This is a genomic window from Leisingera sp. ABM4_101 (assembly GCF_056158725.1).
This window is the reverse complement of sequence record NZ_JBSWTV010000002.1, coordinates 2,388,181-2,498,008: the sequence shown is the minus strand read 5'-3', so window position 1 is coordinate 2,498,008 and position 109,828 is coordinate 2,388,181. Positions and strand designations below refer to the sequence as shown.

Below are 109,828 nucleotides of genomic sequence, written 5' to 3'. Positions count from 1 at the left end.
GAGCATTTGGTTGCCCTTACAGACGACCTTTTAAACCCCGCCAAAGTCGTTGACTTAGATGCTGAGCTCGACGAAACGCAGGCCTTGGCTCGGTCGATGCTAGTATCGCTTGGCAAAGTTCGCGCGCCGACGAATTCTGTGATCGAGGCTCGGTCGGAGTACAAAATCGCCCTAGAGGACCTACTTGGGGTGACGAACAAGATACAGCGTAATGGCGTAGAAGGTATGGCGCCCCAACTTCACAATAGTATTCAGCTAGCAGCCAATGAGGCAGGAGAGTTTCGGAGCGCAATCGAAGACTTTCAAGGCGGCACAATTCCCAAAGTCCTTGGATCCATATTCTAAGGACCCGGTCCCAGAACGCCAAAAGCCCCGACGCCAACCGGGGCTTTCTCCTCTCACGGGTCCTCGAAATCGTCTGCGGCGCACGGTGTCAACCGCTCCTCGGGGTACCACAGCTCATATTCGACGTGCCTCACCTTGTAGAGCGTCTTGCCATCTTTCAGCAGTGGCTCATCAAGAATGGTGACCAGCTCTTGGCCGCCAATCCATAGATCAGCCACGGCCCCATCGCCTATTCTGAACTTTGGATCAGGCACCCAGGTTCTCCTTAGCTGGACAGGCGGGCCAGCGCGCGCCGGTTTCGTTTCTCAAGGCTCCGGCCGGGCCCTCCGCCGCGGGACAGGTTGTGCCGGAGATCCGCAATCTTCACGCGCCGAGCCTTCGGGTTTCGGTCCACCCGCTCGATGTAGTCGGCATACCCTCGCCGGGTCGGCGCGTGATTGCATCGAGCGCCGGCCAAATCCGAAGCAACGCCCATGGCAGATAGCCGTCCTCGACTGTATCGTGCAGCAGACCCAGCAAGGGGTGGCCGCTATGCAGAGCTTCGTGCAGGGGGTGCATCATCGCCTCGCTCCATTTGTTGCCCTTCAAAACCCTGGCACTTTCAGCTCCATGAACAAACGCGCCAGGAGAAACAACCAAACCAAAAAGGAGACCACAGGAATACCAAAACCCGAAACTCCTCCCAGCTTGCCAGCCCACCAACTTCCACCGCCTGTCAGTTCCGGTAGGTAATCCTCGACCTCATTAAAGGGTAAAACTCGCAGTCTATTTCTCTCCCAAGCGATTTTAACGCGTCTCATCGCAAGAAAAGCGGCAAAAACAGATGTGATAGTGATCAAGGATAAGACTGCACCAAGCATGCAGACTACGACCAACAGTGTATCAACTCGGCTTAGAATTTCAGGAGTAACGCCATTCTCGAAAACAGCACTAAGGGAGAAAGAGTATGATGCAAACAAGAAAGGTTGCGAGACAGTCAGCCAGTTCACCCTATTTGCGATCAAGTTGTCTTCGTGAATAATGTAACCTCGATAGGCTTCAAAAAGTTCCAACTGCTTTTCAGTCACGTGCTTCGCCCCTCCTTAATTGGATTTTGGGTTAGCCCTCAACAAGGGTGCTTAGCCTTTAGTGCCTCCCGTATTCCGACTGCAGCAGCCGCACTGTAGTAACTAGGGTTGTCACTAAGGAAATTCCTGAATTCATTTACAGTATCTGCCCATGTCCAGCCATTGTCCGGTAGGCAATACCCTAGATGCTGGTCGATCACCGCTTTACTGATATCTTGATCAGGCTGGCCTAGATTTACACCGAAACCCATCCCGTGCATCGCGCCCAAAAAGTAGGCGTGGCACTGTTCTCGGTTTTTTTTGTCTTGAGGGAAGTTAGCACAGATAGTCGAAAGCTCGCCCCCGTCGTAAGCCGTTGCATGAACCGGCGCCATGAGCAGCGCAGCAAGAGTTGCAATTCTAAACACTCAAAATTTCTCCTTTTGTGGACCTTTGACGAAGCGTAAACGCCTCAGTAACAAATCGCACGCATAAAGGGAGAGGGAGTAATGACGCTCTCTTTCTTTCCTTCTAGGCCGCGCAGGCCCGGCAGCGCCCCAACCGCTTGCCGGGCCTCACTCTTAGGTAGAGAGAACCTTTGCAAGCCCTGAAAGCTGAACACGCTGCTTCTCTGGAATGCTATAAAAGGCCCTGACGAGATCAACGGCCTCCTTGGCCTCCAGAATTTCCGCTGTAAGGTGACTGCAGGCCGAGGCGTCTTTTGTCTTCTCCAAACCTTCAAAGAAGTGGGTGACGTCCACCTCAAGCGCTGCGGCGATCTCCCAAAGACGCGAAGCGCTGACACGATTTGCCCCTGTTTCGTACTTCTGGATCTGCTGAAATTTTACGCCAACTACAGAAGCCAGATCCTGCTGGGTCTTTCCGGTAAGCCAACGCCGGTGACGAATTCTCTTGCCAACGTGAACATCAACTGGATGCGGCATGAAGGGCTCCCTCTCTTTCAACTTCCGGCGCCGCTACACTATCCATAATTGAACCGCAAATCACAATTTCCCGCGAATTAGAAAGCCAATCGGGCCTGACAGAGGGGCCGCCCCTGGCGGAGCGGTGACCGGAACCGTGCCTCCCGGAACGAAAAATACCCCGGCTCTCACCGGGGCTTTTGTCCTGGCTCAACTTTTTCCCGCAGGATCAGGTCGCTAAAAGATGAAATCACTAGCGCCTAGATCGCCCATCTCCACGTTGAGCAATGTAATCGTGTTCCCCCGATTGTCATTGATCAGCACATGATCTCCTTCCTGACTCATGTGGTTGTTGCGAAGATCCTTAAGGCCTCTGATTGACCCGACACCAGAGAGATCGATCCGTTCGGAATCATTGTTCTCCGCAAAGTCGCGCACTGTATCGTCTCCGAAACGGTCGGCGAAAACGAAGGTATCGGCTTTGCCACCACCAGTGAGCCTATCATTTCCGGCGCCACCAATAATTTCATCCTTGCCACCATTGCCGAAGATAAGGTCGTTTCCGGCTTGTCCCAAGAGGCGGTCATTGCCAGCCTTGCCCTCCAGTTTATCTCGGCCTCGGCCTCCAAGAAGCTCGTCTCGGCCCTTACCTCCATCGAGAGCATCCGAACCTCCGCCGCCCAACAAAGTGTCTGCGCCACGACCACCGTCTAACGTATCTCTCCCAGCGGCGCCTCTGATCTCGTCATCTCCGCCTCGCCCGAAGAGCTCGTCATTCTCCGACGTGCCATCAAGCACGTCATCGCCTGATGTTCCTTGGGGTGGAGTGACATCAATAAAGCTCCCATCAACGTCAAATGGACCTTCCACGAGGACAAAATCCACCCCAAGATCTGAGCGTGATACAGCGGAGTTGGGCAATACAATTACGTCTCCTGCACCCGCCAAAAACAGCTGCTCAGCCTCCTCGAATGTTTCGATTGGGATTGGCTCGTAAGTTATTGCATTGGTAGAAAAAATGTTAAAAACTGCGATCTCTTGCGGCGTTCCAGTCCTAACAATGACTGTAGCTCCGTCCAGTTCACTGGCTCTGTCAACGCCAATGTCTCTGTGAATAATCATCACAAATGGTGGTTCAACCAATTCACTTTCACTCACAGCGCTCACGCCCGGAATTCTGGATTCCATAAAAGTTCCCTCTTAAAAAATTGCAGCCTGCCCAAGGATAGAGCAGTTATGTGGCTTTCCAAGCCGGAAAGAGGAAGTCACAGGAAATGAAAAAAGCCCCGGCTCTCACCGGGGCTTTCTACCTGACAGGGTCTCAACCTTGCCGCCGCAATCCAGCAGCGCGCGGCGGTCCCTGCCCCACAGAATTTCGATCTGCTGATCGCTCAGCCACCCCGCCGGCACATGCACCGGATCAGCGCATGGGTCCACCGCGTCAACGGATGGCGTTAAGCCGCCGCACCCTGTCAGGGCCAAGGCAGCGCTCCACAGCAACAGGCTCCGCATAGGCTTGCTCCTCCAGCTTTCGGGATAGTTGGTCGCGTTCCCGCCATTCCCGCCCGGCGTCCTCGGCCGGAACGTCGATGATCCGCTGAGCCAGATAGGAGGTGCGGTAGGCCGCCTCGATCTGATCCTCGGTCAGCAGCGAAAGCACATAGGCAGCCCCCGCGGCCTTGTCCCGGCTGGTGCCCATGCCAGAAACAACGTTCTGCAGGCCATCCGCCGCCCGGATCGCAGGCAATATTCCATGCCGGGCTCGATCAGCACAGGCAGATCAAGGTGATGCCAGACTTCGCCGGTGCCGCCCTTCAGCAGATGGCCGGCAAAGTCATCGTCATGCAGGCGCTGCATGATGGCGATGATCGGCACGCCCTCGTGCGCCAGGCGGCTGCGGAAAGTGTTGGTCGCCCGCCGATTCACATTCTCCCGCTTCTTCGGGCTGAAGGCATCATCCGGCTTGAGAGGATCGTCCACCACCAGCGCGCCGGTGAACTTTTCCTTGTCCATGTACCCGGCCCGGAAACCGGTAATCGGCCCGCCGGCCGCCTTTGCCAGCAGCCCGCCGCCCTCGGCCGTCTTCCAGCGATCCTTGGCCTTGCTGTCCGTCCGGATCGAAACTTCGGCCAGCTCCTGGAAGGCCTCTGTCTCGATGAGCGATTTCACCTTATCGCTGTTCTCGCGCGCCAGATCATCCGAGAAGGTGGCATGGATGAACCGTGCCTTCGGATTGATCTGGAAGCCCTTGGCAATGAAGTTCACCACCGCGAACTCGGTCTTGGTGTACCCGGGCGGCAGCGTGATGATCAGCCGGGAAATCTCCCCCCGGAGAACCCGGTCCAGCGTGCGGGACAGCACACGGTGATGCGGCCCCACCAGGAGGGCCATCCCCTCTCGCTCAGGAAAGAACCAAGTCGCGAAGGGCAGCAGCGGGCCGCCCGGTGCAAGGTCAGTCCTCTTCTTCTGCGCCTCCAGCAAGTCCAAGAGCCGCTGGATCGATGCCAAGTTTCTGTGCTTGCTCAATCAACTCAGCCTCGGATTTGCTCTCATCAGCAGTTCGAATGGGGCCGCCGTCTGACCCGGTGTGTTCAATGCGAGCGCTCCGCTTCGGCTCCAACCCGAACAGCTTCACTTTGCCGTTTACAGCAGACACCGCCGCAGACGGCGCACCCAGCTTGATTGCAAGCTTTCGAGCTTCTTCGAACTCATCCAGCGCCTGATGGCGGTTGAAAATGGAAAGCTCTTTGGCCTGCTCCTTAAGCTCCTGGAGCCTTAGGGTGATCTTAGGGTTGTCCAACAGCTGGCAGGCTTCGACATAGATCCAAGAATCTCGGGCATTCTCCTCCACGTCGTATGACTGCCGGTAGGCCTCCGCTGCGTTCCCATGCTCGAAGAAGTGCAGCGCGAAGGCCTCTTGCTTCGGCGTGAGATCGTCAGCCATTCCGGCCTCCTGAAGTTGAATTACCAGCGCTCGGTAAATGCCCCGGCTGGATGAACAGCAGGAGTGGGAGGAATGCCCGAGAGAAAGGCTGCGCCCGGAACATCTACGGAATGCGGATTTGCGAGAAACTCTGCGCCTGTCAGCCCAGCAAGCTCTAGGTGCAATGAAAGCGTCAGCGACGGAGCCCTTGAGCTCCGCCTGTTCCTGAATATCCCGTCAGGTACGCCACGTGGCCGGCCCGGAGCCATGCGATACACGCGCAATTCGGTTATCTACTGAAACTTACCACATATTGTGGTCGCATCAAGATGCCGAGCGCAGATACTCGATAAAAAGAGAAAACCCGCACCTCAAAAAGGGTTGTCAGAAGACAAAATGGTCCGCCGTCAGATCAAGCGCTTCGACCCCTTTCACAAGAACCGTCACGTCCTTGAAAGAAACCTGCGCGCCGGAGGCGCTATCCTCTATCTCTAGCGCACTAAATTTCTGCGCTCCTGCACCGATTGAAATAATATCTCTACTCAAATCGAAATCTTCGATTTCATTATTCCCAAACCCTTTGCGGAAAAAGAACTCGTCTGCTCCCGAGTCTCCGAACAAAGTGTCGCTTCCTTTCCCAGCAACAAGTGTATCTGAACCGCGCCCACCAATAAGTAAGTCGGAACCACTTCCACCTCTGAGATTGTCGGCCCCACGCCCACCATTGAGCACGTCCGCTCCTTTGTTGCCAAAGAGGGAATCTGCTCCGCGTCCGCCGCGGAGTTCATCCGTTCCTCTGCCACCGTTGAGAACGTCGGCGCCAGTCCCGCCATCGAGAGTGTCTGAGCCTCGGCCGCCGTTAAGCGTATCTGCCTGCCGTCCTCCATCAAGGTTGTCCTCTCCGGTGCCTCCAAACAGAATGTCGGCGCCAAAACCTCCTCGAAGCACATCTCTGCCGTCGTGCCCAAATAGAGTGTCGTCCCCACCGTTGCCTTTCAGATTGTCATCCTCGGCGTATCCGAACAGCTGGTCATCGCCAGCCCTGCCAAAAATCACATCCTGGCCATCGGTTCCGTACAGTCTATCGGGACCGTTAGTTCCTTCAATAGGTGCAATCTCCTCGTCCGCTAGAGTGATCTCGGTATTTTCTCCGACGATTTCGACCTCGAACTCGGCCCCTTCGTAGTCTCCCTCCAGAATGATTGTGCTGTCGGTTTCGCCGTCGAGATCAATATCTATGTCCAGGATTGCGGAGCCGAAAGTGACTTTGAGCGCACGTTGGTCAAAGTTCACCCCGGAGATTACCAAAGTGTCATCAACTCCAAAGTTATCTATTCTTAGCCCATCGAACTCTTCAAGTGTTGAATTAATCACTTGCGGCCCGACAGGCAGATCTATGCTTTCAGGTGTTGTACTGAGCGGCAACTGAAGGTCAGGATGATCAACAAAATCATCTTCGAACTTAGAATATGGGACCGCCTCTCGGAAAATTCTCCCCGTGGCGTCCTGGATAAAATCCTGAATCGTGCTGTCATAGTCCAAATATGCTGCAGATCCAATCACAGTTGCGCCAATTGCGAGAGCTGGAATGGCGGCGAGGGATGAGGCTGCCAAAGCTGTAAGGATACCCGCAGCAGCTGCTACCTTTCCAGCGTTGAACAGGAACTTAACGGTCGTATCTGTGACCTCGGTATAGTAGTCCTCGTATGCTTGGTATAGCTCTCTGGACAGTATTTTCTGCGCACCAATTCTAGCATTGACGTCGCTTACTTCAGTGGAAAGAAACTTTTCCATAGCGCTCGCGGAAGAAATGCCAAAGGTGGTGGTTGCGGCCTGCAAGTCGACGCCAATAGTTGCGACATCCAAGAAAAGGCTGATGGGTTTTGTGAGCGGATGTTCTTTAAACCCATTAAGAAATATAAAGAACGTCGACACATATTCCGAAGATTTAGAAAGCTCATTAACGAAGCCTTTCCAAGCGTTGGCGCTTAGAAGCATTTCTTCATTACTTTTGTTATGCCATTCATCCTCAATGCGAAAATTAATTTCAGCCCCCTCAGAGATATGAACAGCCTTTCCTCCCCCCACAGCACTAAATTGAAGGGAGCTTTGCTCATAACTGTTCTCTATATAGGAGCGATCTGGGTGGTCTGGCCGATAAGTGTCAGAGATTGCAACGCCGAGAGGAACAATGTCGCTGGTTCTACCCGCTTTCAACACAAGTTGCTCAAAGTCAACATCTTCTTCGAGTTCTGGGTGCGACAACTCGTGATCTATAATTACTTCATAATCTACGGCTTTGCTAATTTCAATCTTTACGAATTTTTTGCCACCCCCCTCTAAAAAATCGATAAAACTAGGGCCGCCGCTCAAATCAAGCGGGGTTATCGCGATGGAAATATCATCATCCCGAATTACACCGAATTCCGTGTCTGTTCCTATCGCTATCGGTTCGCCCGAAGCAGTGGTTGCGCCGGTAATCACCAAGCCAACTCTATGGTCTTCTTCTCTTTCGATGTCTCCAATGATCTCTACAAATACGGATTGAAGTGTATCGTCGGGGCCAAACTCAACTTCACCATCTGTGGCGACATAGTCCTCACCGGCTTTGGCAGTATTGTCGATGGTGGTATAGGCAACCTTTATGGGTTCTGTCGGCTTCTGGTCCAGAGATATGAAGAATTCCAGATAGTTAGCCTCATCACCTTGCTGGCCATCACCTTCAGATGCAGGCAGCGCACCAACCACGTTCACTTCTGGCAACTCGCTCTCCACCTTCACAAGCTGCCCCCGTATTCTGTATGGGAAGCCTTGGTCAGATTCAGCCCACATAATCAAAGCCGTGCCATCTGAAAGCGTATCAACCGAAGAAAAAAATTGGTTATTGACCACTGTGGAGTTAACGATGAAATCAGATCCTAGCTTATTTCCGTCCGCACTGATCAGCTGAGCATGCACATCGTGCCCATTTTCAGGTCGCTTGTTATCGTACTCCCCCCACGAAATAAGGAATCGGCCCCTATTCACACTTGATATCGACGCATCAAGGTCGGCAGTGTTATTCGGATCGCTAATCTGCAATGGGTCGCCAACTTTGCGACCATCAGCGTTAAACATTTGGGCTCGCACGTAAAACCCTGAAGCAACTTCATCTCCAAGGCCACTCTCCCCCCAGACAATGGCAAACTTTCCGTCCGGAAGCGAGGCGAGTTTAGGATTCGCTTTCCAAGTGCCAGGAGTGCCATCTATCCGAACCAGCTCCCCTGATTTTTGACCATCTCTCAGAAATACTTGAGCAAAAACAGCGTATGACTCAAATTGAGGTTTGGTCCAAGCGACAACGAAACGACCATCTGGGAGCTCAGCAGTTGTAGGACCGTCCGCGAAATCCTGAGTGCGTTGCGAAACTTGAATTTCACTTCCCACCATTTTTCCATCGGCGCCGAATATCTGAGCTTTGATGCGGGAGTCAAAATTGCCATCTGCGCTGTCAATCTCCCGCCAAGTAATGATAAACCCACCATCACCGTACGCCGTTACAGATGGTTGGGACTGGCTGCCGTCTCCTGAAAATCCGACTTGAAAATTGTTGCCGAACACGGTGCCGTCAGAGTTATAGATTTGACTGCGCACTTCTGGCTTGTCCAAAACACGAGCAGCATGCCAAGCCGCAACAAATCGCCCATTGGGAAGTGAGGCAATCGACACTCCACCTTCTCCGAAACTCTCGGTTACAGTTATTTCGAACTCGTCAACTGACTGTTTTCCATCTGCAGTGAATATCTTGGCTTTAACGTCCGCAAGTGAATTACTGTTTTCTTCTAACCAGGTAACCAAAAATCGCCCGTCGGATAGAGCTGTGACTGTGGAAGAAGTTTGCTGGCGCTCTGCTTCTGAGCTAGCTAAAAATTCCGGCCCGATGAACTGCATACTCGTTCCTCACGTCACTATGTGTCCCGGAGCTTCGAAATGGTGGGACCACCGCACTGGGACGTACTTCAACCAACTCCTAAAAGAGAGAGGCTTATTAGCAGCGCTGCTAGTAGCACTAAGGGCTTGCCCTGTATTGTAGATTGACCGAGTAAAGTAACCTGCGCCCCGACAACAAACTAACACACTAAATCCAAGTCCCGCTCTTAATCCAAAAACCGACCAGATGTCGGAGTTTTGGATGGGAGAACGCTTAGAAATGATGGTCTGTCTAATAGAAGGTTTCATGACCCAAATGGACTAGATGAACATTCGAACTTGACGAGCCAGGTCAACTTGACGGTTCACCCCAAGTTTCGACATTGCAGCCTTAACCTGGTTTCGCACGGTATGAATACTCACCTCACGCTGATCTGAAACAGCCCGTATCGGGTTTCCGTCAGCTATCATGACTGCAACTTCAGCCTCCGCCTTGGTCAAGCCAAATCTCCTTTGAAGCGAAGTCGTTGTCTTCTCGACTGATTGTGCTTCGCTGACCAGAAGGACTGTGCAACGGCTCGAAAAACCAAGTGTTGCATCTAAGGGAAGAGCAATTTTTGCCTCAGGCGTGAGCTTAACAAAGCGCATCTGGTAACCTGGCCCACCCACAGAAGGGGTGATCGCCGCTGAGAACGACTGCTCAACCCCTGAGAGCCTAAACCGAAGAAAGCTCTGGTTTATCTGTTGCTGCTCTGCTCCGCACCCGAACGTAAGATTTCCTTTCTGGTCACTGCAAAGAGGATGTCCAGAAGCTATCATGTGCTGCGCCGCAGAGTTGGCAAAGACGATCTTTCCCGTCTCGGACAACACTGCTATCGCGGGCACTTTCTGCATGCCATACTGGGCAGTAAGTGCGGTTTCCAGGCGGCTGCCCGCCAACGCTCGCCTGATTTCAAACGCCTGCTGCAGATGCGGTAACAGCAGATCGACCATACGAAGCCAGTTTTGCTTTATCTTGTCTGCATCACGGTAGCGGATATTGCCACCAATGGCGAATACACGCGTATCATCCTTGAACAACAGCGCTCCGCCACCTTGGATAATTTCCTCCTGCGGTCGCAACCAGTCGTTGTAGAACTCAGTCTTTAGCAGTTCGTTCGTCGGGCACATTGCTTCACAATCAACCGTTACTCCGGCCCGATGTTTGGCAAAGCCAGGTGCCCAGCAGTTTATCGCTTCATAGTAATTGGCATAGTCCTCCATGAATGCCGGATCATAGCCGCTGTAAGCTGCAACTGCAGCGGTGTCTGCCTCGTAGTCGTACCCCACTAGGTGGGTGCAAACTCCTCCAGACTGTCGTGTCAGCTCGCCCAAGAAACAGTCCCACCCCACTTCCCCCATAGCGGCAGAAAACAGAGTCGTCGTGAGCTTAGAAAATTGCTCGACTGTCGGAAATAAATTACTATCCATACTCGCACTCACCTCCCCCAAAAACGTGCAAAACAAGCAGGAGATACAATCTTTATAGCCCCAAAAGCGGGATTCTCAAAACGTTGCGAATCTCCATTTTGAGGCGAGCAACTCACGACAAGCGTGTCCGACGGAAACAGCCTGGCTGTCGGTGTTTCGCTTATTAGAGTCATGCTGGAAGCGACAGCGAAGTTTGATAGAGGGGGATAGGAAACGCCTCTTCAAGCCGCCCCCTTCACGGCCAGCGGGTCAATCTGAACCCGAACCGATTGCCCGAACATCTCCGCCCGTGCCTCGATCATAGGGTGCATATCGTGGGCCGCCTGGACCATGTCGGCGAAGCTCACAATGCGCCCCATGAACGGCCCTGCCAGCACCTCAAGCGCGGCACCAGGCTCAAACTGGCAAATGGCGGCTCGGTCCCGGCTATCAATGATGCGCCGCGCCTCGGCGTTCTCCTCCTCGACTTTGCTCAAGAAGGGCTGCACGTGTTTCTCCACTTCCTTCGGCGCCACCATCATCAGTGAGGGGTTGAGACCGCGGCTCTGGATAGCCTGGGCGAAAAGCTCAGGCGGGATGTCCGCGAAAAGGTAGCCCGGCAGGTAGGCGCTGGTGACGGGCTCCGCGTGGCGCTTCTTGCCCTGGCGTTTGAATTCGATCTTGCGCGGGGCGAATGCCTCAATCCCGAGGGCTCGCAGCTGCCGCTCTACGGCGAACTCACCGCGCTCCTGGGTGATGATCTCGCTCTCTCCGCCCGCGTCCACTTCGAAATGCAGATGGCGTGGCAGGGTGACATTCTTGGTCGTGGTGGTGCCCAGATACCAGGTCATGCGTGGTTCCTCTTCTGCCCGGTTGTTCTCTTGTGGCGGAGCGGGTGCCCTGCCCTGACCCGTGAAATTGCGCTGGCCAGCTCATCGCGTGTCCTGACCGCGTAGCGCTGGCGCTGCATGATGACTTCCAGGATAAATTCGGCGTCCCGCTCGTCTTGCGTTTCGATGGCGAAACGGCCGGCCTCGTATTTGCTGTCGATCTTGCTCAAACGTTGATCCCCGCTGCTTGGCATTCCGCCGCTGTGATGAGGTTTGCCTGGATGCATTCCCCGGCCTGGCTGGGGAGGATGGTGTGGGCCCAGGGCTTACGGGCCCGGATATCGGCCGCTCGGGCCTCCAGCACCTTCTTCGGATCCGCCTTCACCGATGGCGCCGGCACATGCGCCCGCCAGAAGTCATCGGCAAAGAAGTTCTGGCTGAGCTTGATCCGCTGCTGGTCATATCCAGCCACCCGCTTGCGGTAGGCATCAGTCGCTGCGAGCACATCGCCAGGCTGCTCGCCAGCATCGACCAGGGCTTTGACCGCCGCTTCAGTTGCAGCCCAGTTGTCCTTGTTCGCGCAAGCTCGCCAAACCCGGTCAAAGAAAGATCCAAAATCAAACTCGCCCTGGTGCGTGGCGTCAGCCGCGCAATAGGTTCCTTGATGGTTCTTAGGACGGTTTGGGTGCAATTGCTGCGGGGGTACCCCTGCAACTGCTGCAGGGGTGGGGTGCAACTGCTGCAGGGGTGCATCTATTGCACCCCCTATATCTTGTGCCTGCTGACCTACATCTTGGGGAACCCCTGCATTTATTGCGGGGGTCTCCAGAGGGGTGCTGCGGGTCGAAGGGAGGCGAAGAACAGCCTCAATCACGATCCGATATTCATAGGTGTAACCGTTCTTACAGGGCCGCTTGCCAACTTCTTCAATCAGCCCGGCGCTGAGCAACGCCTTCACTGCGTTCTGGATACTGCGCACGCTGCCATACTCAAGGTCCGCCTGCATGTTGGGCTTGCTGACCCAAATTCCGGACCCGTCTTCGCTAGCGCAGTCAGCCATGTATGCAAGAACGCTTTTCATGGTCTTGTCACCGACCTTGCGGCGTTTAACGAGTGTCATAACTTCGACGCTCATCAGTTCTTCCCCGCGGCCCTGCGCATCCTGCGAATGCAGCATTTCATGATTTTCTTCCGCTCGTTCACGTCCTCAGAGAGGATCAGCTTGCGGCGCTCGATGCGAACATGCAGCTTCGCCAGGCGCTCAACCTCTTCCCCGTTGGCGAACTGGAACCACGGGGCATCGATCCCGAAAGGCTCGACCAGCGGCGGGCCGCCGTTGTCGCCGATCATGGTGGCAAGGCGTTCAGCCTCCCGGTCCTGAGCCGCTTCTTCGGCCTGCTGCTCCCGTTCCAGGCGCAGAAAAAGCAGGTCCAGCGGGTCAGCCTGTACACCGGTTGGTGGTGTACAAGCACTGGCCGCGTCGGCTGCATGAAAGGAGGTCGGGCGGATCAATGCAGTCATTTGCGGAGCCACCCCATCTGAGAGGCGCCAGCAAAGAATGCGCCGTCTACCCGGTCCTTCGCCTGCTTGAATGTGCCGGCGTCGTCAGAGCGCGCCGGAACCGACCGCTTCAGCAGCCGCTCAAACAGCTCATAGCCCGCCCGATCCATCTGGAAGGTGAGCAAGCCGCTTTCGGTGCCGGGAATAGCTTTCAGATGTTCGTCGGCCATCAGTGCTTGCTCGCAAACTGACCGCAGGCCCAGGCTGCAACCCCATCGAACAGCTTGCCCCTTTTCTTGGTATGAACCTTTACCAGAGCGCAGAACCCGAAACCCTGGTTCTTGCCTTTGATCACCTCACCGTCGCGGTAGTGAGCGCAGGCGGTGCAACGCTTGTTCAGATCCGGCCGCGCCCAGGTGCACTGGCCCGCCTTTGTCGCAGCGATGCGCGCGGTCAGGTCGCCACCATCAAGGTTCTGGTGAGTTGGATCTTTCATAGGCATAGGCATTCCTCCTGTGCTTAAGGACGGGTTCACTCGTTGAGAGGGTCTGGCGCCGCGCGCCAATCCGGCGAAAATCTCGCCGTCTTCAGTTCAAATTCAGGGGGTCAATCTGGGCCGGTAAAAATCACGCTCCGGCTCTTTAACTACTGCTCGACTGACCACTGCCTCTGTTGGGGGTTCAAGGGTGCTGAGAAGGGGTCAGGGAGGGGCCGGAAGCTCCACGGCCGGATAGGTCAGCCCAATCGCTTGCAGCAGGCGCGGCGACGGGCTAGCAACAACTGCGGGTTGCGCTTTCGCAGAGCGACAACCCGCTACATCCCCAATGAAACACGACTTCAAAGGAAATGATATCTTGGTAAAGGACCCACAGGGGCGCACCCGCCTCGAGCTGGAAGATGCTTTGGGTGCAATGGCATCCCTGGCAAACGGCAACGTTACCGCACCTGCCACCGCAGGAGCGCTAATCCCTATATTAGGCGGACTTGGGACCGCCGCACTGGAAAGCCGCGCCGCCACGGAGCAATTGCTTGAAGGGCAGAAGAAACTCTCCGAGGAGTTTATCCCAACAACTGAGATGATCCTCGAACAAGCCGAAAGGATCAGCGCCTTAGAAATGGCCCTCGCTTGCGTATTGAAGGTCCTCGAAAGCAGATCCGAAGGAGCAGAAGCCGCTGCGCTGGAGGGCCTCAGAACAGTAAAGTGGCTAAAGGAGGATGGCTCAGAGAACGAAAACGTCCAAAAAGCCCAGTTGCGGTTAGCTGAACTCATAGACGGCTTCCCCGGCTAAAAGTCTTGTTTGGACTGCCACTCAAGAAAACAGCGCGGGAATGGCGACTAATTAAGTCTCGTAGAGCCCGCGCTTCCATCTTGATGCGATCAATCTGCTCATTGTGATCGCGGATTTGGTCCACTAGCGGCGAACATTCTAAAATGTCGCTTTTGGTGCCCTCGCTCATGCCCGGCCCTCCGCTTGCGCATCGATGTGCTTAATCGCGGCACTCGCAGCTTCCACGATATCCACCAGCTCGGCGCGGGCCTCTTCACGACAGCCGCCCTCCTCCAGAGCCATGAGGGCATTCGCCCCTTCCCCGCCCTGCTTGATCAATTCGCGGGCGTGCTGGAGATTTGAGAGCGGGTTCGCCGGCACTTCTGCCTGGCGCGCTTCGCTCATGGCGTCGGTCACCCGGCGGCTGCCGGTGATGGCCTGAAGCGCCATAACGTCGCTTGCTGTCCATTGGCGGGAGCCGTTCATCTTCATGGACAGATCAGCGGGGTTGTAGTTGTCACCGCAGTTGCCGGTCTCATGCCAGAAGTCTGCCATCTCCTTCGCGGCAGAGTGCTGTGTCTTGAAGTGACGGGATACCAAGCTGCGCATCAGGGCGTGAACTTGGGCGCGGGGGTCAGCCATGCTCGGGAACCTTATTGCTTTGGTTGTTGGGGGATGAGCGCGCTACACCGGTAGCGTGCAGAGGAAGAAGGCATATCACCGGAAGCAGGGGCATGGATCATTGGCGCGCCTTTCGCTTCTTGGTCTCTGCCTTCATGAAAGCTCGCAAGCGCTCGGCAACGTCAATTGTGCAACTCTTGCCGCCCTTCAGCCGCTTATACAGACGGCTGTTCCCAACCGCCCTGCTGGTCACGGTAGCCGGCGCAATCCCACTCTTGCGGGCAAACGCCTCAATTTCAGATATGAGCTTTTGGATGGTCATGAACACTTATAGGGATAATTTTCCCCTCCACGCAAGGGACAATTCTCTCCTATTTCCAAAGTGTGGTAGGGACTATTGTCACCTTATGCCGCATTCGTTCAAAGAAGCACTCACGCTAGCACTCGAAGCCTCCGGCCTCTCCCTCAAGAAATTGGCGGAAAAGGCAGACGTGTCGTACGAGCAGCTTAAGAAAATCAATCAGGGCAAGACCCTCACGACCAATGCTGAGGACGCACTGAGGCTGGCAAGCGCTGTTGGGGTGAGCCTAGAGAGCTTCATGGCGGGAGAGTTTGACAGCGCGCCTGCCATTGCCATCGCTGGCAAGGTAGGCGCTGGCGCCAAGGTTCCGGTATTCGACGCCTACGAAAAGGGCGACGGCCCGCAGGTGAAGTGCCCACCTGGCCTATCGCCTCACAGCGTTGTGGCAGTCGAGGTTGAAGGCGACAGCATGGAACCGGTTTATTCTGCCGGAGATCTGCTGTTCTACACCCGTAATAGCCATGACAGCGTGCCAGCAGATGTGGTCGGGCATCGCTGCGTGTGCGAGGACGAGGACGGAATGGGATGGGTGAAGCAGGTCAAAGCGGGTGACGAGCCAGGTTTGTTTCATCTGATTTCACTGAACCCAGGCGCAAATACTATGTGGAACAAGCGTCTCAAGTGGGCGGCGAGGGTTCGCCTGCACTGGCCAGCTGATTTGGCCAACAAAAGGTAGAATCCTTGCCAAATCAATCCAACCCGACAGCGACCAAGGTTCTATTTAGCGCTATTTTGGAATTTTAAGGGCGACAGATGAACAACTCAAATATTACGAGCAACCTCCCACTCGGTACGAATAGCGGCTTTCTTAACCCAAACCAGATGTCAGAAGATGATTGGCAATCAGTTAGGTTTGAGTGCGAACAAGTGTTCACCCCCGGCACCCCAATTAAAGAGAGTGAACTCTTCGCCGGTCGCATCAAACAGATTGAAAAGCTAACTCAACGCATTCGCTCACCAGGAAGCCACGCTGTCGTTTACGGTGAGCGCGGTGTTGGCAAATCATCCCTCGTGAACGTGTTCCGCTTCGTCGCAGACGGCTCTGCGAACAAGATACAGTATGTACGGGTTGCAGGAGTAGCCAACGATACATTTTCCTCCCTTTTCCTTAAGGTGTTTAAGCGGATCAGTGTCGAGCGAGAAGGTCAGATGCAGAAGCTATCTGAATTGTATGAAAACAAGACAATTACCGCCGATGACGTGCTGCTTGAGTTTGAGAGCTTTTCCGCTGCCGCAACTCCAATCGTTGTCATCGATGAACTGGATAAAATCCTCTCCCAAAGCGTCAAAGAAGAGATTGCCGAGACAATCAAACTAGTTAGCGACGAGGGAGCGAACGTTACTTTCTTCGTAGTTGGCATTGCCGACAACGTAGCTGACTTAATTGAGGGTCATGAATTGATCGATCGTGCAATTGCCCAGGTCGAAATGCCAAGAATGAGCGACCAAGAGATCATCGATGTCATCCACCCTCGAGTGAAACGGCTTGGCCTTAAGATCACCGAAGACGCGCTTTGGGACTGCGTGTTTCTTTGCAAAGGCTTGCCGCACTACGCTCACTTGATTGGGCTGCATGCTTGTCAGTCTTGCTGCGACCAAAAGACTGCTCTGATTGACAGGGAAGTAATCAAGGATGCTGAAGAGCGAGCCATTGGTGAGAGCAACAGCACAATCAGGACAAACTTCGAAGACGCGATTTTTTCCGAGCGTAGCGGCAACATCTACCTCCCAGTCCTTGTTTCATGTGCGTTGGTAAAGAAGGATACGATCGGGCGCTTCTTCGCTAAGGACGTAGCTAAAGTTCTTTCGGACATAACTGGTAAGGACTACGACGTCCCAGCGTTTTCGTATCACCTAGACCAATTTACAACATATGAGCGCGGCCGAATGCTGGAGAAGCTGGGAAACAAACGCCAGTTCAAGTTTCGATTTCGAGAGGCTTTAGCTGAACCATACGTCCTCTTAAAAGGAAAAGAAGCTGGACTGATCGGCCCTGAGATAGAGAAAAAGTATGGCCCCACTCGCCAACAGGATCTGTTTTCCGGGATAGACTGAAATCAGCCTCATAAGTTTGAGCACTATGCACACATCTACAGCCCCCGCTCCGGCGGGGTTTTTCGTTGCGCACACAACGCGAAAAGTGACAGAAGTCACGACCGTCTCATCCTGGCGAAACACTCAATAGGGACTATTATCCCCACCATCACTTGACGGGGACAATTATCCCCCTTACCTTGGTTCTCAGCAAAGGGAGAACCGAGATGCACAGCACGGCCTTCAAGGAAATCGAACTGACGGATCGCAGCGGCGAGGACTTCGAGGGTTCAGCCGAGTTCTGCTGGACTGCTTCCCGCGTGCCGGCTGACCCGGAAACCGGTGAGGCCGGCGGCTGGGAGGTCTTCGCTTCCATCGCCTTCGCCCTGGTCGATGACATGCTCTACAGCCGCAATGAGCTGGCCCTGCGCTTTGGAAAAGCAGAGGTGACCCGCATCGAGGCCTATTTCGAGGAAGAGGCTTTCCCTGAGGAACTGGCCGAGTTCGAGAACATCTACGATGACGAGGGCGCCAAGTTTGACGCTGCCGCCCTCCTCCGCGCAGCTGAGCCGCTTTTGGCTATTGCGGCAGAGTGATTTTCATGAAACAAGTTAAACCCAAGGTTGAGCCACTCCTCAAGGAAGCAGGCTCGCCCCCGGCGGGCGCTACCAAGCGCCACCACTCACAACGAACGGCTCGCCGGGGGCTCGATCACAACTTCAGCACAAGCACATGGGCACACCCTGCCCTGCAGCGCCCGCGCCGCGGCCGCCACACCGCAATGCACGTCCTCTTCTGGGCCTGCATGGCAATCGGCGCCCTTTCCATCGGTGCCCAGCTAACCGGTCACGCCGAGACGCTGCGCACCATGTGGCATCAGACACCCTGAACCTCCCCAGACGGGCGCCTCCTGTCCTACGTCCTGGCGCCCTACTCACCCCCGGCGGCTGCATTGCCGCAACTCTGCGCCGCCGGGGGTCTTTTCCAAAGAAGCGAGACATGAACCAGTTTTCACCCGTCAAGCTGCACAACGCAGAGCAAGGCAGCGATGAATGGCACCAGCTGCGCTGCGGTGTGCTGACAGCCAGCGCAGTCAAAGAGATCGTGACGCCGACCCTCAAGCTGGCGGCAAACGACAAGACCCGCGCCCTGGCCAACAAGATCGCAGTGCAGCGCATCACCGGCATCCCGGAGGAAGATCCGTTCACCTCCGAGAAGATGCTGCGCGGCCATATCGACGAGGAAGTTGCCCGCGACCTCTATGCCAAGAAATACGCCAGCGTGATCGAGGTGGGTTTCATCACCAATGACCGCTTCCCGTACTTCGGCTACTCGCCTGACGGCCTGGTCGGCGCTGACGGGCTGATCGAGGTGAAGAGCCGCGACCCGCATCTGCACATCGCCAGCATCACCGCCCGCGAGCGCGGCGAAGGCATCCCCAAGGAATACATGGCCCAGGTGCAGGCCGGCCTGCTGCTGTCCGGCCGGGACTGGTGCGACTTCATCAGCTTCTCACACGGCCTTCCGATGATGGTGCATCGCGTCGTGCCGGATCCTGACTATCAGGCGGCCATTGCCGAGGCCGCCCGCGCCTTTGAGGAGAACGTGCAGGGTATCATCGCGGAATACCGCGCCGCCACAGCGAATGCCTCTGTCTACACCCCCACTGAACGTATCGACTATGAAGGGATGATCCTGTGACCTCTATTCTGCACACCATCGCCGCCAAGTCCGACCAGCTGAACGCCGATGACTTGATCGGTGGCGACCGCACTATCCGCGTGACTGGCGTAAGGGTGAACACCTCCGAAGACCAGCCCGTCTGGATCCAGTTCGAAGGCGACAACGGCAAGCCGTTCAAGCCATGCAAGACCATGCGTCGGCTGCTGATCCGCGTCTGGGGTGACGACAGCTCCGCTTACATCGGCCGCTCCATGACGCTCTATCTCGATCCCGATGTGAAGTACGGCGGCATGAAGGTCGGCGGCATCCGCATCTCGCACCTTTCGCACATGGAGGCGCCGCAGTCGTTCTTTCTCGCCGAAACGCGGGGCAAGAAGAAGCAGCACACGGTCACGCCGCTGGCAGCACCTCAAGTGCAGCAGATGCCCGCCGAGCCGACTGCCGAGGAAATCAACGCCGTCCTGCAGGATGCTGAAAAAGCAGCGAAACACGGCAAGGCTGCTTTCACCGCCTGGTGGAACAGCGAGAAGGTCAAAGCCAACGACAACTGGGCGCGCAAAGTCGTCAACGGCCTGCTGCCCGGCACCGAGATCAAGCTCGACGCGCTGCAGAAGATGGCAGTGCAGGCCGACCTGGCCGCGGCTGAGGATGACGACGCGGTGACCGAGGATGATCCGTTCAGCACCAACGAGCAGGCCGCGTAATGGACAAGACTCCCGATATCCTGCTGATCAAAACGCCGGGCGGCCTTGAGTCCTACGGCCGGCACAGCGCGCCGATGCTGGAGGATCTGGTGCTCGGCCAGGTTCTGACGGCCAAGCCCCGCAAGGGCCGCGGCCTGCCCCGGAACTCCGCCTACTGGGCGGGCCTGCACACCGCCATAGAGCATTGCGACGTCTGGCCGACGACTGAGCGCCTGCACGCCGACCTCAAGAAATACTGCGGCTATGTCGACGAGTATTTCAGCCCTCTGACCGGGCAATGGGAGATCCGCGTGCAGTCCACAGCTTTCAGCAAGATGAACGAGAGCGAGTTCGCCCAGTACTTCCGCAAGGCGCAGCTGCGGTTCATTTCGGAGATGGGCTTTGACCCGTGGCTAAAGGTGGCGAAATGAACATCATGAACCGCGGCCCGCTTGGCCTCAAGCAGCTCAAGGCCAAACCGAACCCGGAGCATTTACGCAAAGTACGCGCCCTACCCTGCTGTATTTGCGAAGCTTTCGGGTTCACTCAGCTTTCGCCGACCACAGCCCATCACCCGATCTGCGAGCGCCACGGCAACGAGCGCGTACCGGATCACGAAGCCATCCCGCTGTGCGACGGCCACCACCAGGGCGACTTTGACACAACCAAGATCGCCATCCACCGCGACCGCGCGCTCTGGGTCGAATGGTACGGCTCAGACCGCGACTGGATCGCCGCCACCCAGGATCGCATCAACGCTGCGCCCTGACAGCAACCGGGCACCCGAACCAGCATGAAGCAGCCGCACCCCGCGGCCTGCCAGAAACCTGCCAGACCTGGTTCACTCTCTTTGCCGCAATACCCGCCCGGTTGCTTTCAAGACGCAGTTTAAACCCACTCTCCCGGAGGAAAAATGCCGAGCTGGGCCTATTACAACGAATTCGACCCAGGCGCCGCTGAATGGCTCCGGGAGCTAATAAAGGCAGGCCTGATTGCACCAGGCGAGGTAGACGAGAGGAGCATCTTGGATGTTCGAGCAGATGAACTTTCTGGATTTGCTCAATGCCACTTCTTCGCCGGCATTGGGGGATGGTCCTGCGCCCTGCGGCGCGCCGGATGGCCTGACGATCGAGCCGTCTGGACCGGGTCGCCACCCTGCCAGCCATTCAGTGTTGCCGGAAGAGGTGACGGCAGAGACGACGAGCGTCACCTTGCCCCCCATTTTATCAGACTGGTGCGGGACGCCCGCCCCCCAGTGCTGTTTGGCGAGCAGGTCGCAAGCTCGGCGGTCTTCGGAAAGGCTGCAGGAGCGTCTAAACGAGGCCCTGCCCGCCCGCCTGAGTGGGCGTGGTTCGACGATCTATCGGATCGCCTGGAAGCAGCACACTACGCCGTTGGGGCGTCGGATATCCCGGCTGCGGGCGTCGGCGCGCCGCACATCCGCCAAAGAACCTTTTTCGGGGCCTACGATCTGCGACCTGCCGCAGGTCGGATGGTCAACGGCTTCAGCGCGCGACTGGAAGGACACTGGCGGAATGGCGGAGACCGGGACAAACCCGGACGGCTCGACACGCAATCGAATGGATCAGCTTGGGCGGCAAGTGCATCTGGCGGGCTGGCCGACCTGCACGGCAACGGATGCGATCAAAGGCGGCAATGTCTCTCCGCGCCCGGGGATGATGGGGCTGTCAGAGACGGCACCTCTCAGCGGCTGGCCGACACCGGCGGCGCAGGAGTTCGAGGTAAAAGACGTCAACCGAATGTTGGAGCGCAGGAGCGAGTGCAGGCGGAAGGGTTACAACGGGAACGGCTTCGGAATGACCCTAGGCATGACAGTGATGGCCGAGCTTCACGAGAACCCGCAGCCAGCCCGCTTAACGGCTTCTGGGGAACTTCTGACTGGCTGTTCTGCCGGGATGGAAAGTGGCGGCCAGCTGAACCCGGAACACTCCCGCTGGCTCATGGGGTATCCGGTCGAGTGGGGCTCCTGCGGGGCTACGGCAATGCAATTAGTCCGCAGCCGGCGGAAGAATACATCAGGGCGTTCCAAAGCGTGATGCCGCAGTTCACCAAAACCAACAATATTGGGGAAGCATTATGATTGAGTTCATCGCAGGAATGGCCATCGGCGCTGGAAGCCTTATCGCCTTCGCCCTTGCGCCCCGACGCAAGCCAACCGCGCCGCCAGCTCCCACCACGCCGACCCGGGCACAGCTGGAGGCAGCAATCCGTATTGCGCAGACGAACCTGAGCCTCCTCGAAAGCCGGAACCAGTTCGACCCATCGGGCGCCAGGCAGGCTGGAAAGGCCCTGGAGCGCATGGAGCAAGCGCTGGCCGTGCCCGCTTCAGCAGAAGCTCGAAACGCCGCACTACAGGAGGTGAAATAGATGGGAAAGCATGAGCCGGCAGCCTTTCGGGAAGCCAACGCTGCTGCGTATCTCGATCTGTCCGTTTCCCGCTTCCGCAAGCTGGTGAGCAGCGGCGCACTGCCGCGGCCCGTCCGGCTGGCCGATGGCGTGGAGCGCTGGCGCACGGATGATCTCCGGGCCATTCTGAGCGGTGAAGCCGCCCGACCTGCCGAGGATTTCGAGCTGTGAGAAAGCCTGCCAAGCCCAGGATAACCAAGCCGCACCTGGCGTGGAAATGGAACAAGCGCCGCGACGTTTGGGAGCCATACCACCGGATCACATGGACCGAGGGCGGCAAGCGCCGGGAGCGCGCTGTGAAACTGGACTGGCAGGGCGATGCGGAGCGCCTGGATGCGCTTTATTGGGAATGCGCGGCAGGTAAGCACGAGAAACAGCAAGCGCCGGCCAAACACACATGGCGCGCGCTGATAGACGCCTGGCGCAAAGACCCACGGGTGCAAGGCAAGCTGTCCGAGGGCACGAAAAAGACATACCGGCGCGACATGGAGGGCATTCTTGAGAAGAATGCCAACAAGGACGTGCGCCGCACTACCAAGGCAGCCATTCGCGCCGCCCATGCCAAGCTGTCAGAGACGCCGCGCAAGGCTGATCGCTTCCTGCAAACCGTCAGCCTCCTGTGGAACTATGGCGCACACAAGCTGGATTGGCCCCTTGGCGACAACCCGACGAAGGGCGTTGACCACTACGGCAAACAGCGCGAATACGAGCCGTGGCCGCAGTGGATGGTGGACAAGCTGGATGAAGCTCCAGAGGACGTGCGCACCGCTGCAATCCTGATCCTGAACACCGGCCAGCGTCCGAATGCCGCAATCACCATGAAATTCTCGGACTTCGACGGCGACTGGATGAGTGTTCTCGATGAAAAGAACGACGAGCGGATGGAGGTCTATTGCCCGGCAGATCTGCGCACTTTCATCGCCTCAGCGCCGCGCAAAGGCGCCTATGTGCTGGCGAAGAACCTGACGCAGCCGCGGGGCTACTGGGCCGTTTCCAAAGCGTTCCGGGCGTGGCGGGACAATCTTGGGCCGAAGGCCGCGAAATACGTGCTGCACGGCCTGCGCAAGCTGGCGATCATCAGGCTTGCAGAAGCGGGCTGCAGTGACGCCGAGATCCAGGCTGTGACGAACCAGAGCGCCGAAATGGTCGCCTATTATCGCGCCCGCGCCAGCCGCAAGGCCCTGTCCCGATCCGCCCAGCAGCGCCGGACATAGCGCGAGACCAGAACAGGAACAGAACGTGACTGTGGGAGTAAGGTGTGGGAGTCGCGCAATTCCGCAGAAAACCCCAACCGCAAGAAATCAAGCTTTTCCCTTTGAAATCAATGGTGCCCGCGGCCGGACTCGAACCGGCACGGCCATACGGCCAGGAGATTTTAAGTCTCCGGTGTCTACCATTCCACCACGCGGGCACCTTGCATCGCCACAGGATGCCTAGCCGCAGGTCTAGCGTTCTGTTTTCTGGCGGACAATCGGTAATTGGCGCCGGCCAGGAATTTTCCCGAACACCGGGCAGCACTACAACTCTGTGCCGCCGCCCGCTTTTGGCGACAGAGGGCCGCCCGGCGCCGCCAGATGACGTTCCGGCAGCCAGGGATTCAGAGCCAACGCTTCGGCAAGGGCGGTGCGGGCCTCCTCGATCCGGGACAGCCCGTAGAGCGACAGTGCCCGGCCGCTCATCGCCGCAATATGGCGCGGCGACAGTTCCAGTGCCCGGTCGAGATCCTTTAGCGCCGCCGCAAAATCCCGGGTCAGGTAATGCACAAAGGCGCGCTGATTGTATCCTTCGGCATAGTCCGGGCAATAGGCGATCAGTTGGTTAAAGTCTTCCAGCGCCCCCAGAAAATCAAAGGCCGACCGCCGTGTCATGCCGCGGTTCAGGATTTCCTGAGCCAGTTCATCCGGCGCATCGGCCCAATATTCCCACATCCGGCTTGATATATCGCGCGCCTGGGCCTCTGTTTCGGCCGCCTGAACGTCAGCCAGCAGCCCCTCCAGCGGCGCGCTGTGATCCGGGGCGGCAGGGCAGCCGGGCGGCCAAGGCGGAAACCGGGAGGGCAAAGGCCAGGCAAAGGCCAAGGCGGTGCGGGGCACGGGGCAGGACATAAACCATGCCTCCTATGCTGGCAGATTTGCTGGCTGGATCAAGTCAACTGGCCTTGCAGTTGCCCGGCGGCAGCTACAGCGGGGCCAGCGCCCCGTCTTCCTTCACAGCTTCCATCGCCACATAGGTGGAGGTGGACGCCACATGCGGTAGAGAGGAAATCTTCTCTCCCAGCACGGCGCGGTAATCGGTCATAGAGCGGGTCCGCACCTTGAGCAGGTAGTCGAAGTGCGAAGCCATCATATGCGCCTGCTCAATCTCCGGCAGCTTGGCGACCGCCGCGTTGAACTTGGCCAGAGCGGCTTCCCGGGTATCGTCCAGCTTCACCTCGACAAAGGCCACGTGATCCAGCCCCAGCCGGATCGGGTCCACCAAGGCGCGGTAGCCGGTAATAATACCTTCAGCCTCCAGCCGTCTGACCCTGGTTTGGGTCGGGGTTTTGGACAGGCCGATCCTGCGGGCCAGATCCGCAAAGGAGATCCGTCCGTCCTCCGCCAGGACATTCAGAATCGCACGGTCGAAACTGTCGATACCGGAAAAGCTCATATGGACTGCCATTTCTTGTAATTTTTCTAGGTTCAAACTGCATATCTCATATTTTCGGGCGAATGTCCCGAATGAAAGGGTGTACTCTTAACAAAAGCCCTGCACGCATTCTGTGGAGTTCCCTGCATGACCGCTCAAACCAAACTGCGCTACCGGATTGACGCCGGCACTTATGCCGATCCAGCCGCGATGCGCGATCATCTGGTGGCCCAGGCCGCCCTCACCGATGCAGACCGCGCCAAGATCTGTTCCAACGCCGCCGCGCTGGTACGCGACATCCGCGGCCATTCGGCACCGGGTCTGATGGAGGTGTTCCTTGCGGAATACGGCCTCTCGACCGATGAAGGTGTGGCACTTATGTGCCTGGCCGAGGCACTGCTGCGGGTGCCGGACGCCGACACCATCGATGCGCTGATCGAAGACAAGATCGCGCCCTCGGACTGGGGCAAGCACCTGGGCAAATCCACCTCTTCGCTGGTCAATGCCTCGACCTGGGCGCTGATGCTGACCGGCAAGGTTCTGGACGAGGAACGCAGCCCGATCGGCGCCCTGCGCGGTGCCATCAAACGGCTGGGCGAGCCGGTGATCCGCACTGCCGTCAGCCGTGCGATGAAGGAAATGGGGCGCCAGTTCGTGCTGGGTGAGAGCATCGAAAGTGCCATGGACCGCGCCGCGGGGATGGAGGCCAAGGGCTATACCTACTCCTATGACATGCTGGGCGAGGCTGCCCGTACCGAAGCCGACGCCGCCCGCTATCATCTGGCCTATTCCAAGGCGATCTCGGCCATTGCTGCGGCCTGCAACAGCGACAACATCCGCAAGAACCCGGGCATTTCGGTGAAACTCTCAGCCCTGCACCCGCGCTATGAGCTGGCGCAGGAAGAGAGCGTGATGGAACATCTGGTGCCGCGGCTGAAGGCGCTGGCTCTCTTGGCCAAGGCCGCAAAGATGGGCCTTAACGTCGACGCCGAGGAGGCCGACCGCCTGTCGCTGTCGCTGGAGGTGATCGACGCGGTTGTTTCTGACCCGGCGCTGTCGGGCTGGGACGGTTTTGGCGTGGTGGTGCAGGCCTATGGCCCCCGCACCGGCCTGGCGATTGATGCCTTGCATGAGATGGCCGAAAAATACGACCGCCGCTTTATGGTGCGTCTGGTGAAAGGCGCCTATTGGGATACCGAGATCAAGCGCGCCCAGGTCGAGGGTGTCGACGGTTTCCCGGTCTTCACCTCCAAGCCGCTGACCGATGTGTCCTATATCTCCAACGCCCGCAAGCTCTTGGGCCTGACAGACCGGATCTATCCGCAGTTTGCCACCCACAACGCGCACACCGTGTCGGCCATCCTGCATATGGCTGACGGCATCGGCAATGAGCGGTACGAGTTCCAGCGCCTGCACGGCATGGGCGAAACCCTGCACCAGATGGTGCTGGAGCAGAACAAGACCAACTGCCGGATTTATGCGCCCGTTGGCGCCCATCGCGACCTGCTGGCCTATCTGGTGCGCCGGTTGCTGGAGAATGGCGCCAACTCATCCTTTGTAAACCAGATCGTGGATGACAATGTCTCGCCCGACATCGTGGCCGCTGATCCGTTTGCGGCTGTCGCAGACATCACCCGCAAAATCCCGACAGGGCCGGAGCTTTATGCACCGGAACGTCCGAACTCCAAAGGTTTTGACCTTGGCCATGCTCCGACGCTGGTGCGGATTGAAGAGTCGCGCGCGCCCTGGCGCAGCCACCAATGGCAGGCCGCGCCGCTGCTGGCAGGCGACGCCCAGCCCGAAGCCGCGAAGGACGTGACCAGCCCCGCCGATCACAGCACCGTTGGCACCGTCAGCCAGTGCAGCCCCGAGGACATCGAGCTGGCTCTGGCGCTGGCCGACCCCTGGGATGCTCCGGCGGCAGAACGCGCGGCGATCCTGAACAAGGCCGCCGATCTCTATGAGGAAAACTATGGCGAGCTGTTTGCCATCCTCGCCCGCGAAGCCGGCAAGACCATCCCCGATGCCGTAGCTGAGCTGCGCGAGGCAGTGGATTTCATGCGCTACTATGCCGCCCGTATCCCCAGCGATCCGCCTGCGGGCATCTTCTCCTGCATCTCGCCGTGGAACTTCCCGCTGGCAATCTTCACCGGCCAAGTCTCAGCCGCGTTGGCCGCAGGCAACGCGGTGCTGGCCAAACCCGCCGACCAGACGCCTCTGATCGCCCACCGTGCCGTGCAGCTGATGCATGAGGCAGGCGTGCCGCGCAGTGCGATGCAGCTGGTGCCGGGCCGCGGCAGCGTGGTTGGTGCCGCCATCACCTCTGACCCGCGGGTCAATGGTGTCGCCTTCACAGGCTCCACCGCCACGGCCATGCGCATCCGCAAGGCAATGGCCGACAACCTGCAGCCAGGCGCACCGCTGATTGCGGAGACCGGCGGGTTGAATGCGATGATCGTCGATTCCACCGCCCTGCCGGAACAGACGGTGCAGTCGGTGATCGAAAGCGCCTTTCAATCGGCCGGCCAGCGCTGTTCGGCGCTGCGCTGCCTCTACCTGCAGGACGACATTGCCGACAACGTGCTAACGATGCTGAAAGGGGCGATGGACTGCCTGCATCTGGATGATCCCTGGCACCTGTCCACCGACAGCGGCCCGGTCATCGACGAGAGCGCCCGGGCGGGCATCCTGGCCCATGTCGCCAAGGCCCGCGCCGAGGGCCGCGTACTCAAGGAAATGCGCGCGCCGCAAGGCGGGACCTTTGTAGCCCCCACGATGATCGAAGTGCCCGGCATCGGCGCCTTGGAAGAGGAAATCTTTGGCCCGGTCCTGCATGTGGCACGGTTCAAATCCCAAGAACTGGACCAGGTGATTTCCGACATCAATACGACCGGTTATGGCCTCACCTTCGGGCTGCACACCCGGATCGACGACCGCGTGCAGCATGTCTGCGACCGGGTGCATGCAGGCAACATCTATGTGAACCGCAACCAGATCGGCGCCATTGTCGGCAGCCAGCCGTTTGGCGGCGAGGGCCTGTCCGGCACCGGACCCAAGGCGGGCGGCCCCTACTATCTCAGCCGTTTCTGCGCGCCCGACCGGCAGCAGAGCAGCGCCCAGTGGGAAACCACCTTTGCCGAGCTGCCGGGCACCAGCGGCGTGCCTGCGCGGCCGGTGACCACCTCCCTGCCCGGCCCGACCGGTGAATCCAACCGCCTGACGGTCTCTGCCCGTCCGCCGATCCTGTGTATGGGACCTGGGCCGGAAGCGGCAGCCGAACAAGCCAAGGAGGTCATCAGCCTGGGCGGCACCGCGATCGAGGCGCATGGGCATTTCGACCTGCACCGGCTGGAGGCGATCCAGGGCATTGCCGGCGTGCTGTGGTGGGGCGATGCGGCCACCGGCCGTGAAATCGAGCAGTGGCTGGCCAAGCGCGACGGCCCCATCATCCCGCTGATCCCAGGCAAACCCGACCGCGCCCGCGTCCTGGCAGAACGCCACGTCTGCGTCGACACCACTGCCTCAGGCGGCAACGCGCAACTGCTAGGCGGTATGGCCTGAGCTTTCAGCGCTAAGCACTTGACGCTGGGCCATTTCCGGCCCAGCGTTTCTCCATGTTTCCGATCCGTGACCACAACCCGTCCGGCCGCACGCCCTATGTCGTCTATGCGCTGATGGCGGTGAATGTCCTGGCTTATGTCTATTACACGGCCAGTTATGACTCCCCCCGCGCTTTGGCCTATTTCTATGACGCCTATGCGGTGGTGCCAGCCGAGGTAAGCCATGGTTACGGCTATGAAACCTTGTTCACCTCCATGTTCATCCATGCAGGGCTGATGCACTTGGGCGGCAACATGCTGTTCCTGTGGATCTTCGGCGACAACCTGGAGGATGAGATGGGCCATATGCCTTTCCTCCTGTTCTACCTCATCAGCGGCATCGGCGCCGGGCTGATCCATGTACTGTCAGCGCCTGGATCAATGGTGCCGACAGTCGGTGCCTCCGGCGCCATTGCTGGCGTCATGGGCGGTTACCTCCTGATGTTCCCCAAGGCGCGTGTCGATATCCTGCTGGTGCTGATCATCTATTTCCGCATCTTCACCATCCCTGCCTTTGTCATGCTGGGCGTCTGGCTGGCGATGCAGTTTTTCGGCGGCCTCGGCGCCGATCCAGATCAGGGCGGCGTCGCCTATTGGGCCCATGCAGGCGGTTTTGCGGTAGGGCTGATCCTGTGCCTGCCCCTGTGGCTGCGCCGCGGCGGCCCGGCGTTCTGGAACCGGACCCAAGGCATCCCGCCGCATCCGGAGAACGAGTACGAATTCTCTGCCAGCCGCATCCCGAAACTGCCCCGCAAAAAGCGCAATCCGGGGCCTTGGGGGAAATGATGCTGCACCGGCTCCCGCTGAATGGTGCAAAAGCACGAAAAAAGAGCAGCCTGCGAAACCTTTTAAACAAGCAACTGGTTAACAAGCAGGCCACTCTCCCCCGAAGGCTTTCGGGGTATTGAAATGGTAGGGCTGTGCCAGAGAATTTTGCGGGGAATTATTGTTTTCATTAATCAGCTTTGATCAGCCTGCAAGCAAATGGGAGAGTTGCAAATGAGCCGCTTGAAAGCCACCTGCCACTGCGGCGCCGTTGAGATCGAGGCGGATTTTCCGGATGGCCTTGCCTCTGCCGCGCGCTGCGACTGTTCCTTTTGCCGCCGTCGCGGGGCGGCCGCTGTCACCGCCATTGCCGCCAGCCTGAAAGTGCTGAATGGGGCGGAGAACCTCAGCCTCTACACCTGGGGCACCCATACGGCAAAACACTACTTCTGTAAGACCTGCGGCATCTACACCCACCACCAGCGCCGATCTGACCCGACGGAATGCGGCGTCAACCTGGGCTGCATCGAAGGCGCCAATCCGCGGACGCACGTAGAAACTTATGGCGAGCTTCCCTTGAACGACGGGGTGAACCATCCGTCCGATCAGTAGTTTAACACGCAGAGGGCAGCGCCCGATCCTCAGGGTGGATGCGAAAGCGCCCTCCCCGTGGGGAAGAGACGGGCGCTGCCCGGCCTATCGGCCAGGCGAAACCGATAAACGCGACCCAAGGGCCGCGTTTCAAATGCTTCAGATTTTCGGGACTTGATCAGCCGCGGATCACTTTGGCGAAGTTCTCGAAGATCGGCTCGTTCGAGCACACAACCGAGCCGCTGTCGATGATGCCCGCCTCCGGGTCGATTGCCTCAGCCAGGCCGCCGGCCTCTTTCACGATGATGATGCCCGCAGCCAGGTCCCAGGCGTTCAGGCGGCGCTCCCAGAAGCCCTCATACCGGCCCGCGGCCACATAGGCCATGTCCAGCGCGGCAGAACCCCAGCGGCGCACGCCGGCACAGGCGGGCATCAGGCGGGCCAGGTCCTGCAGGGTCAGCGGCAGGTCGGCGCGGCCGCCAAACGGCACGCCGGTGGCAAAAATGGATTCAATCATCCGGTGACGGCCCGACACACGGATACGGGTGTCGTTCATCCAGGCACCCGCGCCTTTTTCGGCAAAAAACATCTCATCCTTGGCGGCGTCATAGATTACGCCCGCGACGATTTTGCCCTTGTGCTCCAGCGCGATGGAAATCGCCCAGTGCGGCAGCCCGTGCAGAAAGTTGGTGGTGCCGTCCAGCGGATCGACAATCCAGCGGCGGGTCGGGTCTTCGCCCTCGATCTCGCCGCCTTCTTCTGCAATCCAGCCGTAGGTCGGGCGGGCATTGCGCAGCTCTTCCTTGATGATCTTCTCGGCGGCGATGTCGGCCTTGGAGACAAAGTCGCCTGCACCTTTCATCGAGACCTGCAGGTTCTCCACTTCGCGGAAGTCTTTCACCAGGGAACGGCCTGCCTTGCGGGCGGCCTTGATCATCACATTGAGGTTTGCGCTGCCAATCATGTCTGCAGAATCCTGTCACGTCGGGGAGATGCCGGGTCAATGCGTGCCTATACGCGCCCTGCCCCCGAATGCCAAGGGGTTATGCCGCAAACTGCACATCCCGCCTGACGCCGCGGCGCGGGGCACGCGGGCGGTTGAAATCCGCCGCCGCCGCGCCCAGTGTTTGGTCAAATAGAACAAGGAGTGCCCCCATGCCCGACCAGATGCAGCGCATTGTGCTGGCCAGCCGCCCCGAGGCGCAGGCCAGCGATGAGAACTTCCGCCTGGAAACCGTGGATCAGCCGCAGCCCGGCGATGGCGAAGTGCTTGTAAAAGTTCACTATATGTCGTTGGACCCCTATATGCGCGGGCGCATGAACGCAGGCAAATCCTATGCCCCGCCGGTGGAGATCGGGGAAACCATGACGGCGGGCGGCGTTGGTGAGGTGGTTGCCTCGGGCAGCCCCGGCTTCCAGCCCGGCGACTTTGCCCTGGGCATGTTCGGCTGGGCTAGCCACGCCTGCGCCAAAGCCTCTGAATTGCGCAAGCTTGACCCGGAAATGGCACCGCTCACCACTGCGCTTGGCGTTCTCGGCATGCCGGGGTTTACCGCATGGCATGGCTTGGAGGCCTATGGCCGCCCGCAGGCCGGCGAAACCCTGGTGGTTGCCGCGGCCACCGGCCCGGTTGGATCCATGGTCGGGCAACTGGCCAAGCAGAAGGGCCTGCGCGTCGTCGGCATCGCCGGCGGTGAAGACAAGTGCAAGCTGGCGGTGGAGACCTTCGGCTTTGACGCTTGCCTCGACCACCGCGCCTATGCCAGCGCTGAAGAACTAAGCAAGGCCCTCGCCGCGGAGTGTCCGAACGGCATCGACATCTACTACGAAAACGTCGGCGGCAAGGTGCTGGAAGCGGTGCTGCCCCTGATGAACAACTTCGGCCGCATCCCTGTCTGCGGCATGATTGCCTGGTACAACAGCGCTGAGACGGATCTGACAGCCCCAGCCATCTGGCGGGCGGTGCTGACCAAGTTCCTGTCCGTGAATGGCTTCATTGTCTTCAACCACTACGACCGCTACGGCGACTTTCTGCGCGAAACGGCACCCAAGATCGCCAGCGGAGATATCAAATATTTGGAGGATATCGCCGAGGGGCTTGAAAACGCCCCCAAGACCTTCCTGGCGATGATGCACGGCGGCAATACCGGCAAGCAGATCGTCAAACTGGTCTGAACCAGGCGCCGGCCTATGCCGGTGCACGCAACCCCGCGGAGCAGGATTTATTGATGCTGCAGCTTGCGCGCCTCGACCTTGGCCAGGCGGATCAGTTCCTGCATGAAAGGTTTCTCGCGGTCCTCCGTGCGGATTGCCGCATAGAGGCTGCGGGTGATGCCGGATTTGGTCAGCGGCCGGGTCACATAGTCTGAGGAATATTTTACCTCCCGCACGACCCAGTCCGGCAGCACCGACACCCCGCGGTTGGAGGCGACCAGCAAAAGGATCACCGCCGTCAGTTCCACCTGCCGGATTGATGCCGGCTCCACTCCCGCAGGAATCAGCAGCTGGCTGAACACATCCAGCCGGGTCTTTTCCACCGGGTAAGTGATCAGGTTCTGGGTGATGAAATCCTCGGCCTCCACGTAAGGTTTCTCTGCCAGCGGATGCTGGGAGGATGCGACAAAGACCGCGTTGTAATCAAACAGCTCGATGAACTCGACGCCATTGATGTCCTCCGGGTCGGACGAGACCACCAGATCCACCTCCTCCTTCAGCAGCGCAGGCAGTGCGTCAAAGGCCAGGCCCGGACGGATATCCACGTCCACATCACCCCAGTTCTTGCGGAACCCCTCCAGCACCGGGAACAGCCACTCGAAACAGGCATGGCATTCGATGGCGATATGCATGCGGCCCGTGTTGCCATCACGTAAGGAGGAAAATTCCGCTTGCGCCGCCTCGACTTGCGGCAAGACCTGCTCTGCCAGCCGCAACAGCCGCAAGCCGGCGGGCGACAGCTTCATCGGTTTGGAACGGCGGATGAACAGCTCCACCCCCGCCTGGTCTTCCAGCCCTTTCACCTGATGGCTCAGCGCGCTTTGGGTGATGTTCAGCTGATCCGCGGCCCGGGCCAGCCCGCCGGCCTCATGAATGGCCTTGATGGTGCGCAGGTGGCGGAATTCGATGTGCATCCTATCAGATCACTCATGTTGTTCTTGAGAATTATGAAATTGTCTCACAATGCTGCAGATGCAACAAGAGGCGAAATCAACCTAGCGAGAGACCCCGAGATGACGACGCCTAAGATTTCCTTTGAATTCTTCCCGCCGCAAACGCTCGAAGCCTCCTTCCGGCTTTGGGACACCGTGCAGGTCCTCGCTCCGATGGATCCGCGGTTTGTGTCCGTGACCTATGGCGCAGGCGGCACCACCCGCACGCTGACCCGGGATGCGGTGGCGACGCTGCACAATTCCTCCGGCCTGAACGTGGCTGCTCATCTCACCTGCGTGAATGCCTCCAAAGCAGAAACGCTGGAGATCGCCGACCAGTTTGCCGCAGCAGGCGTGACCGAGATCGTGGCCCTGCGCGGCGACCCGCCCAAGGGCGAAGGCAAGTTCATCCCGCACCCGGACGGGTTTGCGAATTCGGTTGAGCTGATCAAGGGCCTGAAGGCGCGCGGCAATTTCAACATCAAGGTCGGCGCCTATCCGGACCGCCACCCGGAGGCCGCCGATCAGTCGGCGGATGTGGAATGGCTGAAGCGGAAACTTGATGCGGGTGCCGATGAGGCACTGACCCAGTTCTTTTTCGAAGCCGAGACCTTCTTCCGCTTCCGCGACGCCTGTGAGAAGGCCGGGCTCGACGGAGCCAAACTGACGCCAGGCATTCTGCCGATTGAAAACTGGAAAGGCGCCCGCAACTTTGCCAAGCGCTGCGGCACGATCATCCCCGACTGGATCGAAAACGCCTTTGAAAAAGCGCTGCGCGACGACCGCGAGGAACTGCTGGCCACCGCGATTTGCACCGAACTGTGCTCGGACCTGATGGAAGGCGGTGTGGACAAGCTGCATTTCTACACACTGAACCGGCCGGAGCTGACCCGCGATGTCTGCTTTGCACTGGGCGTCACTCCCAAAGTGGCGCTATCGAACGTGGCGTAAGCATTGCACAAGACGGCGCGCGGCTTCTAATGGCCGGAGCTTCCCGCCAAGGACCCGCGCGCCATGTTCTACGCCAAACAACCCTCTGATCTGCTGACAATTGATCAGACCGCCCGGATTTCCGGCCTGGATTTCATGCAGGGGATCCTGGATGGCCGCCTGCCCGGCCCGCCGATTGCCGAAACCCTGGGCTATCACCTTCACAGCGTCGAAGACGGCCAAGTGGTATTCCGCGGCACGCCGGAGTTTCACGTCTGCAACCCAATGGGCACCGTGCATGGGGGCTGGTACGGAACGCTGCTGGATAGCGCCATGGCCTGCGCGGTGATGACCAAGGTGCCGCAGGGCTCGGTCTACACAACGCTGGAATACAAGATCAACATCCTCCGGCCGATCCCGCTGGGCACCGCGATCGATTGCACCGGCACCATCGACCATGTCGGCCGTTCCACCGGCGTGGCGCATGGCGAGTTGCGCGGAATTGAGGACGGACGGCTTTACGCCACCGGCTCTACCACCTGCATCGTGATGCAAATCGCGCCAAGTTGAGCACAGACGCGGCAACTGCGGTCTTGCCTGTGGCGGTTTTCCACTTAAGTATCTGCAAGAATATCAAAAACCGCAGAAAGTCTGGCCATGCCGCCAAGCAGTCTCGCCCGCGCCGCAACCGCCCGCATCCAAGTTCTGGCCCCTGCCAAAGAGCTTGATTTCCTGGACACCCAATCGCTGGTGCTGCCGGTTCAGGTCACCCCCCTGCAGGCCTGGAACATCATGCACAGGCAGCCCCTGCCCGGTATGAAACTGGCGTTCCGGCTGCGCGACGCCATTTCCGCCCTGTTTGGCGTCAGGCGGATCGGCGGCTTCTCCGGGCGTCAGCATCAAGATGTGGCGGTAGGCAGCAAGCTCGATTTCTTTTTGGTGGAAGCGGTATCGGACCAGGTGCTGACCCTCACAGTGCGGGACCGGCACCTGGACGTGATGACCTGTGTCACCTCCAACAGCGGCGTGCTGAGTATCACCTCATCGGTGAAGACACATAACCTGTTCGGCCGTTTCTACATGCTGCCGGTCCGCCCAGCGCATAAGCTGATCGTGTCGCTGTCTTTGAAGCGGTTGCAAAAGGAACTGCAGCAGCCTGGGGCCGCCATCCGGCAGCCCCGCCGCTGAGCGGCTTGGACAGATCAGCCTGACGGTGCCATCTGCAGCCTGGCCGGGCTTCAAGTCTTGGAGAACTTCGCCAGCCAGCCACCCGCTGCCGGACTGTCAGGCCTGCCCGCATCCACGCTGCTGTGCAAGCGTTCGCTGGTGTCGAGCCCGACGCGGCGGCGGCTGCGCAGCAAAAAGATCTTGCCCCAGCCGCGCCAGGTTCCGACCGACGGCGCGCCTGGGTCAACAGAAAACCGCATTCGCCAGTCCAACGGCAGCGGCAAGCCGCGGTCTTCGGCCTTTTCCAGCATCCAGACCAGCGGAATATTCGCCTTGGGCCTGGCCTCCTCAAACCCGCCAAGCTGGCCGCCCACATCGCCATGGGCTCCGCGGAACCAGACCTGCTCCACATGGCCGCCCCAATCCTTGGGGCAATCCCACAGAACCGGTTTGAACACATCCCGCGTCTCATCCAAGGCCAGGGCGTGATACCCGCTTTTGACGTGATGGCCCAGGTGATGGTTATGGAAACTATGCCGGTTCTCCGCCCAGCGCCACAACAGCGGCAAACGCAAACCCAGTGCCTTGACCGTATCCCAAACGCCAACCATTTCGATCTCTACCTCGTTGTGGCAGTAGGCGGCGGTAAAGGCGGCGCCCGTCTTGGAGCGCCCGTTCAGCCGGTAATGCCGGTAGGCGGTGCGGATATGACGGACCGTGGCATGTTCCGGTTTCAACAGACCGATGCGGTCAATCACACCGGCCAGGGAGCGCACCGCATAGGCGCCGCGGGAATATCCAAACAGATAGATCCTGTCGCCGGGCCTGTAGCGGGAAGCAAGGTAGCCATAGGCGCGACGGATCTGCCGGTTGATGCCGCGCCCCATCATCACATCCGGCGCGCTGCCCCAACCCTTCCACTGCACCCCGGATTCATAGAATACCGAAACCTGTGCGCCGGTTTCCCGGCACAGGCGGAACAACTGGCCCGCATGGGTTTCATGCCCTTCCTCAAGCGTCGACATAGTGCCGTCGAGGATGATCACATGGGCCTGCGGCCCGCGCAGCTTGGTTTCGCCGGAATGCTCCGAGCGCAGCGGCCGTCCAAGCCACCCTAGAACCCTATTGCTCAGCTGCTTCAGAAACATCCCTAAGCACTTCCCAAATCCTCAGCGGTGTGAACGGCATGTCCACCTGCCGCACGCCGCGGTCCCAGACCGCGTCCTGCACCGCGTTTGCAACTGCTGCCAGCGCACCAACGGTGCCCGCCTCGCCGCAACCCTTCATCCCCATCGGGTTCTGTGTCGAAGGCACCGGCTCGGAGGTGAATCCAATCATGGGGACGCCGCTGGCCCGCGGCAAGGCATAGTCCATGAACGAAGCCGTGAGCAGCTGCCCGTCCTCATCATAGACAACCCGCTCCAGCATGGCCTGTCCCAGCCCCTGCGCCACCCCGCCGTGCACTTGGCCTTCGGCCAGCATCGGGTTGATCAGATTACCGAAATCGTCAACTACAGTGTAGCGCTCCACGTCCGCTTGCCCAGTCTCCGGATCAATAACAATTTCGGCAATATGTGCGCCATTTGGAAACGAGCGCCCCGGCAGCCGGGCCCGCGCCCCGTGACGCTGCAGGTCAGTGCGGCCTTGCACGCGGGCCAGCTCAGCCGCTTCCAGCAAGGTGGGGGTCAAGTTGGATCCCGGCGCCCGGAAGGTATCTCCGTCAAACTCCACTGCATCCGCGTCCACCCCCATCTCCTGCGCCAGAAAAGGTGTGAAGGCGGCAATCATGGTTTCCACTGCCGCCAGCGTCGCGTTGGCCTGGGTGGTGACAGAGCGCGACCCGCCGGTGCCGCCGCCCTGGGCGATACGGTCGCTGTCGCCTTGGACCACCTGGATATTCTCCGCTGGGATACCGCTCTGGTCGGCAAGGAACTGCGCATAGACGGTTTCATGCCCCTGCCCGTTGCTTTGCGTGCCGACATAGATGTTCACCCGGCCATCCTCCAGAAATTCCACTTCCGCGCCTTCTGAAGGATCGCCCAAAATGCTTTCGATATAGTAACAGACCCCGACGCCCCGGTACTTGCCGCGTTTACCATTTTCCGCGCGGCGGGCCGCGAATCCCTTCAGATCCGCCACTTCGGCGGCACGGCTCAGCACCTTATCGAAATCGCCCACGTCATAGGTCTCTCCGGTCACCGTGCCATAAGGAAAGGCCGCAGGCTTGATGAAGTTCCGCCGCCTCAGCTCCAGCGGATCAACGCCTAGCTCGCGTGCAGCGCGGTCCATTACCCGCTCCAGTACATAGATCGCCTCGGGCCGCCCGGCGCCGCGGTAGGCGTCCACCTGAGTGGTGTTCGTATAGATCCCCTCCACCTGCAGCCAGGCGGTCTGGATGTCATAGACGCCGGCCAGCACCCGGCTGAACAGCTGGGTCTGGATCGGCTGCCCGAAATGGGAGTTATAGGCGCCCAAGTTGCAGCGGGTCGAGACCCTGTAAGCGGTGATCTTGAGGTCCTCGTCAAAAGCCAGCTCTGCCAGCGAAGTCAGATCGCGGCCGCCATTGTCGCTCAGCATTGCCTCCGAGCGGTCCGACATCCAGAACACCGGGCGGCTCAACACGGTGGCGGCATGGGCCACAGCAAAGTACTCCGGGTAGGCAAAGGCTTTCATGCCGAAGCCTCCGCCGACATCGGGCGTTGTGACCTTTATGTCCTCCTCGTCCAGCCCCATCTTGGCGGCCAGCTGGGATTTCATGCCCCAGACACCCTGGCCGCCGAAGGTGAAGTGCAGCCGCCCCTGCTGCCATTCGGCGAAGCAGCCGCGCGGCTCCATGGTGCTGACCATGATCCGGTTGTCCTCGACCTGCAGCGCGACGGTATGGGCGGCGGTGCGAAAGGCCTCAGCCGTCGCCGACTCATCCCCCATGCCCCAGTCGAACGCCTTGTTGTCCGGCACGCTGCTGTGCAAGGCCTCACCGCCGGGCATCAGGTCCAACTTGACCGGCAAGTCGTCGATCTCCAGTTCGATCAGTTCGCCCGCATCGCGGGCCTGATCCAGTGTCTCGGCGACAACCACAGCGACCGGCTCGCCGACATAGCGCACCCGGTCGCGGGCCAGCATGGGACGTTCGGGGGAGGCGCCGTCTGAGCCATCCCGGTTCTTGACGGTAGTGCCATCCATGGAGACGTTGATGCCAGCAGCAACAAGGTCCGCCAGGGTGATCACCGCATGGACGCCGTCGGCCTCCAGCGCATCTTCCGTGTGCAGCGCCGTGATCATCCCGTGCGCCACCGGGCTGCGCAGCACCCACGCGCGTAAGGCATCCGCCGGGGCAGCATCTTCGATGTAGTTGCCTTGCCCGGTCAGGAATTTGACATCCTCGACCCGTTTTACCTGCTGGCTTTTCCCAAACTTGTCCATGCTCGCCCCTTGTCCGTGCTGGCTGGCTTCAGGGGGCCGAGAGTACCCTTAGCTGGCCGGTTGTCCAGCCAGCTCAATCACCGTCGCCACGTCACTGAGGCCGTAGCCGTTGAACTGCGTGCTCATGGCAGAGGAATAGGCGCCAAGCCCCGGGAACAGGACATAGTCGCCAGTGGCCGCATCACAGGGCAGCGGCAAACCATCCGGCAGCCGGTCCAGGCTGTCGCAGGTGGGGCCGAACACCACCCGCGGCTTGCGCTCGCCCCTGCGGTGCTTGCCGTCAGCGCCGACAACCTCAACCCTACCCGGCAGGCCCATGTCCCGGATATCAACCAGCCCGCCATAGATGCCGTCATTGAGGAACACCACCTCCCCCGCCTTGCGAACCCCCTTAATACGGGCGGCCAGGGTAAAGCTCTCAGAGACCATGGCCCGGCCCGGCTCGCAGATCAGCATGGGCTTGTCAGCGCCAAAGGCTGCATCAGCCGCCGCACCGATGGCCGCAAAGACCTTCTCAAGATCCGGCGCCACGCCATCGCGGTTGGCGGCAAAGCCGCCGCCGACGTTCAGCCGGGAGATCTGCACGCCAGCCTCGTCAATGATCCGCTTGGCGGCATGGACGTATTCGACCCAGGCGCTTTCATCCTCGCATTGGGTGCCGGGGTGGAAACACAGCGCCGGAGTCCAGCCGCGGGCGGCAACCTGTTTCAGAAGTTCGACGGCCTCCTCGGGGGCAGCACCGAACTTACTGCCAAAGTCATAAGCCGCGCCCGCCACCGGCAGGGCAAAGCGGACGGCGATTTCACAGGAGCGCGGCACGGCGTCCAGCTTCTCCAGCTCGCTCAGTTCATCAACCGACCAGCTGGCGACGCCGTGTTCGATGCCGGCTTCGATCTCCGCCTCTGAGCGCATCGGGTTGTTGTAGTGCATGACCGCGTCGGGGCTGGCGGCGCGCACCGCCTCCATTTCCGCGGGCGAAGCCACGTCAAACGCCGTGATCCCCGCGGCCACCAGATTGGACAGAACCGCCGGATGCGGGTTTGCCTTCACCGCATAGGTCACCAGCCCCGGAAACCCCTCCCGGAACCGCCGCGCCACCTCATGCAGGACCCGCGGCGAGAAATACAGGATCGGATGATCCGGCGCGCTGCGGGCCAGGTGGGATTCAGGCGAAAGCCAAAGCGGAGGAATCTGCTGCATCGGGTAACCCTCATTCGTTTTACATATTTTGCGTGAAATGATCGTCGATTTTGGCCGGCATATTTCCTACAGTGACGAAAACATCCGTCACATCGCAGGCAAAAAATGCAAACCGACGATACAGATCAGCGCCTTGTCACCCTGCTGCGGGAGAACGCGCGCCGCCCGGTGGCTGAACTCGCCCGCCATCTGGGTCTCGCCCGCACCACCGTACAGGCCCGGATCGAGCGGCTGGAAGCCACGGGCGTAATAACCGGCTACACGCTCAAGACGTCCGCCGCAGTCCGCCCACCGCTGCAGGCGACGGTGCTGATGTCGATTGAGCCGCGCTCAGGGCCGGAAGTGCTGGCCCGCCTGCGCTGTCTGCCTGGCGTCGAGGTTGTGCACACCACCTCGGGCCGCTTTGACCTGCTGGCCCAGGTTGTGGCGCAAAGCACAGCTGAGCTGGACGAAACCATCGACAGCATCGCAGAAGCCCGCGGGGTGCGGTCCTCTGAAAGCCTGATCCATCTGGCAACCAAGCTGGACCGGACCGGCCAGTAGCCTTCAGACGCTCCGCACATAGTCCAGCAGCCAGTCCCGGAACTGCCGGGCTGCCGGGCGCATGGCGCCGCGGTCCGGATAGACCAGGTGGTAGGCTTCCTGCCCTGGCACGGAAACCTCCGGCAGGCACGGCACCAACCCGGCTGCTTTCATCGCGGCGTCAGACGCAGGGGCGCGGGCCAGCGCAATGCCAACGCCCTGCGCCGCCAGCTCTGCGGCCATCAGAGAATTGTCGGCAAAGAAATACCGCGCCTGCCCATGCGGAAGCCGCAGGTGTTCAAACAGCTGCACCCAGCTGGCGCGGTGGGTGGAGACTTCTATCAGGGGAAGTTGAAACAAGTCCTGCGGAGCCCGGATTTGCGCTGCGGTCTCAGGCAGCGCAACCGGGTAGAGGACCTCCCGCAGCAGTTCGTCGCTTTCGGTGCCAAACAGGGCCGGATTGCCGAAAACGATCTGCAAGTCGGTGAACCGGTTGGCAAAGTCCGCTGCCATATTGCCAGTGCTGAGCGCCAGATTGACCTGAGGGTGCGCCGCCTGGAAGTCCGGCAGCCCCCGGGCCAGCACCCCATGGGCAAACAGCAGCACCGATTGCACAAACAGCCGTTGCTCGCGGCTTTCGCCGAACAGGCCAGTCGTGGCGGTTTCCAGCATCAAGAGCGACTGCTGGACCGAAGGCAGATAGGCCCGCCCCGCCTCGGTCAGCGTCACAGCATGAGCATGGCGCTGGAACAACGGCGTGCCCAATTGCGTTTCCAGCGCCTTCACCTGCTGGCTGACGGCCGCCGCCGACATGTTCAGTTGAGCCGCCGCGCGGGCAAAGCTTTCGGTGCGCGCTGCCGCCTCGAACACACGCAGCCAGTTGAGAGAGGGAATCCGTGTCGCCATGCGCGCAGGCTAAGCTGAACTTAACCTAACCGGCAAGACATACCGTTCTGAGAAATTCCGCCGCCGGCGTAACCTCCCGGCCAGCGAACAGAGATGCGCCTCCGCGCAGCCTCCCCACCAGCCAGATGAGAAACGAGACATGACAAGTCCCGCCAATGCACCGCGTCCCAAGCGCAAGATTTGGAATTTCACCCCGCAGCTGCCGATCCAGACCTCTCCCTATTGGGACTGGCCTTTGAGGCCGCTAGCCTCAATCAAATACCTGCTGCAAAGCTGGAACCCGCTAGCGCTGCGGGCGCTATTGCTGGTGTTTGCCATCATCACCTGGAACTTTTTCACCCCGTCGATGGACCGGATCGCAACCCTCAGTTGGGACTGGGTGGCCGAAATCTGGTTCCGCAACTTCTGCATTCTGATGGTGGTGGCCGGCGGGCTGCATCTGGCCTTGTGGAAATTCCGGACCCAGCAGGATGAATACCGCTATGACATGCGCCCGATGATGAAGGGCGCCAAGGTCTTTACCTTCAAAAACCAGGTCTGGGACAACATGTTCTGGACCCTTGGCCCGGCACTTGCCTTCTGGACCTTCTGGGAGAGCTTCATCCTTTACGCATATGCCAACGGCTGGGTCACCATGATCACGCTGGAAGAAAACCCGGTCACCATGCTCCTGATGACCATCTTCATCCCGGTCTGGGCAGGCTTCCACTTCTACTGGCTGCACCGGCTGCTGCATGTGGGCGTTCTATATACCAAGGTGCACGCCTGGCATCACCGCAACATCAACACCGGCCCCTGGTCCGGCCTGGCGATGCACCCGGTGGAAAGCTTCTTCTTGATGTTCGACACCATGATCTTCTTCCTGCTGCCGTCGCACCCGGTCCTGGCGATCTTCCTGCTGTTCCACCACGGCATCGGCGCCCCGACCTCGCACGCGGGCTTTGAGAACATCAAGATCGGCAACAAGGCAAAGTTCCTGGTCGGCGACTTCTTCCACCAGCTGCATCACAAGTTCTTCGACTGCAACTACGGCACTTGGGAGACGCCCTGGGACGAGTGGTTCAACACCTTCCATGACGGCACCGACGAGGGCAACGAAATGGTCAAGGAACGCCGCCGTAAGATCTGGGCCGCCGAGTAGACACACATCACAGCACACATTGCCGGGCCTGTATCGGCCCGGCTTTCCTATTTGAAAGACAGGGGAAACCGATGAAAAACATCTACACCTTCGGCCGCCGCCCGGCTCAGCGCAATTACACCGTTCGGGACCTGATCGACCTCAAGACAACCGGCGAACGCCTGACCATGTGCAACCCGGCCAACAAAGCCGAGATCCAGGCCTGCGTCGACGCAGGTATCGACCTGCTGACTCTCTGGGACGTGCACCTGGACATGGCCCGCGAAATCGCCCCCACCCATTTTGCCGGCACCGCGATGAACTGGAGCCAGTTCGCCACCAATGACGAGATCATGCGCCACGCCATCACCTGCATGGAAAATGGCGCCGACATGTATTTCACCAACCGTTCGTTTGACGTGGTGGAGATGCTGGCCAAGGAAGGCATCCCGGTGCAGGTGCACATGGGGCTGGTGCCTTCGCTCAGCCATTGGTGCGGCGGTTTGCGCGCCTTTGGCCGCACCGCGGACGAGGCGATGCAGATCCATGAGACCTTCAAGCGCTACGAAAACGCCGGCGCCTTTGCCTGCGAGATCGAATGCGTGGCCGAGGACACTTTGCGCCTGCTCAATGACCGCACCTCGATCGTCACAATCTCGCTGGGCTCGGGCAATGCAGGCGACGTGATCTTCCTGTTCATGGCCGACATCTGCGGCGAAGCGGAAAACCCGCCGCGCCACGCCCATGCCTTTGGCGACCTGGGGCGGTTGCACAAGCAGATGTACCAAGAGCGGGTCGCAGCTCTTCAGGAGTTCCAATCGGAAGTGCGCGCCAGAAACTTCCCTTACAAGGCTCAGGCGATTTCCATGCATGAGGGTGAGCTGGAAAAGCTGCACGAGGCGCTGGACAAGCTGTAATTGGAACTAAGCGGTGCGCGCCCGGCGCGCGCGCGCTGGTTTCAGCGCCTCCGGCGCGGTATCCAGGTATTTAGGACCAGAAAGAAGCCGCAAGCGAAGCGCCCTTGCCCGCTGGCCGTCCGTCCGCCAAGGGATAATCATGCCAGGAGCAAGGGCAGCTTCTTCCTGGTGCGGTCATCGGCTCCTCAGCCTGTACCGCATAGGGAGAGTACTCCGATTCTGGTTAACGGAATCTTGCTGCTTCTTTCTGGTCTTAAATACCCAATAGCGCTCCGGCAGCCCCAGACGGAACGTTTGCGGCAAAATCCGCCTTCCCCTTCCCGGCCCCATTGGGTAATTGATCCGGCAGTTGCATGAGGGATCACGAGCGATGGCGATGGAAAAGACGTTCAACGCAGGCGAAGCCGAAAGCCGCCTGTACAAGGCCTGGGAAGAGGCCGGTTGCTTCAAGGCAGGTGCAAATGCCAAGCCCGAGGCCTCCACATATTGCATCATGATCCCGCCGCCGAATGTGACCGGCGTGCTGCACATGGGCCATGCCTTCAACAACACACTGCAGGACATCCTGATCCGCTGGAAGCGGATGCAGGGGTTTGACACCCTGTGGCAGCCGGGTACCGACCATGCGGGCATCGCCACCCAGATGGTCGTCGAGCGCGAGCTGGCCAAGACCCAGCAGCCCTCCCGCCGGGAACTCGGCCGCGAGAAATTCCTGGAGAAGGTCTGGGAGTGGAAAGAGAAATCCGGCGGCACCATCGTCGAGCAGCTGAAACGCCTCGGCGCCTCCTGCGACTTCTCCCGCACCGCTTTCACCATGGCAGGCGCGCAGGGCGACACCCGTACCGGCCACGAGAACTCCCCCAATTTCCACGATGCCGTGATCAAGGTGTTCGTGGAGATGTACAACAAGGGCCTGATCTACCGCGGCAAGCGGCTGGTCAACTGGGACCCGCATTTCGAGACCGCGATTTCCGACCTTGAGGTGGAGAACATCGAGGTCGCGGGCCACATGTGGCACTTCAAATACCCGCTGGCAGGCGGTGCCACCTATACCTATGTCGAGAAGGATGAGGACGGCAATGTCATCCTCGAGGAAGAGCGCGATTATATCTCCATCGCCACCACCCGGCCCGAGACCATGCTGGGCGACGGTGCCGTGGCTGTGCATCCTTCGGACGAACGCTATGCACCCATCGTGGGCAAGCTGTGCGAGATCCCGGTCGGCCCCAAGGAGCACCGCCGCCTGATCCCGATCATCACCGATGAATACCCGGACAAGGATTTCGGCTCCGGTGCGGTGAAGATCACCGGCGCGCATGACTTCAACGACTATCAGGTCGCCAAGCGCGGCGGCATTCCGATGTACCGTCTGATGGACATGCGCGGCCAGATGCGCGCGGACGGCGACAGCTATGAAGCCGCCGCCACCCTCGCCATGTCTGTCGCCAAGGGTGAGAAGACCCTGACCGAAAACGAGGCTGACGCCGTCAACCTGGTGCCGGATGAGCTGCGCGGTCTGGACCGGTTCGAGGCCCGCAAACTGGTGGTTGAGCAGATCACCAGCGAAGGCCTGGCGGTGATGGTCAGCGAGACCAAAACCGTCAAGGGCGAGGACGGTGAGGAGACGCAGGTCACCGAGACCGTGCCGTATGTCGAGAACAAGCCGATCATGCAGCCCTTCGGCGACCGCTCCAAGGTTGTGATCGAGCCGATGCTGACCGACCAGTGGTTTGTCGACGCGGAAAAAGTTGTCGGTCCGGCGCTGGATGCGGTGCGCAACGGCGATGTGAAGATCCTGCCGGAAAGCGGTGAAAAGACCTATTACCACTGGCTGGAGAACATCGAGCCATGGTGCATCTCGCGCCAGCTGTGGTGGGGCCATCAGATCCCGGTTTGGTACGGGCCGAGCATCCGCATGCTTGAAGAGCCTCTGACAATTACTAGGAACCCTGACCCCGATGACATCATCGTAAGGCCTGCGGAAAGTTACGAGACGATCTGGACCTACGACTATCAGGAGCCAATTGCGTTCTGCGCCGCGTCTGAAAATGAAGCCATTGTGCTGATGCATGAGTACTATGCAGCAGAAAACGCAAAGCTAAAGGAACGTGGCACCAGCCTCGGTGTGCTTGGCATGAAAATCATGCCCACCCCTTTGAAAGAGGAAGATCAAACACAGCCTCGTGGGGCCACTCTCAATCTCTGGCGCGACCCCGACGTGCTGGACACCTGGTTCTCTTCCGGTCTCTGGCCGATCGGCACGCTGGGCTGGCCGGAATGGACCGAGGACACCAAGAAATACTTCCCGACCTCGACGCTCGTCACCGGTCAGGACATTCTGTTCTTCTGGGTTGCCCGGATGATGATGATGCAGCTGGCGGTGCTGGACAAAAACCTGCCGGTCAAGGAGCGCATCCCCTTCGACACCGTCTACCTGCATGGCCTCGTGCGCGACGCCAAGGGCAAGAAGATGTCGAAATCCACCGGCAACGTGGTGGACCCGCTGGAAATCATCGAGGAATTCGGCGCCGACGCGCTGCGTTTCTCCTCTGCGGCGATGGCGGCGCTTGGCGGCGTGCTGAAGCTGGATATGGAGCGCCTCAAGGGCTACCGGAACTTTGGCACCAAGCTGTGGAATGCGGTGAACTTTGCCCATTTCAACAACGTCTATGACGAAACTGTCCCGGCCTTTGCCTGCCCGGATGCAAAGGCTGCGGTGAACCAGTGGATCATCGGTGAGACCGCCAAGGTGCGGGTGGAAGTGGACGCGGCGCTGGAAGCCTACCGTTTCAACGACGCGGCCAATGCGCTTTATGCCTTTGTCTGGGGCAAGGTCTGCGACTGGTATATCGAACTCAGCAAACCGCTGTTCAACTCGGACGATGAGGCAGTGATCGCAGAAACCCGCCAGACGCTGGGCTGGGTGCTGGACCAGTGCATGATCCTGCTGCATCCGATCATGCCCTTCATCACCGAGGAGCTCTGGGGCAACACCGCCAAGCGCGAAAACATGCTGGTGCATGAGGATTGGCCCACGTATGGCGCCGAACTGGTCAATGCCAACGCAGACGCCGAGATGAACTGGGTGATCACCGCGATTGAGAATATCCGCTCCACCCGCGCGCAGATGCATGTGCCGGCGGGCGCCAAGATCCCGATGGTGGTGACGGAGTTCTCGGACCAGGCGCGCTCTGCCTGGGAAAAGAACGAGGCGATGATCCGGAAACTGGCCCGCATCACGTCGCTGGAGCAGGTGGAGAGCTTCCCCAAGGGCTGCGCGAGCGTTGCCGCGCCTGGTGCCTCCTTCGGCCTGCCGCTGGCGGATGTGATCGACGTCGACGCTGAAAAGGCGCGTCTGGAGAAAACCCTGGGTAAGCTGGCCAAGGAGCTGGGGGGCTTGCGCGGTCGGCTGAACAACCCAAAATTCGCAGCCTCCGCGCCGGAGGACGTGGTGGCGGAAGCCAAGGCGAACCTTGCCGCGCGCGAGGAAGAGGAAGCCAAGGTCAAGGAGGCGCTTGCCCGCCTGGCCGAGATCGGCTGATCCCGCACGTTAAGCACGTTTTGAAACGCCCGCCCGCCCCGGCGGGCGTTTCCGTTTTCCGGCGCAGCCCCTTGAAACGACCGCAAATTCCGGCGCAACGGGGAAATTCTTAACAACCGCCCCATTGTCTTTGGCACCGATTTATATCAGCCTGCCCTCAACCATAAAAAGAGGGGGAGGCATCGCCGATGCCCAAAGGATACTGGGTGGCGCATGTGGATGTGCGCGACATGGACCGCTACCAGGCCTATATCACGGCGGCCCGGCCGGTGCTGGAAGAGTATGGCGCAAAATTCCTGATCCGCGGCGGCGAGCGGGAAGTGCGCGAAGGCGCCTTTAGGGCCCGCACGGTGGTGCTCGAATTCAAGGATTTCGAAACCGCAAAAGCCTGCTATGATTCCGTGGCCTATCAGGACGCCAAGGCCTTTCGCGATTTGGTCTCGACGGGTGATATGCACATCATTGAGGGATATGGCGAGTAACCCCGCCCTCCCTGCCGCACTGCCTGAGGTCTGCTGATGCCTTTGCTCAAGAAGTTCTTTCAAGCTTTCCGCCCTTCCGAGGCCCCGGCGCTGCCGGACCCGGATGCCGAACTGGCGCTTGGCGCGCTGCTGGTGCGGGTGGCGCAATCGGACCGGGATTATCAGCTGGAGGAGATCAGCCTGATCGACCGGATTCTGGCACGGCTTTACCAGCACAATGCGATCGAGGCTGCCAAGGTGCGCGCCACCTGTGAGAAGCTGCACGCCGCGGCACCGGAAACCGACACCTTCGGCCGGCTGATCCGCGAAACCACCGGGCTGGAGGAACGGCTCGCGGCGCTGGACGCACTCTGGGAAGTGGTTCTGGCCGATGGCAACGCGCATGAGGGCGAGGTCACCATCGTCGAAGATGCGCGCAAGGCCATGGGCCTGTCTTATGCCGACAGCCAGAAAGCCCGGGCGCGCGCCGAAGCGAAGCTCGCCGCGCCAGAGGGGGACGGGTGATGTTCAAGGAGCTTTTGAACCGGCTGCTGGAGCCCGCCCCTGCTCCGCTGGATGACGAAGGCGCGCGGCTGGCGCTCACCGCGCTGCTGGTGCGTATCGGCCGCTCGGACAACAATTACTCCGAGGTGGAGAAGGACCGCATCGACCGCATTCTGGCTGCCCGCTACGGGCTGGACACCGGCGGTGCGCTGATCCTGCGAGAACAAGCCGAGGGGATGGAGGCCGAGGCCCCCGATACCGTGCGCTTTACCCGCGCCATCAAGGAAGCCGTCGCCTATGAGGACCGCACGGGCGTGATTGAGGCACTGTGGCAAGTGGCGCTGGCAGACGGGCACCGCGATGCCAATGAAGACGCGCTCCTGCGGCTGTCATCCAGCCTGCTGGGGGTTTCGGATGTGGACAGCGCCAAGGCGCGCAAACGGGCAGAGGCCGCTTTATGATTGCTCATCTTGGAATGTACGACCGCCCGGAAACCGCGGCGGCAAATGACCGTTTCTGGACTTCGGTCCGCGCGCATCTGGGCGGCGGGCCGGAAGCACTGACCCGCGATGCAGACTTCTGGGAGGTCTGGAAATCGCCGGACCTGCTGCTGTCGCAGACCTGCGGCTGCCCTTACCGCACCCGGCTTTATGGCGAGGTTGCGCTGGTCGGAACTCCGGATTACGGGCTGCCCGGCTGCCCTCCAGGTTATTATAACAGCGTCATTGTCGCCCGCAGCGCCGACGCGGGCCAGTCGCTCAAGGCGTTTTCCGGACGCCGTTTTGCTTATAACGAAGCGTTGTCGCAATCCGGCTGGGCGGCTCCGATGGTGCATATGCATGATCGCGACATCCTGCCTGGTGCGCTGGTGGAAACCGGCGGCCATCAGCTGTCCGCGGAAGCCGTGGCTGCAGGCCGCGCGGATTTCGCCGCGCTGGACGCACTGACATGGGAACTGGTCAAAGAATACGATGGTTTCGCCGCTGGTCTGTGCGAAATTGACCGGACTGAACCGACCCCCACGCTGCCCTACATCACTGCCCTTGGTGGCGATGCCGGGGCACTGTTTGCCGCGCTTAAATCCGCCATCCGCGGCCTCGACGAAGAAACCCGCCACCTGCTGCATCTGAAAGGGCTGGTGCAGATCGCCCCGGCTGACTATCTGGCCGTGCCGACTCCGCCTGGCCCGGTGCTGACGGAACAGCGCATCCGCGCAGCGGAGTTGACGTAACGCCTGCCCCCGAATTGGCGGTTCACCCCGCCATTTTGACGCCTGCAGTGCCGTCTTGTGCGGTTTGAACGTTGCATTCGTTGTTTTTTTCGGTCCAATAAGAACGAATTTCCACTCACAGGGACAAAGACACCTTGACCGATACAACGCCCGTTCTGCAAATCCGCGGCCTGCACAAATCCTATGGCGAGCTGGAAGTGATCAAAGGCGTCGACATCACCGCCCAAAAGGGCGACGTGGTGTCTCTGATCGGATCTTCGGGCTCTGGCAAGTCGACGCTGCTGCGCTGCTGCAACCTGCTGGAGGACAGCCAGCAGGGAGAGATCTTTTTCAAGGGCGAGCCGATCACCTGGTCCGGTCAGGGCCTCGCGCGCCGCCCCTCCGACGCCAAGCAAGTGCTGCGGATCCGCACCAATCTTTCGATGGTCTTTCAGCAGTTCAACCTGTGGGCCCATATGACCATCCTTCAGAATGTGATGGAGGCGCCCGTTACCGTACTGGGCCGCGAACGCGTCGAGGTTGAGGAAAAGGCCCGCCATTACCTGGCGAAGGTCGGCATCGGCGACAAATGCGACGTCTACCCGGCACAGCTGTCCGGCGGCCAGCAGCAGCGGGCCGCGATTGCCCGTGCTTTGTGCATGGAGCCGGAGGCGCTGCTGTTTGACGAGCCGACCTCTGCGCTGGATCCGGAACTGGAACAGGAAGTGGTCAAGGTGATCAAGGATCTGGCCGCTGAGGGCCGCACCATGCTGATCGTCACCCATGACATGAACATGGCCGCGGATGTTTCCAGCCACATCGTGTTTCTGCATCAGGGGCTGATCGAAGAAGAAGGTTCGCCGGACGAATTGTTCGGCAACACCCGCTCACCGCGGCTGCGGACATTCCTGTCCTCGACCCGGCACGGCCAATAAGCAATAACAACTAAACCCAAAAACCAAATGAAAAATGGGAGTAACCTTATGAAATCACTGATCCTTGGCACCGCTGCCCTGGCGCTGACCGCAGGCATGGGCCTGGCGGACACCGTGCGCCTGGGCACCGAAGGCGCCTATGCGCCGTGGAACTTTGTCAACGACGCCGGCGAAATCGACGGCTTTGAACGCGAGCTGGGCGACGAGCTGTGCAAGCGCGCCGAGCTGACCTGCGAGTGGGTCAAGAATGACTGGGATTCGATCATTCCGAACCTGGTGTCCGGCAACTACGACACCATCATCGCCGGCATGTCGATCACCGACGAGCGCGACGAAGTCATCGACTTCACCCAGGCCTACACTCCGCCGGATCCGTCCGCATACTTGGCGCAGTCCGCCGATGTTGACCTGGCCAGCGGTGTGATTGCGGCCCAGGCCACCACCATCCAGGCCGCCTTCATTGCTGAGCAGGGCTGGACCCTGGTTGAATTCGCCACTCCGGAAGAAACCGTCGCCGCCGTGCGCAACGGTGAAGCGGACGCGGTTCTGGCCGACAACAGCTTCATCGACACTATGGTTGGCGACGGCCTGGTCAAGCTTGAGCGCACCGAATCCATCGGCGGCGGCGTTGGCATGGGCTTCCGGGAATCGGACGCCGAACTGCGCGGCAAATTCGACGCGGCAATCCAGTCGATGAAAGACGACGGCACGCTGAACACGCTGATCGCCAAGTGGGAAGTGGCTTCCCAGTGGTAATCTGATCTCCTCGCGGGATCCGCAGGCCCGCCGCCGCGGCGCGCGGGCCTCATTCTTTCTCTTCCGGCCGCTCCGCTGCCGGGCGTGAACACAGAAAGACAGGGTACATATGTTTTCCTATTGTACGGACCCATCCACGCTTGAGGGGCTGAGTTGGCTCAGCTGCTACCTGACCACAGGCAAGCATATGAACCTCTATATCTCGGTCTTCGTGGTGCTGACCCTGCTGGCGATCACTGCTCCGGTGGCCCTTCTGTTCGGCTTTGGCGCCGCCAGTGCCGCGCGGTCGAAATTCCTGCCGCTGCGCTGGTTCGGCATGGGATACACCAGCATCGTGCGGGGCGTTCCCGACATTGCCTTCTTCCTGTTCTTCGTCATCGCGCTCGACCAGGCGTTTGAGTGGATGCGTCACAAGGTGAAATGCCCGGACTGGGATCAGCCGATCCGCCAGGGCATCGATTTTGTGGTCTGTGACGCGGCCAAGCTGCCGCTGTCGACCGCACCGCAATGGGTGCATGAGACCTATGGCTTTTTACTGGCGGTGCTCACCTTCTCCATCGTCTTTGGCGCCTTTGCCGCCAATGTGTTGTTTGGCGCCATGCGCGCGGTGCCGCGCGCCCAGATCGAAACCGCCGAGGCCTATGGCATGACCTCCCGGCAGGCGTTCTGGCGCATCCTGGTGCCTCAGATGTGGGTCTATGCGCTGCCCGGCCTGTCGAACCTGTGGATGGTGCTGATCAAGTCCACTCCGCTTCTGTTCCTGCTGGGGGTCGAGGACATCGTTTACTGGGCGCGGGAGCTCGGCGGCACCAAGACCGCAAGATTCACTGACTACCCGCATCCGAACTGGCACGTGTGGTACTTCGCTGCGCTGCTAGTGTTCTACCTCTGCTTCACCAAAGTGTCCGAGGTCGCCCTGGACCGGATCATGAAGCGCCTGACCAAGGGCCAGGCCACCGCAGCAGGCGAAGCACAAAGAAAGGCAGCGGCATGAGTTGCATTGAAACCATACAGGCCTATGCCTTCCGTTCCTTAGGCTTTGGCGAACGCCTGCTGCCACGCGGCGAATATACCCTGTGCGAGCATTTCACCCTGATCGGCTCCGGCCTGATCTGGAACGTTTATTTCGGCGCGCTGGCACTGCTGACCGGCTTTTTCCTCGCGGTGGCGCTGGCAGTTGGCAAATCCAACCCCAATCCGCTGTTCCGCAAGCCGGCTGAGTGGTTCATCTTCGTGTTCCGCGGCAGCCCGCTGTTCATCCAGTTCTTCTTTGCCTACGCCTGCTTCCTCAGCCTGAAAAGCGTGTCCGGTTTCTTTGATCCGTTCACCTCCGCCTGGCTGGGCGCGCTGGTCGTGCTGTTCTGCAATACTGCAGCCTACTCGGGCGAGATCTTCTACGGCGCGCTGCTGTCGATCCCCAAGGGCGACATCGAGGCCGCCGATGCCTATGGCATGACCGGCTGGAACCGCTTCCGCCGTATCACCTTCCCGACGATGCTGCGGCTGGCCTGGCCTGCCTATACAAACGAAGCGATCTTTCTATTCCACGCCACCACGCTGGTGTTCTTCTCCGGCTTCCCGGCCTGGCGCCAGCAGGGCGATGCGCTCTATTATGCCAGCTATTTCGCGGACAAGACCTTCAACCCGTTTGTCCCCTACCCGATCCTGGCCTTCTACTTCATCCTGCTGACATTGGTGATCATCAGCCTGTTCGGCTTTGTGAACCGGCGGCTGAACAAGCATCTGCCGCAGGAAAGGCGGCAAAGATTTCGCTTGCGTCCTAATCTGATCCGGTAGTATCCATTATTTGATCAAATTCAAAATCGCAAACTCTCTACGCGGAATCATGCGCGTTCCAGGATAAACTCTGCACCATCTTGGATTATGATCAAAAAAATGGACCAGGGGCTTGAACGTGCCCCGGCTCTGCTACGCCCTCCTTGCGGGCGCACTTGGCCGGAGGTGTCCCCGAAACCGTCAGGTGATTGGATGAAAAACTGGCTCAGGAAAAATCCGCATGTGCGCACCATTCGCGTGGCCGCGGCAGACATCAATGGTCAGGCCCGGGGCAAGCGCATCCCGGCGCGCTTCGCCGACAAGGCGGTTGAAGAAGGCACCCGTTTCCCTCTGTCTGTCCTGAATCTGGACATCTGGGGCGAAGATATCGACGATAGCCCGCTGGTTTTTGAATCCGGTGATGCCGACGGGGTGCTGAAACCGACCGAACGCGGTTTTGTGCCGATGCCATGGCTGGAATCTCAATCCGCCCTGCTGCCGATCTGGATGTACCGCGAAGACGGCCGCCCCTACGACGGCGACCCGCGCCATGCGCTGCGGGCCGTGGTGGACCGCTACAAGGCGCTAGGACTGACACCGGTTGTTGCAGTGGAACTGGAGTTTTTCCTGATTGATGACAGCGGCAAGAACCTGCAGGTGCCCACCTCGCCCCGCTCTGGCAAGCGGCGCAAGGCGGCTGAAACCATGTCGATCCGCGCACTCGACCAGTTCGACAGTTTCTTCACTGATCTCTACGACGCCTGCGAGGATATGGATATTCCCGCGGACACTGCCATTTCCGAGGCGGGCCTGGGTCAGTTCGAAATCAACCTGATGCACGGCCCCGACGCGTTGCGTGCTGCAGATGACGCCTGGCTGTTCAAGATGCTGGTCAAAGGCCTGGCCCGCCGCCATGGCTTCGCCGCCAGTTTTATGGCCAAACCCTATGAAGACTATGCGGGCAATGGCCTGCACACTCATTTCTCGGTGCTGGACCAGGACGGCAACAACATCTTTGACGATGGCGGCCCCAAAGGCTCTGATGCGATGCGCCATGCTGTTGGCGGCTGCCTGAAGGCAATGAACGACTCCACCCTGATCTTTGCCCCGCACGGCAACAGCTATGACCGGATGGTGCCAGGCGCCCATGCCCCGACCGGTATCTGCTGGGCCTATGAAAACCGCACCGCCGCCATCCGCGTACCCTCAGGAAACTCCAAGGCGCGCCGGATCGAGCACCGGTTTGCCGGGGGCGACGTGAATCCCTATCTGATGCTGACCGCCATCCTGGGCGCCGCCCTCTATGGAATTGAAAACCGGATCGCCCCCTCCGAGCCGATCACCGGCAACGCCTATGCGCTCGACCTGCCGCAGGTGCCCAACACCTGGCAGGACGCAATCGACGCTTTCGAGGCCTCTGAGATCATTCCGCATTTCTTTTCTGCTGAAATGATCCGCAACATGATCCTGACCAAGCGGCAGGAACTGCGCTACATGGAAGAGCTCACCCCCGAAGAACGGGTAGAGATCTATCTCGACACGGTCTGACGCGACCCCTTGCCCGCCCGAAATACGGCGGGCTACCTTCCGCGCAGCGAAATCCCTGAAACTGGTGACTTATGAAAATCGGCATCCTGCAAACCGGCCATTCTCCCGAAGACCTGTTCGGCCCGTTCGGCGATTACGACGGCATGTTCCGCGACATGCTGGATGGCAACGGCTTTGAATTCCAGACCTGGGCGGTGGTGGACGGCGTGCTGCCGGACAGCGCAGATGACGCCGACGCCTGGCTGATCACCGGCTCCAAGCACGGCGCCTACGAGGACCACGCCTGGATCCCGCCGCTGGAGGATCTGATCCGCGAGATCCACGCGCGCAAGCAGCCGTTGGCCGGCATTTGCTTTGGCCATCAGATCATCGCCCAGGCGCTTGGCGGCAAGGTCGAGAAATACGAGGGCGGCTGGGCCGTCGGCCGGGTTACCTACCAGGTGGACGGCAAGGAGCTGACCCTCAATGCCTGGCACCAGGACCAGGTGGTCGGACTGCCCGAAGGTGCCCGTGTGCTGGGCGGCAACGGCTTCTGCCAGAACGGCATTCTGGCCTATGGCGACCACATCATCTCCTGGCAGCCCCACCCCGAGTTTCCCAATGCCTTCGTCGGCGGCCTGATCGAAAAACGCGGCCGCGGTGTGGTACCCGACGACCTGCTGGACCGTGCAGCCGCTGAGCTGGACGCGCCCGTGGACAACCAAGAAATCGCAACCTTCCTCGCAGAGTTTTACAGGAAAGAGAGGACCTAATGTCAGCCTGGCTCGACGCCCTTCCCGAAGCAGCAAAAACCTATCTGGAGGGCCGTCGTCTCGACGAAGTTGAATGCGTTATCTCGGACCTTCCCGGTATCGCCCGCGGCAAGGCGGTACCGGCATCGAAATTCGCGAAAACCGATTACTTTCATCTGCCCGACAGCATCTTCTACCAGACCATCACCGGGGACTGGGCCGATGCCGCGGATGAGGATGGCTGGATCGAAAAGGACATGACGCTGAAGCCGGACATGTCCACAGCCACGGCGGCACCCTGGACCGGCGACTGGACGTTGCAGGTGATCCATGATGCCTATGACCGGCATGACAAACCAATCCCCTACAGCCCGCGCAACGTGCTGAAACGGGTGGTGCAGCTGTATCATGACAAGGGGTGGAAACCGGTTGTAGCGCCGGAGATGGAGTTCTTCCTGGTCGCCCGCAACATCGATCCGGCCAAGGAAATCGAGCCGATGATGGGCCGATCAGGGCGCCCCGCCGCGGCGCGCCAGGCCTATTCGATGACCGCGGTGGATGAATTCGGCCCCGTCATCGACGACATCTACGACTTTGCCGAGGCGCAGGGGTTCGAGATTGACGGCATCACCCAGGAAGGCGGTGCCGGCCAGCTGGAGATTAACCTCCGCCACGGCAACCCCGTCAAGCTGGCGGATGAGGTCTTTTACTTCAAGCGCCTGATCCGCGAGGCGGCGCTGCGTCACGATTGCTTTGCCACCTTCATGGCCAAACCCATCGAGGATGAGCCGGGCTCCGCCATGCACATCCACCACTCGATCCTGGACATCGAAACTGGCGATAACATCTTCTCGGGCCCACAGGGCGGCGAGACGGATGCGTTTTACCACTTTATCGCAGGCCTGCAAAACCACTTGCCTGCGGGCCTGGCGGTGATGGCGCCCTATGTGAACTCCTACCGCCGCTATGTGAAAGACCACGCGGCCCCCATCAATCTGGAATGGGCGCGCGACAACCGCACCACCGGCATCCGCATCCCGTTGTCGGGACCGGACGCGCGACGGGTCGAAAACCGCATTGCCGGCATGGATTGCAACCCATACCTGGGGATCGCCTTGTCGCTGGCCTGCGGCTACCTCGGCCTGATCAATGAAGAACGTCCGCGCAAGCAATTCAAGGGCGACGCCTATGAGGGCGAAGGCGATATCCCGCAGGTGATGGGCCAGGCGCTGGATCTGTTCGACGGCGCCACCGAGCTGCATAAGGTGCTGGGACCGGAATTCGCCCGCGTTTACTCCATCGTGAAACGTGCGGAATACGAGGAGTTCCTGCAGGTGATCTCTCCCTGGGAGCGCGAGCATCTCTTGATGAACGTGTAAAGCCTCGGGTGCCGCTGCCCGCGGCCGGCGGCAGCACATTTGAGTATTTCTGGCAAGATGAAAAGGGGAGCGCCGCGTGCTGTCAGCAGCGGCGGCGTTCTTGGCATGAGGTGAATCTATGGCAATGAACCTGCTCTATTCCAATGACCGCAAAGGCGAATATCCAAATAGCTGGTATGCGGCGACGACTATTGAGATGCAGCCGTCTCCCGTTCTGGCTGGCGAGGTAAAGGCTGACGTCTGCATTGTCGGCGGCGGCTATACGGGGCTGTCTGCGGCACTCCATCTGGCTGAGGCCGGGTTGGACGTAGTGCTGCTGGAAGCGCAGCGTGTAGGCTTTGGCGCCTCGGGGCGCAACGGCGGCCAGCTCGGCAGCGGCCAGCGGATGGACCAGGAAGGGCTGGAAGCGCTGATGGGCGGGCTTGAGGCGCAGAAGCTCTGGCAGCTGGGCGAGGACGCCAAGGAGCTGGTTAAATCGCTGATCGCGCGCCACGGCCAGGACTGCCATCTGAAGCCCGGTGTCGCCTGGACCGCCTTTTCCGAAAAGGAAGCGGCAGAGCTGCATGATTATGGCCGCCATCTGCAGGACCAGTATGGCTACAGCAGCATTGAGCTGCTCGACAAGGACGCCTGCTGGGCCATGTGCCCCTCGCCTGCTTATAAGGGCGGCATTCTGGATCATGGTGCCGCTCATCTGCACCCGCTGAACTATGCCTTCAGCCTAGCCCGTGCCGCCTCTGCGGCAGGTGCTGGGATTTATGAAAGCAGCGAGGTTCTGGACATCCAGGAAGGCGCCAAGCTGCGCATCCGCACAGCGGGCGGAAGCGTCGCTGCCGACCATCTGATCCTTGCCTGCAACGGCTACCTGGGCGGGCTGAACGGACAAGTGGCGGCACGGGTGATGCCGATCAACAACTTCGTGGTGGCCACCGAGCCGCTGGGCGAGGACGCCGCCCGGGTTCTGACCCGCGACGTCGCCGTGGCCGACACCAAGTTCGTGGTGAACTACTTCCGCCTCAGCCATGACAAACGCTTGCTGTTCGGCGGCGGTGAAAGCTACGGCTACCGGTTCCCGGCAGACATCTCCGCCACCGTGCGCAAGCCGATGACAGAGATCTTCCCGCATCTGAAGGACGTGAAGATCGACTACGCCTGGGGCGGCACATTGGGCATCACCATGAAGCGGATGCCCTACCTGGCCCGGCTGGCGCCAAACATCCTGACCGCCTCCGGCTACTCCGGCCATGGCGTCGGCACCGCCACCCACGCAGGCCAGCTGATGGCACAGGCTATCCGGGGCGAGGCCGAAGGCTTTGACACCATGGCCCGCGTTCCGGCACCGCAATTCCCCGGCGGCCCGCGCATGCGCACGCCGCTTCTGGTGCTGGCCATGACCTGGTTTGCCCTGCGCGACCGGCTGGGGATCTGATCCCCGCCGGAAACTCAGCCGGATTCCGCGCGAACTCCGCAACAGTTCTGTGAAATCTTGCCTGTGGTGGCAATTTCCGCCGCGTTGCCTCTTGGCATGGCTCTGCCATAGTTTTACATTTCCTGAAGCAACAATTCAGGATTTTGAAATATGGCCCTGCCGCCCAACGTTCATGACGCTGAACCCATTCCCGCAGCCGCCCGCGAGGCCATCGACGCGCTGATGCAATCCGGCGATCTGTTCCGCTACACCGCTCCCCAGGATGCGCCGGTCACTCTGCTGGAACAGGAATACGCAGAACTCTTGGGCAGTAAATACGCACTGGCGGTTTCGTCCTGCTCTGCCGCGCTGTTCCTGTCGCTGAAGGCGCTCGGCCTGCCCCGTGACGCCCGGGTGCTGATCCCAGCCTTCACCTTTGCCGCGGTGCCCTCCTCGGTGGTGCACGCCGATTGCGTGCCGGTGCTGTGCGAGGTGGGCGATAACTACCGTATCGACATGGCTGATTTCGAGACTAAGCTGGACAGCGTGCAGGCGGTGATCATCAGCCACATGCGCGGCCATACCTCGGACATGGATGCCATCATGGCGCTTTGCGATGCCCGCGGCATCCCGGTGGTCGAGGACGCGGCGCATTCCCTGGGCACCACCTGGAACGGCCGCAACATCGGCACCATCGGCAAGGTCGGCTGCTTCTCCTTCCAGTCCTACAAGATGGTCAATGCCGGCGAAGGCGGCATCCTGATCACCGACGACGCGGACCTGATCGCCCGCGCCGCCATCATGTCCGGCGCCTACGAGCACAACTGGAAAAAACACAAGGGCCCGCATGGGGAAAACACCCCGGACCTGGAGCAGGCCTTTGCCAAATGGCAGAACCAGCTGCCGCTGTATAACCTGCGGATGAGCAATCTCTCTGCCGCGGTAATCCGTCCGCAATTGCCGGAACTGGCGCGCCGGGTGCGCGACGGTCTGGCAAACCATGACTATGTGGCAGACCGGCTGAACGGCTCTCCCTTCTTCAACGTGCCCGCACCGCTGGTCCCGGAACGCCGGGCGCCGGATTCGATCCAGTTCAACCTGGCAGGCCTCAGCGAAGAACAGACCCACGCCTTTGCCAATGCCGCAGCAGAAAAGGGTGTCAAAGTGCAGGTCTTCGGACTGTCGACCGACAATGCCCGCGCCTTCTGGAACTGGCAATTCCTGCGCGACGTGCCCGAACTGCCGCAGACCCGCGCGATGCTGATGAAGGCCTGCGACGTGCGCCTGCCGGTGCGCCTTACGCGGGCCGAGCTGGACGTGATTGCGGACATTCTGCTGTCCGCCGCCGAAGAGAGCATGGGCAAGGCAGCTGCCTGAAAACAACAGGTGCTTTAACAAGTACCCTCCCCGGCCCTGTGCTGGGGGTTTTCGTGATTGCAATCCAGGTTTGTGCCGTCCACGGTGCCGCATATGAAAGGCCCGCTGAAATTCAAACGGCGCCCGGCCACCGCGCTGGTGGCCATGGCAAATGCCTTAAGTATGGGGGATGCCGTTGCCGGAGATGAGCTGAGCCAGATCATTGGCACGGTTGTTTCCGATCGGGCTGAGCGGGCCGCGCTGCTGGCCGCCATCCGCGCCTCCAACGACCCGGACTGCGGCCTGGCCGTGGCCGACCTGCTGACCGCCTATGCCAACGAAGCTGCAGAGGCGGAAGCCCAGGCCCGCGACGCAGATCAGGTCATCGGCCAATGGGCCCAGCGGCTGGCAGCGGGCGCGCTGCTGGCGAGCTTTGGTGCAGCGATTGCCGGCACTGTAACCGGCGGGCTGGCCTTTGGCCTCGCCCTCCTTTCGTTTTCAGGCTTTGTTTTCGCAACCGCCTCCCGCATCGGCGGACGGGAAAAGGTGCGCCACCGCAAACAAGACCGGGATAGCGCCAACTCGCTGGCCCGACATGTGCTGGAAGCAGGCAAACTGAAGAAGGAGGGGAAGTGATATGGAATTTTCAGCTTTCTTCCCCTATATTGGCAGTGCAACCGGAGAAACGCATGTTTGAAGCCATGGGACTTGAGACTGTCATCGTCAGCACGATCGTCGGCGCCTGCGCCATGTCTTTTGGTGCCAGCGCTTATCTGTTCCTGCGCGCGCGTCCCGTGCCTGAGGCGAAGAGCTTGGACGAGATCGTCAAAAACGCCCCGTATCACCGGCTGCATAACGTGCTGAAAGTCGAAGCCGGATCCTGATCCACCCCTGCATCAGACTGCGCAAAAATAAGCCCCCGCCAAACTGGACAGGGGGCCTTTTCTGTCAGCGTTCTCCGCCAAGCCTCATTTCATCTTGGACAGTTTTTCCTGCAGCGCCGCCAGCTGCTTCTTAATGTCGTCCAGATCCTCGCCGCTGCTTTCGGATTTCTCCTCCTCAGCCGCTCCGCCAGTCCATCCACCAGGACCGAACCCGCCGGTCATCGCTTTTAGGAATGCTTCCTGCTGCGCCTTCATCGCCTCGAATCCCGGCATCTTGGACATCGGGTTCATTGCGTTCATGTTCTCCATCATCTTCGACTGGCTCTCACGCAGCATATCGAATGAAGACTGCAGGAACTGCGGCATCACCCCGCCGCCGGGCACCATGTAGCTGCGCACCAGATCGTTCAGCACATTGACAGGCAGCACATTCTCGCCACGGCTTTCATGCTCGGCGATGATCTGCAGCAGATACTGGCGGGTCAGATCGTCACCTGTTTTCAGGTCTACGATCTGCACCTCACGGCCTTCCCGGATGAACCCCGCGATATCCTCCAGCGTAACGTAATCGCTGGTCTCGGTGTTATAGAGCCTGCGGCTCGCATACCGTTTGATCAGCAAGGGTTTGTCCTGATCTGCCATGTGTTCCCTCCCCGGTCATGACGCATTGCAGCGAAGCCTATGCCAGTGCAGAACAAAAGGGAAGCCTTGGCGTGTTTTCCGCAACTATTGTTCTGTACAGCCCTGCCGCAGAAATACCGAAAACGCTTGACCTGAACCCGGCTTGAGCAATTATCAGTATCCCCGCACTACAATTTTCAGCGGGAGCATTCACAGACATGAACATCCTGATCCTGGGCGCCACCGGTTCCATTGGCACCGCCGTCACCCGAGAACTGGTCCGCCACGGCCACAGCGTGACCGGCCTCAGCCGGTCCGAAGCCTCCGACCGCAAGCTGGAGGCCTTGGGCGCCCGGCCGCTGCGCGGAGATCTGCTCAGCCCTGGCACCTGGGTGCGTGATGCCGCCCGCGTGGATGGGCTGATCCAGCTGGCCGCGACCTTTGATAAGGACATGGCGGCGGCTGATACCGCTGCCATCACCGCCATCCTGCGGCAAGCCGCCCTTCGCTCGCAGCCGCTGCGAATGATCTACACCGGCGGCTGCTGGCTTTATGGCGCCACCGGCAACCGGGTTGCGGATGAGACCAGTCCGATGCGCCCGATCAAGCCTTTTGCCTGGATGCAGAAAAACGCCCGCCTGACGCTGGCCAGTCCGAATGTCTCCGCCGCAGTGATCCACCCGGCTCTGGTCTATCACGAGGATGGCGGCGCCTTCTCCCGCTACCTCGACGCCGCCGCCGCCGGGCAGCCGTTTGAGATCTGGGGCAGCATCGCCACCCGCTGGCCGCTGATCCAACTCGAAGATCTGGCCCGCGCTTACCGGCTGCTGCTGGAAAACCCGGACCTCACCGGCCACTTCAACGCCAGTGCCCAGGACGGCGTACCGGTGGCTGAAATCACCCGCGAGATCGCCCGCCGCCGCGGCCATGACAGCGGCTATGTGGTGCGCAGCCTAAAGCATGTGCTGTTCAAATACGGCGACTGGGCTGAAGGCCCGGCCCTGGACCAGCAAATGAGCGCCGGCAGGCTGCGCAAACTTGCCGGATGGCAACCGCAGTTCCGCCGTTTCCAGGATGCGCAGTTTTAACCACCGCCTAGAAACCTCTGAACAAGATATCGTTTTTCCGGCATAACAAGTTACCGTAAAAATTCTCAATATGATATAATAGCCCTCAGTCTTTGAGTTTGTGGTAGCGGGTACGATGGCTGACCAAGGGGACAGACAAAGACAAGCTGCCGTTCTGATCGCGGATGTCGCCGGTTTTTCGGCCTTGGCAGAAGCCAGGGAGGCCGAAACAATTGCGGCTGTCCGTGACCTGGGCAACCGGATAATCGCACCAGTTGCCCGGACCTTTTCCGGTCGGCTTGTCAAAACCTCGGGCGACGGTTTTTTTCTGGAGTTTCCCAGCGCCGTGCAGGCCGTCAAGGCCGCCCTGGAAGTTGCCGGCAGGAATGCCTCGCATATTCCAGGCCCGCTGGGCAGGCATCTTGCGTTGCGAATGGGTATACACTGCGGGAATGTGATTTCCACCGGCAGCGACCTCATGGGCAACTGCGTAAACATCGCCGCCCGCCTGCAAAGCCTTGCGGCACCCGGGGAAATCTGTGTCTCCGGCACCGTCCAGCAGCAGGTCCGCGGCAAGGTCAGCGCCGCATTCGACGACCTTGGACTGCAGAATATCCGCAATATCTCCGAACCCGTCCGGATCTACCGAATTGCGGGAAACTCGCTCCCTCCCGCTGAAACAGAGGGGGCCTCGCCGGTGGCTTCCGTTGCGGTCCTGCCCTTTTCTGCTTCCCCCCAAGGTTCGGCAGCGGCAGGCGCACTTGCAGATATGCTCACCGAAGACATCACCATAGGCCTGTCCCGCTTCCGCGCCCTGCGGGTGGTGTCCCGCAATGCCGCTCAGCGCTTTGCGGGCTTTGCCGCCAAGTCTTCCCTTGCCGCGGCAGAACTTGGTGTCCGCTACCTTGCAGAGGGCAGCGTCCGGGAATTTTCCGGCAACTTGCGGGTCACAGTGTCCCTGTCGGATGGGGCCAGCGGCAGCACCCTGTGGAGCGAACGCTACGACCATTTGGAAACCAGCGGCTTCAGCCTTCAGGATGCGCTGGCCGGACAGATCACCCAAACGCTCGCCGGGCGCCTTCAGGCGATCGCTGAAGATCTGTCCGTCAGCCATGCGGCCAGCGGCAGCGCCCCGACTGCGCGTGCGCTCGTGCTGCAAGCCAAGGCGCAAATTCTCGACTCTCCCGCCACTCTCCAGCAGTGCCGGAAGCTGTATCAGCAGGCTTGCAAAGCCAACTCCCGCCATGCCGCCGCGTTCTCCGGCCTGGCGTTGACCTATCTTGTCGAATGGATGAGCGGTTGGGGCGTCTCCCCCGAGGACACACTGGACGCGGCCTTCCCGCTCTTGCGCCACGCTGCCCGGATTGATCCGCTGGACAGCGTCGCACAGCGGCGGCTGGCGGTCATGCATCTGTTCAAGGGCAACTTCACGCTGGCAGAGGAACACTTTCAGCGGGCGCTGATGCTGAACCCCAATGACACCGATGCCATGGCTTTCCGCGGGCTTTCCTGCATTTACCAAGGCAGGCCGCAGCAAGCTCTGGCCGAGCTGGAGCAAGCCACGGCCCTGAACCCGTTCCACCCGACCTATTTCCACTGGTTCCGCGGGCTAGCGCTTTACATGTGCCGCGAATACGGGCCCGCCGCTGCCGAGTTGAAAAAAGCCATAAATCTGTATCCCGGCTTCCCATCCCCGCACCGCCATCTGGCAGCCTGCTATGCCCAACTGGGCGAGACGGCCGCAGCAGCACAGGAATGCGGACGGGTTCTGGAGCTGGAACCGGGATTCTCGGTATCGCAGATCAGCCGGACACTGCCCTTTGCCCAGCCCGAAGATCTGGAACATTACTGCGACGGTCTGCGCCGCTCCGGACTTCCTGACTGACCCTGAAATGCAAAAGGACAGGCCTTGCGGCCTGCCCTTCTTCACGTTCCGGCACCATCAGGGAGGAGAGCGGGGGCCGGTTCGTGGTCGTACTTACTTGGCAGCAGCCGAAGCTTTCTTTGCGGCCGAAGTCACCTCTTCGGTGGCCTTCTTCACGGCAGCAGTTGCTTCTTCAGTTGCGTCTTTGCCAGCAGCCATCATCAGTTCGACGGTGTCCATCTGGACTTTCTTTGCGATCTCGGCAAAGGCAGCCATGTTCTCTGCTGCCACTTCAGCGGAAGCGGAAGCGAAATCGGTTGCGGCTTTGGCATAGTCAGCCGGGTCGGCCTGCACCTTGGAAACGTCGCCCAGCTTGGCGATGGTTTCTTTGGTCCACTTGTTGGAGATCTCAGCGGATTTGCCGGCAGCGTCCAGCGCAACCGCAGACAGCTTCTCGTTCAGAGCTGCGGTGTTCTTGAATGCGTCTTCCATCGCCTTGGTGTCGACCGGGAAGGCGCCCATGAAGTCTTTCATCATCGCGGTGAAGTCTTGGGTCTTTGCCATAGTTCTAATTCCTCAGAAAGCTGCAGCAGGACCATCCTGCGTTCTTAGCATGAGGAGAATATGCATGCCGCATCGCAGCATTTCAAGAGTTTTGATGCTGCAACGCAGAAAAAAATCGCAAACTCCATGAATTCAACGGTTTGCCTTGACTTTCACATAGGATCCCGGTGCCGGCATCAAAGAGGGGAAACCCGAATCCCCCACTTCGCGGGCGGGAACCTGCTTGCCGGACCGTTTCTTCAGCCAGTCATTCCAGCGCGGCCACCAGGACCCCTCGTGGTATTCCGCGCCTCCCATCCACGCTTCCTGATCGCCTTTCAGGTCGTCGTTGGTGTAATGGCCGTACTTCTTCTTGCTGGGCGGATTGACGATGCCCGCGATGTGGCCGGACTCCGACACGATGAAACTCTTGCTGCGCGACCCCATCTTTTGCACGCCAGCGTAGCAGTCCTTCCAGCGGGCAATGTGATCAGTCTCGCAGGTGACCGCCATCAGCGGCACATCTACATCCTTGATATGCAGCTTGTGGCCCATCAGCTCGAACCCATCGCCGACAAATTCGTTATTCTGGCACAGGCCCCGCAGATACTGCACCGCCATCCGGCCCGGCAGGTTGGCGCCGTCGCCGTTCCAGTAAAGCAGATCGAAAGCGGGCGGCGTCTCGCCCATCATGTAGCTTTTGACGGCGGGACCATAAATCAGGTCCTTGGAACGCAGGAACGACATAGTGCGCGCAATCACCCAGGAGCGCAGCAGCCCCTCCTCTTCCACCTGCGCCTCGATCCCGTCGACAAAGTCATTCTGCAGGAATGGGGTGAACTCGCCCTGGTCGCCGAAATCTGTCAGCGTGGTAAAGAAAGTCGCCGATTTAATAGATTTGTCTCCGCGCTGCTTCAAAAGCGACAGCGTCAGGCTCAGCGTCGTTCCGGCGATGCAATAGCCCACCGCGTTCACCTGCTTCACCTTGCAAATCTCCTTGGCCGTCTCAATCGCGGTCAGGAAACCTTCCTGAATGTAATCCTCCATCCCCACATCGGCATGGCTTGCATCAGCATTGACCCAAGAGACCACAAACAGAGTATACCCCTGCTCGGTCACCCATTTGATCAAGCTGTTCTGCGCCTTCAGGTCGAGAATGTAGAACTTGTTGATCCAAGGCGGGAATAGCACGATCGGGGTTTCGTGCACGGTTTCCGTCACCGGCTTGTACTGGATCAGCTCCATCATCCGGTTGCGGTAGACCACGTCGCCCGGCGTGGTGGCGATATTGCCGCCCAGTTCAAAGGCGCTCTCATCTGCAAGCCGCACCACCAGTTCGCCATTATTGGCTTCCAGATCAGTGACCAGGTTCTCCAGACCGTCAATCAGCGACTGGCCTTCAGTTTCCACCGCCTTCTCCAGCGCATCCGGGTTGGTGGGCAGGAAATTGGTCGGCGCCATCATCTCGATGATCTGATCCGCGAAATAGGTCAGCCGCTGCTTGTCCTTTCGGTCCAGGTCCACCGCATCCTGCACCGCCTGTCGGATCGCATCGGCGTTGGTCATGTACTGCTGCTTCACGAAATTGAAGTAGGGGCTGGTCTCCCACAGCGGATTCGAAAATCGGCGGTCCTTGGGGCCGCCGTCATCCGTATTTTCCGCCTTTCCAGCCAGCGCTTTCTGTGCTTCCGCAAAATTCAGCACAGACTTGCTCCAATATTCAACCTGCTGCTCCAGGATCTTGGCCGGGTTCTGCATCGCTTCGGCCCAATAGGCGGTTGCTGCACGCGCATAAAGCTCTTGATTCGGACCGTCCAAAGCCGGGTTGTGCGGCACCTTCCGGGACATGACATCGGCCAGACGCTTGCTTAATTCCTCCACGCGGCTCATGTTTTCCTTAAGCTTTTCAATGCTCTCTGGCGCGGTCGCGGCGGATAATTCGTCACTAGTTGTCATATAAAAGAATCCCTCATAGGCTTTCTGCTATGCAGAATACAATTCTGCAGGAAACAGGGCAAAGCGGCGAATGGTCCGATGTTCCGGGGTCTCCGGAAACATTACACCGGGACGGAGCGCGAAGGAGGCAGGCATGCGGTACATGATGACCTACGATCTGATGGAGACCGTCCGGAACACCAACCAATGGCTGGGCGCCACGGCCCTCTCCATGGCATCTTACCCGGTCTTTTCGGCCTTGCCAAACCCTGCCCTCAGCTGGATGGCCGCCTGGGGCGAAGTGACGGAACGTACCTACCAGCGCATGGTGGTGAAACCCGACTGGGGCATCCCCTCCTTCACCTGCGAGGACGGCAAGGACCATGTTGTTGAAATCACCAATGTGGTAGAGCGCCCCTTTGGCGATCTCATCCATTTCAAGGTCAGCGGACGCGAGGAACAGCCCCGCAAGGTGCTGCTGGTTGCCCCGATGTCCGGCCATTACGCCACCCTCCTGCGGTCCACCGTGCAAAGTCTGATCAGGAATTGTGAAGTCTATGTGACGGACTGGCACAACGCCCGCGACATCCCTGTTTCTGCGGGCAAATTCGACGTGGAGGACTATACCCTCTACCTCGTGGATTTCATGCGCGAGCTGGGTCCCGATATCCATGTGGTCGCGGTCTGCCAGCCGGTGCCGCTGACCCTGGCCGCCACCGCCTACCTGGCGGAACAAGACCCTAAGGCGCAGCCCTCCTCGTTGACACTGATCGGTGGTCCGGTGGACCCGGACGCCACCCCTACCGAAGTCACCGACTTCGGCCGCCGCGTCACTATGGGCCAGCTGGAGGAAACCATGATCCAGCGAGTCGGCTACAAGTACAAGGGCGTCGGCCGCAAAGTCTATCCGGGCCTCTTGCAGCTGGCGTCCTTCATGTCGATGAACGGCGAACGCCACTCCAAGGCTTTTGTCGATCAGATCCAGCGGGTCTCCAAGGGCGAGGCCTCGGACCATGACGCCCACAACCGCTTCTACGACGAATATCTTGCGGTGATGGACATGACCGCGGAATTCTACCTGTCGACGGTCGAGCGCATCTTCAAGAACCGCGAGATCGCCCGCAACGACTTCGTCGTGAAGGGCCACAAGGTGGATTTCTCCAAGATCACCGATGTGGCGGTGAAAACCGTCGAAGGCGCCAAGGACGACATCTCCGCCCCTGGTCAATGTATTGCCGCGCTGGACCTCTGCACCGGTCTGCCGGAAAGCAAGAAAGCCAGCCATGTGGAGCCGGGCGCCGGCCATTACGGCATCTTTGCGGGCCGCAGCTGGCGCAACAATATCCGCCCGCTGGTGATCGACTTCATGAATGCCAACAGCCGCAAGAAACCGGCTCGCCGCAAGCCCGCGAACAAGAACACCGCGGCCTGACCGCATGGCGGAAGGGCTGGCGTTTTCCTGCAATTGCGGGTCCTTGCGCGGCGAAGTTTCCGCGCATGGTATCAAGACCGGCACCCGGGTTGTCTGTTTTTGCGCCGACTGCCGCGCCAATGAGCTGTACCACGGCCAGCCGGATCCAGCGCCAGATCCGGTCGACCTGTTCCAACTGTCGCCGGACACCATAACCATCATAGAAGGCGCAGAACATCTGAGGGCGGTCCGCCTCGGCCCCCGCGGGCCGCTGCGCTGGTATGCATCCTGCTGCGGCACCCCCTTTGCCAATACGCTGGCCAAGCCCGGCCTCCCCTTTGCTGGCCTGCGGTCTGACCTGTTTCAGGACCCAGGCGCCTTGGGCAAAATCCGCGCCAAGGCCTTCCTCCCTGCCCCTGGCAAGCAGTCCCGCACCAAGGGCGGTGGCGTTATGGCCTGGGGCATCATCAGCCGGATGATCACCGCGCGGCTGTCAGGCCGGTGGAAGGACACGCCGTTTTTTGATGCCGAAACCGGCAAACCAGTGGCAGAGCCTCAGCTGATCAGCAAAACGGAGCGCGCAAAGCTCTATCCCTGAGCGCACAGCGCAGGCGAAGATGCAGGCGTGGGGCCGGCAACAGGTTCAGCCAGCCAATGCAGCAGCGCGCGGTTCACGGCATCCGGCTGCTCCAGTACTGTGAAATGCCCTGCATCCGGCAGGATTTCCAGCCGTGCCCCGGGAATCAGCTGCGCCAGCAGGTCCAATTTTGCCGGCGTCACCAGAGTATCATGCTCGCCGCCTAGAACCAGCGTGGGCACATGCACCCGCCGCATCGTGGCCTGCTGATCCGGCCGCCGCTGCAGGGCACGCGCCTGCGCCACATACATCTCCGGCCCCAACTCCAATCCCATCCGGCAGAAAAGCTTGTGCACCTCCAGCCGCAAAGGACCGGGCGCCAGCGCTTCCGCCGGCATGGTCTCCCCCAGCACGTCCTCCAGCCGTCCGGCGCGCGCGGCAACGATCTGCGGCTCCCGGCTGGCAGCCTGATCCGGTGTCTCGGCCAGCGGGCTGGCTCCAATGATGCACAACCGGCTGACCCGTTCCGGGGCCCGCCGCACCAGTTCCATCGCCAGAATGCCGCCCATCGAAAATCCCGCCAGGGCAAAGCGCGGCGGCAGGTGGCTCAGCATCCGCGCGGCGATCTTCTCCACCGTGTCGCCGCCCGCCAGCGGCAGCACCATCACCGGCATACTGCCAGAGAACGTCCTGACCTGAGCATAGAAAATCCGGCCGTCGCACATCATGCCCGGCAGCAGAACCAGGGGTTCGCGGCACGGTTGCTGGTCATAAGGCATATCCTGCCCTCGCGGTTTGCCTCCCACCCGTGGGTCAACTCTGCGGGCGGCAAAGGCCGGGATCAAGAAAAACCTTTCAACGCAGGCATTTTACAAATCCAATGCCGCCGTGCCGCCACGCTCAGTACCCGTTCCAGCGGAACGCGCCATCCTCTGCCAAAGGTGAAAACGGGTTAAAGGCGATCTCCCAGATATGCCCGCAGGGGCTGCGGAAATAACCGTGATGGCCGCCCCAGAACACATCCTGCGCAGGTTTCAGAATCTCCGCCCCGGCATCCTTTGCCGCTGCCAGCAGCTGCGCCACCTCGTCCTTGCTGCGGGTGTTTTGGCTCAGCGTCACCGCACCAGTTCCCAGCTGCTGCTCCTCCATCCCCATCTCCGCCGCAAGCGCCGCCAACGGATACAGCCCCAGCGTCTGTGAGATCAGGTCAAAGGCAATCACACCGTCCGGACTCTCCGCCCGCTGCCAGCCCAAGGCCTCGTAAAAACCCGCAGCTTGGTCCATATCCGGCACGCCCAGCGTGATTAGGCTTACCCTCTGCTCCATTCTCGAAATCCTCTTGCGGTTATAAATTTCAGCTTGCTGGCGGCAGCTGCCGCCTGCGCAATCTTACCGGCTCGCCCCAACAGGAACAATGCAAGAACATAAATACGCCAACACCTCCCCCGTGGCACCAGCTGGTAGCTCAGGCGCCGCCCAGCACGTCCAATACCGCGTCTTCAATCATCTTCAGGCAAGCTTCGTCCGAGAACCTGTGGTCCGCATCTTTCACAAGATTGAGCCGCATGTCCGGGCAAGTCGCATGATCCATCAGCCGCAGCGCGGTTTCGGTAGAGACCGCCGTATCCGCGGTTCCCTGCAGGCAGCGTGTCTTGAACGGCAGAAACAGCGGTGTGCGCAGCACTAGCCGCTTGCGCCCATCCTCAATCATCCGCTTAGAGATATGGTAGGGCTCCATGTAATCGCTCGGCAGTTTCACATAACCCTGGGAATCCAGCAGCGCCTTCTGCGCATCCGAGAAATTGGCCCAATAGCCATCCTCGGTGAAATCCGGCGCCGCGGCGATGGTCACCATGCCCTTGATCCGCTCAGGCATCTCCCGCGCCAGCAGCAGCGCTTGCCAGCCGCCCATCGACGAGCCCACCGGAACGATCCCGCCCTCTGTCAGCTGTGCGACAGCCTCCAGCGTGTCCTCATGCCAGTCGCCGATGCAGCCGTCCTCAAACGTACCGGAGCTTTCGCCGTGCCCGGAATAGTCAAACCGCAGAAACGCCTGGCCGCGCGCCTTGGCCCAGGCCTCCAGATGCACGGCCTTGGTGCCCTCCATGTCGGACTTCAGCCCGCCCAGGAACACCACGCACGGCCCCTGCCCCTCGCTCTTGTGATAGGCAATCCGGCGGCCTTGGGCGGTCTCGATGAAGGATGTGGCGGGCATGTCTTTGGTCTCCTGTCCTTTTCCCAAGATGTGGCACGGCTGCGCCTGCCCCGCAAGCGGCAGCACTGCCTGCTTGCAAGCCCCCCGCCACCCTCCTTATGGTCCGCCAAAATTCTAAGGGGACCGGGGTATGTTCAGACTGATCAAGGGCATTGTGATTGCCACCGCCATCCTGGCCGTGGCCCTGGCTGCAACCTGGGCAGTGCTGGCCCTGTGGTACCGGCTGCCTTTCAGCATCTGGCCCCGTGCCGCCCTGGCAGGCGGGTTCGCTTTGCTGGGACTGACCGTGATTTCCGGGCTGTTCCGGCGCCGGGCTTTGCGCGCGCTCACCACCTTCACCCTGGCCCTGGCGGCCGTGATCCTGTGGTGGTCCACCCTGGCTCCGCCTGCCGAACGCGCATGGTCCCCCGATGTCGCCAGGCAGGTCACCGGCCAGCTGGACGGCGACATCCTGACCCTTGCCAATGTGCGCAACTTCGCCTGGGAAACGCCAGAGATCTTTACCGAAGACTGGGAGACCCGCAGCTATGACCTGACCACGCTGCGCTCCACCGACCTGTTCATGTCCTACTGGGCCGGGCCGCAAATGGCGCATATGATCGTCAGCTTCGGCTTTGAAGACGGGCGGCATATCGCCTGGTCGGTCGAGGTGCGGCGGCAGCTGGGCGGCGGCTTCTCTCCAATTGCTGATCTGTTCAAATCCAACACGCTGGTTTTGATCGCCGCGGATGAGCGTGATCTGGTCGGCACCCGCACCAATGCCCGCGGCGAGGATGTGCAGCTGTTTCGCATCGGTGTCAGCCCAGATACCGCGCGCGCCTTGCTGCTGCAATATGTCGAAACCGCCAACAGCCTGGCAGCCCGCCCGCAGTGGTACAATTCGCTCACCACCAATTGCACCACCGTGGTGATGGGGCTTATCCGCAGCTTCGCTGACGAGGTCCCGCTGGACTGGCGCCTGCTGGTCAATGGTTACCTGCCGGAATACGCATGGGAACAGGGCGTCCTGGACCAGAGCCGCAGTGTCGCCGACCTGCGCGCGCTTGGCAGCATCACGCCGATAGCGCAGGCGCACGGCGTGACACCTGACTACTCAGCAATGATCCGCGAAGGGGTCCCGTCACCAGCCCGGTAACCCAGGATCCCTCCCATCTGGCTGAAGATATCCCGGGGAGCGCGAGGGGCCGGCCCTTTGCTTGCCTGGCAGCGGATCAGGACAACCCGGCAACCGGGGCCCCGCCGGCCTTCTGCATCTGCAAGCGGCCCAGCAGGTTCTGGATCCGGGTCAGGGTCTCGCTGGTGCGCACAGCCTTCTCTTGGTTCACCCCGCCTTCGATATGCGCGCCATGCTCATACGACAGATGCCGCTGCGAAAGGATCTTTTGCGACTGGCACAGCGCGGTTTCTATCAGATCCACATCTTCAACCGTCAGGTCAAAGTTCGGGTTCGGGCGGCTCATCGGAACACTCCTGGTATGTCCATTGGGTCTAGGGTTTCCGCCAACCTGCTCCGGATCGTCAGCCATATCAACTATTTTTTTGTTATTTTTCAATTACTTGCCGGTATACACATATGTGCAATCGCATGCATAGGCACACAATCGGAAATTCCTGCGCAATTACAACCGCATGCAAAGCCGTCTTGACTTGCCCCTGCATTGGCAGCAAAACGCGCAGACCAAACACATACCCGCAACCGGGCGTTCTGTGGGCGCCAAACCGACGAGGAGAGCCTTTAGATGGCCGAAATCTCTCTCACCTTCCCCGATGGCAATGCACGATCCTATGACGCAGGCGTCACGCCCGCGCAGGTGGCTTCCAGCATTTCCACCTCGCTGGCCAAGAAGGCCATCTCCGCCACCGTCAACGATCAGCACTGGGACTTGCAGTGGCCGATCGACGGCGACGCCACCATCGCCATCCACACCATGAAGGACGAAGTTCAGGCCAATGAGCTGATCCGCCACGACCTGGCGCACGTCATGGCGCGCGCGGTGCAGGAAATCTGGCCCGACACCAAGGTCACCATCGGCCCGGTGATCGAGAACGGCTGGTACTATGACTTCGACCGGGCTGAGCCTTTCACCCCCGAAGACCTCGGCGCCATCGAGAAAAAGATGAAGGAAATCATCAACAAGCGTGATGAGGTCCGGACCGAGGTGTGGGAACGCGACCGCGCGATCCAGCATTACACCGACAACAACGAGCCCTATAAGGTCGAGCTGATCGAAAGCATCCCGGGTGATGAGCCGCTCAGGATGTACTGGCACGGCGACTGGCAGGACCTCTGCCGCGGCCCGCACCTGCAGCACACCGGCCAGCTGCCGGGCGATGCGTTCAAGCTGATGTCGATCGCCGGCGCCTACTGGCGCGGCGACAGCTCCCGCGCCATGCTGCAGCGGATCTACGGCGTTGCCTTCACCGGCAAGGAGAAGCTCAAGGCGCATCTCACCATGCTGGAAGAGGCCGCCAAGCGCGACCACCGCAAGCTGGGCCGCGAGATGGACCTGTTCCACATGCAGGAAGAGGCGCCGGGCCAAATCTTCTGGCACCCGAACGGCTGGAAAGTCTACACTCAGCTGCAGGACTACATGCGCCGCCAGCAGGAAAAGGGCGGCTATGTCGAGGTGAACACCCCGCAGGTGGTCGACCGCAAGCTGTGGGAGGCTTCGGGCCACTGGGAAAAATACCAGGAAAACATGTTCATCGTCGAAGTCGACGAAGAGCACGCCCGCGAAAAGGCTGTGAACGCGCTGAAGCCAATGAACTGCCCCTGCCACGTGCAGATCTTCAATCAGGGCCTCAAATCCTACCGCGATCTGCCGCTGCGCATGGCCGAATTCGGCTCCTGCAACCGCTATGAGCCCTCGGGCGCGCTGCACGGCATCATGCGGGTGCGCGGCTTTACCCAGGACGACGCGCATATCTTCTGCGCCGAAGACCAGATTGAGGCGGAAACCAAGAAGTTCATCGACTTCCTGTCGGAGATCTATAAGGATCTCGGATTTGAGAAATTCTCGGTCAAATTCTCCGACCGCCCGGAGAAGCGCTCCGGCTCTGACGAGGTCTGGGACAAGTCTGAGGCGGCGCTGAAGGCCGCAACCGAAGCGGCAGGCTGCGAATATGAACTGAACCCGGGCGAAGGTGCCTTCTATGGCCCCAAGCTGGAATTCGTGCTGACCGACGCCATCGGCCGCGACTGGCAGTGCGGCACGCTGCAGGTGGACTTTGTCCTGCCGGAACGTCTGGATGCCACTTATATCGGTGCTGATGGCGCCAAGCACCGCCCGGTCATGCTGCACCGCGCCACCCTCGGCAGTTTCGAGCGTTTCATCGGTATCCTGATCGAGGAACACGCAGGCAAGCTGCCGTTCTGGCTGGCGCCGCGGCAGGTGGTGGTCGCCTCAATCACCTCCGACGCGGATGATTACGTGCAAGAGGTTGTGGCAGAACTGAAAAAGGCAGGCGTCCGCGCTGAGGCCGACGTCCGTAACGAGAAGATCAACTACAAGGTCCGCGAGCATTCGGTGGGCAAGGTTCCAGTCATTCTCGCCGTCGGCCACCGCGAAGTGGAAGAGCGCACCGTCTCTGTGCGCCGTCTTGGCGAAAAGCAGACCAAGGTCGAGAGCCTCGAAAATGTTACAAAGGCGCTGGCGGTTGAGGCCACCCCGCCGGATCTTCTGTAACAATTCAAAGCCAAATCACCGTAAACGGCCCCCACCCGGGGGCCGTTTTGTTTCAAACCCGCGCAAATCCCCTTAAAAACATACCTTTGCACCTCTTTTCGCTGCTACTTCCGGTCACATAAGCTGACGCAGATGTGAGACACGGCCTCGTGACTTAAATTCCTGAAAACCTCGGGTTAGTGTTTCCATGTCATCACGACACCGCATGCTAAAACCGAAAGGAATTTACGAGATGTCGAACACCGCAAAATCTCTGGCCGTTGCTGGTGCCGTTGCCGCAGCTCTGACCGCAGCTTCCACCATCCCCGCCGCCGCTGGCACCAAGGAAAAGTGCTATGGCGTGTCGCTGGCGGGCCAGAACGACTGCGCCGCGGGTCCCGGCACCACTTGCGCCGGCACCTCGACCGTAGACTACCAGGGTAACGCCTGGACTCTGGTTGACGCAGGCACCTGCGAAGGCCTGGAACTGCCGGCACAGGCAGACGGCTCCGCACGCAGCGGTTCGCTGGAGCCGCTGGAGCGTGACCTACCGGCATAACTGCCGTTAGAATCCGGGGGCGGGAGTGTCAATTCCCGCCCCCTTTGCACCCTGATACAGGACCTGCCATGCTTGACGCCGCTGCACATGACAAACTGCCCGCCGCCCCCGGCGTTGGCTACAAGCCGCAGCATTTTGCCCAGATCACCGCTGATCCAGGCAGCGTCAAATGGCTGGAAATACACGCAGAAAACTACATGGGGGACGGCGGCCGCCCAATCGCGCAGCTGCACCATCTCTCCGAACGCTTTGCCATGTCGGTGCATGGCGTCGGTCTCTCCATCGGTGGCGAAGGCCCCTTGGATGCTGACCACCTGGCCCGGCTCAAGCATCTGGTCTCCTGGCTGAACCCCGCCAGATTTTCTGAACATCTGGCCTGGTCCACCCACGACAGCCATTTCTACAATGACCTGCTGCCGCTGCCCTATACGGATGCCAGCCTGCAGCGTATCTGCAGCCACATTGATCAGCTGCAAGACACCATTGGCCGCCGGATGCTGCTGGAAAACCCCTCCAGCTATCTCGCCTTTGCTGAAAGCACCTGGTCGGAACCGGAGTTCCTTGCCGAAATCGCCCGCCGCACCGGCTGCGGGCTGCTTTTGGACGTGAACAACGTCTTTGTCTCTGCCACCAACCTGGATTTCTCGCCGCAGGGCTATATCGACGCCTTCCCGCTGGAAAAGGTCGGCGAAATCCACCTGGGCGGCCATGACGAGGATGAGGACGACCACGGCCGCCCGCTGCTGATCGACAGCCACGGGCGCGAGGTGGTCGCCCCGGTCTGGGCGCTCTTGGACTACACGCTGGCGCAATCCGGCCCAAAGCCGGTGCTGATCGAATGGGACAACGACGTCCCCGACTGGCCGGTGCTGGAGGCCGAGGCCGCCCGCGCCGCAACCGCGCTGGAGCGCGTCCCGGCATGAGCGTCACCCAGGCAGAATTCACCCGCGCCATGATGGATGCGGGCCAAGCGGTGCCGGTTGGGCTGACCGATCACCTGGCACAGCCTGCCGGCCGCCGCTTCAGCGTCTACCGAAACAACGTCGCCGTGTCGCTGACTGAGGCAATGCACAGCGCATTTCCGGTGATCGCCAAGCTCCTTGGCAAACAGAACATGGACGGGCTGGCCGGTATCTACCTGCGCCAGCACCCGCCGTCCTCGCCGCTGATGATGTTCTACGGCGAACATTTTCCGGACTTCCTGGAAGGCATGGAGCAGCTCAAGCATCTGGGCTATCTCGGCGACACCGCCCGGCTGGAGCTAGCCCTGCGCCGCGCCTACCACGCCGCCGACGCAGCCCCGATTGCACCTGAAGAACTCGGCGCCCTGCCGCCGGATGAAGTGATGAACACACGCCTGACGCTGGCGCCCGCTGTGCAGGTGCTGCGCTCGCCCTGGCCGATCCATGCACTGTGGCTGTACAACACCGAAGACGGCGCGCCCAAGCCCCAGGCACAGGCGCAGGACGTGCTGATCACCCGGCCCGATTTCGACCCCATCCCCCTGGTCTTGCCGCCCGGCGGCGCGGACTGGATCAGCGCCCTGATGGCGGGCGCCACCATCGGCGAAGCCCTGGAGCTGGCAACCGCCAAATACGAAACCTTCGACCTGGGTGCCACGCTGGCCCTGCTGTTGCAGGGCGGCGCAATAACAGGACTGGACAGCAAAGGGTAAGACCATGCACGCACTCGTCTCCATTCACAACACAGTATTCGGCCTGGTGGAAAAGGCCGGAGACTGGCTGATGCCGCTGGCCGCACGCTTTGTCTTCGCGTCCACGCTGCTGCTTTACTATTGGAACTCAGGCCTGACCAAGCTGGGTGATGGCCTCCTCGGCCTGTTCAGCCCGTCGATCGGTGCCTATAGCCAGATCTTTCCGAAACAGCTGGAGGCCGCGGGCTATGACGTTTCCCAATTCGGCATCTTCCAATGGGCCGTGGTCATGGCCGGCACATATGCGGAATTCATCCTGCCGCTGCTGATCGTCATCGGCCTGTTTACCCGCCTGGCATCGCTCGGCATGATCGGCTTTGTTGTCGTTCAGTCGCTGACCGACGTGGTCGGCCATGGCGCCACTGACACCAAGACCCTGGGCGCCCTGTTCGACCGCTTCCCCGACAGCGTGATCATGGACCAGCGCCTGTTCTGGATCTTTGTTCTGGCCTATCTGGTCGTGAAAGGGGCCGGCGCCCTGTCCGCCGATGCGCTGCTGCGCCGCCGGATGGAGCCTGCCGTCGCCTGACACTGGGCGAAGCCGCAAAAGTCAAAGGCGCCCTGCCCCTGGCAGCGGCGCCTTTTCTTCTGCCCGCGCTCAGAAATGCGCCTTGGGCTCATCCGGCTGGCCTGCTGCCAGCGCCATAAACCCGCCCGCGGCGGCAAAGCTCAGCGGGAAGATGGTAAAGACGTTGAGACCAAAGCCCGCATACATCCCTGCAGCCGAACCCAATAGCAGGATGCCGCCCCACAGCGCTCGCGCCCGCGCCATCGCACCACCGGCAATCGCCAGCAGCGGTGACAGCACCGCCAGCAGCCGCAGCCGTTCTACATTGGCGACCTGCTCTGCCAGCCCTTCAACCTCACCGAAATGCTCAACCGCAGCGGTGTAGCCATAGCCGAAGAACCCAACCACCATGCCAAAGATCCCGGCGATAATTCCTAGAACAAGGGCCGCATTGCGCATTAACTGTCTCCCAACACCTGAGGCACCGACATAAGCGCAGCCTCAATCCGCGCCAAGGGCAGACCGCGTGTTCTGATCCCACCCAAGGAATAATTCCCCGTCGCGCTCAATCAGCGGCCGCTTCATCAGTGCCGGATGGTCACGCAGCAGCGCCAGCGGCGTGCCAGCCCGCTCCGCCTCGCTGAGACCCCGCCAGGTGGTAGAACGGGTGTTCACCAGCTTGTCCCCGAACCGGGCCAGGGCCGCCTCGAGCAGCCCCTCTGGCATACCATCCGTGCGGATATCGACCAATGTTGAGTTTTCAATTTTTTTCAGTGCCTTACGGCAGGTATCGCAGTTCTTCAGCCCGTATATCTTCATCGCTCTTCTGTCCTCCACAGCAGCATTCACACAATTTATGGTAGAATTCACCGGTTTCTCTTGATTTTCGGCCAGCCCGTGTAAAACTCTAAGTTGTCCGGCCTCGCCCTGCTCAATTCAGACAGGGAACAGGCCGGATGGCTTGGGAAACCCCAAGGCAAAGTGCAAAGTAGAAGGAGACACGGGAAATGCCAAGCGGCACCGTGAAGTGGTTCAACACCACCAAAGGGTACGGGTTTATTGAACCCGATGAAGGCGGCAAGGATGTGTTTGTGCACATTTCCGCGGTGGAGCGGTCGGGCATGACCGGTCTCGCCGACAATATGAAAATCGACTACGAGCTGACCGAAGGCCGCGATGGCCGGAAAATGGCTGCAGACCTCAAAGCGATTTAATCTTTCAATTCTGCGCTGCGCCCGGATTTCCCTGGGCGCAGGCTTTGGCAAGCCAAGCTAGGTGCGCCGCAGATACTCCACCATGACGCAAGCCGGATCGCTTTCGCGAAGCATCGTCTCTCCGGCCATGATCCAGTTGCTTGCCTGGAAGTCCGGGAAAAAGGCATCTGCGTCTTCGACGGTCAGGCTGACCTCAGTAACCAGCAGCCGGTCCGCCATGTCCAGCATCCCCCGGTAAATCCCCTCGCCGCCGATGCCATAAACACGCCGGTACCCTTGGGCATAGGCCTCCTGCACCGCCGCCTCAATTGAGGGCAGCACAATCTCTGCCGCTTGCGGGTTCGACGACACCACCAGGTTCAGCCGGTTTTTCAGCGGCTTCACCGGCAGGCTGTCCCAGGTGTTGCGGCCCATGATGATGGCCCCGCCCAGGGTCTCGCGCTGAAACGCCTTCAAATCTTCCGGCGCAAACCATGGAATATCATTATCCTTGCCAATGGCACCGTTGCGCGCCCGCGCAGCGATCAGGGTAATCATGCCTGTTGTCCTTGCTTCCTAAACCGCCACCGGCGCCTTGATCACCGGGTCAGGGTCGTAACTGAGGATCTCAAAATCCTCGAACTTGAAATCGAAAATCGAATTCACCTGCCGCTTGATCCGCAACTGCGGCAGCGGTTTCGGTTTGCGCGACAGCTGCAGCTGCACCTGCTCTACATGGTTCGAATAGATATGCGCATCGCCCATCGTATGCACGAAATCACCGGCCTCATAGCCGGTCACATGCGCCAGCATCGCCAGCAGCAGCGAATAGGAGGCAATATTGAACGGCACGCCCAGGAACATGTCCGCCGAGCGCTGATACAGCTGCAGATGCATCTTGCCGCCCGCCACCCGCACTTGCCACAGCGTGTGGCAGGGCGGCAGCGCCATGTCCGGCACGTCGCCCGGGTTCCAGGCCGAGACGATCAGGCGCCGGCTGTCAGGGCTCTTGCGGATCATCTCCACCAGATCCGCGATCTGATCGACACTTCCTGCGCGGTAGAGCGGCTCGTCGCCCAGGGTGCCCTCTGCCAGTTCCAGCTTAGGAAATTGGCGCCACTGGCGGCCATAGACCGGCCCCAGGTCACCGTTTTCATCCGCCCATTCGTCCCAGATCGAAACCCCGTTTTCCTTCAGGTAGCGGATATTGGTATCGCCGGACAGAAACCACAGCAGTTCATGGATGATCGAGCGCAGATGCAGCTTCTTGGTGGTCACCAAAGGAAACCCGTCAGCCAGGCAGTAGCGCGCCTGCATCCCGAAACAGCTAAGCGTGCCTGTGCCGGTCCTGTCTCCGGATGGTTCGCCATGATCCAGAATATGGCGTAGCTGATCCAAATACTGCTGCATGGATCTCTCCCCCTGGCCTGCTGCGGAAATTCACCCCCGGAATAGCGGCTGTGCTGTCAGGCGCCAAGAGGAAAAATCACCCCAGGGCCCTTCGCCATCATACTACATATGCGCAAACCTGCGCAAAACAAACCTATATGCAGGTATCCGATCCGCCACGGTTGCACGCAAAAGCCATCTGCTCAATTGACAACACCCCCGCGCCGGAGGAAGGTGGCGCAAAACGATAAAACATATTGAGGTAAAGGCAGATGAGGCGCTATTGGCTAGGGCTCGCGGTGGTCACCGCGCTGTCCGCATGCGGCGGGGGCAATCCCTTTGTTACCGAAGACGACACCGGCACGGACCCGGGCACCGATCCCGGAACCGATCCGGGAACGCCGATCACCCGCGACGGCATTCCTCCAGGAACCCCGTCCCCGACGCCCGATCAGGCCATTTTCCGATCCGAGCCGACAGAGGCGGACGGCGGCGAGCGCGGCGACGGCTTTGCGTCCAATATCTCCTACAATTCCGACGACGACACCTTCTCGGTCGACAATCTCGGTTTTGATGGCGACAACACTTATGCCCGCGGCACCGCCGTCAGCAGCCTCGGCCCCTTCGCGGTCTACGAGGCGGACGCGCAATTCCCGGACATTGTTGACGGTGAAATCATCAATCAGTTTACTCACCGCGCGATCTATGGTGTCAGCACCTCTGGCAACAGCCAATTCGCCATTGTCCGCACCGGTGCTTATGTCGACTATGGCTTTGGCGGCTTTGTCTACCAGCGCGACAACAGCGTTACCCTGCCGGACAGCGGCCAGGCCGTCTATAACGGCACCCTGGCCGGAGTGCGCGATTTCAAAGGCTCCGGCGGCCTGGAGTACACCACCGGCGACATCCGGATCGCCATCGATTTTGACGACTTCAACGACACCACCGGAACCCGCGGCGATGCAATTTCGGGCCGGATCAGCAACCGCTTGATCTTCGACACCGACGGCACCCATATCACCAATGATGTCCTGAACCGCATCAATACGGAAAACGGGCTGAGTCTCACCGAAATCCCGACCCTGACTTTCGATGTCGGCCCCGGAAACCTGGATGACAATGGTGAAATCCTCGGCACGCTGAACAGCTACTACCCCGACGACGACGGCAACTTGCAGGTCTATGAGAGCGGCAATTACTACGCCCTGGTCTCGGGTGACAATGCTGAGGAAATCACAGGTATTGTTGTTGTGACAAACACTCTGGATCCGGCAGGCACCGAAGTGCGCGAGACCGGCGGTTTCATCGTTTACAACAACGAATGACGTCCGATGCGCGCTTCGCTTAATGGCTGGCGCAAGAGCTTTCTGGCGGCGTTGCTGATGGCAGCGCCGCCGCTGGCTCTGGCGGCTGCTTCCGGCCAGGAAACCGCAACCCCCGCAGAAGTCCGCACCGCTGCCGCCGCAGCGCTCAAACAGGGCCACAGCGGGATTGCCTACAAATTCTCCGAGGCGCTGTTGCAGCGCGACCCGCAGGACCGTACGGCCCTGCTGATCAAGTCGCGTTCGGCCCGCTCCCTGGGCAATTTCCGCGACGCGCGGCTTTCGGCGCGGCAAGCCTGGAAACTGGCGCAGAACGACAGCCAGAAGTACGCTGCCTCGATGGTGATGGCGCAGGCGCTGTCTTCCGGCGGGCAAAAGACGCTGGCGAAATTCTGGCTGCGCCGGGCCGTCCAGCACGCCCCCAACAAGCATCTGGAGCGGGTTGCCATCCGCGATTTCCGCTATGTCCGCGCGGCCAGCCCCTGGCTGCACCGGTTTTCCTTTTCGGTTGCACCGGAATCCAACATCAACAACGGCTCTTCGGAACGGTCCTCCTTCCTGAATTACCAGCTGACAGAGGTGCTGCTGGGCGAACCCGTTGAATTCCAGCTTGGCGGCACCCAGCGGGCCCTGTCCGGCATCGAATATTCCTTCAGCTCCCGCTCCCGGTTCCGGTTCCGCGAGACCCCGACCCGCGCCCACGACCTGACCTTTGCCGCCGACCTGCGCACCTACACGCTGTCATCCGAGGCCAAGGCCCAGGCGCCCGACGCCAAGGGCAGCGACTTTTCCTATGTTTCCTACTCGCTGGGTTATGCGCACAAGGGTTTGAATTTTAACCGTTTGGGCGAATACCGCCTGTCCGGCCAGGCCGGGCAAAGCTGGTACGGCGGCGATGAATACACCCGTTTCCTGCGGCTGTCCGCCGCGCAAAGCTACAAGCTGGAAAATCAGCGCAGGGTCAGCGCCCGCCTATCCACGGAACGGCAGTTCGGCGTCAGGACCAGCGACCAGGACACCTGGCGCGGCGATCTGTCCTACAGCTTCAAACTTGGCTCCGGCGCCACGCTCTGGAGCGGCCTCACCCTGGCGCAGGCCACCGCCAGCACCGCATCGGACGAGTTTTCCGAAGCCGGGCTCAGCACCCAGCTAACGCTTGCCAAACCGGTTCTAGGAGCAACAGTCCTGTTTGGCCTCTCTGCCCGTGACCGCGACTACGATGTCTCGCGCCACAGCCCCGACGGCCGGCACGACCGCCGTTACAGCGCCGATATCTCGCTCCTGTTCCGGGACATCGACTATTACGGTTTCAACCCGACCCTCCGCCTGTCCGCCTCCAAGAATGACAGCAATATCGGTCTTTATGAATCGCACCGCTACGGGGTGAACTTCGGCATTCAATCGGCTTTCTGATGCCGCTTGCTCGACATCCCCTGCGGGCACGGTAGGCTGGCGCGGAAACGGACAAGCAAAGGAATCGCCGATGCCGCTCACATATCTGCACACGATGGTCCGGGTGAAGGATCTGGAAAAATCCATGGCGTTCTACAAGCTTTTGGGCCTGCAGGAGACCCGCCGTTGGGACAATGAGCAGGGCCGCTTCAGCCTGATCTTCTTGGCGCCCCCGGGCCAGGAAGACGCCCCGATCGAGCTGACCTATAACTGGGACGGCGACGAGGGGCTGCCCAGCGACAGCCGCCACTTCGGGCATCTCGCCTATGGCGTGGATGATATCTATGCCGCCTGCCAGCACCTGATGGACAATGGCGTCACCATCAACCGGCCGCCGCGCGACGGGCGCATGGCTTTTGTGCGCTCGCCCGACAATGTCTCGATCGAGCTGTTGCAAAACGGCAATGCCCTGCCCCCGGCAGAACCCTGGGTCAGCATGGAAAACACCGGCAGCTGGTAATCCCATCCCTGCTGGCCGCGCGCAATCAGGGCGCGTGCCTGTGTCCTTGTAGTTTTCACAGGCCTGTGGTCCACGCTCAGGCCTGTGGTGCTCGCTCAGGCCGCCTGTGCCGCCTGTGCCGCCTGTGCCGCTAAGGCAACCACCGAAGCCCGGCCACCGCACCCCCACCCGCTTCCGGGTTTCAGCCGCCGCAGGGCGCCGACAGCGCATTTGCCCGGCCCAACTGCAGAAACGCCAAAACCGGCCTGGCACCCCTTGGTGCCGCCGGTGGCTGGGCGAACGGCCCGCAACATATATGCCGCACGCTTCGCGCCTGCAGGAGTCCCCTGCCTCAGGACGCTGATCCGCCGCCGGGCGCGGTCAGCCGGCAGCAAGGGCGGCCACTTCTGCGGCCCTCTGCCGTGGCCCTGGTTTCCGGGTCCCGGCGCTTTGCCCTTCAATACGGTCAGAGCACGGTTTCCCCTCACGCCCTGTCTTTCGGCCTGCCGGCGTTCACCGGCCCAATGCGGCCTTTGCCTGCCGGGAATCCCCGGCCCGGCCCGTCAGTAAATGTAGCGGATCTGATCCGACCAGTACCGTTCCATCCGCTTCAGCGCGGTGGTGATCTCGTCGATGCCCTGGGAGGAGATCACATCCTTGCCTTCCAGCCCTTCGGCATGGCGGGAAAACAGCGCTGACACAATATCGCGGATCTCGCGGCCGCGCTGGGTCAGCCGGACCCGGACCGAGCGGCGGTCGATCTCACAGCGCTGATGGTGCATATAGCCCATCTCGACCAGTTTTTTCAGGTTATAGCTGACATTGCTGCCCTGATAGTAGCCGCGGGTCTTCAGTTCCCCGGCGGTCACTTCATTGTCACCGATGTTAAACAGCAGCAGTGCCTGGACCGCATTGATCTCCAGCACGCCGACACGTTCGAACTCATCCTTGATGACGTCCAGCAGCAGACGGTGAAGGCGCTCAAGCAGACCCAGCGCCTCCAGGTAGCCAGTCATAAATCCCTTGCGGTCAGTCTGGCCGATTGGCATTTCCATACTCATTCGCATCTCCAACTCGAATTTGCTCTTGAGGCAAGATGCCAACAATTCCCGAAAAATCAGTTAAGCCGGGATTTTATTATTTTTGGTAGGTTTGCGCTATGTCGCCGACCAGTGCACGGAACCGCTCCTGCGGCTCCGCCTGGCCGGTCACCCACTGATACAGATCCTGGTCATTTTCATGCAGCAGCTGGTCATAAAGATCCAGCTGCGCATCATCCATCTGTGCCAGATTCTGCGATGCAAAAGCCGACAGCAGGATATCCATTTCCTTGATACCCCTGCGCATTGAGCGCATCTGCAGCCGTTTCAGCCGGGTGGCGCGGTCTTCCTGCATCCGATGCCCTCAGGCCGGTTCCGATGCCGGAGCGTCATTGACCTGAAGCAGGGTCCGCAGTTTCTTTTCCAGCCGCGCAGCCCGCTCAGCATTCTGGCGCATTTCGCTGCGTAAGTCACGCAACTCATTCAAAACACTTGTAAAGTCACCGGCTTCCAGTTCCAGCGGCGCCGGTTCCGACATGCCTTCACCTTCACCGGTCAGCAGCCAGGACATCGACACGTTCAAGACGCCGGCCAGCATGGTCAGCTTATTGGCGCGGGGTTCAGCCAGATCGCGCTCCCAGGCGCTAAGAGTGGATTTCTTGATCCCGAGCCGCCGTGCCAGCTGGCCCTGGGTCATTCCGGCAGCTTCGCGTGCAGCCGCGACACGGTCGCCGAAAGTTGCTGCATCCGGGCCGTACCAGTCTGTGTTCTGCTCACTCATGTCCGTTCTCCTAACTCAATTTGCCAATGCAGCTTGATCGCTGTTTGGCGTCACCCTATGACAGTTCCGCAGAACATACAAACCGGGGCACAGCCAATGTCTTTCCTGTCCGAGACCCTATCCCGCGTCAAACCGTCACCAACCATTGCGATGACGGCAAAAGCCGCCGAACTCAAGGCCGCCGGCCGCGACGTCATCGGACTCTCCGCCGGTGAGCCGGACTTTGACACGCCGCAGAACATCAAGGACGCGGCCGTCGCCGCCATCGCGGCAGGCAAGACCAAATACACCGCCCCCGATGGCATCCCCGAGCTGAAGCAAGCGGTCTGCGCCAAGATGAAGCGCGACCACGGGCTGGACTACACGCCCGCGCAGGTCTCCGTCGGCACCGGCGGCAAGCAAACGCTGTACAATGCGTTGATGGCGACTCTGAACGCCGGCGACGAGGTGGTGATCCCAGCGCCCTATTGGGTTTCCTACCCCGACATGGTGCTGCTGGCAGGCGGCACGCCGGTGATTGCGGAAACCTCGCTACAGACCAATTTTAAGCTGACTGCGGACCAGCTCGAGGCCGCGATCACACCCAAAACCAAATGGTTCATCTTCAACTCGCCCTCCAACCCCACCGGCGCGGGCTACAGCTGGGAAGAGCTGAAGGCGCTGACCGAGGTGCTGCTGCGCCACCCGCATGTCTGGGTGATGACCGACGACATGTATGAGCACCTGGCATATGACGGGTTCGAATTCTGCACCCCCGCCCAGGTCGAGCCGCAGCTTTACGAGCGCACCCTCACCTGCAATGGTGTGTCCAAAGCCTATGCAATGACCGGCTGGCGCATCGGTTACGCCGCAGGCCCGGAGAAGCTGATTGCTGCCATGCGCAAGGTGCAGTCGCAGTCCACCTCAAACCCCTGCTCGGTCAGCCAATGGGCCGCGGTTGAGGCCTTGAACGGCACGCAAGCCTTCCTCGCGCCCAACAACGAAAAGTTCGTGCGCCGCCGCAACCTGGTGGTTTCCATGCTGAACGAAATCGACGGTATCTCCTGCCCGGTGCCTGAGGGCGCATTCTATGTCTACCCCTCCATCGCCGGGCTGATCGGCAAGACCACGCCCGCGGGCAAGGTGATCGAAACAGACGAGGATTTCGCAACCGCGCTGCTGGAAGAGGCTGAAGTTGCAGTGGTCTTTGGCGCCGCATTCGGCTTGTCGCCGAACTTCCGTGTCAGCTACGCTACCTCCGACGAGGCGCTGGAGACGGCCTGCAGCCGCATCCAGAAATTCTGCGCCGCACTGACTTAATCGGGAGACAAGGCATGAGCGCCGAATTGCCGGACTATTATTTCCGCGTCCGTGAAAACGGCGCTTTTGTCTTCCGCGTCGATACCGAAAACCGCCAGCGGCGGATCGAGATGGACCAGATCGCCGTGGTGAACATCCGCAACGGCGAGATCAAGCCTCATGGCCAGCGCGAGCTGTCTGCCCAGGACATTTCCGAGATCAAATCCTGGATGGAAAGCCGCGCCGCCATTCTGGCCGCGCGCGACATTGACGACATCCACCGTGCCATCGACCATTTGAACCTGACCGCCCAATGGGCCAACAGCCGCGCCACCGATGAACAGCTGGAAGAAGTCACCGACGCGCTGCTGCTCGCCATGCACGACCTGCGCGGGGTGTTGGTGCGCCGAAAGGCCGACCGGCTGATGAAGGATCGGGGCGGCACCTAACCTGCCAGCCAGCAGGAAACGTCAGCCGCAGAACTGCGACCGCACTTTGTAGGCCCTGAAAACGGTATCCGGCAACGCCTCAACCGGCTCCGGCTGCTGCCGCAGCAGAAGCGGGCTGCCCAGCACAAACCGGTTGCGCTGCCATTGCTGCTCTGCTGTTCCGCGGATCGGATACCTCAGGCCAAGGCGCCATTGCAGATGCAGGCTGCCCCGGTCCTTTGCCTCCCCGCCTAGGCCGAACAGCCCTTGGCCAGGCCGCGGATCCAGCGGCCCTGGCTCCGGCACGTCCAAACGCGCGGTCTGGCAGATGGACTGCGTTTTCAACCCTGCCAGCCAGCTGCGGCCAGGGCGGGGCTGGCGCAGAGTCACGATATGGCCCGCCTTCCCTCCCAGACCGCGGACTGCAAATTCCAGCGGCTCTGGCAATTCGAAATACTGCGTGTCAGGCCCGAACAGCGCTTCTTCCCCCCGCCATTCCGCTCCGCTGGCAAAGCGCAGCACAAAACGGCCCGGCGGCACCAGCACCTTGAAGAAGGCCCCGCCCTCGATATAGGCGGCCAGCGCATCCTCCCCGCCCGCTTCCGTCTTGAGCACCAGGAAATAATCTGCGCCCGGCGGGCTTTTGACTTGCAGCGGAAAGACTGCAGGCAACCCGGTGCGGTTCCACATCAGCCCCGCCCGCGGCCCGGCCGTGCCGGTTTCCGCCTGCAAACCTCCGGCCAGCAAACAGGCCGCAACCGCGTACAGCATCAGCTGCCGCAACACAGCGGGAATCCGTAGTTCGGGCATTGAGTCCGGCATGGCTGGTGCCTCCCTCCCGCCTATATGGGGGCTGAGACGCGTTTACATAAGCCGGCTCAGGGTCACGTCTGGTCCAAACAACTATAGGCTGATTAATGACCCATTAACACAATCGAATTACCACTTCGATTGTACTGCCATCCGGCAGCCCGGCGGCCGCTTTGACGGCACGCGCCACAGCACGTCTCACTTTGATTACCAGTTACAACAGGATGCCCCATGCAACACCCCTTTCTGACCTATGCCGCGACCGCCATTGCAGCCCTGCTCACCGGCACTGCCGCCTATGCGGTTGACGCAGGCCCGGTCGGCGATGACGTCATCGCAGCGCAGCGTTCGGCCCTTGCCGCCAGCACCAAGGGCGCAGGGTTCGGCCCGCAGTCGCCGCGCGACATCGACGCCGCCGCAGGCACAAACAGCCGCAGCTTTGAGGCCGCCCCCGCCTATACCGCAATGAACCTGTGCAACATCCACTTCCACGAAAACGCCGAACACCGCGGCGGCGATTTTACCACCTACGCCGGCAATGGCGACGGCAAGGGCTATGGCACCGGCTACAAATACGACGGCACCCTGACCACCGCAGAGCTGGCCCCGCTGGAACATCCCATCGCCGACAAGGGCCATGGCGGCCTGCAGCCCGGCGACACGATTGAGGTTCACTACGTCCACTCCACCGCCCAGGTGCAGCCCGGCCCAACCCTGGGCGCCTGCCTCAGCGAGGCGATCATGAACCCGCAGCTGCGGGTCGAGGCGCAGGTCTTTGTGCTGGTCAACGATGAAAACGCGCTTGATTTCGGCGAACTGGCGCAGCTCGGCATGGCAGGCGGGCTGCATCAGGCCGCCAATATTCCCAGCAACACCGGCACCCCGGTGCAATATGCCGGCTCCACCACCGGCCCCGGCTATAACGAGGCCGGTTCCCCCCTGCAGGTCAGCTGGAGCGTCCGCCCGCAGGTGGCCAAGGTGAACATTCACTCCGTCGGCAAATGGCTGGAGAACAACGTCTTTGACGAGGATCACGCCCATGGCGTGCGAAACCTGGTGACCAACCCCGATTTGCTGTCGCAAATCAGCAGGTGACCGGAACCTCTGTGCCGGTGCTGCAGCACCGGCAGCCTGTCCTGCGGCTGCCCCCCTCCCAGGCCAGGCAAAGGGCTTCACGCTGCCCGCGTGAAGCCCTTACTTGCTGCAAACGGTCAGGACGCCTTGGCGCCCGCCGCGTCTTTCATGGCGTCCACGCCCTTCTTCCACAGATTGCCCTGCCACAGCTCCTCCAGCCCGGTTTCCCCGCTGGCCCCCTTGGTGGTCAGATAGTCATAGTAGGAGGTCGGCTTGTGCCCAGTGATGTTGTAGAAATCCGGGCTGCAGCGGGTATAGAAACCGTTGGTCAGATATTCGAAGAATTCGGCACGGGTGGCGCCAAAATCCGCCTCGAACTGATCCATCGACTGCGCCCGGTATTCGATCTCCTTGCCCATGGCACGGCCGAGGTCGGCAGCGATCTCCGCCATCGACTGCGGCGCCGGGCCGGTGATGTCGTAAAACTTGTTTGCGTGACGCTCAGCACCTTCGCGCAGCACAACCGCGGCGGCTTCGGCAATGTCGCGGGTGGCCACGAAGGAATTGCGCATATCGCCCAAGGGGTTCGAGAACCAGCCTTCGTTTTCAATGGTTTCGCAGTCGGTCTTCAGCAGGTGGTTCATGAAGAAATTGTTGCGCAGCGCGGTCACGTTCAGGCCTTCATCAATCAGCGCCTTCTCGCCCCACCAGTAGTGCTGCAGCATCAAGGGAATACCTGCACCGGCGCGCGAGGCATGGGTGTCCGCATCATAATCCGCGGTATTGGTATCCGCGCCCATGCAACTGACACGCACCACATGTTTGATCTGACCCTTGCGCTCCCCCAGCGCCTTGCAGAAGTTCAGATGCCCCTCCAGCATCGGGTCCAGCGAGGCGGAGTAGATCGCCGAAACACCCTCCAGCGCTGCCTCCCAGGTGGCCGGTTCCGACAGGTCGAACTTCACCACCTCATCGGCGCCCAGCGACGTCAGCATCTCCACCTTGGACTCGCTGAAGTAACAGGCCCGCACGGTGAAACCGCCCGCCTGGGCCAGGCGTGCCACCAGCTCGCGGCCGATGCGGCCGGTGGCCGAGGTGATCAGAACAACGGGTTTGGACATGGGAAAGCCTCCTGGTGCCGCGCGCCGCGGCAATGCAGCCCGCGCATGATGTGCAATTCTGCGCGGACCCTACAGCGGCGCCCCTCTGCCGTACCCCCGAAACCCGACGCAAAATGCCACGGTTTCGCCAGTACAAGCTGTCACTCTGCGATGTCTTCCGCCCACAGCTCCGGCTTTTCACGGATAAACCGCTGCATCAGCGCGATGCAGTCAGGATCATCGGCAATCACCACCTCAACGCCTTTGGAGCGCAGGAAATCCTCTTTGCCGCCAAAGTTTTGCGCATCGCCAATCACCACCCGCGGAATGCCGAATTGCACGATGGTGCCACTGCACATCATGCAGGGCGACAGCGAGGTATAGAGCACCGTGTCCCGGTATGTCCTCTGCCGCCCGGCCTTGCGCAGCGCATCCATCTCGCCATGGGCAATCGGGTCGCCCTTCTGCACCCGCTGATTGCGCCCCTGCGCCACCACCTGGCCGTCCCGCGCCAGCACCGAGCCGATCGGGCAGCCGCCCTCGTCAAAGCCCGCCTTGGCTTCCTCATAGGCAATCCGCAGCAGGCGCTTGTCGTCGTCGGTCATCATGCGAAGGGCCTCTTTGCTGAATGAATACAAACTCTTCAGAAACTCTGCCCGGGCCTGCGCAAGCGGTCAAGCCGCGCGCATTACGCGGCCTGTCCCACCAGCTTGATCGACTGCCGCCAGAAACGCAGCATCAGGAAGAGCCCGGCAACCGACAGGCCCGCCACCAGCCCGGCCCAGACGCCAACGCCGTCCCAGCCCAGCACGAACCCCATCACATAGGAGGCCGGAATGCCCACCGCCCAATAGCTCAGCACCGCGATCACCATCGGCACGCCGGTGTCCTGCACCCCGCGCAGCAGCCCCAGCGCAATCGCTTGCATGCCGTCCATCATCTGAAACAGCGCCGCCGCCGCCAAGAGGCCTGCACCAATCACCAGGATTTCCGCCTTGCGCGGGTCTTCCGGGTCCAGGAACAGCGACATCAGCGGATCGGGAATGGTCAGGAACAAGGTGATCCCAACCACCGAAACCGCCAGCGACATCGCCGTCACCACCTTGCCGCCGCGCGCCATATGCGCCCGGTCCTGGCGGCCAAAGGCATTGCCCACGCGGACGGTGGCCGCATTGGACAGCCCCAGATGCACCATGAATGTCAGCCCCGCCAGCGAGATCGCAATCCCATGCGCCGCCAGCGGCACCGTGCCCAGCCAGCCCATCATCATCGCCGAGGCGGCAAACAGGCTGGTCTCGGCCAGCGTCGTGAGGCCAATCGGCGCCCCCATGCGGAACACCTTGCCCAGCATCTCCCAGTCGGGGCGCTGGAAGTTCTTCAGCAGCTCATGCTCAGGCAGCACTTTCAGCGCATAGGCCAGCACCAACGCAAACGACACGCCATTGGTCACCAAAGAGGCCACCGCCGCCCCGGTGATCCCCAGCTCCGGCGCGCCCCAGTTGCCGAAGATCAGCGCATAGTTCACCTGCGCATTCAGCACCGCCGCCAGCACCGACATCCACAGCACCACCTGGGTATGCTCCAGCGCCGCCAGATAGGACTTGGCCACCATGTAGAGAAGCGCCGGGAAAATCGCCCAGCCGGCAATCTTGAGGTACTCCGCCGCATCATGCGCAACCCCCGCCTCCTGCCCCAGCATGAGCAGGATCGGCTCCGACCACCACAGCAGCGGCACTGCCAGCGCACCATATAGCAGCGACAGCCACAGCCCCATGCGGGTCGACCGGCGGATCTGCCGCTCCTCCCCGGCCCCGGCAGCGGCCGCCACCATCGGCATCACCGCAAAGGCAAAACCAGACCCCAACAGGAAGATCGAGAAGAAATAGGTCGACCCCAAAGTCACCGCCGCCAATTCCTCCACCCCGTACCAGCCCAGCATCACGGTATCGGTGAGGCCAATGGCAAACTGCGCCACATGGCCGCCGATCAGCGGCAGCCCCAGAACGGCAATTGCGCGGGCATGGCCGCCGACGGACATCCCGGAAGTTTTGGTCGCTAACATACTCATACAGCCAGCCATATGACGGCCCGCATCCCCCCGCAAGGGCAGAGTTCCCTTGCCAGCGCACAAGGCATTGGTGGTATTCTGCACAAGGACTACACCCCTTGCAGGAGCCCCTTGATGCCCGACGCCTTTGCCCAGTTGATCCCCGACGTCCGCCAGTTTCTCGCCGGGCTGGCACAGAACAACAGCCGGGAGTGGTTCAATGATCACAAGGACCAGTACGAGGCGCAGCTGAAAGCCCCGGCGCTCCTGCTGCTGGACGAGATCGCCCAAGCGATCTCCAAGCGCAGCGGCGCGGAGGTCACGACAAAACTGTTCCGCCCCCAGCGCGATGTGCGGTTCTCCAAGGACAAGACCCCTTACAACACCCATCTGCACATGATGTGGACGGTGAACGGCGCCGGCTGCGCGCTGTTCTTCGGCATCGCCCCCGGTTACTGCACCGCCGGCGGCGGCATCATGGGCTTCTCTCCCCAGCAGACCGCCCGCTGGCGCGAAGCGCTGGACGGTGAATGGGGGGATGAGGCCTCAGCGCTCCTTGGCGTGCTGGCGCTCGGCGGCTTTCCCGCCAAGGAGCCCGAGCTGAAACGCGTCCCCGCGCCCTTTGGCAAAGCGCACCCCCACGGCCCCCAATTGCGCCGCAAGTCGCTGACCCTGTGGCACGAGATGACGGAGCAGGAGCAAGCCGCCCCGATGGCCGCGCTGATGTCAGCGCATCTGACCCTGTCACCGCTGTTTGCAATGCTGGATGATGCCCTGTCCGGGTAACGCTCCATTGTTGGTAAACTGTTCGCTATGCATCATGCCCCAGAGAGAAGACGAATAACTATCTTTAGCAGAATCAGACTGGCGGCCAGCGCAATTATTCCACCGCAGACAATCGCAACCATTTGCGCGAACAAACGAAACTCACTCCAAATGCTTGGATGATATCCCGTGAGTGCGATAAGCAGCTTCCGCAACCCCAAAGCACCTACTCCTTTGCTGGATGCATCTATTTTGGCGTCAGGCCACACCAAACAAAAAACCGTTTCCACAACCAAAACACTGGGAAAAGGCAAATTACTGCCAAGTAGCTTTCTTTGTAAGAATCTCCAGGTATCACTGCCGAGGCAAGTGCCGTCCCGCCGATAGCGACCACGACTGTCAGCACTAACAGTAGAAAGACGCCGAACACGATGAGCAGTGGCTTTGATTTCATTCAATGCCTCCTGGTTAGCTGGAAAGATTCAGCAAAACCCAGCCCCCCTGGCCCAGCTCACCCGGAACCGGGCGTCACCGGAAGAGAACCCAGTTCATCAATCCACAAACGGGGTTGAGCCGTCCCACGCCGCATTGTTCTTCACCGGCGCCCCCGTCGGCGCTGGAGGTGCAGACGGCGCGCTCACCACGTAATTCTGCCCAATACCTGCAGCGTCCAGGCTGTTCCCGCCGGATGCACAAGTGCCGGAAAAAATCTTGTATTGCGGAGCAGATGGCAAAACGGAAACTCTGAAATCCGCAACCGGGGCATTGCCGCACATCTGGCTGGCTTGCGCCCTGATCTCCTGGGCGGTCCAATCAGCGCCTGCACTGCCGCTGAACCGGCCATTCCCGTCATTGTCAAATTGCAGCTCATTGCTGGTCGGCACGCCGCCGCAAGCTGCAAGCAGCCCACAAAGGGCAAGACACTGAATGGGTTTTGAAAATCTCAAGATCATGAAATGCTCTCTTTCTATCTTTTTTGCAAAATCCAACCGGCAAATGGGTTGCGCCCTGGCCGGACATCCCCAGCAATTCCAACAGCTTGCCTGTGGCTGACTAATACATCACTTTTATCACTTCGGCACATCCTGAACTGAGCCGACCGCAAAGGCAAACGGTAAACCAATCAGCTTCAAAACGCTGCCTCTCCCCTGCCGCACTGCCCCGCCCTTCTCACAAAGCCCGCAGCATGATCTGGCTGGCCAGCACCGCCACAACGGCGCCGGCAAGGATCTCCAGCACCGCCGCCGCCCGCAATGCGCCGGTGCCTTCCATCTGCGCCAGCGCGCCCTTGCGCATGGTCACCGCCGCGGCCGCCACAGCCACCGTCACCGTGGCAGTCCCGGCCCCCATGGCAAAGGCCCCGGCGATCCCGGCCCACAAGACGCCCATGCGCCAGGTCAGCAGCAGCAGGAACACCGCGCCGGTGCAGGGCCGCAACGCCACCGCGCCGACAATCGCCAGCGCATCGCGCAGCGAGCGGGCATTGGCGGCCTCCTCCATCGTCGGCCCATGCCGGTGCCCGCAGGAGGCGCAGACCCCATCATCATGATCGTGATGATGATCATGGCCGTGCCCATGGTGATGGTGCCCGGCATGAGCTGCGGTTTGAACGGTACGGCTCGCCAGCAACCGCCGCAGGCCGCGCACCAGCAGCCATACGCCCACCAGCGCAATCAGCCCGTAGGACACCGGCGCCAGCACATCCTCTGCCGCGCTGGTCAGCTGCTCGCGGCCCCAGTCCAGCAGCAACAGGCCGCCCGCAACCAGCAGGACCGCTGTAGCCGCCTGCGCCAGAGAGGACGCCAGCGCCAGCCCCGCCAGCCGCAACAGCGGCACCGGCTTGCCCATGCCATAGCCGCCAATGACCAGCTTGCCATGACCCGGCCCGGCGGCATGAAAAAACCCGTAGGCAAAGCACAGGGACAAAAGCGCCACTAGCGCGCCAGGCTCCCCCGCACGTAAGGCGCGCAAGCCCCGCGCCATCGCGTTCTGCGCCTCGCGCTGACCTTCTGCTGCCCACAGGGACACCGCTCCGGCACCGCCAAAGCCCCAGAGCCACACGGCCAAGGCGGCCACGCCCAGCGCTGATATTGTTAATAAAATCTTCACCTTACACGCCGCAACTCAAGCGAACGGTATCGGCAAAGGCCTCCCCAACCTCCGGATAGGCCTCCTCTGCCTGCTCCGCCGGCATCGCATAGAGCAGCTCTTCCACCAGGGTATAGGCCTGGTCCAGATTGGGCGGAGTGATGCTGCTCTGACAGCCGCCGCTGACCTCCAGCCCCTGGTTCACCGTGTAGGCGGTGTAATAGGTCGGATCATAGGCCTTGATCACCACGCCGTCCGCGGCCTGCGGCTGTGTCAGAACCCGCCGGTGTCGGGTGGTGATCCGCCCGTCCTTCACCTTGGTCGACAGATGCTCCGGCGCGCCCAGGCCCAGCGCCTCGCCCGCCAGCGTCAGATAGGTGTCGCCCTGAAACCCCTCGCTCCAGGCCAGATCGAACCCCTGCAGCTGCGCCAGTTCCTCCCCCGTCAGGCTGCCGTCAAAATCACTGTCCAGCCCCCGGTCCTCAAAGATCAGCAACGAATAGAACTCATCATAGGCCCAGGTGATCTCCACCGCCTGCAGCTGTCCGTCGTCCGAGACCACCAGCTTCATCCCGGTGTCGACAAAGATATGCGGATGCGCCACGGCGCCTTGCGGGGCCAGCAGCGCGAGCGTCAGCAAAGGAACAAGATGATTCATGCCAAAAGACCTACGCCCCGTTGCACGGCGCCGCAAGCGCGAGACCGCACGCCGGCAAGGATCAGCGCGCCCTGTTCTCCGGATGCAGTGCCTTGCCCAGGATGTGATCGGACTGGTGGATCACATGATGCGCCTGGCCGACAATCAGCGGATCCGGTGCCCGCGCGATCTCCGGATCCTTGCCCGGATAGTCCAGCGAGGCCAGGAAATGCCGCATGCAGTTCAGCCGCGCGCGCTTCTTGCAGTTCGACTTGATCACCGTCCAGGGCGCGTCCGCGGTATCGGTGTAAAAGAACATCGCCTCCTTGGCCTCGGTGTAGTCATCCCATTTGCCAAGCGAGGCCTTGTCGATCGGCGACAGCTTCCACTGTTTCAGCGGATCGGTCTCGCGCGAGACAAACCGCCGCTTCTGCTCTTTCTGAGTGACCGAGAACCAGTATTTGTACAGCCTTATGCCGGAGCGCACCAGCATCCGCTCAAACTCCGGCGCCTGGCGCATGAATTCCAGGTACTCATTGGGTTCGCAGAAACTCATCACCCGCTCCACACCCGCCCGGTTGTACCAGGACCGGTCATAGAACACAATCTCGCCGCTGGTCGGCAGATGCCGCACGTCGCGCTGGAAATACCATTGCCCGCGCTCCTCGTCCGAGGGCTTGTTCAACGCCACCACCCGGGCCGACCGCGGGTTCAGGTGTTCGGTGAACCGCTTGATGGTGCCGCCCTTGCCCGCCGCATCGCGGCCCTCGAACAGCATCACGAATTTCCCGCCGGTCTCCTGCGCCCACAGCTGCACCTTCAAGAGCTCCGCCTGCAGCCGCGCCTTCTCCGCCTCATAGGCCTTGCGGGCCATCTTCTTCGGGTACGGGTACTCACCGCTCTCAAACGCCCGGCGGATGTCCTCGGCACTGGGTCCACGGGCCTCCCCGGCGGTTTTTGCAGGCATCTGCGCTGCGGCGCTGTTCACGATCTTATCTGCTGCGGCGTCCATCAAAATCTCCTTCTTTCAATCTGCGCCGCAACCATACAGGCCCCGCCTCCGCCCCGCGCTGACCTGCATCAAAAGATACGCCATTCGCGCACCAAAAAGACGGCCCAACGGGCCGCCTGCTTCTTTCTGGTCTCAAATACTCCGGGGTGAGGCCCGCCCGGGCCGAGGGGCAGCGCCCCTATTTATGCCCCCAGTCGTCCGGGTTTTCCGAGTTGTTCGGGCTCAGCCCCAGCACATCCCCCTTAGTGGAGCATCCCAGCCCCAGCACCGTCCGGTTGGCATAGGAGAAATAGGCCGTCACCTGATTGATCTCCAGGATCTCTCCATCGTCAAATCCAGCCTCCCGCAGCGCCGCAACATCTGCCTCCGTCACACTGGCGGGCGCCTCGGTCAGCTTGCGGGCATAACCCATCGCCAGGATCTGCGCAGGCGCCAGCGGCGCGGCCTGCGGCTCGCGCGCCTCGATCGCCGCCCGCACCGCCAGACCGCGCGCCTCGTCGCCCAAGAGCCGCTGCAGCCCGGCAAAGTGATGCTCGACGCAATAGGCACAGTCATTCAAGGACGAAACCCAGACCCCCAGCACCTCCAGGAACCACTTGGGGATCTTGTTGCCGCTGTGGTGCAGCACATTCTTGTAGATCGCCATATGGCCTTCCATCGAATGCGGCCGCAGCGAATGCACCATCATGATGTTGTCGACATTGCCCCCTGGCCCGGTCACCCGCTCATAGAGCTTTTTCAGCTTGCCGGTTGCCTCTTCAAACGGAACCGTCCTGATCCAGGCCATGCGCCTCTCCCTGATTGTTTGCCCGGCAAAGTAGCGGCTTCTGCCCAGACGGGAAGATGGAACCGAACGTCACAGATGCTCCACCTCGCGGCATCGCCGCCCCGCGCCTGCCTGCCTGGGCAGGCGCGCTCCACGGTTCCGCTTGGCGCATTGTTGGTATCCCTCTCCCGCCGGATGCCAGGTATCCCGGTTCCGCACCGCGCCCGCCCAGGCAGGCGCGGGGCTCATCCTGCACCGGCGGCCTCCCGCGCTACCGCGGCAATGGCCGCCCGAACATCCGCCTCCCGGCTGCGGTGGTTAGTAATGGCGGCGCGCAGCATTACCCGGCCGCCAGCGCGGGTGGTCGAAAACACCGCCTCGCCGCTTTCCTGCAGGGTCTGGGCGATATGCGCGTTCACCTCTGACTGCGCGTCCGGCGCCAGATCGCTGCGCGCGGTGAAGACACAGACGTTCGACACCACCGGCGCCCCCAGTTCCATCCGGGGCTGCGCCTCCACCTCCGCCGCCATGAACGCCGCCAGTTCGCAATTGCCGGTGATCGCTTCGGAAAAGGCCGCCTCGCCATAGGTCTCCAACGCCGTCCACACCTTCAGCGCCCGGTTGCCGCGGCTCAGGTCGATGCCGTAATCGCAGAACCACGGCTCACCGCCCGCCAGCCCGCGCTCGGCGCCTTCCAGATAGGCAGGCCGCGCCGCAAAGGCCGCCCGGTGCTCGTCTTCATTGCGGAGCAGCGCCATGCCGCAGTCATAGCCCACATACATCCACTTGTGGAAATCGAGCGCGATGCTGTCGGCCCGCCCGATCCCGTCACTCAGCGACCGGTAAGGCTTCGCCGCAATCCGCGTCCAGGCGCCAAAGGCCCCGTCCACATGCAGCCACAGCCCCAGATCCGCCGCCGCATCGGCCAAGGCATTCAGATCATCAAACAGCCCCAGGTCCACGGTGCCCGCATTGCCGACCACCAGGAAGGGCACCGCCCCCGCGGTTTTGTCCTCTGCCACCATCCGGGCCAAGGCCGCGCAGTCCAGCTTGCCCTCCGCCAGCGGCACCTTGCGCAGGTTGTCCGAGCCGATGCCCAGCAGCTCCACCGCCTTCAGCGTCGCGTTATGGACGCCCTCGCCCGCATAGGCGGTCAGCCGCACCGCGCCCTGCCCCTGCTTGCGCAGATCCTTCAGCACCCGCAGCCGCGCTGCCTGAAAGGCAATCACTGTCGCCTGCGACGTCCCAGTCATCAGAATACCGCTGGCCCCTTCGGGCATCCCCATCTTGCGGCGGGTCCAATCGACCACGGCGCGCTCCATGTAGTTCGCACCGTGATCTCGGCCGCCCATATTGGCATTGACTGCCGCCGCCGCCAGAGAGCTGATCAGGTCCGAGGCCAGCCCCGAGCCCTGCACCCAGCCCCAGAACCGCGGATGAATATTGCCGCCATGATAGGGCAGCACGTCCTCGATGATCCGGTCCACGGTCTCCTGCGGCCCGCGCGCCTCCGCCGTCACCGCATAGCGCGCATCAATGTCTTCCGGCACTGGCTGCCACGGGCGCTCCGCCGCCTCTTGCATCTGGTCCAGCGCCGCCTCCAGCATCCGCTGCGCCTCGGCCCGGAACGCCGCCCAGTCCTGCGTCTTGATCCCCTTCTCAGCCACCGCGCGCCCTCCTCCTGCCTGCCGCTGGAGGAGGTGTAGCCCGCAGGTCCTTGTGCCGCACGGAAAATATCGCCGCACCCGGATAACCGGAACTTATCTTCGATGGATTGATAACTTCCCGCCCTGCCACGGCAGGGCCGCCTTATCCACAGCCCCTTGCGTCCCTCTTCCACCCGGCCCCAACACCTGCCATAATGGGCGTCAATCAACACCAAGGAAGAGCAGCTCCCGCACATGGCCGACGACCTCCTCAGCACGCCTGCATCGGAAACCTATGACGCGTCCTCTATCGAGGTTCTGGAAGGCCTCGAACCGGTCCGCCAGCGCCCCGGCATGTATATCGGCGGCACCGATGAGCGCGCGCTGCACCATATGGTGGCGGAAATCCTCGACAACTCGATGGACGAGGCTGTGGCAGGCCACGCCAACCGCATCGAGGTGACGCTGCACGCCGACTACGCCGTCACTATCTCGGATAACGGCCGCGGCATCCCGATCGACCCGCACCCCAAGTTCCCAGACAAATCCGCGCTTGAGGTGATCCTCTGCACCCTGCACGCAGGCGGCAAGTTCTCCGGCAAGGCCTACCAGACCTCCGGCGGCCTGCACGGCGTCGGCTCCTCGGTTGTGAACGCGCTCTCAGATTCCATGGTCGTGCAAGTGGCCAAGAACAAGGAGCTGTTTGAGCAGCGCTTCTCCCGCGGGCTGCCGCTGGGCGGGGTGGAGAAAATCGGCGCCGCCCCCAACAAACGCGGCACCTTTGTGACCTTCCACGCCGACGAGGAAATCTTCGGACACCACCGCTTCAAGCCCAAGCGCCTGTTCACGCTGGTGCGCTCCAAGGCCTACCTGTTCTCCGGCGTCGAAATCCGCTGGAAATCGGAAATCGACGACGGCGAAACCCCGACCGAGGCCACCTTTCACTTCCCCGGCGGCCTCAAGGACTACCTGACAGAGGTGCTCGGCAAATCCTCCGTCTACGCAGACGTGCCCTTTGCCGGCAAGGTCGAGTTCCGCGAGAAGTTCGGCGAGCCGGGTTACGTGGAATGGGCGATCAACTGGACGCCCTCGCGCGACGGTTTCACCCAGTCCTACTGTAACACCGTCCCGACACCGGAGGGCGGCACCCATGTCACCGGCTTCTGGGCCGCGATCCTCAAGGGCATCAAGGCTTACGGCGAACTGGTCGGCAACAAGAAGGCAGGCCAGATCAACCGCGACGACCTGATGGCGGGCGGCTGCGCGCTGGTCTCCTGCTTCATCGCCGACCCCGCCTTCGTCGGCCAGACCAAGGACCGCCTGTCGACCGAGGCCGCCAACAAGATGGTGGAAAACTCGGTCCGCGACCACTTCGACAACTGGCTGGCCGCCGACACCAAATCGGCCGGCGCCATCCTCGATTTCCTGATCCTGCGCGCCGAGGAACGCCTGCGCCGCAAGCAGGAGAAAGAGACCCAGCGCAAATCCGCCACCAAGAAGCTGCGCCTGCCCGGCAAGCTGACGGACTGCACCTCCAAGGACCGCTCCGGCACCGAGCTGTTCATCGTCGAGGGCGACTCGGCGGGCGGCTCCGGCAAGGGCGCGCGCAACCGCACCAACCAGGCGCTGCTGCCGCTCAAGGGCAAGATCCTGAACGTCCTGGGCGCCGCCTCCAACAAGCTGGGTTCAAACGCCGAAATCAACGACCTCTGCGAGGCGCTTGGCGTCGGCCTTGGCACCAAGTTCAACCTCGACGATCTGCGCTATGACAAGATCATCATCATGACCGACGCGGACGTCGACGGCGCCCACATCGCCTCGCTGCTGATGACCTTCTTCTTCACCCAGATGCGCCCGCTGATTGACGGCGGCCACCTCTACCTCGCCTGCCCGCCGCTGTTCCGCCTGACCCAAGGCGCCAAGCGCGTCTATTGCCTGGACGAGGCCGAGCGCGACACCTGGCTGGAAAAGGGCCTGGGCGGCAAGGGCAAGATCGATGTGAGCCGCTTCAAGGGTCTTGGCGAAATGGACGCCAAGGACCTGAAGGAGACCACGATGGACCCGGCGACCCGCAAGCTGATCCGTGTCACCATCGACGAGGACGAACCGGGCGAGACCGGCGACCTGGTTGAGCGCCTGATGGGCAAGAAACCCGAGCTCCGCTTCCAGTATATCCAGGAAAACGCGAAGTTCGTGGAGGAGCTGGATGTTTGAGTTAATCGCCTAAGGCGTCTAGAATTTCGTCTATCGCGGCATCTGCGTTTGTTGCAGAGCGCCGCGCTTCCACAAACAGTTCTTTTATTTTTTGACGTTCTTCATACTCGTGAGTTTCGTAGTCTTTAGTGCTGAACCGATCGACAACGGCTTCGAACCTGTCTTCAACTCTCACAAAGAAATCGTCAGTGTCTTCATCAGATGACAAACAAATGTTATGTGATCCAACTGGTGCCATGACTTGCCCCGAATAGATGTCGACATCCCACGACATCTTTCCTGAACGCGTCTGCTCCAGCAACTTTTTAGTAAGTTGATACCACTTGTCGCGTGTAACAACGTTAGGCATTGTCTCTGACCTTTCTCTGCATACTTGAGAGATCTATGAACACGGTTCGAAGAGTTTCGCCTATCTTCGTTGACGAGACTTTTCCATTGATTTTGGCACGATCCAAAGAGGTTGCGACAGCCTTGAGGTGTTCTACTTTCCCACTCAGGGCCTCTCGCTCGGTGTTCTGTAGAAGCACTCTTTCTGCGCTACACAGGCCTGACAACTTTTCGCAGACATCTTCAATCAAGTAAGAGGCCAGTGGCCAATTTTCATGTTCGACACACTGTTTTGCTTCTCTCAGTTTTCGCAGACAAATAGAAATTTCCGAAGTCGCATCAAGGTTATCGACGCTCATCTTTGCCGCTTCCGCTGCTCTTTTGGCTCGGTTCGCACTCAAAAAAGCGAGCAGCGAAAAGATTAGCCCTATCAGCGAAAGCAGGGTCCCTGAAGCACCCCAACCGTTCCAATTTACTATGAGCTCAATCAAATATGCCTACCGCTACAATCTCTCTGTTTTGTTCTATTGCTTTCGTAAGAGCATTTTCTAAGCGACACAAGGCCCGCACCTGACCTTGGGGAGGCGTGAAGCGCCTTCCCGGGGGGAAGGTCAGGCGCGGGCCGTGCCGCTGCGCGCCACGTCCCAAAAGTGCGCACCGCCCCTTCATTCACCTTCCCCAAATACTCCCGCCCCCTGCCCGGCAGGCGGCTTTGCCGCCGAGAGGGGAGGCATCCACCGCTAGGTCGGCGACTGCCTGGGCTGGCGCGAATGCGCCTGTGCGCTTTGCCGGAGGCAAACCTCCGGTTTGACGGGCAGGCAGGCGCAGACCGGGCCGCAAGCGACCCGGTCAAACTGGGCTCCGCCCGTCCAAACCTCAAACGCTCGCACCGTTGGGCCCGCCTTCCTTCCGCGCAGCCACTGCCGTCAACGGCCTCCGGCTGCGCTCCCAGGCGCGTCCGGTGTGCCGCCTCTGGCGATCGCCACCCGCCCGGTCTGGGCCATGGCTATGCTCAGCTCCTCGCTCAGCGCCTCCCACAGCCGGTGCAGCCCGGCCTCCCCCGCGGCGGCGATGGCAAATTGCAGGATGCGGCCCAGGAACACGAAATCCGCGCCGCCCTCCAGCACCTTCAGCACATCCTCGCCAGAGCGGATGCCGCTATCGTAGAACACAGGGTATTCCGGCCCCAGCGCGGCGCGGATCCGGGCCAGCATCTCCACCGGCGCCGGCGCCGCCTCCATCTGGCGGGCGCCATGGCTGGACACCTGGATGGCGTCCACGCCGGCAGACACCAGCCGCCGGGCGTCCCCGGCATCCAGCACCCCTTTCACCACCAGCCTGCCGGGCCACAGATCGCGCAGCCGGGCCAGCGTGTCCCAGGTGGCCCGCGCCCGGCTTTCGGTGCGGTCAAAGTCATAGCCCTCCATCGCGAAATTCGCCATCTCCGGTCTGCCCTTCAGCAGGGTGGCCAGCGACCAGCGCGGATGCAGGGCAAAATCGAGGAACTGCCGCGGGCCGATCCGGAACGGCATCTTGAACCCGTGGCGCAATTCCCGCGGGCGGCGGCCGACCTCGGGCACATCGGCCGTCAGCACCAGCGTCTGGTACCCGGCCGCGCGGGCGCGCTCCGCCAGCTTGAAGGTGCCGCTGCCGTCGCCGCTGAAATAGAGCTGGAACCAGGCATAGCCCTCTGCCGCCTCCAGGATGTCCTCCAGCGGGGTCGAGGCGACGGTGGAGACCCCATGCGGCACCCGGTAGCGCGCCGCCAGCCGGGCCAGCATCAGATCGGCGCCGGGGGCTGCAAGGTTGCACATGCCCATGGGGGCAATTCCGAAGGGCCGGTCCGCCCCGGCGCCAAAGACCTGCGTGGCCAGCGAGCGCCGGCTGACATCGCGCAGGATGCGGGGCCGCAGGGTGATCGCGTCCAGGGCCGCGCGGTTGCGCGCCGCGCCGGTTTCCTGCCCGGCGGCGCCGTCGATATAGTCAAACACCATCCACGGCAGCCGCCGCCGGGCCAGGCGGCGGGCATCCTCAGCCGAATGGATGGCGCCTGCGCCCATCAGCCGGCCACGGCCTTCATGAAGCGGTCGCGGATCACCACCGGATCCATCGTGATCACCGGCATCCTGGCGTTGCCGCTGTCGCATTTGACCACCAGCACCGTCGGCTCGCCGCTTGCCAGCGCATCCTCCAGCGCCGGGCCGGTGTCCTTGTCCTGCACCTCCACCACCCGGGCACAGCCGGCCGAGCGGGCCATGCCCGCCAGATCGGTGCGCCGGCTGGTATAGGTCGGCTGATCGCCGGTGGAGCCATAGGAGCCGTTGTCGATGATCATCAGGATGTAGTTCCCGGGCGCGTTGTTGCCGATGGTGGGCAAGGTGCCGAGGTTGGTGAGGATCGAGCCGTCGCCGTCGATCACAATCACCGGTTTGGGCTGCGCCAGCGCGAGGCCCAGCCCGATGGAGGACGCCAACCCCATTGTGCCCAGCATGTAGAAATTGGTGGGCTGGTCGTCGATTGCGTGCAGCTCTTGCGACGGGATGCCGATGTTGCAGACCACCAGCTGGTCCCGCAGGATGGGCGCGATCTCTTTCAGGATTTCGGAACGGATCATTGGTCGCCATAGCCTCCCCAGAAATTGGCGTCAGTCAGGATGGCAACGGGTTTGTTGCACATGAAAGTGTATTTCAGGATGTTGTCCAGCTCCTCCACATCCCGCTGCCAGTGGAAGTGGTAGGTGGGGATGTTGAGCTGCGTCAGCAGCGCCTTGGTATGCACCGCCATTTCAACCTGGCAGGCCACGGGCTCGCGCAATTCGCCCCGGTACGAGATCAGCATCGGCAGCGGCATCCGGTAATACTGGATCAGCGTTGCCAGTGTGTTGATCGTCACCCCGATGGCGGTGTTCTGCATAATGATGGCCGGGCGCTTGCCGCCCATCCAAGCGCCGGCGCACAGGCCCATGCCCTCATCCTCCTTGTTGGAGGGGATGTGGAAGATGTCGTCGCGCTGGTCGATCTCCTCGATCACTCCGGCCAGCTGCTTGCAGGGCACGGTCGTGACGAAGGAGACGCCATTGGCGGCCAGATCGTCAGCGATCCTCTTGTCTATGTTCATGGTCGGTCGCCTTTGCTTCGGAGGTCGTGTTTCGGAGTCAGGAGGTACGGCAGACATGCACCGCGCAAGGCGCGTGGCGGACCACGCGGGCCGCTGTCGAGCCCAGGAAAAAGTCGCTGAGCCCCGGTTTGTGGGAGCCGGCAACGATACAGTCCACGCCGTGTTTTTCCGCGTATTCGATGATGGCGCGGTAGGATCGCCCCTTGACGATCTTCGCCGTGACATTGCCGTGGCCTGCGGTTTTGGCGGCCAGCGCCTCGCGGGCCTTGTCAAAGCCTTCGCGCACGGTGTCCTCATCCAGATAGGCGGTAACCGAACTGTGCGGCGGCTCATAGACATGCAGCGCGGTGATCTGGCCGCCCGGGTTGCACAGGGTGGCTGCCGCCCTCAGCGTTGTTCCGGAAACCCCATGGTCCAGGGCCATGGCAACCAGGATATTGTCATACATGGGTTCTCTCCAATTTCTCGGGCATCGGGGGTCAGGCCCAGGGATCGAGGATGATCTTGGGCGCCGCCACCGCGCCGGACCGCAAGTCGCGAAAGGCGGCCGCGCCGTCCGTCAGCGGCCTCTGCTCAGGCCAGTCCAGCGGGCCAAGACGGCCGTCAAAGATCGCCTGCGCAGTGTCGCGGAAATCCTGTGCCGTATACGTGTAGGTGCCGATGAAGGTGATTTCCTGCAGCGTCATGCGGCGGATATCCAGGCCTCCGCTGTCCTCGCCCAATCCGACATGGGCAATCACCCCGCCGGGCGCCGCCGCGGCAGAGGCCGCAGCACGGGTGGCAGCATAGCCCACGGCATCGACCACCAGCGGCACCATGCCCTGAAACTCCTCCACCGCCTGCTGGCCGCAATGGTTGCTCAGGTAGTCCCGGCGCGCTTCGTTCGGCTCCTGGATGGTCACCTCCGCCACCCCCATCGCCCTGAGCGCCAATGCAGCCGCCAGACCGATGGCACCGCCGCCAATCACTAGCGCGCGGCGCTCCGTGTCCGGATGCAACGCCTCCAGCGCCAGCCGGGCGGCGTGCCAGCTGACGGCCAGCGGTTCCGCCAACGCGGCCTTTTCCAGCGGCACCTTCTCCGGCACGGTCACCAGGTTGAGCTCCGGCATCGCCACGAACTGGGCAAAGGCGCCTTCACGCGGGGGCATCGAGATAATCTGGCGGCTGGCGCAGAGGTTTTCGCGCCCCGATGCACAGGCCGCGCAACTGCCGCAGGTCACCAGCGGGTTGATCGTGACCCGGCGGCCCGCCTGCGGTCCCTCCTCGATCACGCCAGCGGCCTCATGCCCCAGGATCAGCGGTGCGGGCCTGCGGTTGTCATGGCCCAGGTAGGCATGCATGTCCGAGCCGCAGATGCCGGAGGCGCGGATGCGGATCAGATGCTCACCGTCCCGGCCCGCTGCCATCGGCACGTCGCGGAAGGCCAGCGCCTCAACCCCTTCATAAACCAAGGCTTTCATTTCGCCGTGAACCCCCCGTCAACCATCAGGATTTGTCCAGTGACATAGGCCGACGCCTCCGAGCATAGGAACAGCAGCGGCCCGTCGATATCCTCCAGCCGCCCATTGCGGCCGATGCAGGTCTGCGCAGCGTTGCGGGCGGCGCGCGCCTCATCTTCGAAAACAGCATGGGTCAGCTCGGTCGGAAAGAACCCCGGCCCGATTGCGTTGGCGGTGATGCCATGCGGCGACCAGGCCTCTGCCATGGCGCGGGTCAGCTGGCCGATCCCGCCCTTGCTGGCGCCATAGGCAATGCCGCCGGGAAAGGCCCGCGCAGTCTGAAGCGAGGCGAAATTCACGATCCGCCCCCAGCCCCGCTCCTTCATCGCCGGTACCAGTGCCTGGCTGAGGAAGAAGGGCGCCGAGAGGTTCAGCGCCAGCGTCTTGTCCCATTCCGCAATCGTCACCTCATCCGCAGGCTGGCGTGTATTGATACCCGCCGCATGCACCAGGATATCCGGCGCCCCGAAAGGCGCAGAAACCGCTGCGGCCAGCGCCTCCAGCCCGTTGCGGTCCGCAACATCCGCCACGGCATGCGCAGCAGCAGGCCCGATCTCCACACAGAGGCTCTCCAAGGCCTCCGCCCGCCGCGCCACCGCAACCACCCGCGCCCCAGCAGCGGCCAGCGTGGTGGCCGCGCGCCGCCCCAGACCAGAGCTGGCGCCGGTGATGCAGGCGGTCCGGCCTGCCAGATCAAACAGGGTGCGCGGGTCAGCCATTGGCCGTCAGGTCAAAGGTTTCATCAGGGAAATACTTGGCCAGCCGCACATCGGCCGCGCGGGCGTGGCCTTCCATCCCCTCCAGCCGGGCAATCCGCGCCGTGGCCTCTGCCACCGGCTTGGAGCCCTCGCGGGTGGCGCGCTGCCAGGTAACGATCTTCATGTATTTGTGGACGCTGAGGCCGCCGGTATAGCTGGCCGCGCGCGAGGTCGGCAGCACGTGGTTGGTGCCAGCCGCCTTGTCGCCGTAAGAGACCGTGGTCTCCTCGCCCAAAAACAGCGAGCCGTAGCACGTGAGCCGTTCCAGCCACCAGTCCAGATCCGCGGCCTGCACGGTCAGGTGCTCAGGTGCGTATTCATCGGAACAGGCCGCCATATCCTCGCGGTCCGCGCACAGGATCACCTCGGCATAGTCGCGCCAGGCTGCGGTGGCATTCTCGCGGTTCACCTCGGGCAGCTCGTCGATATAGCCGGGAACCAGCCGCATGACTTCATCCGCCAGGGTGCGGTTGTCCGTCACCAGCCAGACCGGGGAGTTGTAGCCATGTTCTGCCTGGCTCACCAGATCGGTGGCGACGATATGCGCATCCGCGGTGCTGTCGGCCAGGATCAGGCTGTCGGTGGGGCCTGCAATCATGTCGATGCCGACGCGGCCGAACAGGATCCGCTTGGCCTCGGCCACGAACTGGTTGCCAGGGCCGACCAGGATGTTGGCCTTGGGCAGGCCAAAGAGGCCAAAGGTCATCGCAGCAACCCCCTGCACGCCGCCCATCGCCATGATCTTGTCGGCGCCACAGATATGGGCGGCATAGACGATGGCTGGGGCCACGCCCACACCCGGGCGCGGCGGGGAGCAGGCCGTGATGTGCTTGCAGCCCGCCACCTTGGCAGTGGTCACGGTCATGATGGCGCTGGCAATATGGCTGTAGCGCCCGCCCGGCACATAGCAGCCCGCCGCATCCACTGGGATCGCCTTCTGCCCGGTGACGAACCCGGGGGAGATTTCGGTTTCCACATCATGCACTGTGCTTTTTTGCAGCTCGGCAAAGCGGCGCACATTGTCGTGGGCGAACTGGATATCTGCCTTCAGCTTCTCCGGCACCAGCGCGCAGGCGGCCTCGATCTCCTCCGCCGTCAGCAGCACGTTGCCCTCGTACTTGTCGAACCTGGCGGCGTACTCCAGCGCCTTGGCATCGCCGCCCGCCTCGATATCGTCCAGAATGCCCTGCACGATCTTATGGGTCTCAGAGGCATCCGATTTAGGGGTCAGGGCAGCCTTTTTCAGGTATTCTCGGGTCATTTTCAGGGGGTCCTACTTGTAGATATCAGGAAGCAGCGTGGTTGAGATCGGCGGGATGTAGGCGATCATCAGCACCACGATCAGCATGGTCAGAACAAAGGGCACGGCGCGGGCGGCGATCTTGAGAATGGACTCGCCGGTGATTCCGGAGACGACAAACAGGTTGAGGCCCAGCGGCGGGGTGATGAAGCCAACCCCCAGTGCGGTGATCATCATAATGCAGAACTGGATTTCGTTCATGCCGATGTTGTCCGCCAAGGGCTTCAGGATCGGCGCCAGGATCACGATGTTCGGTGTCGTCTCCATCACGCAGCCCGCCGCGATCAGGATGCAGATCATCAGAAGGATCAGCATCGCCGGATCATCGGTCAGCCCAGTCACCGCGGTCACAAACCCCTGCGGCACGCCCATGATGGCCAGCGCCTCGGCCAGCGGGGCGGAGAAGGCGATGATCGGCAGGATCACCCCGTTCACCTTGGCTGAGCTGACCAGCATCGCCGGGAAGTCCGAAAGCCGTAGCGTACCGAGCAGGAAGCCCATCCCGATGGTGACGACAACCGCGGTGGCGCCGGCCTTGGTCGGGGTCAGCCGGCCGGAGAAGATGCCATAGAAGATGATGCCCGGCACGATGAAGGCATACCAGCCGGATTTCAGCGCGTGGCCCAGGTTGCCCAGCCACTCGCCTAGCCCCATATTGCCGCCGGTCTCATAGGTATAAAGCCGGTTCATGATGATATTGGTGATCAGGATCGACACCAGGATGGCCAGCCCCGGGATCAGCGCCGCCAGAAACAGCGTGGAGGCGGAAATCCCCAGCACCAGGCCGATGATGATATAGGCGATGGAGGGCGGGATCAGGATGCCGGTGCAGGCGCCCGCTGCCACCAGCGCGCAGGCGTATGGGCGGGGATAGCCGCTTTCGACCAGCCGCGCGATAGTCATCCGCCCGACGGCAGCAGCGCCGGCGGCGTCAGAGCCGGAAATCGCCGCGAACATCCCGCAGACCAGCACCGTGGCAGAGCCGAAACCGCCCCGCGTCCAGCAGGTCAGCGCCTCGGCCACATCCAGGAACTTCTTGCTGAGCCCAGTCCGCACCAGCACGTCGCCGGTCAGGATGAACAAGGGCACCGCGGTCAGCGCAAAGGCATCTATACCGGTGAACAGGCTCTCGCCGATGGCGCTGAGCGGCAGGTCGCCCGACATCACCAGCATGGTGATCGCCGCCGCACCGATAGCGGCCCAGACCGGCACCGCCAGCGCAATCAGCGCCACAAACAGGATCACCGGCAGATAGAAATCCCAGCCCAGCTCGACCGTTTGATTGAGTGAATTCCACAGCATCGGCCAAGGCCCCTCAATCAAACAGCTTGTCGCCTTCAAAGACGGGCGTGCCGTCGCGAAGGCTGCGCCAGTCGCGCAGGAAGGATTGCAGCAGGCGCCAAATCATCAGGGCGAATCCCGCGGGCACCGCCATCAGGAACCAGACCATCGACACCCGCAGCCCATGGCTAACCGATCCGAACTTGGCCGAGACCAGAACCGTCTCGAACGACCAGTAAAGCGCCACCAGGGCGACAATGAACATCACCAGATCGCCAAAGATATAAAGCAGTGCCTTGGGGCGTGGCCCGAGGTAATGCATCAGCACATCAATGCGGATATGCGCGCGTTCCTTGACCGCTGCTGCGGCGCCGATCCAGGCCAGGTAGATAAAGGAATAGCGGACGATCTCCTCACCCCAGATCGAGGAGAAGGCAAACAGCTCGCGCCGGATCACCTCGATTGCCATGGTGATGACCAGCATCACGTAGAACACCAGAAGCAGCCAGCGCTCTGCATTCTTGTCTATGGTTCTCAGGATATGCATTGCCATTCCCGGGGTTCAGGCACACCCCCGCGGCCAGCCCGGCGGGCTGTTGCGAAGGCGGCTGTCAAAAAGAAGGGCGGGCGCCGTCCGGCGGCGCCCCAGCCCTCTGCGGCTCAGGCGTCGTGGACGAAGTATTTGCCCTGCGTGCCCGCTGCCTCCTCCAGCTTGGCAAAATTGTCCATCGACCCTGCCAGCTCAGTCTTGAAGGCATCCCATTCGCTGCGCTGATAGCCGCCGGCCTCTTTCCACTCGCCCAGCTGATCATCGCTAAGGGCATGGAACGCGACACCGGCCTTGGCCAGTTCTGCCATCGCGTAGGCCCGGGCCGAGGGCACTTTGGACAGGTTCTGATGCGCGGTCATTTCCGACCCCCACATCACACCGTCCTGCACATCGGCAGGCAATGAATTGAACCATTCCAAATTGCAGGAATAAACTTGGCTGTCCGGCACCGCTTGGGTGAATGTCACATGACTGAGGATATCCTTGAAGCCAAAGACATAAAGCGCCCCGACCGACGGATCGAGCGCATCCGCCACCCCCTGCTTGATGGCCGACGGCGTCTCGCCCCAGGCCACCGGCGTCGGGTTGGCACCGACCATGCGGTAATACTGCTGCAGCATCTTCGATCCCGGCACCCGGAATTTCACACCCGCCATATCGCCCGGCGACATCACCGCATTGCCGCCCTTGCGCACCGCCACCACACGGGGGTCGATATTCACATAGAACAGCGCCTTGAACCCGTTGGCCTCCACCTTGGGATGGACTTCGGTTTTCCAGAAATCCGAGTTCACCAGATTGGTGAACCGCTGATTGGAACCGCAGAGATAGGGCATGTTGATCAGGTCGACGGTGGAGGCGAAGGGGGCAAAATTCGACAGCGAATGCTGCGCCGCCTGAATGGTGCCGCCCTGCACCTTCTGCACCAATGCGCCGCCCGCACCCAGCTGCCCGCCCGGAGCCAGCTTGACATAGATCTTGCCATTGGTGGCGTTCTGGATGTTCTCCTTCAGATCCAGCTGCATGATCGGATAGCTGCGCGATGCGCCCAGCACGTAAGCCGTGGCAACCGTCATGATATGCTCCGCCGCGCGCTCGCGCTCCTTCTCTTCCTTGGCGGTCTGCGCAGCCGCCTCGGACGACCACAGCACCCCGCCCGCACCGGCCACCAGCGCCGCGGTGAAAGAGCCGGCCGAGGCCAGTTTCAGAAAATTCCGGCGCTCAGCAGATTTGAGCCCATCCTTGCCATTCGTCATAGTCTTCCTCCCTTAAGATCCGTCAGCTGCCGTTGTTGTTCTTATGGTCAGCCTCGCGCTTCAGAATCGCCGCCACGAACAGGACCGAGGCGGCAAACAGAACCAGCATCTCTCCGACATCCCCCAGGACGCCGCCGCCGCCAAACGCGCCCAAGGCGACATTGGCAAAGAACAC

121 protein-coding genes, 1 tRNA gene and 1 pseudogene (2 of these 123 running past the window's edge) are annotated in these 109,828 nt (G+C 61.0%); 59 read left to right on the top strand and 64 right to left on the bottom strand.

The window, feature by feature from the left end; genetic code table 11:
- On the top strand, positions 1-345 hold the 3' portion of the coding sequence (locus tag ACXAEK_RS13370; protein WP_475042589.1) for a hypothetical protein. Its footprint begins 207 nt before the window's first position; 345 of the gene's 552 nt are visible here — the last part of the coding sequence; its start codon lies off the left edge, out of view; its stop codon occupies positions 343-345.
- A gap of 53 nt (positions 346-398) precedes the next feature.
- On the opposite strand, the gene ACXAEK_RS13365 is transcribed toward ACXAEK_RS13370, so the two are convergent.
- From ACXAEK_RS13365 to ACXAEK_RS13290, 16 genes are all read right to left on the bottom strand, one after another.
- The gene (locus tag ACXAEK_RS13365; protein ID WP_475042588.1) at positions 399-563 is read right to left on the bottom strand and encodes a hypothetical protein; all 165 of its coding nucleotides are present in this window, start codon (positions 561-563) and stop codon (positions 399-401) included.
- Between the two features lie 366 nt (positions 564-929).
- Entirely contained in the window at positions 930-1,412 is a 483-nt protein-coding gene (locus ACXAEK_RS13360; protein WP_475042586.1) for a hypothetical protein, read from the bottom strand.
- 38 nt (positions 1,413-1,450) lie between these two features.
- Positions 1,451-1,819, bottom strand: coding sequence for a Rap1a/Tai family immunity protein (locus tag ACXAEK_RS13355; protein ID WP_475042585.1), 369 nt, complete (start codon positions 1,817-1,819; stop codon positions 1,451-1,453).
- A gap of 153 nt (positions 1,820-1,972) precedes the next feature.
- Positions 1,973-2,335: a helix-turn-helix domain-containing protein gene (locus ACXAEK_RS13350; RefSeq protein ID WP_475042583.1), complete on the bottom strand. Its 363-nt coding sequence runs from the start codon at positions 2,333-2,335 to the stop codon at positions 1,973-1,975.
- Positions 2,336-2,551: 216 nt separating this feature from the next.
- Positions 2,552-3,502 (bottom strand): calcium-binding protein, encoded by a 951-nt coding sequence (locus ACXAEK_RS13345; RefSeq protein WP_475042581.1) that lies wholly within the window; start codon positions 3,500-3,502, stop codon positions 2,552-2,554.
- 253 nt (positions 3,503-3,755) lie between these two features.
- Positions 3,756-3,974 (bottom strand): hypothetical protein, encoded by a 219-nt coding sequence (locus ACXAEK_RS13340; protein WP_475042580.1) that lies wholly within the window; start codon positions 3,972-3,974, stop codon positions 3,756-3,758.
- Positions 3,959-4,822, bottom strand: coding sequence for a hypothetical protein (locus tag ACXAEK_RS13335; protein WP_475042578.1), 864 nt, complete (start codon positions 4,820-4,822; stop codon positions 3,959-3,961). The genes ACXAEK_RS13340 and ACXAEK_RS13335 overlap by 16 nt, the downstream gene beginning before the upstream one ends.
- Positions 4,767-5,258 (bottom strand): terminase small subunit, encoded by a 492-nt coding sequence (locus ACXAEK_RS13330; RefSeq protein ID WP_475042577.1) that lies wholly within the window; start codon positions 5,256-5,258, stop codon positions 4,767-4,769. Before ACXAEK_RS13330 ends, ACXAEK_RS13335 begins: the two co-directional genes overlap by 56 nt.
- 363 nt (positions 5,259-5,621) lie before the next feature.
- Positions 5,622-9,167: a Calx-beta domain-containing protein gene (locus ACXAEK_RS13325; protein ID WP_475042575.1), complete on the bottom strand. Its 3,546-nt coding sequence runs from the start codon at positions 9,165-9,167 to the stop codon at positions 5,622-5,624.
- A gap of 300 nt (positions 9,168-9,467) precedes the next feature.
- A complete protein-coding gene (locus ACXAEK_RS13320; RefSeq protein ID WP_475042574.1) occupies positions 9,468-10,475 on the bottom strand; it encodes a helix-turn-helix transcriptional regulator in 1,008 nt (335 codons plus the stop codon).
- A 362-nt stretch (positions 10,476-10,837) separates the two neighbouring features.
- Positions 10,838-11,446: a transcription termination/antitermination protein NusG gene (gene nusG / locus ACXAEK_RS13315; protein WP_475042572.1), complete on the bottom strand. Its 609-nt coding sequence runs from the start codon at positions 11,444-11,446 to the stop codon at positions 10,838-10,840.
- On the bottom strand, positions 11,443-11,655 hold the full coding sequence (locus ACXAEK_RS13310) for a hypothetical protein (protein WP_475042570.1): 213 nt from the start codon (positions 11,653-11,655) through the stop codon (positions 11,443-11,445). The genes nusG and ACXAEK_RS13310 overlap by 4 nt, the downstream gene beginning before the upstream one ends.
- Positions 11,652-12,560 carry a hypothetical protein gene (locus ACXAEK_RS13305; RefSeq protein WP_475042568.1) on the bottom strand — a complete coding sequence of 303 codons (909 nt, stop codon included), beginning with the start codon at positions 12,558-12,560 and terminating at the stop codon, positions 11,652-11,654. The genes ACXAEK_RS13310 and ACXAEK_RS13305 overlap by 4 nt, the downstream gene beginning before the upstream one ends.
- Positions 12,560-12,946 (bottom strand): hypothetical protein, encoded by a 387-nt coding sequence (locus tag ACXAEK_RS13300; RefSeq protein WP_475042567.1) that lies wholly within the window; start codon positions 12,944-12,946, stop codon positions 12,560-12,562. The genes ACXAEK_RS13305 and ACXAEK_RS13300 overlap by 1 nt, the downstream gene beginning before the upstream one ends.
- On the bottom strand, positions 12,943-13,155 hold the full coding sequence (locus ACXAEK_RS13295) for a hypothetical protein (protein WP_475042566.1): 213 nt from the start codon (positions 13,153-13,155) through the stop codon (positions 12,943-12,945). The genes ACXAEK_RS13300 and ACXAEK_RS13295 overlap by 4 nt, the downstream gene beginning before the upstream one ends.
- Entirely contained in the window at positions 13,155-13,421 is a 267-nt protein-coding gene (locus ACXAEK_RS13290) for a hypothetical protein (protein WP_475042564.1), read from the bottom strand. Before ACXAEK_RS13290 ends, ACXAEK_RS13295 begins: the two co-directional genes overlap by 1 nt.
- Before the next feature lie 328 nt (positions 13,422-13,749).
- Here ACXAEK_RS13290 and ACXAEK_RS13285 point away from each other — a divergent pair, with 328 nt between their 5' ends.
- Complete coding sequence (locus tag ACXAEK_RS13285) at positions 13,750-14,214, top strand: hypothetical protein (protein ID WP_475042563.1); 465 nt, start codon at positions 13,750-13,752, stop codon at positions 14,212-14,214.
- A gap of 165 nt (positions 14,215-14,379) precedes the next feature.
- Here the strand turns inward: ACXAEK_RS13285 and ACXAEK_RS13280 are convergent, their stop codons facing one another.
- Positions 14,380-14,835, bottom strand: coding sequence for a hypothetical protein (locus ACXAEK_RS13280; protein WP_475042561.1), 456 nt, complete (start codon positions 14,833-14,835; stop codon positions 14,380-14,382).
- 92 nt (positions 14,836-14,927) lie between these two features.
- On the opposite strand from ACXAEK_RS13280, the gene ACXAEK_RS13275 reads away from it, so the two are divergent.
- From ACXAEK_RS13275 to ACXAEK_RS13245, 7 genes are all read left to right on the top strand, one after another.
- A complete protein-coding gene (locus tag ACXAEK_RS13275; protein WP_475042559.1) occupies positions 14,928-15,851 on the top strand; it encodes a S24 family peptidase in 924 nt (307 codons plus the stop codon).
- Between the two features lie 77 nt (positions 15,852-15,928).
- Complete coding sequence (locus tag ACXAEK_RS13270; RefSeq protein ID WP_475042558.1) at positions 15,929-17,230, top strand: nSTAND1 domain-containing NTPase; 1,302 nt, start codon at positions 15,929-15,931, stop codon at positions 17,228-17,230.
- Between the two features lie 206 nt (positions 17,231-17,436).
- A complete protein-coding gene (locus ACXAEK_RS13265; RefSeq protein ID WP_475042556.1) occupies positions 17,437-17,805 on the top strand; it encodes a hypothetical protein in 369 nt (122 codons plus the stop codon).
- 403 nt (positions 17,806-18,208) lie between these two features.
- Positions 18,209-18,910, top strand: a complete 702-nt coding sequence (locus tag ACXAEK_RS13260) for a lambda exonuclease family protein (protein WP_475042555.1) — start codon at positions 18,209-18,211, stop codon at positions 18,908-18,910.
- Complete coding sequence (locus tag ACXAEK_RS13255) at positions 18,907-19,596, top strand: hypothetical protein (protein WP_475042553.1); 690 nt, start codon at positions 18,907-18,909, stop codon at positions 19,594-19,596. The genes ACXAEK_RS13260 and ACXAEK_RS13255 overlap by 4 nt, the downstream gene beginning before the upstream one ends.
- Positions 19,596-20,006 carry a hypothetical protein gene (locus ACXAEK_RS13250; RefSeq protein WP_475042552.1) on the top strand — a complete coding sequence of 137 codons (411 nt, stop codon included), beginning with the start codon at positions 19,596-19,598 and terminating at the stop codon, positions 20,004-20,006. The genes ACXAEK_RS13255 and ACXAEK_RS13250 overlap by 1 nt, the downstream gene beginning before the upstream one ends.
- Complete coding sequence (locus tag ACXAEK_RS13245; protein ID WP_475042550.1) at positions 20,003-20,344, top strand: hypothetical protein; 342 nt, start codon at positions 20,003-20,005, stop codon at positions 20,342-20,344. The genes ACXAEK_RS13250 and ACXAEK_RS13245 overlap by 4 nt, the downstream gene beginning before the upstream one ends.
- A 204-nt stretch (positions 20,345-20,548) precedes the next feature.
- On the opposite strand, the gene ACXAEK_RS13240 is transcribed toward ACXAEK_RS13245, so the two are convergent.
- Positions 20,549-20,785 carry a hypothetical protein gene (locus tag ACXAEK_RS13240; protein WP_475045351.1) on the bottom strand — a complete coding sequence of 79 codons (237 nt, stop codon included), beginning with the start codon at positions 20,783-20,785 and terminating at the stop codon, positions 20,549-20,551.
- Between ACXAEK_RS13240 and ACXAEK_RS13235 the strand changes: the two are divergent.
- The 5 genes and pseudogenes from ACXAEK_RS13235 to ACXAEK_RS13215 all read left to right on the top strand — a co-directional run.
- Positions 20,678-20,980, top strand: a pseudogene (locus ACXAEK_RS13235) (DNA cytosine methyltransferase); the annotation flags it as partial. The gene ACXAEK_RS13240 and the pseudogene ACXAEK_RS13235 sit on opposite strands and share 108 nt — an antisense overlap.
- Before the next feature lie 130 nt (positions 20,981-21,110).
- Entirely contained in the window at positions 21,111-21,632 is a 522-nt protein-coding gene (locus tag ACXAEK_RS13230; RefSeq protein ID WP_475045349.1) for a hypothetical protein, read from the top strand.
- Positions 21,633-21,672: 40 nt separating this feature from the next.
- Positions 21,673-21,963: a hypothetical protein gene (locus ACXAEK_RS13225; RefSeq protein ID WP_475042549.1), complete on the top strand. Its 291-nt coding sequence runs from the start codon at positions 21,673-21,675 to the stop codon at positions 21,961-21,963.
- Positions 21,964-22,173: a helix-turn-helix transcriptional regulator gene (locus tag ACXAEK_RS13220; protein ID WP_475042547.1), complete on the top strand. Its 210-nt coding sequence runs from the start codon at positions 21,964-21,966 to the stop codon at positions 22,171-22,173. It begins immediately after the preceding gene.
- Complete coding sequence (locus ACXAEK_RS13215) at positions 22,170-23,216, top strand: tyrosine-type recombinase/integrase (protein ID WP_475042546.1); 1,047 nt, start codon at positions 22,170-22,172, stop codon at positions 23,214-23,216. The genes ACXAEK_RS13220 and ACXAEK_RS13215 overlap by 4 nt, the downstream gene beginning before the upstream one ends.
- A 111-nt stretch (positions 23,217-23,327) precedes the next feature.
- Here the strand turns inward: ACXAEK_RS13215 and ACXAEK_RS13210 are convergent.
- From ACXAEK_RS13210 to ACXAEK_RS13200, 3 genes are all read right to left on the bottom strand, one after another.
- Positions 23,328-23,413, bottom strand: a tRNA-Leu gene (locus ACXAEK_RS13210).
- Between the two features lie 106 nt (positions 23,414-23,519).
- Positions 23,520-24,107, bottom strand: coding sequence for a tetratricopeptide repeat protein (locus tag ACXAEK_RS13205; RefSeq protein WP_475042544.1), 588 nt, complete (start codon positions 24,105-24,107; stop codon positions 23,520-23,522).
- Between the two features lie 73 nt (positions 24,108-24,180).
- The gene (locus ACXAEK_RS13200) at positions 24,181-24,651 is read right to left on the bottom strand and encodes an Lrp/AsnC family transcriptional regulator (RefSeq protein WP_475042542.1); all 471 of its coding nucleotides are present in this window, start codon (positions 24,649-24,651) and stop codon (positions 24,181-24,183) included.
- Between the two features lie 126 nt (positions 24,652-24,777).
- Between ACXAEK_RS13200 and putA the strand changes: the two genes are divergently transcribed.
- The 3 genes from putA to ACXAEK_RS13185 all read left to right on the top strand — a co-directional run bounded on the left by putA (position 24,778) and on the right by ACXAEK_RS13185 (position 29,606).
- Positions 24,778-28,191 (top strand): bifunctional proline dehydrogenase/L-glutamate gamma-semialdehyde dehydrogenase PutA, encoded by a 3,414-nt coding sequence (putA, locus tag ACXAEK_RS13195; RefSeq protein WP_475042541.1) that lies wholly within the window; start codon positions 24,778-24,780, stop codon positions 28,189-28,191.
- A 53-nt stretch (positions 28,192-28,244) separates the two neighbouring features.
- Positions 28,245-29,015 (top strand): rhomboid family intramembrane serine protease, encoded by a 771-nt coding sequence (locus ACXAEK_RS13190; protein ID WP_475042540.1) that lies wholly within the window; start codon positions 28,245-28,247, stop codon positions 29,013-29,015.
- 213 nt (positions 29,016-29,228) lie between these two features.
- Positions 29,229-29,606, top strand: a complete 378-nt coding sequence (locus ACXAEK_RS13185) for a GFA family protein (RefSeq protein WP_475042538.1) — start codon at positions 29,229-29,231, stop codon at positions 29,604-29,606.
- Between the two features lie 157 nt (positions 29,607-29,763).
- On the opposite strand, the gene ACXAEK_RS13180 is transcribed toward ACXAEK_RS13185, so the two are convergent.
- Positions 29,764-30,549: an inositol monophosphatase family protein gene (locus tag ACXAEK_RS13180; protein WP_475042537.1), complete on the bottom strand. Its 786-nt coding sequence runs from the start codon at positions 30,547-30,549 to the stop codon at positions 29,764-29,766.
- Positions 30,550-30,740: 191 nt separating this feature from the next.
- Between ACXAEK_RS13180 and ACXAEK_RS13175 the strand changes: the two genes are divergently transcribed.
- The gene (locus ACXAEK_RS13175; RefSeq protein ID WP_475042536.1) at positions 30,741-31,760 is read left to right on the top strand and encodes an NADP-dependent oxidoreductase; all 1,020 of its coding nucleotides are present in this window, start codon (positions 30,741-30,743) and stop codon (positions 31,758-31,760) included.
- A 47-nt stretch (positions 31,761-31,807) separates the two neighbouring features.
- On the opposite strand, the gene ACXAEK_RS13170 is transcribed toward ACXAEK_RS13175, so the two are convergent.
- Positions 31,808-32,713 carry a LysR family transcriptional regulator gene (locus tag ACXAEK_RS13170; RefSeq protein WP_475042534.1) on the bottom strand — a complete coding sequence of 302 codons (906 nt, stop codon included), beginning with the start codon at positions 32,711-32,713 and terminating at the stop codon, positions 31,808-31,810.
- A gap of 99 nt (positions 32,714-32,812) precedes the next feature.
- Here ACXAEK_RS13170 and metF point away from each other — a divergent pair, with 99 nt between their 5' ends.
- The 3 genes from metF to ACXAEK_RS13155 all read left to right on the top strand — a co-directional run bounded on the left by metF (position 32,813) and on the right by ACXAEK_RS13155 (position 34,849).
- Entirely contained in the window at positions 32,813-33,682 is an 870-nt protein-coding gene (metF, locus tag ACXAEK_RS13165; RefSeq protein WP_475042532.1) for a methylenetetrahydrofolate reductase [NAD(P)H], read from the top strand.
- Between the two features lie 63 nt (positions 33,683-33,745).
- Positions 33,746-34,231 (top strand): PaaI family thioesterase, encoded by a 486-nt coding sequence (locus ACXAEK_RS13160; RefSeq protein WP_475042530.1) that lies wholly within the window; start codon positions 33,746-33,748, stop codon positions 34,229-34,231.
- 87 nt (positions 34,232-34,318) lie between these two features.
- Entirely contained in the window at positions 34,319-34,849 is a 531-nt protein-coding gene (locus ACXAEK_RS13155; protein ID WP_475042528.1) for a DUF2867 domain-containing protein, read from the top strand.
- Between the two features lie 50 nt (positions 34,850-34,899).
- Here ACXAEK_RS13155 and ACXAEK_RS13150 read toward each other — a convergent pair whose 3' ends face one another.
- The 3 genes from ACXAEK_RS13150 to ACXAEK_RS13140 are packed head-to-tail and all read right to left on the bottom strand — an operon-like array spanning position 34,900 to position 39,451.
- A complete protein-coding gene (locus ACXAEK_RS13150) occupies positions 34,900-35,976 on the bottom strand; it encodes a DUF2235 domain-containing protein (protein ID WP_475042527.1) in 1,077 nt (358 codons plus the stop codon).
- Positions 35,951-38,251 (bottom strand): xanthine dehydrogenase family protein molybdopterin-binding subunit, encoded by a 2,301-nt coding sequence (locus ACXAEK_RS13145; protein WP_475042525.1) that lies wholly within the window; start codon positions 38,249-38,251, stop codon positions 35,951-35,953. The genes ACXAEK_RS13150 and ACXAEK_RS13145 overlap by 26 nt, the downstream gene beginning before the upstream one ends.
- Before the next feature lie 48 nt (positions 38,252-38,299).
- Complete coding sequence (locus ACXAEK_RS13140) at positions 38,300-39,451, bottom strand: type III PLP-dependent enzyme (RefSeq protein ID WP_475042524.1); 1,152 nt, start codon at positions 39,449-39,451, stop codon at positions 38,300-38,302.
- A gap of 105 nt (positions 39,452-39,556) precedes the next feature.
- Here ACXAEK_RS13140 and ACXAEK_RS13135 point away from each other — a divergent pair, with 105 nt between their 5' ends.
- Positions 39,557-39,994, top strand: coding sequence for an Lrp/AsnC family transcriptional regulator (locus ACXAEK_RS13135; RefSeq protein WP_475042522.1), 438 nt, complete (start codon positions 39,557-39,559; stop codon positions 39,992-39,994).
- A gap of 3 nt (positions 39,995-39,997) precedes the next feature.
- On the opposite strand, the gene ACXAEK_RS13130 is transcribed toward ACXAEK_RS13135, so the two are convergent.
- Positions 39,998-40,879, bottom strand: coding sequence for a LysR family transcriptional regulator (locus tag ACXAEK_RS13130; RefSeq protein WP_475042520.1), 882 nt, complete (start codon positions 40,877-40,879; stop codon positions 39,998-40,000).
- A gap of 139 nt (positions 40,880-41,018) precedes the next feature.
- Here ACXAEK_RS13130 and ACXAEK_RS13125 point away from each other — a divergent pair, with 139 nt between their 5' ends.
- The 18 genes from ACXAEK_RS13125 to ACXAEK_RS13040 all read left to right on the top strand — a co-directional run bounded on the left by ACXAEK_RS13125 (position 41,019) and on the right by ACXAEK_RS13040 (position 59,405).
- Positions 41,019-42,020, top strand: a complete 1,002-nt coding sequence (locus tag ACXAEK_RS13125) for a sterol desaturase family protein (RefSeq protein WP_475042519.1) — start codon at positions 41,019-41,021, stop codon at positions 42,018-42,020.
- A 71-nt stretch (positions 42,021-42,091) separates the two neighbouring features.
- On the top strand, positions 42,092-42,916 hold the full coding sequence (locus ACXAEK_RS13120) for a 3-methyl-2-oxobutanoate hydroxymethyltransferase (RefSeq protein ID WP_475042517.1): 825 nt from the start codon (positions 42,092-42,094) through the stop codon (positions 42,914-42,916).
- Positions 42,917-43,286: 370 nt separating this feature from the next.
- Positions 43,287-46,457, top strand: coding sequence for a valine--tRNA ligase (locus ACXAEK_RS13115; protein ID WP_475042515.1), 3,171 nt, complete (start codon positions 43,287-43,289; stop codon positions 46,455-46,457).
- A gap of 188 nt (positions 46,458-46,645) precedes the next feature.
- Positions 46,646-46,939 (top strand): DUF1330 domain-containing protein, encoded by a 294-nt coding sequence (locus ACXAEK_RS13110; RefSeq protein WP_475042513.1) that lies wholly within the window; start codon positions 46,646-46,648, stop codon positions 46,937-46,939.
- Positions 46,940-46,981: 42 nt separating this feature from the next.
- On the top strand, positions 46,982-47,443 hold the full coding sequence (locus tag ACXAEK_RS13105; protein ID WP_475045269.1) for a tellurite resistance TerB family protein: 462 nt from the start codon (positions 46,982-46,984) through the stop codon (positions 47,441-47,443).
- Positions 47,443-47,883, top strand: a complete 441-nt coding sequence (locus tag ACXAEK_RS13100; protein ID WP_475042511.1) for a tellurite resistance TerB family protein — start codon at positions 47,443-47,445, stop codon at positions 47,881-47,883. The genes ACXAEK_RS13105 and ACXAEK_RS13100 overlap by 1 nt, the downstream gene beginning before the upstream one ends.
- A complete protein-coding gene (locus tag ACXAEK_RS13095) occupies positions 47,880-48,653 on the top strand; it encodes a phosphate/phosphite/phosphonate ABC transporter substrate-binding protein (protein WP_475042509.1) in 774 nt (257 codons plus the stop codon). The genes ACXAEK_RS13100 and ACXAEK_RS13095 overlap by 4 nt, the downstream gene beginning before the upstream one ends.
- A 134-nt stretch (positions 48,654-48,787) precedes the next feature.
- Positions 48,788-49,567: an ABC transporter ATP-binding protein gene (locus ACXAEK_RS13090; RefSeq protein WP_475042508.1), complete on the top strand. Its 780-nt coding sequence runs from the start codon at positions 48,788-48,790 to the stop codon at positions 49,565-49,567.
- A 48-nt stretch (positions 49,568-49,615) separates the two neighbouring features.
- Positions 49,616-50,323: a transporter substrate-binding domain-containing protein gene (locus tag ACXAEK_RS13085; RefSeq protein ID WP_475042506.1), complete on the top strand. Its 708-nt coding sequence runs from the start codon at positions 49,616-49,618 to the stop codon at positions 50,321-50,323.
- A 109-nt stretch (positions 50,324-50,432) separates the two neighbouring features.
- Positions 50,433-51,317 carry an ABC transporter permease gene (locus tag ACXAEK_RS13080; RefSeq protein ID WP_475042505.1) on the top strand — a complete coding sequence of 295 codons (885 nt, stop codon included), beginning with the start codon at positions 50,433-50,435 and terminating at the stop codon, positions 51,315-51,317.
- Complete coding sequence (locus ACXAEK_RS13075; protein WP_475042503.1) at positions 51,314-52,120, top strand: ABC transporter permease; 807 nt, start codon at positions 51,314-51,316, stop codon at positions 52,118-52,120. The genes ACXAEK_RS13080 and ACXAEK_RS13075 overlap by 4 nt, the downstream gene beginning before the upstream one ends.
- Positions 52,121-52,312: 192 nt before the next feature.
- Complete coding sequence (locus ACXAEK_RS13070) at positions 52,313-53,647, top strand: glutamine synthetase family protein (RefSeq protein ID WP_475042502.1); 1,335 nt, start codon at positions 52,313-52,315, stop codon at positions 53,645-53,647.
- A 71-nt stretch (positions 53,648-53,718) separates the two neighbouring features.
- Positions 53,719-54,399, top strand: coding sequence for a type 1 glutamine amidotransferase (locus tag ACXAEK_RS13065; RefSeq protein WP_475042500.1), 681 nt, complete (start codon positions 53,719-53,721; stop codon positions 54,397-54,399).
- The gene (locus tag ACXAEK_RS13060; protein ID WP_475042499.1) at positions 54,399-55,757 is read left to right on the top strand and encodes a glutamine synthetase family protein; all 1,359 of its coding nucleotides are present in this window, start codon (positions 54,399-54,401) and stop codon (positions 55,755-55,757) included. The genes ACXAEK_RS13065 and ACXAEK_RS13060 overlap by 1 nt, the downstream gene beginning before the upstream one ends.
- A gap of 118 nt (positions 55,758-55,875) precedes the next feature.
- Complete coding sequence (locus ACXAEK_RS13055; protein WP_475042497.1) at positions 55,876-57,186, top strand: NAD(P)/FAD-dependent oxidoreductase; 1,311 nt, start codon at positions 55,876-55,878, stop codon at positions 57,184-57,186.
- Positions 57,187-57,336: 150 nt separating this feature from the next.
- The gene (locus tag ACXAEK_RS13050) at positions 57,337-58,542 is read left to right on the top strand and encodes a DegT/DnrJ/EryC1/StrS family aminotransferase (RefSeq protein WP_475042496.1); all 1,206 of its coding nucleotides are present in this window, start codon (positions 57,337-57,339) and stop codon (positions 58,540-58,542) included.
- A gap of 93 nt (positions 58,543-58,635) precedes the next feature.
- Positions 58,636-59,157 (top strand): hypothetical protein, encoded by a 522-nt coding sequence (locus tag ACXAEK_RS13045; protein WP_475042495.1) that lies wholly within the window; start codon positions 58,636-58,638, stop codon positions 59,155-59,157.
- Between the two features lie 53 nt (positions 59,158-59,210).
- The gene (locus ACXAEK_RS13040; protein WP_475042493.1) at positions 59,211-59,405 is read left to right on the top strand and encodes a hypothetical protein; all 195 of its coding nucleotides are present in this window, start codon (positions 59,211-59,213) and stop codon (positions 59,403-59,405) included.
- An 84-nt stretch (positions 59,406-59,489) separates the two neighbouring features.
- Here ACXAEK_RS13040 and phaR read toward each other — a convergent pair whose 3' ends face one another.
- On the bottom strand, positions 59,490-60,047 hold the full coding sequence (phaR, locus tag ACXAEK_RS13035; RefSeq protein ID WP_475042491.1) for a polyhydroxyalkanoate synthesis repressor PhaR: 558 nt from the start codon (positions 60,045-60,047) through the stop codon (positions 59,490-59,492).
- Positions 60,048-60,244: 197 nt separating this feature from the next.
- Here phaR and ACXAEK_RS13030 point away from each other — a divergent pair, with 197 nt between their 5' ends.
- Positions 60,245-61,114 carry an NAD-dependent epimerase/dehydratase family protein gene (locus ACXAEK_RS13030; RefSeq protein WP_475042490.1) on the top strand — a complete coding sequence of 290 codons (870 nt, stop codon included), beginning with the start codon at positions 60,245-60,247 and terminating at the stop codon, positions 61,112-61,114.
- Positions 61,115-61,229: 115 nt separating this feature from the next.
- Positions 61,230-62,978, top strand: a complete 1,749-nt coding sequence (locus ACXAEK_RS13025; RefSeq protein WP_475042488.1) for an adenylate/guanylate cyclase domain-containing protein — start codon at positions 61,230-61,232, stop codon at positions 62,976-62,978.
- A gap of 93 nt (positions 62,979-63,071) precedes the next feature.
- On the opposite strand, the gene ACXAEK_RS13020 is transcribed toward ACXAEK_RS13025, so the two are convergent.
- Together ACXAEK_RS13020 and ACXAEK_RS13015 are read right to left on the bottom strand one after the other, a co-directional pair.
- Positions 63,072-63,521, bottom strand: coding sequence for a phasin family protein (locus ACXAEK_RS13020; protein ID WP_475042487.1), 450 nt, complete (start codon positions 63,519-63,521; stop codon positions 63,072-63,074).
- A gap of 132 nt (positions 63,522-63,653) precedes the next feature.
- The gene (locus ACXAEK_RS13015) at positions 63,654-65,456 is read right to left on the bottom strand and encodes a PHA/PHB synthase family protein (RefSeq protein WP_475042486.1); all 1,803 of its coding nucleotides are present in this window, start codon (positions 65,454-65,456) and stop codon (positions 63,654-63,656) included.
- Positions 65,457-65,589: 133 nt separating this feature from the next.
- Here ACXAEK_RS13015 and phaZ point away from each other — a divergent pair, with 133 nt between their 5' ends.
- Positions 65,590-66,867 (top strand): polyhydroxyalkanoate depolymerase, encoded by a 1,278-nt coding sequence (phaZ, locus tag ACXAEK_RS13010; protein ID WP_475042485.1) that lies wholly within the window; start codon positions 65,590-65,592, stop codon positions 66,865-66,867.
- Positions 66,868-66,871: 4 nt separating this feature from the next.
- On the top strand, positions 66,872-67,444 hold the full coding sequence (locus ACXAEK_RS13005) for a DUF6151 family protein (protein ID WP_475042484.1): 573 nt from the start codon (positions 66,872-66,874) through the stop codon (positions 67,442-67,444).
- Here the strand turns inward: ACXAEK_RS13005 and ACXAEK_RS13000 are convergent.
- The 3 genes from ACXAEK_RS13000 to ACXAEK_RS12990 all read right to left on the bottom strand — a co-directional run bounded on the left by ACXAEK_RS13000 (position 67,435) and on the right by ACXAEK_RS12990 (position 69,638).
- Positions 67,435-68,202, bottom strand: a complete 768-nt coding sequence (locus ACXAEK_RS13000; protein ID WP_475042482.1) for an alpha/beta fold hydrolase — start codon at positions 68,200-68,202, stop codon at positions 67,435-67,437. The two genes, ACXAEK_RS13005 and ACXAEK_RS13000, sit on opposite strands and share 10 nt — an antisense overlap.
- 121 nt (positions 68,203-68,323) lie before the next feature.
- Positions 68,324-68,749, bottom strand: coding sequence for a VOC family protein (locus tag ACXAEK_RS12995; protein WP_475042481.1), 426 nt, complete (start codon positions 68,747-68,749; stop codon positions 68,324-68,326).
- Between the two features lie 139 nt (positions 68,750-68,888).
- The gene (locus tag ACXAEK_RS12990; RefSeq protein ID WP_475042479.1) at positions 68,889-69,638 is read right to left on the bottom strand and encodes an alpha/beta hydrolase; all 750 of its coding nucleotides are present in this window, start codon (positions 69,636-69,638) and stop codon (positions 68,889-68,891) included.
- Positions 69,639-69,768: 130 nt separating this feature from the next.
- On the opposite strand from ACXAEK_RS12990, the gene ACXAEK_RS12985 reads away from it, so the two are divergent.
- Positions 69,769-70,773, top strand: coding sequence for an Lnb N-terminal periplasmic domain-containing protein (locus ACXAEK_RS12985; protein ID WP_475042477.1), 1,005 nt, complete (start codon positions 69,769-69,771; stop codon positions 70,771-70,773).
- 76 nt (positions 70,774-70,849) lie between these two features.
- On the opposite strand, the gene ACXAEK_RS12980 is transcribed toward ACXAEK_RS12985, so the two are convergent.
- Positions 70,850-71,098, bottom strand: coding sequence for a hypothetical protein (locus tag ACXAEK_RS12980; RefSeq protein ID WP_475042476.1), 249 nt, complete (start codon positions 71,096-71,098; stop codon positions 70,850-70,852).
- Positions 71,099-71,377: 279 nt separating this feature from the next.
- Here ACXAEK_RS12980 and thrS point away from each other — a divergent pair, with 279 nt between their 5' ends.
- The 5 genes from thrS (at position 71,378) to ACXAEK_RS12955 (ending at position 76,105) form a co-directional block, all read left to right on the top strand.
- Positions 71,378-73,324, top strand: coding sequence for a threonine--tRNA ligase (thrS, locus tag ACXAEK_RS12975; protein WP_475042474.1), 1,947 nt, complete (start codon positions 71,378-71,380; stop codon positions 73,322-73,324).
- Between the two features lie 232 nt (positions 73,325-73,556).
- Positions 73,557-73,862: a BufA1 family periplasmic bufferin-type metallophore gene (locus ACXAEK_RS12970; protein ID WP_475042473.1), complete on the top strand. Its 306-nt coding sequence runs from the start codon at positions 73,557-73,559 to the stop codon at positions 73,860-73,862.
- Positions 73,863-73,930: 68 nt separating this feature from the next.
- A complete protein-coding gene (bufB, locus tag ACXAEK_RS12965) occupies positions 73,931-74,785 on the top strand; it encodes an MNIO family bufferin maturase (protein WP_475042472.1) in 855 nt (284 codons plus the stop codon).
- A complete protein-coding gene (locus ACXAEK_RS12960; protein ID WP_475042469.1) occupies positions 74,782-75,537 on the top strand; it encodes an HvfC/BufC N-terminal domain-containing protein in 756 nt (251 codons plus the stop codon). The genes bufB and ACXAEK_RS12960 overlap by 4 nt, the downstream gene beginning before the upstream one ends.
- Before the next feature lie 4 nt (positions 75,538-75,541).
- Entirely contained in the window at positions 75,542-76,105 is a 564-nt protein-coding gene (locus ACXAEK_RS12955; RefSeq protein WP_475042467.1) for a DoxX family protein, read from the top strand.
- A gap of 69 nt (positions 76,106-76,174) precedes the next feature.
- Here ACXAEK_RS12955 and ACXAEK_RS12950 read toward each other — a convergent pair whose 3' ends face one another.
- Both ACXAEK_RS12950 and ACXAEK_RS12945 read right to left on the bottom strand, forming a co-directional pair.
- On the bottom strand, positions 76,175-76,543 hold the full coding sequence (locus tag ACXAEK_RS12950) for a hypothetical protein (protein WP_475042465.1): 369 nt from the start codon (positions 76,541-76,543) through the stop codon (positions 76,175-76,177).
- Positions 76,544-76,585: 42 nt separating this feature from the next.
- Complete coding sequence (locus ACXAEK_RS12945; RefSeq protein WP_475042463.1) at positions 76,586-76,903, bottom strand: ArsC/Spx/MgsR family protein; 318 nt, start codon at positions 76,901-76,903, stop codon at positions 76,586-76,588.
- 188 nt (positions 76,904-77,091) lie between these two features.
- Between ACXAEK_RS12945 and ACXAEK_RS12940 the strand changes: the two genes are divergently transcribed.
- Entirely contained in the window at positions 77,092-77,298 is a 207-nt protein-coding gene (locus ACXAEK_RS12940) for a cold-shock protein (protein WP_475042462.1), read from the top strand.
- A gap of 57 nt (positions 77,299-77,355) precedes the next feature.
- Here ACXAEK_RS12940 and ACXAEK_RS12935 read toward each other — a convergent pair whose 3' ends face one another.
- Complete coding sequence (locus tag ACXAEK_RS12935; RefSeq protein WP_475042460.1) at positions 77,356-77,835, bottom strand: dihydrofolate reductase; 480 nt, start codon at positions 77,833-77,835, stop codon at positions 77,356-77,358.
- An 18-nt stretch (positions 77,836-77,853) separates the two neighbouring features.
- Positions 77,854-78,687, bottom strand: coding sequence for a thymidylate synthase (locus ACXAEK_RS12930; protein ID WP_475042459.1), 834 nt, complete (start codon positions 78,685-78,687; stop codon positions 77,854-77,856).
- 251 nt (positions 78,688-78,938) lie between these two features.
- Here ACXAEK_RS12930 and ACXAEK_RS12925 point away from each other — a divergent pair, with 251 nt between their 5' ends.
- The 3 genes from ACXAEK_RS12925 to ACXAEK_RS12915 all read left to right on the top strand — a co-directional run bounded on the left by ACXAEK_RS12925 (position 78,939) and on the right by ACXAEK_RS12915 (position 81,900).
- Positions 78,939-79,991 (top strand): hypothetical protein, encoded by a 1,053-nt coding sequence (locus ACXAEK_RS12925; protein ID WP_475042457.1) that lies wholly within the window; start codon positions 78,939-78,941, stop codon positions 79,989-79,991.
- Positions 79,992-79,997: 6 nt separating this feature from the next.
- Positions 79,998-81,401, top strand: coding sequence for a surface lipoprotein assembly modifier (locus ACXAEK_RS12920; RefSeq protein WP_475042456.1), 1,404 nt, complete (start codon positions 79,998-80,000; stop codon positions 81,399-81,401).
- 70 nt (positions 81,402-81,471) lie between these two features.
- Entirely contained in the window at positions 81,472-81,900 is a 429-nt protein-coding gene (locus ACXAEK_RS12915) for a VOC family protein (RefSeq protein WP_475042454.1), read from the top strand.
- A 542-nt stretch (positions 81,901-82,442) separates the two neighbouring features.
- On the opposite strand, the gene ACXAEK_RS12910 is transcribed toward ACXAEK_RS12915, so the two are convergent.
- From ACXAEK_RS12910 to ACXAEK_RS12900, 3 genes are all read right to left on the bottom strand, one after another.
- Entirely contained in the window at positions 82,443-82,940 is a 498-nt protein-coding gene (locus ACXAEK_RS12910) for a MarR family winged helix-turn-helix transcriptional regulator (RefSeq protein WP_475042452.1), read from the bottom strand.
- A gap of 76 nt (positions 82,941-83,016) precedes the next feature.
- Entirely contained in the window at positions 83,017-83,274 is a 258-nt protein-coding gene (locus tag ACXAEK_RS12905; protein ID WP_475042450.1) for a succinate dehydrogenase assembly factor 2, read from the bottom strand.
- A gap of 9 nt (positions 83,275-83,283) precedes the next feature.
- The gene (locus ACXAEK_RS12900) at positions 83,284-83,700 is read right to left on the bottom strand and encodes a helix-turn-helix domain-containing protein (protein WP_475042448.1); all 417 of its coding nucleotides are present in this window, start codon (positions 83,698-83,700) and stop codon (positions 83,284-83,286) included.
- A gap of 96 nt (positions 83,701-83,796) precedes the next feature.
- On the opposite strand from ACXAEK_RS12900, the gene ACXAEK_RS12895 reads away from it, so the two are divergent.
- Both ACXAEK_RS12895 and ACXAEK_RS12890 read left to right on the top strand, forming a co-directional pair.
- On the top strand, positions 83,797-84,999 hold the full coding sequence (locus ACXAEK_RS12895; protein WP_475042447.1) for a pyridoxal phosphate-dependent aminotransferase: 1,203 nt from the start codon (positions 83,797-83,799) through the stop codon (positions 84,997-84,999).
- Between the two features lie 14 nt (positions 85,000-85,013).
- Positions 85,014-85,427, top strand: a complete 414-nt coding sequence (locus tag ACXAEK_RS12890; RefSeq protein WP_475042446.1) for a hypothetical protein — start codon at positions 85,014-85,016, stop codon at positions 85,425-85,427.
- 21 nt (positions 85,428-85,448) lie between these two features.
- Here the strand turns inward: ACXAEK_RS12890 and ACXAEK_RS12885 are convergent, their stop codons facing one another.
- Positions 85,449-86,228, bottom strand: a complete 780-nt coding sequence (locus tag ACXAEK_RS12885; RefSeq protein ID WP_475042445.1) for a hypothetical protein — start codon at positions 86,226-86,228, stop codon at positions 85,449-85,451.
- 219 nt (positions 86,229-86,447) lie between these two features.
- Between ACXAEK_RS12885 and ACXAEK_RS12880 the strand changes: the two genes are divergently transcribed.
- Positions 86,448-87,311 (top strand): delta-class carbonic anhydrase, encoded by an 864-nt coding sequence (locus ACXAEK_RS12880; protein WP_475042443.1) that lies wholly within the window; start codon positions 86,448-86,450, stop codon positions 87,309-87,311.
- Positions 87,312-87,427: 116 nt separating this feature from the next.
- Here the strand turns inward: ACXAEK_RS12880 and ACXAEK_RS12875 are convergent, their stop codons facing one another.
- From ACXAEK_RS12875 to ACXAEK_RS12865, 3 genes are all read right to left on the bottom strand, one after another.
- Positions 87,428-88,411, bottom strand: a complete 984-nt coding sequence (locus ACXAEK_RS12875) for an NAD(P)H-binding protein (protein ID WP_475042441.1) — start codon at positions 88,409-88,411, stop codon at positions 87,428-87,430.
- A 140-nt stretch (positions 88,412-88,551) separates the two neighbouring features.
- Complete coding sequence (locus ACXAEK_RS12870; RefSeq protein WP_475042439.1) at positions 88,552-88,998, bottom strand: nucleoside deaminase; 447 nt, start codon at positions 88,996-88,998, stop codon at positions 88,552-88,554.
- Between the two features lie 80 nt (positions 88,999-89,078).
- Complete coding sequence (locus tag ACXAEK_RS12865) at positions 89,079-90,452, bottom strand: MATE family efflux transporter (RefSeq protein ID WP_475042438.1); 1,374 nt, start codon at positions 90,450-90,452, stop codon at positions 89,079-89,081.
- Between the two features lie 120 nt (positions 90,453-90,572).
- Between ACXAEK_RS12865 and ACXAEK_RS12860 the strand changes: the two genes are divergently transcribed.
- A complete protein-coding gene (locus ACXAEK_RS12860) occupies positions 90,573-91,223 on the top strand; it encodes a TIGR02453 family protein (protein WP_475042436.1) in 651 nt (216 codons plus the stop codon).
- A 530-nt stretch (positions 91,224-91,753) separates the two neighbouring features.
- On the opposite strand, the gene ACXAEK_RS12855 is transcribed toward ACXAEK_RS12860, so the two are convergent.
- The 6 genes from ACXAEK_RS12855 to ACXAEK_RS12830 form a co-directional block, all read right to left on the bottom strand.
- Positions 91,754-92,191 carry a hypothetical protein gene (locus ACXAEK_RS12855; protein ID WP_475042434.1) on the bottom strand — a complete coding sequence of 146 codons (438 nt, stop codon included), beginning with the start codon at positions 92,189-92,191 and terminating at the stop codon, positions 91,754-91,756.
- 181 nt (positions 92,192-92,372) lie between these two features.
- On the bottom strand, positions 92,373-93,311 hold the full coding sequence (locus ACXAEK_RS12850) for a nickel/cobalt transporter (RefSeq protein WP_475042432.1): 939 nt from the start codon (positions 93,309-93,311) through the stop codon (positions 92,373-92,375).
- A 1-nt stretch (position 93,312) separates the two neighbouring features.
- The gene (locus ACXAEK_RS12845) at positions 93,313-93,948 is read right to left on the bottom strand and encodes a DUF1007 family protein (RefSeq protein ID WP_475042431.1); all 636 of its coding nucleotides are present in this window, start codon (positions 93,946-93,948) and stop codon (positions 93,313-93,315) included.
- 61 nt (positions 93,949-94,009) lie between these two features.
- Entirely contained in the window at positions 94,010-94,894 is an 885-nt protein-coding gene (gene ppk2 / locus ACXAEK_RS12840) for a polyphosphate kinase 2 (RefSeq protein ID WP_475045267.1), read from the bottom strand.
- A 223-nt stretch (positions 94,895-95,117) separates the two neighbouring features.
- Positions 95,118-95,726 carry a peroxidase-related enzyme gene (locus ACXAEK_RS12835; protein ID WP_475042429.1) on the bottom strand — a complete coding sequence of 203 codons (609 nt, stop codon included), beginning with the start codon at positions 95,724-95,726 and terminating at the stop codon, positions 95,118-95,120.
- 224 nt (positions 95,727-95,950) lie between these two features.
- Positions 95,951-97,372, bottom strand: a complete 1,422-nt coding sequence (locus tag ACXAEK_RS12830) for a pyridoxal phosphate-dependent decarboxylase family protein (protein ID WP_475042427.1) — start codon at positions 97,370-97,372, stop codon at positions 95,951-95,953.
- Positions 97,373-97,606: 234 nt separating this feature from the next.
- On the opposite strand from ACXAEK_RS12830, the gene parE reads away from it, so the two are divergent.
- Positions 97,607-99,565, top strand: a complete 1,959-nt coding sequence (gene parE / locus ACXAEK_RS12825; RefSeq protein WP_475042425.1) for a DNA topoisomerase IV subunit B — start codon at positions 97,607-97,609, stop codon at positions 99,563-99,565.
- Position 99,566: 1 nt separating this feature from the next.
- Here parE and ACXAEK_RS12820 read toward each other — a convergent pair whose 3' ends face one another.
- From ACXAEK_RS12820 to ACXAEK_RS12760, 13 genes are all read right to left on the bottom strand, one after another.
- Positions 99,567-99,914 (bottom strand): hypothetical protein, encoded by a 348-nt coding sequence (locus tag ACXAEK_RS12820; protein WP_475042424.1) that lies wholly within the window; start codon positions 99,912-99,914, stop codon positions 99,567-99,569.
- Positions 99,907-100,251 (bottom strand): hypothetical protein, encoded by a 345-nt coding sequence (locus ACXAEK_RS12815; RefSeq protein ID WP_475042422.1) that lies wholly within the window; start codon positions 100,249-100,251, stop codon positions 99,907-99,909. The genes ACXAEK_RS12820 and ACXAEK_RS12815 overlap by 8 nt, the downstream gene beginning before the upstream one ends.
- 567 nt (positions 100,252-100,818) lie before the next feature.
- Positions 100,819-101,952: an alpha-hydroxy acid oxidase gene (locus ACXAEK_RS12810; protein ID WP_475042421.1), complete on the bottom strand. Its 1,134-nt coding sequence runs from the start codon at positions 101,950-101,952 to the stop codon at positions 100,819-100,821.
- The gene (comE, locus tag ACXAEK_RS12805; protein ID WP_475042420.1) at positions 101,952-102,506 is read right to left on the bottom strand and encodes a sulfopyruvate decarboxylase subunit beta; all 555 of its coding nucleotides are present in this window, start codon (positions 102,504-102,506) and stop codon (positions 101,952-101,954) included. The genes ACXAEK_RS12810 and comE overlap by 1 nt, the downstream gene beginning before the upstream one ends.
- Positions 102,503-103,009, bottom strand: coding sequence for a sulfopyruvate decarboxylase subunit alpha (comD, locus tag ACXAEK_RS12800; RefSeq protein ID WP_475042418.1), 507 nt, complete (start codon positions 103,007-103,009; stop codon positions 102,503-102,505). Before comD ends, comE begins: the two co-directional genes overlap by 4 nt.
- A 37-nt stretch (positions 103,010-103,046) precedes the next feature.
- Positions 103,047-103,457, bottom strand: coding sequence for a universal stress protein (locus ACXAEK_RS12795; protein ID WP_475042417.1), 411 nt, complete (start codon positions 103,455-103,457; stop codon positions 103,047-103,049).
- 31 nt (positions 103,458-103,488) lie between these two features.
- Entirely contained in the window at positions 103,489-104,469 is a 981-nt protein-coding gene (locus ACXAEK_RS12790; protein WP_475042416.1) for an alcohol dehydrogenase catalytic domain-containing protein, read from the bottom strand.
- Entirely contained in the window at positions 104,466-105,227 is a 762-nt protein-coding gene (locus ACXAEK_RS12785; RefSeq protein WP_475042414.1) for an SDR family NAD(P)-dependent oxidoreductase, read from the bottom strand. Before ACXAEK_RS12785 ends, ACXAEK_RS12790 begins: the two co-directional genes overlap by 4 nt.
- Positions 105,220-106,527, bottom strand: a complete 1,308-nt coding sequence (gene hisD / locus ACXAEK_RS12780) for a histidinol dehydrogenase (protein WP_475042413.1) — start codon at positions 106,525-106,527, stop codon at positions 105,220-105,222. The genes ACXAEK_RS12785 and hisD overlap by 8 nt, the downstream gene beginning before the upstream one ends.
- A gap of 12 nt (positions 106,528-106,539) precedes the next feature.
- Positions 106,540-107,868 (bottom strand): TRAP transporter large permease, encoded by a 1,329-nt coding sequence (locus ACXAEK_RS12775; protein ID WP_475042411.1) that lies wholly within the window; start codon positions 107,866-107,868, stop codon positions 106,540-106,542.
- Positions 107,869-107,881: 13 nt separating this feature from the next.
- Positions 107,882-108,394, bottom strand: coding sequence for a TRAP transporter small permease (locus ACXAEK_RS12770; RefSeq protein ID WP_475042410.1), 513 nt, complete (start codon positions 108,392-108,394; stop codon positions 107,882-107,884).
- A 113-nt stretch (positions 108,395-108,507) separates the two neighbouring features.
- The gene (locus ACXAEK_RS12765; RefSeq protein ID WP_475042409.1) at positions 108,508-109,653 is read right to left on the bottom strand and encodes a TRAP transporter substrate-binding protein; all 1,146 of its coding nucleotides are present in this window, start codon (positions 109,651-109,653) and stop codon (positions 108,508-108,510) included.
- 22 nt (positions 109,654-109,675) lie between these two features.
- Positions 109,676-109,828: the 3' portion of a hypothetical protein gene (locus tag ACXAEK_RS12760; protein ID WP_475042407.1), read on the bottom strand. The gene runs 33 nt beyond the window's last position; 153 of the gene's 186 nt are visible here — the last part of the coding sequence; its start codon lies beyond the right edge, outside the window; the stop codon is at positions 109,676-109,678.

Bases quoted from the DNA above. Each gene is read 5' to 3' on its own strand.
- ACXAEK_RS13350 (WP_475042583.1), bottom strand. From the start codon at position 2,335: ATGCCGCATCCAGTTGATGTTCACGTTGGCAAGAGAATTCGTCACCGG.
- ACXAEK_RS13345 (WP_475042581.1), bottom strand. From the start codon at position 3,502: ATGGAATCCAGAATTCCGGGCGTGAGCGCTGTGAGTGAAAGTGAATTG.
- ACXAEK_RS13330 (WP_475042577.1), bottom strand. From the start codon at position 5,258: ATGGCTGACGATCTCACGCCGAAGCAAGAGGCCTTCGCGCTGCACTTC.
- ACXAEK_RS13325 (WP_475042575.1), bottom strand. From the start codon at position 9,167: ATGCAGTTCATCGGGCCGGAATTTTTAGCTAGCTCAGAAGCAGAGCGC.
- nusG (WP_475042572.1), bottom strand. From the start codon at position 11,446: ATGACCTGGTATCTGGGCACCACCACGACCAAGAATGTCACCCTGCCA.
- ACXAEK_RS13305 (WP_475042568.1), bottom strand. From the start codon at position 12,560: ATGAGCGTCGAAGTTATGACACTCGTTAAACGCCGCAAGGTCGGTGAC.
- ACXAEK_RS13300 (WP_475042567.1), bottom strand. From the start codon at position 12,946: ATGACTGCATTGATCCGCCCGACCTCCTTTCATGCAGCCGACGCGGCC.
- ACXAEK_RS13295 (WP_475042566.1), bottom strand. From the start codon at position 13,155: ATGGCCGACGAACATCTGAAAGCTATTCCCGGCACCGAAAGCGGCTTG.
- ACXAEK_RS13290 (WP_475042564.1), bottom strand. From the start codon at position 13,421: ATGAAAGATCCAACTCACCAGAACCTTGATGGTGGCGACCTGACCGCG.
- ACXAEK_RS13285 (WP_475042563.1), top strand. From the start codon at position 13,750: ATGAAACACGACTTCAAAGGAAATGATATCTTGGTAAAGGACCCACAG.
- ACXAEK_RS13280 (WP_475042561.1), bottom strand. From the start codon at position 14,835: ATGGCTGACCCCCGCGCCCAAGTTCACGCCCTGATGCGCAGCTTGGTA.
- ACXAEK_RS13275 (WP_475042559.1), top strand. From the start codon at position 14,928: ATGGATCATTGGCGCGCCTTTCGCTTCTTGGTCTCTGCCTTCATGAAA.
- ACXAEK_RS13270 (WP_475042558.1), top strand. From the start codon at position 15,929: ATGAACAACTCAAATATTACGAGCAACCTCCCACTCGGTACGAATAGC.
- ACXAEK_RS13265 (WP_475042556.1), top strand. From the start codon at position 17,437: ATGCACAGCACGGCCTTCAAGGAAATCGAACTGACGGATCGCAGCGGC.
- ACXAEK_RS13260 (WP_475042555.1), top strand. From the start codon at position 18,209: ATGAACCAGTTTTCACCCGTCAAGCTGCACAACGCAGAGCAAGGCAGC.
- ACXAEK_RS13250 (WP_475042552.1), top strand. From the start codon at position 19,596: ATGGACAAGACTCCCGATATCCTGCTGATCAAAACGCCGGGCGGCCTT.
- ACXAEK_RS13245 (WP_475042550.1), top strand. From the start codon at position 20,003: ATGAACATCATGAACCGCGGCCCGCTTGGCCTCAAGCAGCTCAAGGCC.
- ACXAEK_RS13230 (WP_475045349.1), top strand. From the start codon at position 21,111: ATGGCGGAGACCGGGACAAACCCGGACGGCTCGACACGCAATCGAATG.
- ACXAEK_RS13225 (WP_475042549.1), top strand. From the start codon at position 21,673: ATGATTGAGTTCATCGCAGGAATGGCCATCGGCGCTGGAAGCCTTATC.
- ACXAEK_RS13220 (WP_475042547.1), top strand. From the start codon at position 21,964: ATGGGAAAGCATGAGCCGGCAGCCTTTCGGGAAGCCAACGCTGCTGCG.
- ACXAEK_RS13205 (WP_475042544.1), bottom strand. From the start codon at position 24,107: ATGTCCTGCCCCGTGCCCCGCACCGCCTTGGCCTTTGCCTGGCCTTTG.
- ACXAEK_RS13200 (WP_475042542.1), bottom strand. From the start codon at position 24,651: ATGAGCTTTTCCGGTATCGACAGTTTCGACCGTGCGATTCTGAATGTC.
- putA (WP_475042541.1), top strand. From the start codon at position 24,778: ATGACCGCTCAAACCAAACTGCGCTACCGGATTGACGCCGGCACTTAT.
- ACXAEK_RS13190 (WP_475042540.1), top strand. From the start codon at position 28,245: ATGTTTCCGATCCGTGACCACAACCCGTCCGGCCGCACGCCCTATGTC.
- ACXAEK_RS13185 (WP_475042538.1), top strand. From the start codon at position 29,229: ATGAGCCGCTTGAAAGCCACCTGCCACTGCGGCGCCGTTGAGATCGAG.
- ACXAEK_RS13180 (WP_475042537.1), bottom strand. From the start codon at position 30,549: ATGATTGGCAGCGCAAACCTCAATGTGATGATCAAGGCCGCCCGCAAG.
- ACXAEK_RS13175 (WP_475042536.1), top strand. From the start codon at position 30,741: ATGCCCGACCAGATGCAGCGCATTGTGCTGGCCAGCCGCCCCGAGGCG.
- ACXAEK_RS13170 (WP_475042534.1), bottom strand. From the start codon at position 32,713: ATGCACATCGAATTCCGCCACCTGCGCACCATCAAGGCCATTCATGAG.
- metF (WP_475042532.1), top strand. From the start codon at position 32,813: ATGACGACGCCTAAGATTTCCTTTGAATTCTTCCCGCCGCAAACGCTC.
- ACXAEK_RS13160 (WP_475042530.1), top strand. From the start codon at position 33,746: ATGTTCTACGCCAAACAACCCTCTGATCTGCTGACAATTGATCAGACC.
- ACXAEK_RS13155 (WP_475042528.1), top strand. From the start codon at position 34,319: ATGCCGCCAAGCAGTCTCGCCCGCGCCGCAACCGCCCGCATCCAAGTT.
- ACXAEK_RS13150 (WP_475042527.1), bottom strand. From the start codon at position 35,976: ATGTTTCTGAAGCAGCTGAGCAATAGGGTTCTAGGGTGGCTTGGACGG.
- ACXAEK_RS13145 (WP_475042525.1), bottom strand. From the start codon at position 38,251: ATGGACAAGTTTGGGAAAAGCCAGCAGGTAAAACGGGTCGAGGATGTC.
- ACXAEK_RS13140 (WP_475042524.1), bottom strand. From the start codon at position 39,451: ATGCAGCAGATTCCTCCGCTTTGGCTTTCGCCTGAATCCCACCTGGCC.
- ACXAEK_RS13135 (WP_475042522.1), top strand. From the start codon at position 39,557: ATGCAAACCGACGATACAGATCAGCGCCTTGTCACCCTGCTGCGGGAG.
- ACXAEK_RS13130 (WP_475042520.1), bottom strand. From the start codon at position 40,879: ATGGCGACACGGATTCCCTCTCTCAACTGGCTGCGTGTGTTCGAGGCG.
- ACXAEK_RS13125 (WP_475042519.1), top strand. From the start codon at position 41,019: ATGACAAGTCCCGCCAATGCACCGCGTCCCAAGCGCAAGATTTGGAAT.
- ACXAEK_RS13120 (WP_475042517.1), top strand. From the start codon at position 42,092: ATGAAAAACATCTACACCTTCGGCCGCCGCCCGGCTCAGCGCAATTAC.
- ACXAEK_RS13115 (WP_475042515.1), top strand. From the start codon at position 43,287: ATGGCGATGGAAAAGACGTTCAACGCAGGCGAAGCCGAAAGCCGCCTG.
- ACXAEK_RS13110 (WP_475042513.1), top strand. From the start codon at position 46,646: ATGCCCAAAGGATACTGGGTGGCGCATGTGGATGTGCGCGACATGGAC.
- ACXAEK_RS13100 (WP_475042511.1), top strand. From the start codon at position 47,443: ATGTTCAAGGAGCTTTTGAACCGGCTGCTGGAGCCCGCCCCTGCTCCG.
- ACXAEK_RS13095 (WP_475042509.1), top strand. From the start codon at position 47,880: ATGATTGCTCATCTTGGAATGTACGACCGCCCGGAAACCGCGGCGGCA.
- ACXAEK_RS13085 (WP_475042506.1), top strand. From the start codon at position 49,616: ATGAAATCACTGATCCTTGGCACCGCTGCCCTGGCGCTGACCGCAGGC.
- ACXAEK_RS13080 (WP_475042505.1), top strand. From the start codon at position 50,433: ATGTTTTCCTATTGTACGGACCCATCCACGCTTGAGGGGCTGAGTTGG.
- ACXAEK_RS13075 (WP_475042503.1), top strand. From the start codon at position 51,314: ATGAGTTGCATTGAAACCATACAGGCCTATGCCTTCCGTTCCTTAGGC.
- ACXAEK_RS13070 (WP_475042502.1), top strand. From the start codon at position 52,313: ATGAAAAACTGGCTCAGGAAAAATCCGCATGTGCGCACCATTCGCGTG.
- ACXAEK_RS13065 (WP_475042500.1), top strand. From the start codon at position 53,719: ATGAAAATCGGCATCCTGCAAACCGGCCATTCTCCCGAAGACCTGTTC.
- ACXAEK_RS13060 (WP_475042499.1), top strand. From the start codon at position 54,399: ATGTCAGCCTGGCTCGACGCCCTTCCCGAAGCAGCAAAAACCTATCTG.
- ACXAEK_RS13055 (WP_475042497.1), top strand. From the start codon at position 55,876: ATGGCAATGAACCTGCTCTATTCCAATGACCGCAAAGGCGAATATCCA.
- ACXAEK_RS13050 (WP_475042496.1), top strand. From the start codon at position 57,337: ATGGCCCTGCCGCCCAACGTTCATGACGCTGAACCCATTCCCGCAGCC.
- ACXAEK_RS13045 (WP_475042495.1), top strand. From the start codon at position 58,636: ATGAAAGGCCCGCTGAAATTCAAACGGCGCCCGGCCACCGCGCTGGTG.
- ACXAEK_RS13040 (WP_475042493.1), top strand. From the start codon at position 59,211: ATGTTTGAAGCCATGGGACTTGAGACTGTCATCGTCAGCACGATCGTC.
- phaR (WP_475042491.1), bottom strand. From the start codon at position 60,047: ATGGCAGATCAGGACAAACCCTTGCTGATCAAACGGTATGCGAGCCGC.
- ACXAEK_RS13030 (WP_475042490.1), top strand. From the start codon at position 60,245: ATGAACATCCTGATCCTGGGCGCCACCGGTTCCATTGGCACCGCCGTC.
- ACXAEK_RS13025 (WP_475042488.1), top strand. From the start codon at position 61,230: ATGGCTGACCAAGGGGACAGACAAAGACAAGCTGCCGTTCTGATCGCG.
- ACXAEK_RS13020 (WP_475042487.1), bottom strand. From the start codon at position 63,521: ATGGCAAAGACCCAAGACTTCACCGCGATGATGAAAGACTTCATGGGC.
- ACXAEK_RS13015 (WP_475042486.1), bottom strand. From the start codon at position 65,456: ATGACAACTAGTGACGAATTATCCGCCGCGACCGCGCCAGAGAGCATT.
- phaZ (WP_475042485.1), top strand. From the start codon at position 65,590: ATGCGGTACATGATGACCTACGATCTGATGGAGACCGTCCGGAACACC.
- ACXAEK_RS13005 (WP_475042484.1), top strand. From the start codon at position 66,872: ATGGCGGAAGGGCTGGCGTTTTCCTGCAATTGCGGGTCCTTGCGCGGC.
- ACXAEK_RS13000 (WP_475042482.1), bottom strand. From the start codon at position 68,202: ATGCCTTATGACCAGCAACCGTGCCGCGAACCCCTGGTTCTGCTGCCG.
- ACXAEK_RS12995 (WP_475042481.1), bottom strand. From the start codon at position 68,749: ATGGAGCAGAGGGTAAGCCTAATCACGCTGGGCGTGCCGGATATGGAC.
- ACXAEK_RS12990 (WP_475042479.1), bottom strand. From the start codon at position 69,638: ATGCCCGCCACATCCTTCATCGAGACCGCCCAAGGCCGCCGGATTGCC.
- ACXAEK_RS12985 (WP_475042477.1), top strand. From the start codon at position 69,769: ATGTTCAGACTGATCAAGGGCATTGTGATTGCCACCGCCATCCTGGCC.
- ACXAEK_RS12980 (WP_475042476.1), bottom strand. From the start codon at position 71,098: ATGAGCCGCCCGAACCCGAACTTTGACCTGACGGTTGAAGATGTGGAT.
- thrS (WP_475042474.1), top strand. From the start codon at position 71,378: ATGGCCGAAATCTCTCTCACCTTCCCCGATGGCAATGCACGATCCTAT.
- ACXAEK_RS12970 (WP_475042473.1), top strand. From the start codon at position 73,557: ATGTCGAACACCGCAAAATCTCTGGCCGTTGCTGGTGCCGTTGCCGCA.
- bufB (WP_475042472.1), top strand. From the start codon at position 73,931: ATGCTTGACGCCGCTGCACATGACAAACTGCCCGCCGCCCCCGGCGTT.
- ACXAEK_RS12960 (WP_475042469.1), top strand. From the start codon at position 74,782: ATGAGCGTCACCCAGGCAGAATTCACCCGCGCCATGATGGATGCGGGC.
- ACXAEK_RS12955 (WP_475042467.1), top strand. From the start codon at position 75,542: ATGCACGCACTCGTCTCCATTCACAACACAGTATTCGGCCTGGTGGAA.
- ACXAEK_RS12950 (WP_475042465.1), bottom strand. From the start codon at position 76,543: ATGCGCAATGCGGCCCTTGTTCTAGGAATTATCGCCGGGATCTTTGGC.
- ACXAEK_RS12945 (WP_475042463.1), bottom strand. From the start codon at position 76,903: ATGAAGATATACGGGCTGAAGAACTGCGATACCTGCCGTAAGGCACTG.
- ACXAEK_RS12940 (WP_475042462.1), top strand. From the start codon at position 77,092: ATGCCAAGCGGCACCGTGAAGTGGTTCAACACCACCAAAGGGTACGGG.
- ACXAEK_RS12935 (WP_475042460.1), bottom strand. From the start codon at position 77,835: ATGATTACCCTGATCGCTGCGCGGGCGCGCAACGGTGCCATTGGCAAG.
- ACXAEK_RS12930 (WP_475042459.1), bottom strand. From the start codon at position 78,687: ATGCAGCAGTATTTGGATCAGCTACGCCATATTCTGGATCATGGCGAA.
- ACXAEK_RS12925 (WP_475042457.1), top strand. From the start codon at position 78,939: ATGAGGCGCTATTGGCTAGGGCTCGCGGTGGTCACCGCGCTGTCCGCA.
- ACXAEK_RS12920 (WP_475042456.1), top strand. From the start codon at position 79,998: ATGCGCGCTTCGCTTAATGGCTGGCGCAAGAGCTTTCTGGCGGCGTTG.
- ACXAEK_RS12915 (WP_475042454.1), top strand. From the start codon at position 81,472: ATGCCGCTCACATATCTGCACACGATGGTCCGGGTGAAGGATCTGGAA.
- ACXAEK_RS12910 (WP_475042452.1), bottom strand. From the start codon at position 82,940: ATGAGTATGGAAATGCCAATCGGCCAGACTGACCGCAAGGGATTTATG.
- ACXAEK_RS12905 (WP_475042450.1), bottom strand. From the start codon at position 83,274: ATGCAGGAAGACCGCGCCACCCGGCTGAAACGGCTGCAGATGCGCTCA.
- ACXAEK_RS12900 (WP_475042448.1), bottom strand. From the start codon at position 83,700: ATGAGTGAGCAGAACACAGACTGGTACGGCCCGGATGCAGCAACTTTC.
- ACXAEK_RS12895 (WP_475042447.1), top strand. From the start codon at position 83,797: ATGTCTTTCCTGTCCGAGACCCTATCCCGCGTCAAACCGTCACCAACC.
- ACXAEK_RS12890 (WP_475042446.1), top strand. From the start codon at position 85,014: ATGAGCGCCGAATTGCCGGACTATTATTTCCGCGTCCGTGAAAACGGC.
- ACXAEK_RS12885 (WP_475042445.1), bottom strand. From the start codon at position 86,228: ATGCCGGACTCAATGCCCGAACTACGGATTCCCGCTGTGTTGCGGCAG.
- ACXAEK_RS12880 (WP_475042443.1), top strand. From the start codon at position 86,448: ATGCAACACCCCTTTCTGACCTATGCCGCGACCGCCATTGCAGCCCTG.
- ACXAEK_RS12875 (WP_475042441.1), bottom strand. From the start codon at position 88,411: ATGTCCAAACCCGTTGTTCTGATCACCTCGGCCACCGGCCGCATCGGC.
- ACXAEK_RS12870 (WP_475042439.1), bottom strand. From the start codon at position 88,998: ATGATGACCGACGACGACAAGCGCCTGCTGCGGATTGCCTATGAGGAA.
- ACXAEK_RS12865 (WP_475042438.1), bottom strand. From the start codon at position 90,452: ATGTTAGCGACCAAAACTTCCGGGATGTCCGTCGGCGGCCATGCCCGC.
- ACXAEK_RS12860 (WP_475042436.1), top strand. From the start codon at position 90,573: ATGCCCGACGCCTTTGCCCAGTTGATCCCCGACGTCCGCCAGTTTCTC.
- ACXAEK_RS12845 (WP_475042431.1), bottom strand. From the start codon at position 93,948: ATGAATCATCTTGTTCCTTTGCTGACGCTCGCGCTGCTGGCCCCGCAA.
- ppk2 (WP_475045267.1), bottom strand. From the start codon at position 94,894: ATGCCTGCAAAAACCGCCGGGGAGGCCCGTGGACCCAGTGCCGAGGAC.
- ACXAEK_RS12835 (WP_475042429.1), bottom strand. From the start codon at position 95,726: ATGGCCTGGATCAGGACGGTTCCGTTTGAAGAGGCAACCGGCAAGCTG.
- parE (WP_475042425.1), top strand. From the start codon at position 97,607: ATGGCCGACGACCTCCTCAGCACGCCTGCATCGGAAACCTATGACGCG.
- ACXAEK_RS12820 (WP_475042424.1), bottom strand. From the start codon at position 99,914: ATGCCTAACGTTGTTACACGCGACAAGTGGTATCAACTTACTAAAAAG.
- ACXAEK_RS12815 (WP_475042422.1), bottom strand. From the start codon at position 100,251: ATGAGCGTCGATAACCTTGATGCGACTTCGGAAATTTCTATTTGTCTG.
- ACXAEK_RS12810 (WP_475042421.1), bottom strand. From the start codon at position 101,952: ATGGGCGCAGGCGCCATCCATTCGGCTGAGGATGCCCGCCGCCTGGCC.
- comE (WP_475042420.1), bottom strand. From the start codon at position 102,506: ATGATCCGTTCCGAAATCCTGAAAGAGATCGCGCCCATCCTGCGGGAC.
- comD (WP_475042418.1), bottom strand. From the start codon at position 103,009: ATGAACATAGACAAGAGGATCGCTGACGATCTGGCCGCCAATGGCGTC.
- ACXAEK_RS12795 (WP_475042417.1), bottom strand. From the start codon at position 103,457: ATGTATGACAATATCCTGGTTGCCATGGCCCTGGACCATGGGGTTTCC.
- ACXAEK_RS12790 (WP_475042416.1), bottom strand. From the start codon at position 104,469: ATGAAAGCCTTGGTTTATGAAGGGGTTGAGGCGCTGGCCTTCCGCGAC.
- ACXAEK_RS12785 (WP_475042414.1), bottom strand. From the start codon at position 105,227: ATGGCTGACCCGCGCACCCTGTTTGATCTGGCAGGCCGGACCGCCTGC.
- hisD (WP_475042413.1), bottom strand. From the start codon at position 106,527: ATGACCCGAGAATACCTGAAAAAGGCTGCCCTGACCCCTAAATCGGAT.
- ACXAEK_RS12775 (WP_475042411.1), bottom strand. From the start codon at position 107,868: ATGCTGTGGAATTCACTCAATCAAACGGTCGAGCTGGGCTGGGATTTC.
- ACXAEK_RS12770 (WP_475042410.1), bottom strand. From the start codon at position 108,394: ATGCATATCCTGAGAACCATAGACAAGAATGCAGAGCGCTGGCTGCTT.
- ACXAEK_RS12765 (WP_475042409.1), bottom strand. From the start codon at position 109,653: ATGACGAATGGCAAGGATGGGCTCAAATCTGCTGAGCGCCGGAATTTT.